Genomic DNA, 115101 nt, shown 5'->3' with positions numbered 1-115101 from the left:
GCGGAGCGGGAGGCCCGGCGCCAGGGTGGCCGAGGCGGGGCAGGCGGCCAGGCCGGCCTCCGAGGTGTCGGGGCAGGCCACCGCCGGCGCGCCGCCCAGGGTGACGGCCGGGTCGGCGAAGGCCGGGGCGGTGTTGAGCGCCGCGGTGGGGGTGGTGGTCCAGACCGGGATGCGCTGCACCGCCTCGCGCAGCACCACCTCCGGCAGGGCCGGCCCGGTGGCGGGCGCGTGGCGGTCCACCAGCCGGTAGCGCACCAGCACCTCCACCGTGGCCGGCAGCGCCCCGGCGCCGCCGCCCAGGTCCGGGGGCAGCCCCACGCCGCCGGCCAGGCAGGCGGCCGCCAGGGCCACCGGCGCCAGGGTCACGGCGCCGTCGGGGCCCGGCGCGAGCGCCACCTCGCAGGCCGGCACGGCGCAGGCGTACCCGGTGGCGGCGCCGGTCGAGAAGGGGCAGAAGGTCCAGCGCCGCTCGAGGACGTGCTCCGCGGCCAGCGCCGGCGGCGGGCTGGGGGCGGCCTCCACCGCCGCCACGGTGGTGGTGGCGCCCGGGTCGGTGCCGTCCAGCTCGGGCGGGCTGGCCACCAGGGCCAGGACGCGCCGGTCCACGATCACCGAGCCGGGCACGAAGTCGGCGGCGCAGCCGGCCAGGGTGGCGGCCAGCGCCAGGGTCAGGAGGGCTCTCGAGGGCATGGTCACCACTCCGCGTTGAGGCCGAGGATGGGGAGGATGGGCAGCCCGGTGGCCGGCTCCGGGGGGGCCGAGTAGTCGTAGTTGTAGCTGTAGCCCTCGACGTTGCCGCGGTTGGTGGCGTTCTGCACGTCGAGGAAGGCCGACAGCTTCCAGGTCCGGTAGGTCCAGGTGCGGTCCACCCGCAGGTCGAGCTGCCAGAAGGCCGGCAGCCGGGCCGAGTTGGTGGCGCCGTAGGTCGGCACGTAGGTGCCGCTGCCGGCGTCGAGCACCGAGCCGGTCACCGGCGTGGTGGGGTTGCCGGAGACCACCCGGAGCCGCGCCCCGGCCGACCAGGCCGGGTTGAAGGTCCAGGTGCCCAGGGCGGTCAGGATGTGCGGCTGGTCGAAGTCGAAGCGCCGCTCCGCCTCGCCCGGGTGATCGGTGCGGAAGGCGCGCTGGTAGGTGTAGGCCAGCCAGCCGAAGAACTTCTCGCCGAAGCGGGCGCGCAGGGTGGCCTCCAGGCCGTAGACCCGGCCCACCCCCTCGGAGACGTACGGGGGGGCGGCGGGGTCGAAGGCGGCGGCCTGGTTCCGCACCACCAGGTCGCCGAGCTGCTTGTAGAACCCGGTCACGTCGGCCGACAGGCCGTCGCGCACCTGGTGCTCCACCCCCACCGTCCAGTGGACCGCCCTGGGCGAGGCGATGTTCGGGTCGCCCGTGTCCTCGTCGCTCTCCTCGGGCTGCGGCGGCTGGTGGAAGACGCCGACCCCGCCCTTCAGCGTGGTGCCTGGCCGGAGCTCCCAGCGGGCGCCGAGGCGGGGGTCGACGGTCCAGCGGCCGGTGGGGCTGTCGTGGTCGATCCGCAGGCCCGGGAAGACCGCCAGCCCGCCCCCCGGCTCCCAGCGCAGCTCGGTGAAGGCGCCCGGCTGCTGCTGCGAGAAGGCCTTGCTGAGCGAGGTGGTCGGGGAGGTGGAGACCGGGGTGGAGGGCTCGCCCTCCAGCGGGCGCTGCGGCACGTTGAGGTCGATGCGGCCCGAGTCGGCCGTGGCGTCGAGGCCGGCGCGGAGCACCAGGCCCTCGGCCAGGTCCAGCGTCCAGGTGGAGCGGAGCCCGGCCGAGCTGGTGGAGAGATCGAAGAAGTACTCGGGGCCGAACTGGGTCCGGAACTGCTGCAGGGTGAGCTGCACCGAGGTCTCGTGGCGCAGCCCGGGCCGCACCTCGCCGGAGAGGCTGGCCTGGAGGGCGTGGAACATGATGCGGGCCGCCACCGTGCCGGTGATCTTGGGGTCGTCGGAGGGGCGCTCCAGCAGCACCTCCACCTTGTCGAGCGAGCCGTAGTAGATCAGCCGCAGCTTCTGGCCGCCGAGCGGGCGGGTCGCCAGGAACTGGTAGTCGTAGTAGCGGGGGGCGGTGTTGAAGCTGAGGTTGGCGTCGTCCGGGATCACCAGCGGCAGCAGGGTGTCGATCCAGGAGCGGTGGAAGGCGGCCCCGCCGGCCCAGCCGCCGCCCAGGGGCCCCTCCACCGAGGCGCCGAAGTCGTAGAGCGAGAAGGTGGCGTCGCCCCGCACCATGTCGCCGCGGGGGTCGCGCAGCTTCACCTCGATGATGCCGCCGGTGGCCCGGCCGAAGTCCGGGGCGAAGTTGCCGGGCACGAACTCCACCGCCTCGAGGAAGCGGGGGTTGATGGTGCTGCGCAGCCCGCCGAAGTGGTACAGCTGCGGAATCTCCTGCCCCTCGACGAAGAAGCGGCTGTCGCCGGGGGCCGAGCCGCGCAGGATCACCGCGCCGCCGAACGCCACCCGCGCCGCGCCGGGCAGGTTGAGCACCGCCTTGATGGTGTCGCCCGCCGACCCGGGCACCTTGGCCACCTCGGCCGCCGGGATGACCTGGCGGGTCACCTCGCGGCGCACCGGGGCGGCGCTGATGACCGTCTCGTACCCGGTGCCGGTCCGCTCCAGGTAGTAGGTCTCCTCGCGCTCCTCGCCCGGGCTGGCCTCGACGCGCGCCTCCAGCCGCTCGTGCCCGGCCGGGGCGGCCACCACGGTGAACGAGGCCTCCGGCACCTCCACCGCGAAGCGCCCGTCCGGTCCGGTGATGGCGCGCAGGGGCTCACCGCCGGTGCGGACGGAGACCGCCGCGTCGCGCAGCGGCAGGCGGGTGCCGCGCTGCAGCAGGCGGCCGCCGAAGCGGACCGGCGCGGGCGCCGCGGCCGGCTCGGCCGGCGCCGGCGGGGCGGTGATGGTGAAGCGGAAGGCGACGGTCACCGGCACGGCCTCGCCGGTGGTGAGCCGGCCCGGCTCGAACAGGAAGGACCTGGCCGCGGCGGCGGCCGCGGCGTCGAAGGGCTCGCCGGCCCCCTGCTCCACCCGCACCGCCTCCACCACGCCGCTGGCCGCCACGTCGATGCCCAGCAGCACCTCCACGCTGGGCGTGGGGAAGGTGGTGCCGGCGGGGAGGTCGGCGGGTACCAGGACCTTGAGGACCGGCGGGGTGGCCAGGGTGGGCTCGCCGTCGGTCGCGGTCGGCTCGCCCCTCACCCCGGCCCTCTCCCCGGCGGGGAGAGGGGGCGCAGAGGCCGGGGTCGTGGGTTGTTCACCCTCTCCCCCAGCTTGCTGGGGGAGAGGGCCGGGGTGAGGGGGCGCCGCGGCCGGTGCGGTGGTCGGGCTCGTGGCCGCCAGGTCCGCCCGGGCCGGCGAGATCGGGCCGGCCCCGAGGAGGAGCACGACGGCGGCGAGGCGGGCGAAGGAGGCGTGGTCCATGGGGGTCACCCGTCGAGGCGGAACTTGAGGGTCCAGGGGATGCGCACGGCCACGGCGCGGCCGGCGCGCTCGGCGGGGCGGAAGACGATGAGCCGGGCGGCGCGGGGCGCCACCTCGTCGAAGCCGTTGCCGGCGCGCTCCAGCAGGCGCACCTCGGCCACCGCGCCCCGCTCGTCCACCAGCAGCTCCAGCCGCACGTCGCCCTCCAGCCCGTCGCGGCGCGCCGCCTCCGGGTAGAGGGCGCGCAGCTCGAGCGAGGAGGGCTGGCGCACCAGGCGCGGCGCCCGCTCCACCTCGGTCACGTCGGCCGTCCCGGCGGCGGCGCGCGCGAAGGCGGTGTTGTCGCCCACCGGGGTGGAGGCCGGCAGGCCCGGGTCGCCGCGGGCCGCGGTGGGACCACCCGTCACCGGCACGGCCACCCCGCCGCCCGGAGCGGTGGCGCTCATGGCCACCGCGAAGCGGCGCGGGGGCGGCGGTGGGCCTGGCGGTGGCGCGGCCGGCGGCTGGGTGGGCAGCGGTCGGGCCAGCCTGGCCGGCGCCGGGGCCGGCGCGGGGCGCGCCCGGGGCTTCACGTCGGGCGGCGGGGCCGGGGCCGGCGGGGCTGGGGGCGCCTGCTGCCGGGTCACCAGCTTCACGGTGGTCGGGGAGCGGCGCGCCTGCACCCGCGGCGGCGCGGGCGGTCGGGTCAGCAGCCAGCCGAGCGCCGCCCCGTGCAGGGCCAGCGCGGCCAGCAGCGACGGCCAGAAGGTGGCGCGGGCCGAGGTCACGGCGTGGCGGGCTGGGTGTCGAGGGCGATCTCGGTGACGCCGGCCAGGCGCAGCCGGTCCACCGCCTCGGCGAACTTCCCGTAGGGCGCCGCCACGTCGGCCGAGACGAACCCCGCCAGCTTGACGTCGGGCGCGCCGCCGGCGCGGGCCCGGGCCGCGTCCACCGCCAGCTGGATGTCCTCCAGCCGGCCCGGCGCGCCGTTCAAGTAGACCTCCCCCGAGGCCGCGATGGCGATGGTCAGCAGCGAGGGGGGGGTGGCCTCGGCGCTGGCCGCGGTGGGCAGCTGCACCGGCATGGTCCGGTCCACCACGAAGGAGGCCGTCACGATGAAGACGATGAGCAGGGTGAGCGTGACGTCGACCAGCGGCGTGGTGTTGACCCCGCCGATGAGCTCCTCGCCCTCGCCCGCGTCGTAGCCGCCGCCGGCCACCGTCAGCCCCCCGCCCCGGCGCCGCCCAGCCCGGGCAGGGCGGCGATGACCTGCCGCTGCAGGGCCTCCGCCTGCTTGACCCGCTCGGTCAGGTGGGCGCGGACCGCGTTGTAGATGACCACCGCCGGGACGGAGACCGCGATCCCCAGGCCGGTGGTCACCAGCGCCTCGCCGATGGCCGACATGACCGCCGCGTTGTTGGCCGCCTGCACCGTGCCCATCCGGCCGAGCTGGTTGAAGGCCTGCACGATGCCGATGACCGTGCCGAGCAGCCCGATGAGCGGTCCGGTGTTGCCGATGGTGAGCAGGGTGCTCAGGCGCGCGTCGTAGCGGGCCCGCTCCCCGGCCAGCGCCCCCAGCATGGCCTGCTCCACCGGCTCGGTGCGCCGCTCGCCGCGGACGGCCAGCGCCAGGCCGGCCCGCAGCACGTTGCGGATCAGCGAGTCGCCGGCCACGGCCGCCAGCGCCGCGGCGGCGTCGCCCCGCGCCAGCGCGGCGGACAGGGCGGCGCGCAGGTCGTCGAAGCGCTCGCGGGTGCGGAGCAGGAGGCGGAGCCGGTCGATCACCACGGCGGTCCCGAAGAGCGAGACCGCCACCAGCACCCAGCTGACCCACTCGGCGCCGACCTCGAAGAGCTGCAGGAACTTCTGCGTCAGCATGGCGTGGCCCCCCTCCTGGAGGGGCAGCGGATGGTGCCCCGGGCGGTGCCAGGGTGGGGCGAACGGTTTGGCAACGCGGGGGCCGGTGGAGACCGATCGCCTCGTCCTAGCATACGGGCCAGACAAAGGCCGTTCAAAACCTGGACGGGGTGACTCTTTAGTGTCCTATTCTGCTCACGGCTCGGTCGAGGCCGTCAGCGTCCCAGCTTGCGAACCCGCGGACGCTCGGTTGGCTTCCCGGCCGGCGGGGCGCAGCCGGTCGATGAGCACGTAGAAGACCGGCGTGACGTAGAGCGTCAGGAACTGCGAGAAGACCAGGCCGCCCACCACCGCCAGGCCGAGCGGCCGGCGCCCCTCCGCCCCCGCGCCCACCCCGATGGCCAGCGGCAAGGTGCCGAAGAGCGCCGCCATGGTGGTCATCATGATGGGGCGGAAGCGGGTCAGCGAGGCCAGGTGGATGGCCTGGCGGGCGGTCTTGCCCTCCCGCTGCGCCTCCAGGGCGAAGTCCACCATCATGATGCCGTTCTTCTTCACCAGCCCGACCAGCATGATGACGCCCACGAAGGCGTAGACCGACAGCTCGGCGCCGAAGGCCCACAGCGTCACCAGCGCGCCGAAGCCGGCGAAGGGCAGGGCGGTGAGGATGGTGATCGGGTGGACGAAGCTCTCGTAGAGGATCCCCAGCACCACGTAGATCACCAGCACCGAGACCAGCAGCAGGATCCCCAGGCCGCGCAGCGAGTCGCGGAAGGCCTGCGCCGCCCCCTGGAAGCGGGTGATGACGGTGGCCGGCAGGATCTCGGCGGCGGTGCGCTCGATGGCCGCCACCGCCGGGCCGATGGCGCTGCCGGGCTTCAGGTTGAAGGAGACGTTCACCGCCGGCAGCTGGCCGGCGTGGCTCACCGTGAGCGGGCCGACCGAGCGCTCCACCGTGGCCAGCGCGTCGAGCGGCACCAGCTTCCCGCCGGCGGCGCGGACGTGCAGCCAGCCCAGGGCCTGGGGGTCGGCGCGCAGCTCGGGCAGCAGCTCCAGGATCACCTGGTACTGGTCCTCCGGGGCGAAGATGGGGGAGACCTGGCGCGAGCCGTAGGCCGAGTAGAGCGCCTCCTCCACCGCCTGCGCCGACACCCCCAGCTGGGCGGCCCGGTCGCGGTCGATCTCCAGCTTGAGCCGCGGGCTGGCCAGCCTGAGGTCGCTGGTCACGTCGGTCAGGTCCGGCAGGTCGCGCAGCCGCTGCTCGAAGATGGGCGCGGTCCGGTAGAGGCTGGCCAGGTCGGCGTCCTGCAGGGTCACCGTGTACTGGGCCCGCCCGCCGCCGCCCAGTGAGATGGGCGGCGGGACGGTGGGGATGAAGCGCAGCCCGGCCACCTGGGCGGTGCGGGCGCGCAGCTCGGGCACCACCGCGTTGATGTGGCGCCGCTCCTCGCGGGGGCGGAGCTTGAGGAACATGTTCCCCTGGGTCACCCCGCCCACGCCGCGCGAGCCCACCGAGGACATGAACTGCTCCACGTCGGGGTGGGCCGCCACCTGGGCCGCGGCGGCCCGCTGCAGCCGGACCATGGCGTCGAAGCTGGTCCCCTCGGCCCCCTCGGTGGAGACCCGCAGCCGGCCGGCGTCGTCGGTGGGCAGGAAGCCCTTGGGCACCAGCCCCCAGAGCGGCACCATGGCCAGCAGCACCGCCGCCGAGAAGGTCACCACGCTGCGCGGGTGGTCGAGCGCCCAGTCCAGGCCGCGGCCGTAGGAGCGCAGGGTGGCCTCGAAGCCGCGCTCGGTCCACCGGTAGAGGGCGCCGTGCTGCACGGCGTGCGGGGGGCGCGAGAGGAAGCGGGCGCACAGCATGGGGGTGAGCGTCAGCGAGACCAGCCCGGACACCAGGATGGCCGCGCCGATGGTGACGGCGAACTCGTGGAAGAGCCGGCCCACCAGCCCGCCCATGAAGAGGATGGGCAGGAAGACCGCCGCCAGCGAGATGGTCATGGAGACGATGGTGAAGGCCACCTCGCGCGAGCCGTCCAGGGCGGCGCGCAGCGGCGGCTTGCCCATCTCCAGGTGCCGCACCACGTTCTCCAGCATGACGATGGCGTCGTCCACCACGAAGCCCACCGCCAGCGTGAGGGCCATGAGCGAGAGGTTGTCCAGGCTGTAGCCGGCCCACCACATGACGGCGAAGGTGCCCACCAGCGAGACCGGCAGCGCCAGCGAGGGGATGACGGTGGCGGGCACGTTGCGCAGGAAGAGGAAGATCACCAGCACCACCAACCCGAGGGTGAGCCAGAGGGTGAACTTCACGTCGGCCACCGACTCCTGGATGGAGATGGAGCGGTCGTAGAGCACGAAGAGGCGGGCCGCCGCCGGCATCTGCGCCTCCACCAGCGGCAGCGCCTCGGCCACCGCCTTGGCCACCGCCACGGTGTTGGTGCCGGGCTGGCGCAGCACCGCCATGACGATGGCGCGCTGCTCCTTGCCGTCCCGGTAGAACCAGGCGGCGGTGTTCTCGTTCTCCACCCCGGCCCGCACCCGGCCCAGGTCGGAGAGCCGCACCGGCGCGCCGTTGCGCCAGGCCACCACCGAGCTGCCGAACTCGTTGGCCTTCTCCAGGCCGCCGCTGGCCTCCACCGTGTAGGCCCGCGAGGTGCCCTGCACGATGCCGGTGGGCAGGTTGGAGTTCTGGCCGCGGATGGCCGCCGCCACCTCGTCGATGCCCAGGCCGCGGCTGGCCAGGGCGCGCGGGTCCACCTGCACGCGCACCGCGAAGCGCTGCGAGCCATAGACCTGCACCTGGGCCACGCCCGGGATGGTGGCCAGCCGCTGGGCGATGAGGTCCTGGCCGAAGCGGTTCAGGGTGGAGAGCGGCAGCGAGGCCGAGGTGAGGGCCAGGAAGATGATGGGGTCGTCGGCCGGGTTGACCTTGCGGTAGGTGGGGGCCGCCGGCAGGTTGGGCGGCAGCTGGCCGCCGGCCGCCGAGATGGCCGACTGCACGTCCAGGGCCGCGCCGTCGAGGTCGCGGTCCAGGTCGAACTCCAGGGTGATGGAGGTGCCGCCCTGGCCCGAGGTGGAGTTCATGGCCGTCAGCCCGGCGATGGCCGAGAACTGCCGCTCCAGCGGGGTGGCCACCGTGGAGGCCATGGTCTCCGGGCTGGCGCCCGGCAGCGAGGCCGACACCTGGATGGTCGGGTAGTCCACCGCCGGCAGGTCGGAGACCGGCAGCTGCTGGTAGGCCACCGCGCCGAAGGCGATGGCCGAGAGGGTCAGGAGGACGGTGGCGACCGGGCGCCGGATGAAGGGTTCGGACAGGTTCACGGCGTGCCCGCGGCGTCCGCCAGCGGCTCCACCGTGGCGCCCGGCACCAGCTTGAGCTGGCCCTCGATGACCACCACCTCGCCGGCGGCCAGCCCGCTCGAGACCACCACCTCCCGCTCGCCGGCCTCCTCGACGGCCAGCGGGCGGAGCTCGGCCGCACCGTCCTTCACCACCCAGGCGTAGTCGCCGCGCTGGCCCTGCGCCACCGCCGCGGAGGGGACCACCACCGCCAGGGGCCGCTCGGCCAGGCGGACCGTCACCTCGACGGCCTGGCCGGGCCAGAGGGCCTCGTCCAGGTTGGGCAGGCGGGCCTTCACCAGCACGGTGCCGGAGGTGGGGTCGACGGCGTTGTCCACGAACTCCACCGTGCCGGCCGCCTCGAGACCGCCGGCGGCCGGGCGCACCGCCACCGCGGCCCCCGCGCCCGCCGCCCGCAGCGCCCCGAGGTGGCGCTCGGGCAGGGCGAAGCTGGCGTAGACCGGCTTGACCTGCTCGATGGTGAGCAGGTCCTGGGTGCCCGCGGCCACCAGGTTGCCGGGCTGCACCAGCAGGCGGCCGGTGCGGCCGGTCAGCGGGGCGCGGATGGTGCACCAGGCGAGGTTCAGCTCGGCCCGCTGCACCGCGGCCCGGGCCGCGGCCACCCCGGCGTCGAGCGCCGCCGCGGTGGCCTGGGCGGCCTCGACCTGCTGCCTGGTCACGAACTCGCGCGCCGCCAGCTCCTCGGCGCGGGCCAGCTCGGCGCGGGCGTTGCCGGCGCGCGCCTCGTCGCGGGCCAGGTTGGCGCGGGCCTCGGCCAGGGTGGTCTCGAAGGGGCGCCGGTCGAGCTCGAGCAGCAGCGCGCCCTCCCGCACCGTCTGGCCCTCGGTGAAGTGGGCCCGCAGCAGCTGCCCGCTCACCTGGGCCCGCAGCGCCACGGTGCGGGCGGAGGTGATGCGCCCCACCGCCCGCGCGTTCACCGGGGCCGACTTCGCCTGCGCCACCGCGGTGCGGACCGGCACCGGGCGGGCGGTGCGCGCCGCGGCCGGGCCGGCCTGGCCGCAGCCCGCCCCGGCGCCGGCCAGCAGCAGGGCCGCGCCCAGGCCCGCGAGGGCGCCCGGGTGGCGGGGCCGCCGGGCCGCGGCGCGGCTGGCGCCGGCGCCGGGCAGGGAGGGCGCGGAGGTGCGCCGGGCTGCGGCGGGCGGAGCGGGCGGCGGACGGCGGGTCATCGGAGGGCTCCGTGGGCTGCGGGCGGGGTGCGGCCGGTGGCGCGGGCCAGGCGGGCCACCGCCACCAGCCAGTCGGCGCGGGCCAGGATCTCCTCGGCGCGCGCGCCGGCCAGCGCGCTCTGGGCGGCCAGCAGGTCGAGGATGGAGCCGACCCCCTCCTGGTAGCGGGCGGCGGCCACCTCGGCGCCGGCGCTGGCCGAGGCCAGCAGGTCGCGGGAGGTCTCGATGCGCCGGGCCGAGGTGCGCAGCGCCTGCAGCGAGGTCCAGGTCTCCAGGCCGGTGCGGCGGGCGGCCTGCTCGGCCCGCTCCCGCGCCGCCCGGGCGACCTCGCGCGAGGCCTCGGCGTCGAAGCGCGACCGGCCGCCGTCGAGGAGCGGCACCGACAGGACCAGCCCGGCCGTCCAGGCCTGCAGGGCGGCGCCGGAGGGCTCGAGCGGCCAGGCCCGCCCGGCCGTCGCGGCCAGCGACAGGGTGGGCAGGTTGGCGCGGGCGGCCGCGGTGGCGCGGGCCTCGGCGGCGCCGGCCTGGGCCCGGGCGCGCGCCAGCTCCGGGTTGGTGGAAGCGGCGTCCTCCAGCAGCCGCTCCACCGCCGGCAGGGCCAGGTCGGGCGGGAGCTCGGCGGGCAGCGGCACCACCTCGAGGGGCGTGGAGGGCGGCAGCCCGGCCAGCGTGGCCAGGGTGCCCCGCAGCGCCAGCACCTGGCCGTCGAGGCGCAGGGCGTCCAGGGTGGCCTGGGAGCGGGCGGTGCGGGCCTGCAGCACGTCGGCCACCGTGGCCGCGCCGGCGCGGCGGCGGGCCTCGGCGGCGTCCAGGCTGGCGGTGGCCTGCTGCACGCCGACCGCCGAGGCCTCGGCCAGCGCCCGGGCCGCCTGGTAGGAGAACCAGGCCAGCTCCACCGTCAGCGTCAGGTCGAGCGCCGCCGCCTGGTGGGCCAGCGCGGCCGCCTGCAGCTCCAGCTCCGCCTCCTGGCGCCGCGCGCCGCGCCCGCCGAGGTCGAGCAGGAGCCAGCTCAGCTCCGCCGAGGCGCTGGCGAAGACGGGGCGCTCGCCCCCGGCGTCGGAGAGCCTGGCGGACTGCTGCTGCAGCAGGCCGGTGGCGTCGAGCACCGGCAGGTAGTCGGCGCGGCGGGCGCCGGCCGTCGCCGCGGCCGCGCGCGCCTCGTGCCAGGCGGCGCGGGTGGCCGGGTCGCGCGAGAGCGCCAGGTCGAGGAGGTCGGAGAGGTGGGCCGGGGCGGGGAGCTGGGGGGTCGCGGTCGAGGTCGAGGTCGAGGTCGCGGTCGGGGTCGAGGTCGGGGTCGGGGTCGCGGTCGGGGTCGGGGTCGGGGTCGGGGGTCGGGGTCGGGGTCGGGGTCGGGGTCGGGGTCGGGGTCGGGGTCGCCGCCCCCGCCTCGGCCAGCCGCCGGTCCACGTAGCGCGCCGGGAGCACGTGGCTGCAGGCGGCCAGCGCGGCCAGGGCGGCCAGCGCGGCCGCTCGCAGGGCGGGTGGCGCGCGGCCGTGCCGGCGGGTCGACGAGGGATGGCTCATGTGGCGCCCGTCATAGGGCGGGGCCCGGGCCCCGTCAATCGCGTCGGCGCGGTCGCCCGGCGCGGCGCGCCAGGCGCGCCGGCCGGCCCGCCACCGGCCCTGGACGCTCACTGAGAGTGCAGCCCCGGGCGGCCGGACCGGGCCGCCCCGGCCTCAGCCCTCGCCCCGCAGCAGCGGATCGAGCGCGCCCTGCAGGTCGAGCGCCGCGAGGTCGGAGTACCCGCCCAGCGAGCGTTCGCCCACGAAGACCTGCGGCACCGTCCGCTGGCCGGTGGCCTCCACCAGCCAGGTGCGCAGGTCGTCCCGCCCCTCCACCGCGATCTCCTCGAAGGCCACGCCCTTGCGCTTGAGCAGGGCCTTGGCCCGGACGCAGTACGGGCAGTTGTCCTTGGTGTAGACCGTGATGGTCGGGGCGCTCATGGTCGGGGTTGTAGCTGGGCCGGGGCCGGGGCGCACCTTCCCCCGCTGCGGCCGGTGCGCCGTCAGGCGCCGGGGGGGGCGCGCCGCGCAGGCGCTCCGGCCGCCCCCGGGCCGAAGAGCTCGCCGCGGGCCACCTCCGCCAGCGCCGCCACCGCCGGGTGGCGCAGGCGGCGCTCCACGGTGATGGCCCAGAAGTGGGCCTGGATGGCCTCGACCCGCCCCAGCACCGCCACCCCGTGGGTCTCGCGCACCTCCGCCTCGATGACCCGCGGCACCGCGAACACCCCCAGGCCGCGCTCGCCGAAGGCCTTCATGAGGGCGCCGTCGTCGAACTCGCCGGCGATGACCGGGTGGACCCCCTCCGCCTCCAGCCAGGCCTCCAGGGCCCGCCTGAGCGCCGTGCCCTCGGCCGGCAGCAGGATGGGCTGGCCCTCCAGCGAGCGCGGGAAGCCCCGCTTCAGGTGGGCCAGCGCCGGCGCGGCGAAGAAGCTGAGCCCGCAGCTCCCCAGCTCGTGGCTGAAGGCCTTCACCTTGACGTCCTCGCCGGCCGGCACGTCGGCCAGCACCACGTCCAGCTCGTGCAGCGCCAGCGCCGCCAGCAGCTGCGGCAGCGGCCCCTCGCGGCAGACCAGCTGCAGGTCGCGCTGGGCCGCCACCGCCGGCTGGAGCAGCAGGGCCGCCAGCCGCTTGGGGATGACGTCGGCCACCCCCACCACCAGCCGCACCCGCTGGCCGGTGGGCAGCCCCTTCACCGCCAGCTGCAGCTCGCGGCCGGTGCGGAAGATGTCGTCGGCGTAGCGCAGCACGGTGCGCCCCACGTCGGTGAGCACCAGCCGGCGCCCCTGCCGCTCCAGCAGCTTGACGCCCAGCGAGCCCTCCAGCGTCTTGAGCTGGTTGGAGATGGTGGGCTGCGCCAGCCGGAGCTCCTGGCTGGCCTTGGCGATCGACCCGGCCCGGGCCACGGTCCAGAAATAGTAGAGGTGGTGGTAGTTGAGCCATTCCATGGTGAGGGAAAATCTAACCTATCCAGCGAAAGATCCTCACCCTCCGGCCGGACCGGGGCCCCTATAGAGGGCCTCCACTCCGGAGGCTCCCCTGCTCGAGACCGTCGGCTCCCCTGGCCTCTGGGCCGGCTTCGTCGCGCTGGTGCTGGTCTTCCTGGCGCTCGACCTGGGCGTCTTCCACCGCCGCGACGAGCCCATCACCATCCGCAACGCCCTGACCTGGACCGGCATCTGGGTGGCGGTGTCGCTGTGCTTCAACGCCCTGCTCTGGTGGCGCTTCGGCGGCCCCAAGGCGGCCGAGTTCCTGACCGGCTACCTCATCGAGAAGTCGCTCTCGGTGGACAACCTCTTCGTCTTCGTCGTGATCTTCACCTCGCTGTCCATCCCGGCGAGGCTGCAGCACCGGGTGCTCTTCTGGGGCATCCTCACCGCGCTCGGGCTGCGGGCCGCCATGATCCTGGCCGGCACCGCCCTGCTGCAGCGGTTCCACTGGCTCATCTACGTCTTCGGCGCCTTCCTGCTCCTCACCGGCCTGAAGCTGCTGCTCCACCGGGGCGACGAGGCGCCGCACCCCGAGCAGAGCCGGGCCTTCCGCATGATCCGCGCCGTCATCCCGGCCACCACCCGGCTCGAGGGGCACGCCTTCTTCCTGCGCGAGGGGGGCCGCTGGGTGGCCACGCCGCTCTTCGTGGCGCTGGTCTTCATCGAGCTCTCCGACGTGGTCTTCGCCCTCGACTCCATCCCGGCCATCTTCGGGGTGACCCTCGACCCGTTCATCGTCTTCACCTCCAACATCTTCGCCATCCTGGGGCTTCGCTCGCTGTACTTCGCCCTGGCCGGCCTGATGGACCGCTTCATCCACCTCCGGGCCGGGCTGGCGCTGGTGCTGCTCTTCATCGGAGGCAAGATGGTGGCGGCGCCCTGGGTGAAGGTCGGCCAGGGGGTGGCGCTGCTGGTGGTGGCGGGGCTGCTGGGCGGGGCGGTGGTCCTGTCGCTGCTCAGCCCGCCGAAGCCGGCGGCGGCCCCGGCCCCCGAGCCGCCGAGCGCCGCGGGGGACTGAGCGGCCGGACGGGGCGATGGCGCATCGTGCGCCGCCCGCTCAGGAGAAGACGACGGTCTTGTTGCCGTGCACCAGCACCCGGTCCTCGCAGTGCCAGCGGACCGCCCGCGCCAGCACCCGGCGCTCCAGCTCCCGGCCCAGGCTCTTCAGGTCCTCGACCTCGTCGCGGTGCGAGACCCGCCCCACGTCCTGCTCGATGATGGGGCCGGCGTCGAGCACCTCGGTGACGTAGTGGGCGGTGGCGCCCACGATCTTGACGCCGCGCTCGTAGGCCTGCCGGTACGGGTCCGCGCCGGCGAAGGCCGGCAGGAAGCTGTGGTGGATGTTGATGACCCGGTCCGGGAAGCGCCCCACGAAGTCGGCCGAGACGATCTGCATGTAGCGGGCCAGCACCACCACGTCGGCCTTGCCCTCCAGGAGGGCCAGCATCTCGCGCTCGGCCTCGGGCCGCCGGTGCTTGTCGTTGGGCACGTGGGCGAAGGGGACGCCGAACCCCTCCACCGCCGCCCGCAGGTCCGGGTGGTTGGAGATCACCTGGGTGACGTCGGCGCGCAGGTCGCCGCGCTTCCAGGTCCAGAGCAGCTCGAGCAGGGCGTGGTCGTGCCGGGACACCAGCACCGCCACCCGCTTCCGCTCGCTGGCCACCGAGAGGCGCCAGTCCATGCCGAAGGGGCGGGCCACGTCGAGGGCGAAGGCGCGCTGCAGGTCGTCGAGGGGCAGGTCGATCTTTCCGGTCTGGAACTCCAGGCGGGTGAAGTAGACGCCGCCGTCGTCGTCGGTGCTGTGCTGCTCGAAGTCGATGACGTTGGCGCCGTGGCGGAAGAGGAAGGCCGAGATGGCGGCGATGATGCCGGGCCGGTCGGGGCAGCGGACGAGGAGGATGGCGCGCGGGTCGTTCACGGGTCGCCGAAACTAGCAGGACCGCGCCCCGGATCAACTCGGCGCCCGGCGGGGTGGCGGGCCGTGCCCCCGCCCGGGGGCCGGCGGGGTGCCCCCGGCCCGGCGGACCCGAGGGGGGGCGCCGGACCTCGCCTCGGACGTCGGGTCCCTGCGGCATCCTGTCTCCCGCGATCACGGGTCGCGGCATCCTGTCCGACCCCAAGGCGGCCCACCCAGGGCTCAATTGATCTGGATCGGAAAGAATTGCGCGTCCGGACCGGCCGGATGGCACGGCATGAAAAATGTGCGCCAAAACTAGGGAAAAAGTCTCAGGTAAATCAGCATCATATGAATGGACGCCCCTTCGTGGTCTTGGTACGAAGTGTCGCCCGACTCGGGCCTCTCCATTGACGCGGGTTGTCTCGCTCGACCCGGCTGGGGTTCACGATGCGCAAACTGCCGCTGCTGTTCCTCCTCCTCGGGGCCGCTCCCGCCCTGGCCGGCATCCCGGCCGAGCAGGAGGACTGCCTGGGGTGCCACACCGACCCGGACCAGAGCTTCGACCTGCCGAGCGGCGAGAAGCTCTCGCTCTTCGTGGACCAGGAGACCTTCGCCAAGTCGGTCCACGGCGAGTCGCTGCGCTGCACCGACTGCCACTCCAACAAGACCAGCGACCACGCCACCGGCTCGCTCGAGTTCAAGAACCGCCGCGAGGTGACGCGCGCCTACTACGAGCAGTGCAAGGGCTGCCACTTCGCCAACTACACCAAGACCCTCGACGGCGTGCACTACGCGGTCATGGCGAAGGGCAACGAGAAGGCGGCGCTGTGCGTCGACTGCCACGGCGCCCACGACATCTCCCGCCCGGGCCAGCCGCGCACCCGCATCTCCGGCATGTGCTCCAAGTGCCACGTCGAGGAGGCCGAGGTCTACGCCAGGAGCGTGCACGGGCGGGCCTCCGAGGCCAACCCGGACGTGCCGGTGTGCACCGACTGCCACCGGGCCCACGACACCACCGACCCGCGCGACGGGGCGCTGGCCATGCGGACCCCGGAGCTGTGCGGCCGCTGCCACGGCGACGAGAAGCTGATGGCCCGCTACGGCCTCTCCACCGCGGTCATCTCCACCTACCTCACCGACTTCCACGGCATGTCGGCCACCTTCCAGAAGGGCGAGCGCAAGGCCGACGGCAAGCGGCTGGCGGCGGTCTGCACCGACTGCCACGGCGTGCACGACATCCAGAAGGCCGACGATCCGCAGTCGACGGTCATGTCGGCCAACCTGCAGAAGACCTGCGCCAAGTGCCACCAGGGGGCCAGCGCCACCTTCCCCAAGGCCTGGCTCTCGCACTACGAGCCCAGCCTGGAGAAGGCGCCGCTGGTCTGGCTGGTGCAGCTCTTCTACCGCCTCATGATCCCCTTCATGGTGGGCGGCCTCCTCCTCCAGATCGCGCTGCACCTGTGGCGCGTCGTCGTGAACCGCTAGGCGCCGGGAGACGACCATGGACCACGCCACCACCACCGCCCGCTCCGCCCGCCCCAGCTACTTCATCCGCTTCACGCTGCAGCAGCGCGTCGAGCACTTCATCACCATGGCGGTCTTCGCGCTGCTGTGCCTGACCGGCCTGCCGCAGAAGTTCTACCAGTCCGGCTGGGCCCACGGCCTGGTGGACCTGTTCGGCGGCATCGACCGCTCCCGCTGGATCCACCGCTTCTGCGGCGTGGTGCTGGCCATCTCCACGGTGGTCCACTTCGCCAACGCCAGCCTGGCCATGCTGTCCAAGAAGATCGGCTTCACCATGGTGCCGGATCGCAAGGACTTCGAGGACGCCATCCTCCAGCTCAAGTTCTACCTGGGCACCACCGACAAGCACCCCCACTACGACCGCTACGACTACAAGCAGAAGTTCGAGTACTGGGGGCTGGTCTTCGGCAACGTCATCATGGTGGTGACCGGGTTCGTGCTCTTCTTCCCGGTGCAGTTCGCCAGCCTGGTGCCGGGGCAGCTCATCCCGGCGGCCAAGGTGGCCCACTCCAACGAGGGGCTGATGGCCTTCTTCGTCATCACCATCTGGCACATCTTCAACGCCCACCTGAATCCCGACGTCTTCCCCTTCGACGCTTCCATGTTCACGGGTAAGATCAGCCGGGAGCGCATGGTGCACGAGCATCCGCTGGAGCTCGCCCGCATGGAGGGGCGGCTCGCAGGGGAGCCCGGCACCCACCCGCCGACCGATGAGACACCTCCCGGAGCCATGGGCTGAGATCCTGGCGCAGTTCCTGGTCCACGCGCTGGTGGCCTCCCTCTTCGTGGAGGCCCTGGCGCGGACCTGGAGCGTGCGCCACCCGGCCCAGCGCATGGGGCTGCGCCTGCTGGCGCTCTGCTACCCGCTGGTCCTCTTCCCGGCCCTGGTGCTGCTCTTCCCGGAGCGGCTGGAGGCCGGCTTCCGCGAGCAGGCGCTGCTGGCGGGTCACCGCTGGCGCGACGTCCCGCTCCTGGGCCTCGACCTCTACCGGCTCTTCGTCCTGGGCCTGGCCGGGGCGGGCCTGCTGCTCTTCCTGCTCGACCTCGGCTCCCTGGTGGCCGCGCTGCGCCGGGCCCGCCCGGTGCCGGTGAGCCCCGACCCCGCCTCGGCGGCCGCGCTGGAGGTGGCGCTGCGGCCCCTGGCCCGGCGGCCCGGGGGGGCGCCGCCGGTGGCCTTCCTCGACCGCGAGGCCGCCGTCTTCTACTGCGCCGGGGTGCGCCACCCGCGCATCTACGTGTCGCGCGGCGCGGTGGCGCTGCTCGACCCGGCCGAGCTCGGGGCCGCGCTGGCCCACGAGGCGGCCCACCTGGAGCGGCGCGACCCGGAGCGCAGCTGGGTGGTCATGGGGCTGCGCGCCCTGATGTGCTTCAACCCGACCTTCCAGGTGCAGGCGCGGGTGCTGGCCCGCGACGCCGAGCGGCGCGCCGACGAGCGCGGGGTCGAGCTAGGGGCCGACCGCCTGGCGCTGGCCAGCGGCCTCATCAAGCTGCACCGCGCCACCGGGGCCGGCGCCTCGCGGCGCACCCTGGTCTTCGGCGGCGCCCTGGCCGGGCCGCTGCGCAAGGCCCGCTCGCTGGACGTGGAGCAGCGGGCCCGGGCCCTCCTCGAGCCAGCCCCGGCCTGGCTCCCCTTCGGACGCCTCCGGCTGGCGCTGGCCGGCGCCGGCGTGACGGCCGTGCTCTACTTCGTCGTATGAGCGCCACGGTCCAGGACTCCCGGCCCACCGGGCTCGAGGCGGTGCGGATGCTGGCCGCGCTGGGCTGGGTCATGCTGGCCACCACCCTCACGCTGGCCGCCTTCGGGCAGCTGCCGGGCTGGCTGGCGGGCGCGGAGCGCGACCTGGTGACGGTGCCCACGGTGGAGGCGGCCGAGAAGCTGCTGGGCGCCCGGCTGGCGCTGCCGTCCTACTTCCCGTCGCACCTGGGCTGGCCGCCCGCCGAGGTCCGCGTGGCCGGCGGGCCGGGCGGGGCCGCCAGGCTGACCTTCCGGGAGCGGCAGGGCGGAGCGCCGGCGCTGGTGCTGCTGCAGGCCACCGCGCCGGGCGCCCCCATCCCGCCGGAGCTGGCGGCGGTGGGCAGCGAGCTGACCACAGCCCGCGCCACGGTGGGCGCGCGGCCGGCCACCCGGGCGCGCGTGCTGGTGGACGGCGTGCCCTGGGACGAGCTGCGCTGGGAGCGCGACGGCCGGGCCATGGTGCTGCGCACCCGCGGCGACGTGGGCGAGCTCCACCGCATGGCGCAGAGCGCCCACCGCCGGGGGGCGCCGTGAGCGGCGGCAGGTCCCCCCACGCCGCGGCGGGCGGGCGGCTGGGCATCCGGGTCCGGGTCTACCTGCTCATGGCCATCGGCATCTTCTTCCCGCTGGCGCTCATGGGCGGGGTGGGGTGGTTCTGGCTGCGCACCCTCGACGACCGGCTGCTCTCCAGCCGGGTGGCGGCGGTGACCGCGGTGGCGGCCCACTTCGACCAGGAGCTGAACGGCGACCTCGAGCTCCTGCAGCGGCTGGCGTCCAACGTGGGGCCGCACCTGGGGCAGGGGCAGCGCGGGGTGGAGGAGAAGGCGGTGCTGGAGGCCTTCGCCCACTTCCGTCACCGCGAGGCCATCTTCCTGCTCGACACCGCGCGCACCGTGCTGGCGGAGGCCCCGGCCGGCCGGATCTCGGCGGCGCCCAAGGCCACCCTGCCGCTGGTGGAGGAGGTGCTGCGCACCGGCCTGCCGCGCCTCTCCGGGCTGCTGGTGGACGCCCGCGGCGCCCTGGTCCACGAGCTGGTGCCGGTGCGCGACTACAGCGGCGCGGTGGTGGGGGTGGCCGGCGGCACCTTCGACCCCGGCCGCCGCGGCTTCGACCGCATGATGGCCTTGCTGCGGCGCGGCCAGACCGGCGTGGCCGAGCTGGTGGACGCCGAGGGGGTGGTCATCGCCTCCTCGGAGCCCCGCCGCACCGGCCGCCCGGCCGAGTGCGCCCCGCTGCTGGCCGAGATGATCCGCGAGAAGCGCAGCGGGACCACCCGCTCCACCGAGTGCGCCCAGGCCCCCGGCGCCCCCCGTCGCGGCCCGGAGCTCCTCACCTTCACGGCCTTGACCGGCGCGTCCTGGGGCGTGGTGGTGCGCCAGTCGCTCGACGAGGCCCTGCCCACCGAGGGCGCCATCCCCTGGCTGGCGGTGGCCGGCATCCTGGCGGGCCAGCTCGGGCTGGTCGGCCTCTTCGCCTGGGGCGCGGCCCGCAGCGTCACCCAGCCGGTGGCGGTGCTGACCGCCGAGGCCGAGCGCATCGCCTCCGGCGAGCTGGCCTGGCCCATCCCGGCGCTGGGCGAGGACGAGGTGGGGCGGCTCGGCCAGGCGCTCGACCGGATGCGCCAGGGGCTCAAGGGGCTGGTCGAGAGCGTGGAGCAGTCCAACGAGCGGCTGGAGCAGCGGGTCCGCGACCGGACCAGCGAGCTCAAGGGGGCCAACCAGCAGCTGCGCGAGCGCGAGCTGATGCGGGCCGACCTGCTGCGCAAGGTGATCACCGCCCAGGAGGACGAGCGCAAGCGGGTGGCCCGCGAGCTGCACGACGAGACCACCCAGTCGCTGGCGGTGCTGCTGATGCGCATCGAGCGCTCGCAGGAGGCCATCCGGGCCGGGCAGGACCCCGGGCTGGAGGAGGTCAAGGTGCTGGCCACCTGGGTGCTCGACGACGTGCACCGGCTCATCCTCGACCTGCGCCCCTCGGTGCTCGACGACCTGGGCCTGCTCTCGGCCATCCGCTGGTACGCCCAGCGCACCCTGCAGGAGCGCGGGGTGGCGGTGCGCTTCGAGTTCTCCGAGCTGGGCCGCCTGCCGCCCGAGCTGGAGACGGCCCTGTTCCGCATGTGCCAGGAGACCATGAGCAACATCGCCCGGCACGCCCAGGCCACCCAGGTGCTCATCGAGGCCAGCCTGGAGGCCGGCCGGATCCACGTGACCATCGAGGACGACGGCAAGGGCTTCGATCAGGCCGAGGTGGCCAGCCGCCCCGGGCGACCGCACTGGGGGCTGCTCGGCATCGCCGAGCGCGCCGAGCTGCTGGGCGGCAAGGCCCACATCGACTCCAGCCCGGGCGCCGGCACCCGGGTCGACGTCCAGATCCCCATCCCGCAGGTCCCGCAGCCCCAGGAGGCCACGTGAAGACGCCCCGCGGCCCCGTCACCGCCGCCGCCGCCGGCCGGAGGACCACCCCGTGAGCAAGATCCGCATCCTCATCGTGGACGACCACGCCATCCTGCGCGAGGGCGTGCGCGCCCTGCTGGGCGCCCAGCCCGACCTGGAGGTGGTGGGCGAGGCCTCGGACGGCCAGGCCGCCATCGTGGAGGTGGAGCGGCTCGACCCCGACGTGGTCCTGATGGACATCGCCATGCCCGGGCTGGGCGGCATCGAGACCACCATCGAGCTGAAGAAGCAGGGGCGCCGGGCCAAGGTGCTCATCCTCTCGCAGTACGAGGACCGGGAGTACGTGCGGCGCCTCCTCAAGGCGGGCGTCTCCGGCTACGTGCTCAAGAAGAGCGCCGGCGCGGAGCTGGCCGGCGCCATCCGGGCGGTCCACCGCGGCGGGCTGGTGCTCGACCCCGAGGTGGCGCGGGTGGCCATGTCCGAGGCCGGGCCGGCCTCGGCCGGCGGGGCCGATCCCTACGAGTCGCTCACCGACCGCGAGAAGCAGGTGCTCAAGCTGGTGGCCGAGGCCAAGAGCAACAAGGAGGTGGCCGAGGTGCTGGGCATCAGCGTCAAGACCGCCATGAGCCACCGCGAGCACGTCATGGAGAAGCTGGGCGTGCACAACCGCACCGAGCTGGTGCGCTTCGCCATCAAGCGCGGCGTGATCCGGGTGGACGAGTAGGGGAGGGGCGCCTAGGACCGCTTCTCCTCGATCTCCTGGCGCAGCCGCTCCAGCTCCGGGGTCGCCGCGCCGGGCTCGGCCTGGCCGGCCGCGGCGTCCTTCTCGTCGCCCTCGGCGCCGGTCAGGTAGGCGGCGCCCGTGGCGACGTCCGGTGAGACCGCGGCGGCCAGGTCCGACGCGCCCTCGGCCGCCCGGCCGGTGAGGCGGCGCAGCAGCCCGAGCCCGAGGGAGGCCACGCCGGCGACGGGCAGGACCACCACGTAGGCCAGCCCCAGCAGCGGCGTGGCCAGCAGCGCCAGCGCGGTGGGCACCCGGTGGTAGGGGCCCGGGCCGGCCGGCAGCCGGTCACCGTCCGCGGCCACGGGAACCATCGTCCAGCGGGCGGCGTCGAAGTAGGTGCCGCTCGGCACTGCCTGGTTGGCTGCGAAGGTGGTCGTCATGGTGTCTCCCCTTTCTGACGACAATCTCCCGCAATCCGCGGGCGGGCGATATTGGGCCGAGTACCCAGTCCGGCGGCTTTGACTCCGCGGGCAGGAGGGGGCGGCCGTCCGAGGCCGGGAGGGGGGAGTTGAGCGGGGGGCCGCGGGGCGGTGCCGGAGGCGGCGGGGGGAGAACGCCGGAGCATGTATGGGTTAGCCCGAAGGAATGTATTCCGAGGCGCCGCCAGGAGGTGACACCGGCGGGGCCAGGTCGTCGGCTGGGGGAAGGGAATGGGCGAAAACACTCCCGGATGGGTGATAGGACCCAGGTCCCTTGTGTGCGGGTGTGGGACCTTTCCCCACGGAGGTGAAAAAACTCGTCAAAACCGGCCTGAGTCGGAGGTGCGCCAGGGTACCAGGGTGTCCGCCCCAGAGGGGACAGGAGGCCCAGCCCTTGCACATGGCCCCCGCCATGACGCTCAGGCCATTCGTGTACGCCACGTTCGTGCTGCTCGCAGGGCTCGTTCCCGTCGCCGGAAGGGCGGGGGCCCCTCCCATCATCCAGGCGCCCGGCGTGACGGTCTCGCCAGGGGCCTGCTCCGGGTCGCTGGCGTCCCGGATGTGCCTCGAGGTCCCGGCCTCCAGCAAGGTCTTCCTGACCTGCACCGCCGCAAAGGGGCGCGACGGCCTGATTGCGCCGGCCTCGCTGGTCAGCGCCTTCCGCTTCGCCGTCACCGGCGGCGTCCTGGCGGCCCCCGAGGTGGCGGTGTCGCCGGCGGCCCTGCAGTCGGGCAGCGTCGAGTGGACCACCCCGGCCGAGGGCGGCGCCACCGCCTCCTGCTGGGCGGTGGCCGGGGTCGACGTCTCGGCCCCCTCCCACGTCGCCGTGGCCGTCGTCCCGGCCCCCCCGGCCCCGGCCCTGAGCGGCCTGGCCGCGCCGGAGGGCCAGGTCCTGGTCAACGCCAAGCTGGCCTTCGCCGTCACCGCGGTGGACCCGGCCGGCGGTGAGCTGACCTACCTCTGGGAGACCTCGGCCGGCGCCTTCACCGGCCAGGGCACCCCGGCCATCGCCTGGGTGGCCCCCGCCACCGCCGGCAACGCCGTCATCAAGGTCACGGTCACCTCCAGCAGCGGCGGCGTGGCCGTCGATCAGGTCAACGTGGCCGTGGCCAACTCCCTGTTCCAGGGCGGCCTCTCCACCCAGCTCCGCAAGCCCCGCCGCGTCGCCGCCGCCCCCACGGGCGAGCTGGCCGTGGCCGACGGCGTCGGCCGGCTGCACCTCCTCACCCGGCTGGGCGGCCTGCGCGCCGTCCGCGACCTCGACGAGGGGGTGGTGACGGTGACCGGCGCCCCGGGCGCCTTCTACGCCTCCACCACCAAGGGCAACATCCTCAAGCTCGACGTCCACTCCGGCAAGGTGCTGTCCCGCTACAAGCTCGGGCTGGCCGAGGGCCCCACCGGCCTGGCCTGGGACGCCGCCCACGAGCTGCTCTGGATGACCCACCGCGCCGCGGGCGTGGTGCAGGCCATCCGGACCGACGGCTCGACCGCCGCGCTCTTCACGACGGCCGGCGCCGCCCGCCTGAACGACGTGTACGACGTGGCCGTGGACGCCTCCACCGGCCTGGTCTGGGTCACCCAGGACGCCAGCTCCACCGGCGCCCTGGCGCACGCCTTCCAGGCCGACGGCACCTACGTCCGCTCCATCGGCGGCGGCCAGGTGCTGCTGGCCGGCGGCATCGCGGCGGCCGGCGGCAAGGTCTACCTGGCCGACGCCTTCGCCGGGCAGGTGCAGGTCCTCACCTCCGAGGGGGCCAACGTCGGCGCGGTCGGCAGCTTCGGCACGGGCCCCGGTCAGCTCCGCCAGCCGGCCGGCATGGCGCTCCTCTCCAACGGCGACCTGCTGGTGGCCAACTACGACGTCGGCCGGCTCGACCGGTTCGGCGACGGCACGGCCCTGGCGGGCTGCGCCGGCGACACCGACTGCGACGGCCTGACCGACGCCGCCGAGGCGGCCGCCGGCCTCGACGCCGCCGACTCCACCGACGCCCTGGCCGACGCCGACCAGGACGGCCTCTCCAACCAGGACGAGGTGGCCCTGGGCACCAAGGTCTTCCTGGCCGACAGCGACGGCGACGGCCTGCGCGACGGCGACGAGCTGCTGGCCGGCTACGACCCGCTCGACGCCGGCGACCACGCCGCCTCGCTGGTGGCCTCCGCCCCGGCCCGCACCGAGCCCGGCCAGGTCAAGGTGACCGGCGTCTTCGTGGGCTCCGGCACCTGCACCGCCACCTGGAAGCAGGTGGACGGCCCGGCCGTGACCCTGAGCGGCGCCGCCACCACCTCCCCCACCTTCGTGGCCCGCGCCGCCGGCACCTACGCCCTGGAGGGCGTGGCCGCCTGCACCAAGCTCGGCCCGGTGGTCACCAGCCCGCCCTCGCGCGTCGAGGTGGTGGTCCAGAACGCCGTGCCCTTCGCCGACGCCGGCCGCGTGGCGGTGGTGTCGCCGGGCGACCGGGTCAACCTCTCGGCCGCCCGCTCCACCGACGCCAACGGCGACCGGCTGAGCTTCTCCTGGGAGCAGACGGCCGGCCCGGCCGCCGCCGCGCTCGCCAAGGGGGCCACCTACTCGGTCCAGCCGCTCGGCGCCGGCTACCACGCCTTCAAGCTGGCGGCCCGCGACGCCGGCGGCGCCGTCGGCGAGGCCGAGGTGCCGGTCATCGTGGTCGAGCCCTTCGTCAACGTGCCGACCGCCCTGGCCGTCTCCACGGTGCTGACCGGCCAGGTCGGCGCCCCCGTGGCGCTCGAGGTGGTCTCCACCTTCGGCACCACCTTCTCCTGGGAGCAGGTCTCCGGCCCGCAGGCCTCCGGCCTCGACGCCGCGGCCGCCGCCACCACCTTCACCCCCACCGCCCCCGGCCGCCACGTCTTCCGGGTGACCGCCTGGAACGGCGGCCTCCGCTCCGCCCCCGAGACCGTGCAGGTCTACGTGGCCGAGGCGGGCGCGGCCCTGCCCGAGGCCATGGCCTCGGCCCCGGCCAAGGCCAGCGTGGGCGCCGCGGTGGCGCTCGACGGCGGGGCCAGCGCGGCCGGCGCCGGCGGCGCGCTCTCCTACCGCTGGCGCCAGGTCTCCGGCCCCGCGGCCGGCCTGACCAACGGCGACCGGTCCGCCGCCACCGTGGTGGCCTTCGCCCCCGGCTTCGTCGAGTTCGAGCTCCAGGTCACCGAGGCCGGCGTGGCCGGCGTGCCGGTGCGGGTCGGCTTCGAGGCCCTCACCGCCGGCCGCCCGCTGCCGCTGGCCCGCCCGTCCGTCCAGCCCTCGGCCATCGTCGGCGAGCTGGTCCGCCTGGACGGCCTGCGCAGCAGCGGGGCCAGGAGCTTCCGCTGGACGCAGGTGGCCGGCCCCTGGGTGCAGCTCAGGACCAACCTGGCCACCCCCACCTTCGTGCCGCCGGCCGCCGGCCAGTACGTGTTCGAGCTCGAGGTCGACGACGGCGTCGCCCGGAGCAGGCCGCAGCAGGTCTCCGTCCTCGTGACTGGTGAGGAGTACTAGACATGCGCATCACCCGGGTCCTCTTCATCGCCCTGCTCGCCCTCGCCGCGCCGCGGCTCGCCGCCGCCACCGACGCGCCGCACGACCAGTCCATCCGGCCGAACGGCTGCGCCGAGTGCCACCAGCTGCACAACGCGGTCGGCACCTCGCTCACCAGCCAGGTGACCATCACCGAGGCCTGCGTGGCCTGCCACGCCTCCTACGGCGGCGCCAACCACCGGCTCGGCTTCGGCTGGACCTCCGCCGACCAGGCCGTGGCCGGCGTCAGCGGCGCGCACCACCGCTGGGACGCCACCGCCGTCAACGCCACCGTGGGCACGGTGCTGCCGGGCGACCCGCAGATGCGGCTGCGCGTCATCGCCGGCCGGCTCGAGTGCTCGGTCTGCCACAACCAGCACATGGCCAACAAGTCCTTCGCCCCCAACAAGCTGCACACCTCCATCGCCCTCAACGACCCCCGGCCGCAGCAGAACCCCGCCACCACCGGCACGGGCTTCCTGACGCTGGTCACGGCCACCAGCGCCGCCGAGGCCAAGGGCTACCGGGTCCGCATCGTCTCCCCCACCACCCTGGCCATCTCGCACGACGGCGGCCTCAGCTGGTTCCGCGGCTCCCTGGCCACCGGCGGCACCTGGACGCCCGACGCGGCCACCCCGGTGGGCGGCCCCTTCACGGCCGGCACGACCATGACCCTCGACGACCCGGCCATCTCCATCCGCATCTCGGCCGGCTGGCAGGTCGGAGACTTCTGGAACTTCTACGTGTCCTACCCGATGCTGCGCGCCCCCAACGGCGCCGGCGAGCAGTGCCTCACCTGCCACCAGGACCGCGCCCAGAGCCACCTGGACCAGGAGTCCGGCTGGACGCCCACCAGGGTCTTCAGCCACCCCGTCGGCCAGATGCTCGGCGACAACGGCGGCGGCTACGACCGGACCGCCGCCACCGTGCTCGACGCCGACGGAGGCGTGCAGGGCGCCAGCGGCGACACCAACCCCTCGAACGACCTGGGCATCGGCGTGGGCGGGGTGGTGGGCTGCACCGCCTGCCACGCGCCGCACAACGCCGACTCCAACTCGCTCACCGCGGATCCCCGGTAGCACCCCCGCCCCCCTCGCCCTCGAATGTCCTCGACCAAGCCGGAGCCCGGACTCGTGACCACCAAGATGTCCGCCCCTTGCCTCGCTGGACGCCCGAACCGCACCCAGGTCTCAGGAGCCTCCCCCATGAACGTCTCCTCGCTGTCTGCCCGCGACACCGCCCGCACCGGGGCCTCCGCCACGGTCCGGCTCGCCAGGCTCGGCCTGGCCGCGGCGCTGCTGCTCGCCCTGCCGGTGCTGGCCCAGGCGCAGACCTTCACGGTCTCGCAGCCCGGCGCGGTGGTCGGTGAGGTGGCCAGCACGCTGACCCCGGGCGGCCCCAAGGTGGCGCTCAACCACTTCCAGGTGGTCTCCACCGGCACCAGCACGGTGAGCAGCTTCTCGGTGACCATGCCGGCCGGCTCGGCGGCGCTGCTCAGCAGCATCAGCATCGAGAACTCCTCGGCCTGCAACCAGCCCACCCCGTACGGCACCCTGCTGACCCCGGCCACCGACGTGGCCGTGGTGGCCGTGACCGGCCTCTCGGTGACCACCACCGTCACGCCGCTGTGGGTCTGTATCCGGCCCCGGGCCCACACCGCCATGGCGGTGCCGCCCGGCGGCACCGTCGCCGTGACCGGCCGCATCTCCGCCTCCACCGTGGCCGTCGGCACCGTGGCCGCCTCCACCGACGTGGCCGGCCTGGCCCGCACCATCGACAACACCTCGCCCCTGGCCCCGGTCCTCGGCGCCGTCACCGTCGGCGACCAGCGCGTCAACCTCACCTGGACCAACCCGGTCGCCGACTTCTACGAGGTGCTGGTCCTGCAGCGGTCCGGCACGGCCGTCACCGACGTGCCCGTGGAGGGCGTGGAGTACGCGCCCTTCACCTGGACCGGCTCGGCGTACATCCCCACCCTCATCGGCAGCTCCACCGTCATCTACGCCGGCAGCGCCACCGCCTTCGCGGCCACTGGCCTCACCAACACCACCGGCGTCTACCACTTCCGCATCTTCGCCCGGGACTTGGCTGGCAACTGGTCGGCCACCGGCCCCGTCACCGGCCCCCACACCCCGCTGGCCTCCACCGTCACCACGGTCGGCCCCGGCACCGAGTCGGCCGCCTCCTCCCGCTTCCCGGGCGGCCTCATCGCCGATCTCGACGCCTTCACCCTGGTCTCCGGCGGCACGTCCGACACCCTCACCGCCGCCACCGTGACCCTGAGCCCTGCCAACGCCTACAGCGTGGTCGGCACCGTCGCCATCACCAGCAACGACGGCTCCGTCACCTACGGCACGGTCACCAACCCGACCTCCAACTCGGTGCCCTTCACCTTCACCACGCCGGCCCTGGTGGCCACCACCACCGCCACCCAGTACCGCGTCCGCATCACCCCGCGGCTCCACTCCGCCATGCCGGGCGTGCCCGGCGCCCAGTACGCCGTCCAGGGCGTGGTCTCCTCGATCACCTGCACCAAGCCGACCGTGCTGAGCGACACCAACCTCTCCTCGGTGGTCACCATCGACAACGCCTCGCCCGGCAACGGCGCCTGGGGCACCACCAGCCCCGGCAGCACCACCGCCACGCTCAACTGGACCAACCCGGCCCTCGACTACGCCAACACCGTCATCCTGCGGAGCGCCGCCCCCATCACCGACGCGCCGGCCGAGGGCAGCACCCCGGCCCTGAACGCCCCCGTCGGCGCCAGCTTCGTGGCCTACACCGGCACCGCGCTCACCACCACCGTCACCGGCCTGAGCAACGGCACGCCTTACTACTTCAAGCACTTCGCCCGCGACGCCGCCGGCAACTACGCCCCCGGCGTGCAGGTCGGCCCGCTCATCCCGGGCGCCGGCACCACCACCATCGGCAGCACCGCGGCCGGCACGCTGGTGCCGGTGATCTCCGTCGTCAACCCGGCGCCCGGGGCGCGCGTCGCGCCCGGCCCCACCGCGCTCTTCCCCGACTACCGCGGCTTCAAGGTGCAGGTGCGGGTCACCAGCCCGTCCAACGCCACCACCCCGGCCACCCCCATCACCGCGGTGGTGGTGCGGCTGAACGGCGCCAACCAGGCGCCGCCCGCGGTCCTGAGCACCAAGTACGGCTCGACCACCCTGGGCGGCATCTGGGAGCACACCCTCACGCTGGCCGCCGGCACCTACACCATCGACGCCCTGGCCACCAACGGCTCCGGCACGGTCACCTCCAGCCCCGTCTCGGTGACGGTCCAGGCCCTGGGCGTCAAGGGCGACGGCAACCTGCTGGTGCGCGACAACTCGGCCAGCCTCTGCACCGACTGCCACGCCATCGCCACCCACTCGTCCGAGTCGGTGGGCAGCAGCTACGGCTCCTGGTCCACCTCCTGCCGCGACTGCCACACGCCGCACGGCACCAACAACCTCTACCTGGTGGCCCCGCAGATCACCGCCGCGCCCCGCGGCGCCAGCGCCGCCACGGCCCCGCGGTCGGTGGCCTTCTCCGACACCCGCGCCCTGGGCACCGGCGACCTCACCACGGCGCGCGCCACCGCCAGCTACGTCAACACCGACGCCTCCGGCCCTTGCCAGGTCTGCCACACCCTCACCAAGTACTACCGGGCCGACGGCTCGTCGCCCAGCGGCCCCGGGCACCAGACCGGCACCCGCTGCACCAGCTGCCACGGCCACACCGCCGGCATGGCCATCAACTGCACCCAGTGCCACGGCGACGCGCTGCGCGTGGCCACGCCGGGCCTGGTCACCGACCCGCGCCTCACCGCCGCCCCCCCGCGCGGCTCCGGCGGCGAGCTCGCCACCACCACCCGCGCCGTCGGCGCCCATCAGGCCCACCTGAACGCGGCCCGCTGGCGCACCAACCCGCTCGGCTGCGTCGACTGCCACCCGGCCAACAACAGCCACGAGGGCCTCCCGGTCGAGATGGCCTGGAGCCCGCTCGCCAGCGGCCTCACCGCCGCCGTGCCGCTCACCCCGAGCTTCGACGGCACCAGCTGCTCCTCCACCTGGTGCCACGGCGCCGGCCTGAGGGCGGGCGCCAGCATCACCCCGCCGGTCTGGACCGGCGGCCCGACCCAGGCCAACTGCGGCACCTGCCACGGCTCCCCGCCGCCGTCCCCGCACCCCGGCGCGCCCGCCGGCTGCGCCGTCTGCCACGCCGGCTACGAGACCACCGGCCTGACGGTGGCCGCCCGCAACACCCACATCGACGGCCGCCTCCAGGTGCCGTCGCTCACCTCCTGCACCGCCTGCCACGGCACCGCCGGCCGCCCCATCGCCGTAGGCCTGGTCGGCACCGACCCGCAGATCGAGGTGGCCCCGCCCATCAGCGCCTCCGGCTCCACCGCGCCCGAGGCCCACATGGCGCACATCAACCTGCGCAGCGTGCCGGTCGGCTGCATCGACTGCCACCCGACGATGCCGTTCCCCGGTGATCCGAGCCACCCGGACGGCACCCGCGTCATCTCGCTCTCCTCCAGCGCCCTCGGCAACCAGGGCGGCGCCATCGCCACCTACTCGGGCTACCCGGGCGGCACCTGCGCCAGCACCTACTGCCACGGCGGCACCTTCTCGGCCGCCACCAAGGGCAGCAACACCGCCCCGGTCTGGACCGACGTGCTGACCTGCGGCTCCTGCCACGGCGCCCCGCCGGCCGACCCGCGCCACCGCTCGGTGGCGGCCCTGACCGAGTGCATCGTGTGCCACGACCAGACGGTCACCGCGGCCGGCGGCATCAACGTGGCCGCCAGCATGCACGTGGACGGCTCGGTCCAGACCAACATCCAGGACTACGGCTGCGAGGGCTGCCACGGCACGCCCAACCTCGTGAACGGCGGGAACGGCGTCCCGTGGTTCGAGTCCGCTCCGCCTGCCGACGCCAGCGGCGCCTCGGCCACCAGCGCGGTGAGCGTCGGCACCCACCGGGTCCACGTCAACGGCACCCGCTCCCGCACCGTGGAGTGCCTGGAGTGCCACACCGGCTCCGAGGCCTTCGAGCCCTACAGCGAGAACCCGGTCTCCATGTGGACCCACGCCGACGGCCTGGTCGACCTGCGCTTCGGCCCCGAGGCCCTGGGCTTCCGCGCGCAGCAGGGCGGCCGGACCGCCGACTACGTGCGCAACAGCGCCACCAGCGCCACCTGCTCCTCCACCTACTGCCACGGCACCGGCGCGCCCTCCTGGACCGCGGTCGGCACGCTGGGCTGCACCGCCTGCCACGCCTCCCCGCCGGCCCTGCCGCACCCGGCCAGCACCGCCTGCGGCACCTGCCACACCGGCTACACCGCCACCACCATCCCGGCCACCGCCAGCCTGACCCACGTGGACGGTCACCCGGACACCTCGTCCATCGGCTGCACCTCCTGCCACGGCGCGATCGCCTCCAACCCGGGCGCCACCTCCAGCACGCCGCTCCTGGCCGCCCCGGGCGTCTCGCCCACCGCCTTCGACCTCTCCGGCACCACCCCCATCGTGCCGACCACCGTCACCTACGGCGCCCACGCCGCGCACCTCAACCAGGCCACCTTCACCACCGCCCCCATCGCCTGCGCCAGCTGCCACGCGGTGCCGCTGGACGGCAACATCCTGCACGGCACCGACACCGGCACCGGCGGCGCGCGCGCCACCGTCACCTGGAGCCAGCTGGCCACCGGCACCGTGCCGGTGCAGGCCCCGCCCGTGGCGGAGCTGAGCGCCAAGGGGAAGGGCCCCGTCACCGCGGCCGCCGTGGGCGGCTCGGGCGGCCCCGCCACCACCGACGCCCTCTGGTCCTTCGCCGCCGTGCCGAGCTACAGCCGCACCGGCGCCGTCGGCTGCACCGCCACCTACTGCCACGGTGAGTTCCGCAACGGCCAGATCGGCAAGACCGTGGTCTGGGCCACCGACATCACCCTGAACTGCAACTCCTGCCACGGCACCGTGGGCGCCGCCATGCCGGCCACGCTGCCCGGCGGCACCCACCCCACCGGCAACGTCAACTGCGGCGTCTGCCACACCGGCTACACCGGCACGACCGCGAACCTGGCGGTGCACATCAACGGCTCCATGGATGTGACCGTCGTCGCCGGCTGCGCGTCCTGCCACGGCACGGCTGGGCGGGTCTCGGTGACGGGGACCTTCGGCCCGGTGAACACGGCCAACAACCTGCTGGCGGTGCCGCCCAACGACACGCTGTCCGCCGCCACCGGCGTCCGCGTCGGCCCGCACATCTCGCACGCGGTGCCGCAGACGCCGGCCCAGCAGATCTACAAGCCGGTCCTCTGCTCGGAGTGCCACGGCGTCGCGGTGAACAGCTACACCAGCGGCCACGGCAACTCGGTGACCGACCTCACCTTCGCCAACGCCACCGCGGCCAACCTGGGCGGGATCATCCCGGGCTTCGTGCAGAACACGGCGCCCACGGCGGACACCTGCACCACCTACTGCCACGGCGCCTCGTTCACGGTGGCGCAGCGCGGCGTGACCACCACCTGGTCGTGGAACACCGGCGTGGCGGTGGCGTGCAACTCCTGCCACGCCTCGCCCCCGACCGACCCGGTCCACACCTCGGTGCCGAAGCCCTCGGCGGCCACGGTGTGCGTGGCCTGCCACGCCTCGGTGGTGAACGCGGGCGGCACCATCGTCTTCACCGGCACCGGCGCCGCGGCCACCACGCTGCACATCGACGGGACGCGGCAGACCAGCACCGCCACCTGCTACAGCTGCCACGGCACGCTGGCGGCCGGCAACGCGGCGCCGCCGGTGGCCACCAACGGCAACACGCTGACCACGCAGCCGAAGGTGGGCGCTCACCAGCGCCACCTGGTCGGCGTCCGACTGCGCGGCACGGCCATCGCCTGCGGCGAGTGCCACACGGTGCCGACGCTGATGAACCACGCCACCGGGTCGCCGAACGTGGCCTGGGGCGCGCTCAGCACCAACGGCGGCCTGGTGCCGACCCCTGCGGCCGGCGCAGTCGCCGCGGCCTGGGAGACGACGCCGACGTGCACCAACTACTGCCACGGGCAGGAGTGGGCGGCCAACGCGACCTACCGCGGTGCGGTGACGGCGCCGAGCTGGACGGGGACGGCTGCGCAGGCGGCCTGCAACTCCTGCCACCTGGCCCCGCCGACCTCGGCCATCCACCCGGTGCCGTACCCGACCACCACCAACTGCTCGAGCTGCCACGCCGGGTACAACTGCGTCACGTCGAACCTGGCGGCCTGCACGGTGAACCTGACCACCCACCTGAACGGGGTGCCTGACTCCAGCGGCGGGACGTGCTCGTCCTGCCACGGCACGGCTGGCCGGGTCTCGGTGACGGGCACCTTCGGCCCGGTGAACACGGCCAACAACCTGCTGGCGGTGCCGCCCAACGACACGGCGGCGGCGGCCACCGGGGTGAGGGTGGGTCCGCACCTCTCGCACGCGGTGCCGCAGACGCCGGCCCAGCAGATCTACAAGCCGGTGCTCTGCTCGGAGTGCCACGGCCTCGCGGTGAACAGCTACACCAGCGGCCACACCAACTCGGCCACCGATCTCACCTTCGCCAACGCCACCGCGGCCAACCTGGGCGGGATCATCCCGGGCATCGTGCAGAACACGGCGCCCACGGCGGACACCTGCACCACCTACTGCCACGGCGCCTCCTTCACGGTGGCGCAGCAGGGCGTGACGACCACCTGGTCGTGGAACACCGGCGTGGCGGTGGCGTGCAACTCCTGCCACGCCTCGCCCCCGACCGACCCGGTCCACACCTCGGTGCCGAAGCCCTCGGCGGCGACGGTCTGCGTGGCCTGCCACGCCTCGGTGGTGAACGCGGGCGGCACCATCGTCTTCACGGGCACGGGCGTCGCGGCCACCACGCTGCACATCGACGGGACGCGGCAGACCAGCACCGCCACCTGCTACAGCTGCCACGGCACGCTGGCGGCGGGGAACGCGGCGCCGCCGGTGGCGACCAACGGCAACACGCTGACGACGCAGCCCAAGGTGGGCGCGCACCAGAAGCACCTGACCGGGACGGCCCTGCGCAGCACGCGGGTCGTCTGCGGCGACTGCCACACGGTGCCGGCGCTGATGAACCACGCCACCGGGTCGCCGAACGTGGCCTGGAGCGCGCTGGCCACCACCGGCGGCGTCATCCCGACGCCGGCTGCTGGCGCGGTGGCGGCGGCCTGGGAGACCACGCCGACCTGCACCAACTACTGCCACGGCGCCAAGTGGGCGGCCAACGCCAACTACCTGGGCGCCACGCCGGCGCCGACCTGGACCGGGACGGCTGCGATGGTGGCCTGTGACGACTGCCACCGGGCGCCGCCCACCAGCTCGGCGCACGTGGGGGTGACGTCCACCAAGAACTGCCAGGACTGCCACCCGGGCTACAACTGCACCACCGGGAGCATGGCGACCTGCACGGTGAACGCGGCCAACCACATCAACGGCGCCTACGAGCCGGCGGTGATGACCTGCTCGAGCTGCCACGGGTCGGTCACCAACTTCGCCCCGCCGCTGGCGACCAACGGCTCGACCACCGGCGTGAAGGTGGGCGGGCACCAGGCGCACCTGGTGGGCACCACGCAGCGCGCCACGGCCATGGCCTGCGGCGACTGCCACACCGTGCCGACCCTGCAGACCCACTCCAACGCGGTGGTGGGCTTCACCTGGAACGCGCTGGCCACCACCGGCTCGCTGGTCCCGACGCCGTCGGCGGCCACAGGCCTGGGCGCGGCGACCACGCCGACCCTGACCACCTGGGAGGCCACGCCGACCTGCACCAACTACTGCCACGGGCAGAAGTGGGCGGCCGACGCGGTCTACCGCGGCACCATCACGGCGCCGAACTGGAACAGCGGCGTGACGCAGCAGGCCTGCGGCACCTGCCACCGGGTGCCCCGAACAACACCAACCACACGGCGGCCAACGCCGGGACCCAGAACTGCAGCGCCTGCCACACCGGCTACGCCTGCCTGGTGACCAACCTGGCGGCCTGCACGGTGAACAAGACCATCCACATCAACGGGGTGGGGGAGGCGACCGGCGGGTCCTGCATCGTCTGCCACGCCACGACGGCGGGGGCGCGGCGGCCCATCGTGCCGGAGTTCGCCCTGGCCTGGTCGCACAAGCGGTCGGCCGCCGGCGCGGTGACCAACTTCGACTGCGCCGTCTGCCACATGGAGGGTGACCCGACCACCGGCAACGCTGTGTCGGGCGTCCACCAGAACGGTGTCATCAACCTGCGCGACCCGGATCTCGGGACCGAGATCGTCAACGTGACCTACACGGCCGCGACGGCCACCACCCCGGGCAGCTACGGCGTGGGGACCGGCGTGCTGAACATGGTCGACTTCAGCCGCAACCTCGCGAGCAACGTGCTCGAGCCGGCGGTGCAGGCCATCATGGTGAACCAGTGCCTCAAGTGCCACGACGCCAACGGCGCCAACAGCGCGCTGGCGCGGGTGCCGGGCGGGACGGCGCAGAAGCCGTTCAACACCACCATCTCGGGCGCGGCCTACACCGGCGCGGGCATGACGGCGGGCGGCATCCTGGGCGGCGTGGTGGACGTGGCGGCCTCCTTCGCCACCACCAACTCGTCGTACCACCCGGTCCTGGGCCAGCAGAACAACTCCTTCGTCGGCAACCTGCGCATGCAGCCGCCGTGGAACACGCGCAGCCCGGCCAAGACCCCCGGCACCATCGGCACGGTCGCCTCCTACGGCTTCCTGATCTCGTGCTGGGACTGCCACGCGCCGCTCGGCACCACCAGCGCCACCACCCTGACCGCCACGGTCACGGCCCACGGCGGCGCCACCACGCTGCGCCAGGCCGGCTGGACGGTGAACGCCACCAACATCTGCACCGTCTGCCACCTGGTGGTCCCGCTGGTGGGCGCCACCACCAACTCGCACGGCGTGGGCTCGGCCTTCTCCGGCGGCGGCAACAGCGGCCCCGGCGGCATCGCCCGCACCTCCTGCTGGCGCTGCCACGGCAGCCTCAACACCGGCAAGCCGGCCCGGCCCATCTCGGCCCAGGACGTCCACGGCTTCAACGCCATGTCGCCCAGCCTGGGCACCGACACGCTGTGGCCGGTGGGCGGCACCAACACCTACCGCCCCTTCGGCTTCATGCGCAGCGCCGGGGCCAGCGGCATGTGGGTGACCACCAGCTGGAAGCCGCTGTCCGGGCCCAGCGTCCCGGCGGGCACCGCCACCTGCGGCGGCACCGCCGCCCTGGGCGCCGGCTGCTCGAACAACGACCACCTCGGCTACACCCCGGGCGGCGTCTACTAGCCGCGGCGGGACCAGGCGGTCGAGGCACCTGCGCGCCGCACCCTGGCTCCGGCCAGGGGCGGCGCGCTGCTTCGTGGCGAGCGGGCGAACCGCTCCACCCGAGCCGGCCGAGCGCCTGTCCAGCGGAGGCGGGGCCCTGGAGGGCCCAGACGGGGCGACGCGCTGGTATGATGAACGGACCACTCATGACGCCCGAAGACCCCACCGCCCCGGCCTCGCCGGCGGCGGCCGAGCCGACCGCAGCGCAGGCCGACCCGACGCAGCCCGCCGCACCAGCCGCCGCACCAGCCATTGGTCCAGCCACTGGTCCAGCCACTGGTCCAGCCGCGGGACCTGCCGCCCCGCCCCCCGCCGCCGCGCCGCCCGGGCGACGGCCGCCGAGCCTGGCCCAGCGGGCCTACGGCCTGCTGACGTCGCCGAAGCTGGCCATCGGCATCCTGGTGGTGGTGCTGGGGTGCTGCGTGGTCGGGGTGACGGTCTACCGGGAGGCGGCGGCCGGGGAGGTGATCTTCTCGACGCTCTGGTTCAACGGGCTCCTGGTGCTCCTGGCGGTGAGCTCGGCGGCGGCGTTCTTCAGCCGGATCTGGAAGCGCAAGGCCTCGCTGGTGCAGGCCGGGATGATCATCTTCCACCTGAGCTTCCTGGCGGTGCTGGGGGGCGTGGTGGTCAACAGCCTCTTCCACTTCAAGGGCGTCCTCAGGCTGACCGAGGGCGAGACCCTGCCCAACGGGCAGGCCGAGAGCTACGACCAGGTGGAGTACGGGCGGTTCTTCGACCCCGCCTGGCTCACCGGCGAGACCACGCTGGTGAAGATGCACACCGGCTACAAGGTGGACGGCGACGACAAGCGGGCCGCCTACGAGATCGCGGTGGGCGAGCCGGGCGACACCACCACCGGGGTCATCTACGTGACCCGCGACCTCGAGCACGACGGGGTGCGCTACCTCTGCTCCAAGGAGGGCTACTCGGTGCTGGTGGTCATGACCGACCCGGACGGCAAGGACCTCTACGGCGTGCACGTGCCGCTGCAGAGCTACCGGCAGGCCGACGGCAGTTACCTGTACGCGGCGGGGACGCAGGTGGAGGCGGCGGCGTTCGAGTACCCACAGCCGCCCGAGCACCCCCGCGGCACCCTGCGGGTGGGCTACTGGCCCGGGGTGGAGCCGCGCAGCGGCCAGGTCAGCCTGGAGCTGCGCCCCCACGGGCCGGCCGGGGTGCTGGCGGCCGAGAAGAAGGCGCTCTTGCCGGTGGGCGGGCTGCTCGACCTCGGCGACTTCAAGCTCTCGCCCAGGGAGATTCGCTACTGGGTCGGCATGGACGTGCGCTATGACCCAGGCCTCAACACCAGCCTGGCCGGCCTCTGCTTCGGGCTGCTGGGCATGGTGCTCACCTTCGCCGGCCGGCTGCGGCAGGGTGGGGCGAAGCGGCGGGCGGCACAGGGCTGACACACCGGCGCGCCGTTCACGGCGCGCCCGAGGGGGGACGACGATGAGGACCGAGCAGGTGCTGTTCTGGGCGGCCGTGGCGCTCTACGGCGTGAGCGCCTTCAGCTACATCATCGGGTTCATGGCCCGGGCCGAGAAGCTCTTCCTGGCCGGGGTGATCACCGCCGCCCTGGGCTTCCTGCCCCACGTCGCCAGCATCGCCTGGCGCTGGGGTGTGGGCGGCGTCAACCCCTTCATCACCACCTCCGGAGTCCATCGCCCTGGGCATGGCGGTGACGGTGCTGCTCTACCTGGTGGTCCAGCTCTCCACCAGCGCGGTGCGCCCCCTGGGCGTCCTGGTCATGCCGGTGGCCTTCACCATGATGGGCTGGGCCGGCACCCTGCAGACCGAGGTGACCGGGCAGCGCGTCCCGGCCCTGCAGAGCGCCTGGCTCTGGGTCCACATCGTCGGCGCCACCACCGGCTTCAGCGCCGTGCTCATCGCCGCCGCCCTCGGCCTGCTCTACCTGCTCAAGCAGCGCGGCCAGGGTGGCCTCTACGACCGCCTCCCGGCGCTCGAGGCCCTCGACGCCCTCAGCTACCGCTTCGTGGTCGGCGGCTTCACGCTCTACGGCGTGATGATCGTCTCCGGCGCCTTCTGGGCCGACCAGGTCAAGGGCACCTTCTGGAACTGGGACCCGGTGGAGGTCTGGTCCCTCATCTCCTGGCTCATCTACGGCATCTACCTGCACCTGCGCATCACCTTCGGGTGGCGCGGGCAGAAGCTGGCCGTTTATTCCATCCTGGCCATGGTCGCCATGATCGTCAGCTACTGGGGCATCCCCTTCACCATGGAGACCTTCCACTCCGGCTTCCGCATCGAGCACTAGCCGGCGCCGGACACGTCCCAGCTTTCGCCAGGGCGCTGGCGCTGGCGCCCACACCGGCGCCGGAGCCGGCGCCGCCCCGGGGGGGGACCGAGGAGACACAGTGAAGCTCTGCATCATCAAGCCCCCGCTCCCCTTCGGCTGGACCCCGGTGGCCCCGCCCATCCTGGAGTACCTGGCCGCCCTGACCCGCCAGGCCGATCCCGACATCGAGATCGAGCTCTACAGCGCCAGCGCCACCCCGGACGTCTTCGACGACCTCCAGTGCGACCTGGCCGCCATCAGCCTGCTCACCCCCACCGCCGTGCCCGGGTACCGCATCGCCGACGGCCTGCGCGCCCGCGGCATCAAGGTGGTCCTGGGCGGCATGCACGTCTCGGCCTGCCCCGAGGAGGCCGCGCAACACGCCGACGCGGTGGTCACCGGCGAGGCCGAGGGGGTCTGGCCCCAGGTCCTGGCCGACTTCAAGGCCGGCGCCATGAAGCCCCGCTACCAGGGCCAGCAGCTCGAGCTCGAAGGCCTGCCCACCCCGCTCTACGGCATGCTCAAGCACGGCCACGACTTCCGCATCGTCAGCACCGCCCGCGGCTGCCCCTACCCCTGCTCCTTCTGCACCGTCAGCAAGGTCTTCGGCGCCAGGATCCGGATGCGCCCCATCGACGACGTCGTCCAGGACGTCGACGCCATGCCCGGCAGCCTCTACATCAACGGCGACGAGAACATCTGGTGGCTCGGCAAGACCCAGCGCGCCATCGACCTCTTCACCGCCCTCAAGGGCAGCAAGAAGCGCTGGATGGGCTTCGGCTCCCTCGCCCCCGTCCTCTCCCCCCGACGGCGCAGGCATGCTCAAGGCCGCCCGCCAGTCCGGCATGCTCACCGTCTGGGTCGGCTGGGAGTCCATCACCGACCACGGCCTCGAGGAGTACCGCGCCGACCGCAAGGTCGGCATCGACCGCGAGCGCGCCGTCAAGACGCTCAAGGACGCCGGCATCGACGTCTCCCTCTTCTTCATGCTCGGCTCGCGCGCCGACTCCATCGACGACTACCGCCGCGCCGTCGACCTCGCCGACCGCCTCGGCGTCTCCATGCACCCCTCCCTCGCCGTCCCCTATCCCGGCTCCACCCTGCGCGACCAGTACCAGCCCTACCTCTTCAAGGACCTCGGCTGGGAGTACTACACCGGCGCCTACGCCCTCTACGAGCACCCCGACCCCCGCATGACCCCGGAGGTCCGCGAGGAGCTCTTCTACCAGACCTCCCTCGAGCTCCTCTCCCTCCCCCCAGGGTCCTCAAGCACATGTTCAAGGTCCCCGCCTCCGGCTTCCCACACGCCCACATCCTCTCCCTCATGAACCAGCTCCCCGTCCGCAAGGGCATGCGGATCGCCTACGAGAAGTGGAAGGTCGCCAAGGACGGCCTCCGCCACCGCCAGGTCACCTCGCCCCCCGCCTAGCCCCTCGGCGCACGCCGGGCAGGCCAGGTGCTGGCGCCCACCGCCCACCGCCCATCGCCCATCGCCCATCGCCCACCGCCCACCGCCCACCGACCTTGCGCTCCCTCTCCCCCACCGGGGGAGAGGGCCGGGGTGAGGGGGCCGCCCGGCTCCCGCCTACGCCGGCTGTCCGGCCGCGTCGCCCGCGGCCCGCGCCGCGCTATACTGGCCGCGTGAACGGCCACTCCCTGCTCGAGTTCCTCCGGGAGTTCCTGGGCTTCCTGCGCGAGCGCAAGCGCTTCTGGCTCCTGCCCCTCCTGCTGGTGCTGCTGCTGATGGGGCTGCTGGTCTTCCTCACCCAGGGCTCGGCCGTCGCGCCGCGCATCTACGGCACCCTCTGAGCGAGCCCGTGGTCCCTGCCACCGAGAGGAGCCGGAGCCGGCCTGCCTTCTGGGCGCTCACCCTGCTGCTCCTGGCGGCCGGCGTCGAGCTCGGCTGCCGGCTCATCGAGCGGGTCGAGAACGCCGCCGCGCGCCGCCGGAACCCCCACGTGGAGGCCATCAACCCGGTCCCGGCCTTCGAGGTGGTCGAGCTGGACGGCCGGAGGATGGTGCGGCGGACCGGGTTCCACCCGCTGATGGTCAACCCGCGGCCGTTCCCGCTGGAGCGGCCGGAGGGGGGCCTCCGGGTCTTCGTCCTGGGCGCCTCGGCGGCGGCCGGCTGGCCCTACCAGCTGGGCGACACCAACCTGAGCGCGCTGCTGGAGCGGAAGCTCCGGCTGCTCTACCCGGGGAGGGCGGTCGAGGTCGTCAACATGGCGGCGGGCACCTACGGGAGCCACCGGGTCAAGCTGATCCTCGAGGAGGCGCTCCGGTACCACCCCGACCTGCTGGTCCTCTACAACGGGAACAACGAGCTCCTCGAGAACCTGGTCTACCGGCCCCGCACCCCGCCGGCCCCCTGGGACCGCTCGGCGGCGGCCCGCCTGGCCTACCGGGTCGGCGTGACGCTGACCACGCCGCTGCCGCGGTTCGACGTCAAGGACTACGACTTCGACGACCAGCTCTCCAACCACCTCTCCTTCGCCTTCGGCCAGGCCTCGCGCTACCGGGAGGACCCGCGGCAGTTCCAGGCGCTCCTGGAGCACTACCGCTTCAACGTCGAGGCCATGGTGGCCAGCGCGGGCCAGGCCAGGGTCCCGCTGCTCCTCCTCACCTGCCCGGTCAACCTGAAGGACTGGAGCCCCAACGTCTCACGTCACCGCCCGGGCCTCGACGCCTGGCAGCGGTCCCGCTGGACCGCCGCCTTCCGCGAGGGCGTCCTGGCCGTCGAGCGGGGCGACTTCGCCGGCGCCGAGGCGCCGCTGCGCGCCGCCGTCGAGCTGGACGGCGAGTACGCCGAGGCCCACTTCTACCTGGCGGAGTCGCTCCGGAGGACGGGGCGCCCGGCCGAGGCCAAGGCCGAGTACGTCCTGGCGCTGCAGCGCGACGCCTTCCCGTTCCGCGAGCTCCCGGAGTTCCAGGTCATCCTGCGGGAGGTGGCGGCGGCGCGGGGCGCGCCCCTGGTGGACATCGTGGCTCCGCTGGAGGCGGTGGCGGGCGACGGCATCCCCGGCTTCGACGTCCTCATCGACTACGTCCACCTGACCGAGCGGAGCCAGGAGATCGCGGCCCACGAGGTGCTCCGGGCGCTCCTGGCGCGCGGGCTGCTGCCGGGGGTCGCCGCCGCCGACCTGGAGCGGACCCGCATCGCCATCACCGAGCGGTTCTGGCCGGAGCGCGACGTCTACGTGGTGGACGTCAACTACAACCTGGCCATGATCATGCACCAGTACGACCGGCTCGACGCCCTCTACCGGCAGCTGGTGGAGGTCCTCACCCGGGCGGCCCGCGAGGACCCGTCCCTGGCCGCCCACTGCCAGGAGCGGCTCCAGACCTACCAGCAGGTCCACGCCATCGTCGGGGACTACCGGAAGCTCCTGCGCGCCGAGAAGCTGGGCCTGGCGCAGCAGGCCTACACCCCGGCGCAGGCGCAGCAGATCTCCCAGGCGTACGCCGAGATGATCCACTGGTCGAACGCCGACCGCCTGTCGCGGGAGGAGTTCCTCCAGCGGGTCCCGGCCACCCCCCGACGGTGAGATGGGCGGGCCGGCGGACGCCCGTCCAAGGGGCGCGAGGGCCCTGGCGGCGCCGCGGCGCCGGTCGCGGCGGTCCGGCCGGCTCTGGTAAACTGCCGCGCCCCGGCGCTCCTGCCGGGAGACGGAGGAGGCGCATGCGCAAGTGGATGGTCATGGCCGGGCTCGCCGCCGCGGTCCTCGCGGTGGTCCTGCTGCTGCCCGGCGCCCCGAAGGAGACCGCGCCGGGCCACACCGCCGCCTCGCCGGCCGCGGGGCACCCGGCCCAGGGGGCCGACCTCGCGGCGGCTGGGCACGCCGCGGCAGGCACGCCGGATGCGCCGGCCGGGCACGGCGCGCCGGCCCCCGGGTCGGCCGGCGAAGCGGCCGCGGGGGACATGCACGAGGGCGTGCTGGACGAGGGCACCCGCGCCATGCTGGCCTACCCGGTCACGCTGCCGAAGCTGAAGAGCTACGTGGCGGCGGTGAAGGAGATCCGCGCCGCCGGGGCGCGCGACCCCAAGCTGCTGGCCAGGTTCCGCGAGCCGGGACCCGCCGGGGAGATGCCGGCCGCGGCGGCGACGCGGCTCGAGGCCATCGCCCCGCTGAAGGCCATCCTCGACCGGCACCACCTCGGCGGCCTCGACCTGGTGCTGCTGCCGCGGGCGGTGGTGGCGGGGCGGAACGCCTACGCCCTCGAGCAGGAGGGGCGCCCCCTGCCGGTCGACCAGGTGAACGTGACCGCCACGTCGCTCTTCCGGGCCGACCTCCCCGGGATGGACCAGCTCAACAAGGCCTACGCGGACGACCTGAAGTTCCTCAGCGGCAGGTAGCGGGGCCCGGGGAGGCGGAGCGGGTGCGGCGGGCCCGCGCTCACCCCGACAGCAGCGCCTCGAGGTACAGCGCCGGGCCGGGCAGGGACCAGTCGATCTCGCCCACCACCAGCGCCACGATGCGGCCCTGCTGGTCCACCACGTAGGTCTCGGGGAGCCGGCTGTCCTCCGGGCGGCAGGCGCCGCGCCCCAGGCACGGGAAGCCGCGGGCCACCGCGCCGGCGCCCGGCTCGAGCGCCACCACCAGCTCGGGCGGCAGGCCGCCCCAGGGCGGCTCGGCGAAGAACTTCGCCACGGCGTCCGGCTGCTCGTCGACCGACACCGCCACGATGCGGAACTTCCCGGGGTGGCGCTTCGCCAGGTCCCGGCCGAGCTGCACCAGGCTGGGCAGCTCCCGGACGCACGGCGAGCACCAGGTGGCCCAGAAGTTCACCACCACCACCTGGCCCCGGGCGGCGGCCAGGGAGAAGCGCGCGCCGCCGGCGGTGGGGAGGTCCAGGGCGGGTGCGGCCACCGGCGCCGGCGCCGTGACCAGCCGGTTGGCGGGGACCTCGGGCCGGGGCGGGACGGTGAGCGTCGGGCCGGCGGCCGGGCTCGGGGCGGCGGCGCGCAGGCGGGCGCGGGTGGCGGCCAGCCAGGTGGACCAGGAGAGCCCGACCACCAGCGCGGCGCCGGCCAGGAGGACGAGCGCCCGCCCCAGCCGTGGGCGCCGATCGGGTGGGGACGTTGCCATGGTGGCGGTATACCGCAGGGGCGCCGGCCGGCGAAGCCGCTCCCCCCGGCCACCAGGCCGGGGCCAGCGGGGAGGGGACCGCCGCCGCGGCCTGGCCTACAGCTTGTTCGGCCCGGGCTCCTCCGACTGCAGGCCGGCCGGGTGGTCGGCCAGCTTCTGCTTGCGGGCCTGCTCCTGGAACCACTCCATGGGGCGCTCGGTCTGGTCCTTGAAGGCCTGCAGCGAGGCGTCGCGCTGGCGGGCGGCGTCCTCGTTGCCCTGCGAGAGCAGGATCTCGTCCACCACCTGCGGGCAGGAGGCCACCGAGCCCGGCCGCGCCTCGATCTCCTCGCGGATGGTCGGGCCGGCCGGCGGGGCCTTGGCGGTGAGCATCTTCAGGTCGATGGAGAAGTTCACGTAGGACTCGAGCATCCGGAAGACCATCCCGTCGCCCATGCCGCCCACCGGCTTCTCCTCGTCCGGCAGCGGCGAGACCTTGCCGTTCTCCAGCTTGGCGCGCCCCACCATCTCGCAGCCGCGCCCGTCGTCGGTGGTGTAGCCGAGGTTGTCGGTGATGAGGCAGAGCACGGTCGGGACGTTGGCGAGGTCCCAGTGGGCCAGCAGGCCGACCTTGCCGTCGGGCAGGGGCTTGAGCGTGTCGATGTCCATGGCCAGCACCCGGCTCCAGGGCGGCACCGGGCGGGTGCGCTTCCGCACCGGCTGGCCCGTGACGAGGCGGCGCAGCGAGTCGTCGAAGAGGTTGGTGGCGGTCTCGGCCTCCCCGAGGACGTTGACGCAGTGGGAGTCGGGGATGCCCAGGATCTCCTGCACCATCCCGAGGTAGTCCTCGCGGGACACCGGGCCGAAGCGACCGCGGTAGCCGCCGCCGTCGCAGATGCGGCTGCCCCTGGGCAGCTTGAAGGTGTACTTCTTCCGCCGGCAGGCCTGGAAGAAGTAGACGTAGGCCGAGGTGGCGCCGATGAGCGCCACCGGCACGCCGCTCGACTCCGACTCCCGCAGCGCCTTGAGCAGGCCGTTGATGTCGATGCCGGTGCGGCCGAGCAGGAACTGGCTGTCGGGCGTGCCGAAGTGGGTGCGGGTCTGCTCCATGCCGATGGCCATGCCCATGGAGGGGGCGAACTCCGGGCTGGGGGCGAGGATGAGGATGCGGCAGCGGCGCCCCTCCTCGAAGTCGGGGAAGAGGTACGCGCCGGTCATCCGCTTGTTGGCGCCGAAGACCAGCTTCTTGCCGTCCTCGTCGCGGAAGATGCGACCGCGCTGCGTCAGGCTGGTGGTCCCTCCGGTGAGGCAGCCGATGACCGCGTTCTCGAGCGGGAAGGAGGTCACCAGGTGGGTCTTGAACATGTCGTTGTAGACCAGCGGGATCTCCCGCCAGTCGGACACGTCCCCGGGGCGCACCTTCTTGACGTCGCAGAACTCCCGGAAGATGGGGGCGAGCTCGTACTGCATGGCGAACATCCGCAGGCAGGAGGCGTTGAAGTCCGGCACCTCGGCGTCCACGCCGGCCGCGATGTAGCCGAGGACCTCCTCGGTGAGGCGGTGGCGCTCCAGCGCGGCGCCGGTCAGCCGGCTGGGATCCTGGGTGGTCGGGGTGGTCGACATGTGGAGTTCCTCCTCGCGGCCGGCGCGACGGCGCGGCCAGTGACCTCGACCAGGGGTGTGGCCGCGGGCTGCGGCGGCCGGCTGGTCGGCTTCAGCGTCGGCGGATGCGAGGGCACAAGGTAGCACCGCCGATCGCCTGGAAACAAACGCTGGCAGGCCCGTTCCGCATTCCCCGGCCCGCGCTGCACGGAACCCGGGCGACTGCCCGTCGAGCGGGCAGGGCCACCGGGGCGGGGCGGTGCGCCGCTGGAGGGTGCGGCGCCGGGCCGAGCGGTCCGGGCGCGCCGAGGCGGGCGCCCGCCGGCCTCACCACAGGACCAGCGCCACCTGGTAGGCCGTGCCCGCCGCGAAGACGATGCCGAGCAGGGCGTGCTTCACCTTGAGCAGCTGGATGCGCGACTGCTCCATGTCGCCGGTCCAGCCGAACACCTTCCAGGTGAACACCCGGACCACGCCGGTGGCGATGATGACGCCCAGGCTCACCCAGGTGAGGACCAGGAACTGCCGCTCCAGCCCGGGCACCAGGGCCGCCGCCGGGGCCCAGGCGGCGCCGCGGGTCTCGCGGTGGAGCAGGGTGAGCAGCACCAGCGTGCCGATCCAGGTGCCGGTGGCCACGTCGTGCACGAAGGCGTTGAGGATGGTGAGCTTCTCACGCATGGCGGCGAACCCTAGCACGGGTGAATGGGCTGGTGGACCGGAGGCCGCGCCGCGCGCGCCCCGGGGCCGGGGCGCCCGCCCCGGGCCGGCGCAAGCGTTCGTTCCGGACGGCCTCCGGGCCGTCCGGGGCGCCAGCGCCGCGCGGATCCGGCTGCAAACAGGGAGGATCACGCCGAGGCCCCGGCGTCCGACCAGCGCCGTTCATGCTAGCCTGGGGCCTTCCCCAGGCTTGCCGTTCGAAGGAGCACCGCCATGTCCCAGCGCCGCGCCCTGGCCGTCACCCCGCCTCCTCCTGCGGACCCGGGCGGTGCGCGGTGGCGGCGGCGCCTCGCCGTGGCGGCGGTGCTGCTGGGCTCGGCGGGCTGCGCCACCCTGTTCGGCCCGCGGCGTCCCGCCGTGGAGTTCACGCCGTACCCGGCCGAGCAGGTGGCCGGGGTGGCCAACCCCCACGCCTACCAGGGCAAGCCGCTCTGCCAGCGCTGCCACGTGCCCGGCGACGGGCGGCTCAACTCGCCGGCGGTGGCGCTGTGCCGCTCCTGCCACGTGCAGCGCCACTCCAACCACCCGGTCGAGGTGGTCCACAAGACCCCGGCGCCCGGGCTGCCCTACCTGCCGGGGGGGCTCATCGCCTGCCACACCTGCCACGATCCGCACGATCTCGGCCGCCAGCCCAAGGGGCTCAGGCTGCCGTTCGACCAGCTCTGCCTGGCCTGCCACACGCAGCACACCTGACCCGGCCGGCCGCGAACGAAAAACGGGGACCGGTTGCCCGGTCCCCGTCGGAATCCCCCCCACCTGACTTGAAAGGCGGGCTGCTGCGCTCAGCGAGCTACTGGGTGTGGCAGGCGCCGCACAGGCCGACCGCGTTCGGGACGCGGAGGAAGTTGCCGTTCACGTTGTTGTGCGGGTCGTGGCAGGTGCCGCACTCGACGTTGGCCACGGCGGTGCCGCCGTAGTTGTAGAGGCGGAAGCCGGCGCCCGTCGCCGTGAGGATGGGCTGCAGCGTGGTGTCGGCCGCCGGGTCGTAGTTCACGCCGATGGGGTGGTCGTTGGCCACGGTGGTGCCGAGGTTGAAGAGCGTGCCGGTCAGGGTGCCGACGTTGCCGGCGCCGAGGTTGCCCGAGCCGAAGGTGACCGCGATGGCGTTCTGGCCGTCGTGGCACTGGAGGCAGGTCAGCGAGTTCACGCCGGGGGCGGCAGCCTGGGCGCCGTCGATGGTGGCCGAGGCGTACATCGTGTAGGCCTGGGCGTTGGTGGCGCGGTTCCACAGCGGGGCGCCGGCCTGGCCAGCGTTCGCGTTGTGCGGCGCGTGGCAGAAGGTGCAGGAGTCGGCGGTGGCGGTGAAGACGTTGCCGGTGAAGCCGTCGGTGAAGTCGTGCGGGCTGCCGGCGACCTGGGCGAAGGCCGACGACGCGTAGAGCGCGGCGGCGAAGGCGAGTGCAAGCTTCTTCATGGTGGTGCTCCCCTTTCAAGGGCCCGTGTGGAGTACGGGTGGTGTGGAACCTGGGATTGCATGACCCGTGCCCAGGTCTTGACGGTTAAGTGACTGAAAACAGGGCTGCTGGTGATGGTTGGGGCTGCGTGTAATCCCCCAGGGTGCGGCTATTGACCCGCGAAACTGGGGCACGCGGCTGGACCAGACCAGGACCACGCCGCGCCCTGCTGCTGCCTCACTGCTGCGGCTTCCCCTCCGAGGCCCCCGGAGGCGCCTCGCCCTGGCTCTCCTCCTTCGTCACGTTGAAGAGCTGGTACTGGTTCACGCGGTTGGCGCCGTAGTCGGCCACGTAGATGGTGTTGCTGGCGTCGATGACGATGGGGCTCGGCACCAGCATGAGCTCGGGCCGGTAGCCGCGGCCCCCGTAGGCCATGAGCGGCTGGTGGCGGGCGTTCAGGATCTGGACCAGCGACTGCTCGCTGTCCACCGCGTGCAGGTTGCCGAAGGTGTCGAAGGCCAGCCCCTTCACCTTGAGGAACTGGCCGGGGGCGGAGCCCTGGCTGCCGAAGGTGCCGACCAGCGCGCCGGCCGCGTCGAAGACCTGGACGCGGAAGTTGAGGGTGTCGGCCACGTAGAGCGAGCCCTCGGCGTCGACCGCCAGCCGGGCCGGGAAGTTGAACTGGCCCGGCGCGCCGCCGCGGCTGCCGATGGTGCGCAGGTGCTCGCCCTGGAGGGAGAAGACCTCCACCTGGTGGTTCTGCCCCTTGGCCTCGCCGCCCTCCACCACGTAGAGCACCTGGCGGGTGCGGTCGATGGCCAGGCCGGTGGGCCGCTCCAGGACCCCCTTGCCGACGTGGCGCAGGAAGGTGCCCGTCCGGTCGTAGACCCAGACCAGCCCCTTGGCGCTGTCGGCCACGTAGAGGCGGTCGGCGCCGTCCACCGCCACGTCGAACGGCATGGTCGGCGCGAACCCCTCGGCGTCGGCCACCCGCCGCAGCCGGGACCTGGCCAGGTCGAGCTCCAGCACCCGGCCGCGCGGGCCGCAGGCCACGTAGAGCCGCGTGCCGTCCGGCGAGAGGGCCAGGCCGGTGGGGCTGTCGATGCGGTCCTCGGGGCGCTCCGGCACCAGCAGCCGCCGGAAGGAGCGGCCGGCGCCGCCGCCCAGGTCCTGCTCGGAGACCAGCGAGCGCACCCACTTCACCCGCGGCGGGTCCGGCGGCAGGGGCCAGACGATCTCCTGGGCCGGGGCCTTGGGCGTGGTGGCGCAGCCGGCCGCCAGCAGGGCGGCCAGCGGGAGCAGGGCGGAGAGGGCGAGGCGGGAGCGGGTCATGGCTCAGTACTCCTTGGGCGCGTGGACCGAGCCGTGGCAGGTGAGGGCGCAGCTGCCGCTGCGCGGGCCGCGCGACAGGTAGGCCCGCTCGCCGGACGGCGTGGTCCCCACCACCGCGGTGTCGAAGTCCACCAGGTGGGCGTTGGCGCCCGGGCTGCCGGCCAGGGCCGACACGCCGTGGGCCGCGTGGCAGGCCGAGCAGCTGGTGCGCTGATCCACCACGTGGAGCTGGTGGAGCGGCACCCCGGCGTCGGTCTGGAAGGGGGAGTCCGGCGACCGGAGCAGCCGGTCGCGGTCGTGGCACTTGTAGCAGAGGGCGTAGGCGGCGGCGCTCTCGCTGCTCGGGTCGTCGGTGACGTAGCGCCGCTCCAGCAGCCCAGGCCAGCTCGAGCCGTGGGGGCCGCGCGGGCCGGTGCCGCCGGCGGCGGCGCCGCCCTCGGAGGCGTGGCAGTCGGAGCAGGCGATCTGGCTGGTCGGGCCGAGCGGCGGGATCAGGCTGGGCACGTCGGCGCCGCGGCCTGGCCCACCCACCGGGTGGGAGGAGGCGGCGGTGCTGGCGAAGACCCGGCGCAGGTTGGCGTCGGCGCCGGCGCGCTGCACCGCGCGGGTGGCACCCACGGCCCGGCCCCGCGGCAGGTTGGCGCTGTCGCCGTGGCACTTCAGGCAGACCTGGTACTCGAACCGCACCTGCGCCACCCGCTGGCCGTCCAGGTCGATGCCCCACACCCCGTCGAGCGCGCCGCCGGCGAAGGGCGGGGTGGCCGGGCGCGGGCTGGAGGCGTGCGGGGCGTGGCAGTCCACGCACAGCACGTGGCGCGGCGCGGCCGGCGAGACCTCCGGGAGGCGGCGCCCACCGCCGCTCGGGCCCTCGTCGGCGGCGTGCACCCCGCTGGCCAGGCTGGCGTGGGCGAAGGGCTTGGACCGATCGCGCGCCACGTCCAGCCGGCCGGTCCCAGCGCCGTGGCAGCCCAGGCAGGTGGCGTCCTCCGGCTCGCCGGCGCCGCGCCGCTGCAGGTGGCTGTCCGGGGCCGCGCCGTGGGAGGCGTGGCACACCGAGCAGCCGGCCTCGGCCGCGCCGGCCCCCAGGGCGGCGGCCAGGCTGGCCGGGCGCAGGGCGGTCAGGTGGGTGGCCTCGCCGGTCATCTCGGCGTGGCAGGCCAGGCAGAGCTCGGAGCGGCGGTTGGCGCCCAGCAGGAACTTGCCGTCGGCCGAGTCGCGGTGCGGGTCGTGGCAGCTGGTGCACTGCACCGTGCCGCCCTCCACCAGCCGCGCGCCGTCCGACAGGGCGGGGGCGCGCACCGACAGGCCGTCCGGACGGACCGAGAGCGGGTGGGAGGTGCGCAGGTCGGTGCCCAGGTTGCTGCGCTGACCGGCCTCGATGCGCCCGCCGGCGCCGCCGGCCACCGGCACCAGGCCGGCGGTGGTCTGGCCCACCGCCACCGTGCCGTCGTGGCAGGAGAGGCAGCTGCGGCTGGCCTGGCCGGGCGCGCCGGCCGAGGCGCCGGCCCGGGCCGCGGTGCGGCTGGGGGCGGGGTCCGGCCGGGCCGAGAGGGCGCCGCCGGAGGCGCCGTGCGAGGCGTGGCAGTAGGCGCAGGCCGAGGCCGGGCCGGTCCCCTTGAAGCGGCCGCCGCCGCTGGCGCTGAAGTCGTGGCGCGAGCCGGTCACGGAGCCGCCCTCGGCGGCCCGGCCCGTCGGGGCCACCAGCAGGGCGAGGACGAGGAGCCTCTTCATGATCTGCCTCCGACCAGCTCGAAGATCTGGATGCGCCGGTTGCGGGCGTCGGCCACGGCCAGGCGCCCCCCGGCCACGGCCAGGCCGGCCGGCGAGAGGAGCTGGCCGGGCTCGCCGCCGCTGCTCCCGAGGGCCTGCCCGAAGGCGCCGTCGGGGCCGAAGACCAGCACCTGGTCGCGCCCGCCATCGGACACGTAGATGACGCCGGCGGCGTCCACCGCCACCCCCTTGGGTCGCACCAGCCCGCCACCCGCCTCGTCGCGCCCGCCCACGGCGCCGGCCACCGCGCCGTCCGGCCCGAACCGGACCAGCCGGCCGTCCAGGGCGTCGGCCACCAGCAGCGAGCCATCGGGCGCCAGCGCCGCGGCGGTGGGCAGGTGCAGCACCCCGGCCCCCAGCCGGTCGAGCACGGCGCCGTCGCGCCCCAGCACCACCACCTGCTGGCGCGGGGCGTCCACCACGTAGAGCCGCCCGCCGCCGGCCGCCAGCCCGGTGGGGCGCTCGAAGCCGGTCGCCAGGATCCGGCAGGTCCCGCCCGGACCGAGCTCCACCAGCCGCGCCGCGCCGGCGTCCGCCACCACCAGCGCCCCGTCGAGGAGGGCCACCGCCATGGGCGCGGCCCACGGCTGGCCCGGGCAGGTCCGGAGCTCGGGCGCGGCCCCCGGGCGGAGGATGGCCAGCGCCGGCGCCTCGGGGTCGGCCACCGCCCAGGCGCCGTCCGGCAGCCCCACCACGCCGAACGGGAGGGCCGGGAAGGCGGCCGGCGCGGCCTGGCGATCGCGACCGGTCACCACGTCGACGAACCGGTCCCAGCCGCCGGCGGCCACGGTGGGCCGGTCGGGCAGGATGGCCACCAGCCTGGCCTGCGGCGCGTCCGGCGCGGCGGGCCAGGAGACCCTCGGGACCTGGCGCGCCACCGGCGCGGCGGCGCAGCCGGCCGCCAGGCCGAGGGCCACCCACCAGCCGAGGTCGAGGCGCCGCGCCGCCATGCCTAGAAGCGGGTCCCGAAGGTGCGGGTCAGCCGCAGGAAGAGCCGGTTCTGGCTGGCCGGGCCGCCCTCGCCGCCACCCCGGACGTACTCGTCCTCCACCGACACCGTCAGGCCGCCGGCCGTCCAGCCGAGGCGGCCGAGCAGGCCCGTCTCCCACTGGCGCTCGCGGTCGGGGCTGCGGATCTCGAGGTAGCGGGCGCGCAGGCTCAGGTCGAAGCCGCCGGGGACGGGGGCCAGGAAGGTGGCCGAGGCGTAGCCGGTGTGGGCGTCGTAGGGCGCCGGGATGAAGAGGCCGTCGCCGGCCACGTCGGGGTGGTCGCCCACCAGGCCGCTGGTGAGGCCGGCCTGGACCGTCAGGTCGTAGCGCCGCCAGCCGGCCGTCAGGTTGGCCTGCAGGACGCGGTTGGCGCCGGCGCCGAAGAGGTCCGACTGCACCCGATCCGCCGAGGCCTGCAGGCTGCCCCGCAGCAGGAGGGAGTCACCGGCGGTCCGCTCGGCGTCGGCGGTGACGCTCTGCCGCGCCGCCCAGCCGCCCACCGCCCCCAGGTTCTGCTGGAAGCCGGCGCTGTAGCGCAGCCCGGCGCGCAGGCCCGGCCAGGTGCGGGTGGCGCCGGCCTCGAACTGGCCGCCGAAGCCGGTGTCGGCGGCGGCGCCGTCCGGCTGGATCAGGCCCACCGAGGGCCCGCCCTGCAGGAAGAAGTCCCACGGCTCGGCGTGCCGGATCCAGCGCGCCAGCCCGGTCAGCGACTCGCCGAAGGAGCGGTGGACCTCCTCGCCGAGCCGCTCGTCGGCCACCGAGGCGTCCACCAGCCCGATCAGCCGGAGCTCGCCGGTCAGCTGGTGCTCCACCTGCTGGAAGGCCGAGTTGCGGATGCGCTCGCGGGTGGCCACGCCGGGGGCCGAGATGGTGGTGTGGCCGTAGCGATACTGGGTGCGGCTCAGGGACTGCGGGCCGCTCCAGACCACCGAGGCGAAGGCGGCGTGGTCCTCGTAGCGCGGGTTGGTGGGGGCCTGCCGGGTGGGCGTCCGCAGGTAGTAGCGGTCGGAGGCGATGGCCGTGAAGCCGGGGCCCAGGTTGGCCGAGGTCGTCAGGTAGACGGTGTGGGTGTCGTGGTTGTCGTTGTCGTAGGTGCCGGTGGAGAGCCGGGCGTCGTAGTCCACCACGTAGGAGTAGGCGGCCGTGCCGTGGGTGGCGCCGGCCCGCACCTGGCGCACGCTGCGGCTGGTCACGCCGCGGCCGAAGCCGGTGTCCTCCGACTCCACCGAGGCGATCCCCAGGCGCAGGCTGGGCCGCCCGGCCCCGCGGTAGGTGGCGTCGGCGCCCAGGGTGGTGACCAGGCGCGTGCCGGTCGACTCGGCCACGCCGGTGGTGGTGAAGTCGTCGCTGGCCCGCGAGGCGTGCAGCTGGAGCGAGAGCGGGGCGGTGGGGCGGTTGAGCAGGCCGACGCGGCCGCGGAAGGAGACGCCGGTGCCGTTCATGGTGGCCCCGCCGATGGCCTCGCGGCGCAGCCGGTCGTAGCGGCCGCCCAGGCTCCAGTCCACCGTGCCCGGGGCGAACAGGTACCCGGCCGCCAGCGCCGACACGTCGAAGTCGAGCCGCATCGCCGAGGCCTCGGCGCCGGGGGTGAAGACGTCGAGCCGCTCGTACCCCAGGTCGAGGCGGAGGACGAGGTCGGTGGCCGCGGCGGGCGCCGGGGCCAGGGCGGCCACCGCCAGCGCGGCGGCCAGCCTGGCCAGGGTCGGGAGCGTGGGGCGGATGGCGGACCGGCTCATTTCTTCGCTCCAGCGCCGACGACGGTGACCGGGACCGACACCTCGTAGTCGGTGTCGGCCGGCGGGAAGATCCAGGCCGCCGAGGCCTGACGGAGGCACTCGTCGAGCTCGGGGCCGCTGAGCGGGCCGGACCCGGCCGTCACCTCGGTGACCCGGCCCTGCGCGCTCACGGTGAGCCGCAGGGTGCCGTCGGCGCTCTTCAGGCTGCGCCGGATCATCTGATCGGAGACGCAGGCCTCGATGGAGGGCTGCACCGCCACCACGGCGTCGCGGATGCGGCGGCGGGTGGTCTCGCTGCTGCCCAGCTTGTCGGCCAGGGGCGCCGGGGCGCCGCCGGTCGGGGCGGGTGCGGCGGGCTGGGCCGGCGGGGCGGTGCGGCTGCCCTCGCGCAGGGCCGACACCACCACGTCGACGCCCTGGGCGCCGGGGCGGGTGGTGATGCGGGTCACCACCTGGCGCGGCGACAGCTTGCCCGTGGTGATGACGTAGCTCTTCAGCTCCTCGGAGCGCCGGATGGCCTCGGACATCAGGCTGGCGTCCTTGGCGCGGGCCCAGATGAGCACCTCGGTCCCCTCGCGCGCCGCCAGGCGGGCGATGGCGTCGATGGCCTCCCGGTCCAGCTCGGAGAGCTGGCTGGTGGGCGAGGTGAAGGTGACCACGGTGGCGGCCGCCACGGCCTTCTCGACGGCCACGCCGGGGTGCACCGCCTCGCGGCGCTCGGGGGCGCCGGGCGCCCGGGCGACGGGCTCCTTCATGATGGCGGTCGGCGACTTCACCACCATCACGAAGACGGCGCGATCCTTGGGCGCCCCGGGCAGGGCCGGGACGGCGGGCGGGAGGGCGGGAGCGGCCGCCACGCCGCGCCGCTGCTCCTCGGCGCGCTGCTCCATCAGGTCCAGCCTGGCGGTGCGCGCGTCGACCCGGCGGCGCCAGGTGTCGAGGCGCTCGGTCCGGGTGGCCACCTGCTTCTCGAGGGCGTCGACGCGCTCGCCCTTGGCGAGCAGGCGGGCCTCGGCGGCCGCGGCGATGCGCCGGGCCGCGGCCAGGGCCTGGCGGCGCAGCTCGAGCTGCCGGGGCTTGGCCTTCTCGAGGCCGGCCAGGGCCGACAGCCGCTCGCGCTCGGAGCGCTCGGCCTGCTCGCGGCCGGCGGCGTCGCGCTCGCTGCCCAGGGCGGCGTCGAGCGTCGGCGCGAAGCCGCGCTCGGTGGCGGCCAGCTGCCGCTCGGCGGCGGAGAGCTGCGCCTCCTGCGACTCGAGGGCGCGCTGCGCCTGGGTGGGCACGCCGCGCAGCTGGATGCGCTTCTCGCGGGCGTCGAGCTGCTGCTCGCGGGCGGTGAGGGCCTCGGCGCGCTCGGCCAGCAGCCGCGTCGCGGCCTGGGCGGCCTGCTCGCGGCCGGCCAGGCCGTCGTCGCCGGTGCGCAGCGAGCGCAGGCGGGTGTCGGCCAGGGCCTCCTGCTCGCGCAGTTGCGACTCGGCCAGGTCGCCGGCGGTGACGACCCCGGCGCGCGGCGGGGCGGCCAGGCGCGGCGGGGCGCCGGCGGCGGCCAGGGGCGGGGCGTACGGGGCGTGCTGCTGGTGGCGGGGCTGGCCCAGCAGGTCCGGGCCGAAGGTCGGGATGCGCAGGCGGAAGCGGGGGCGGTCCTCGGCGTAGGCCACCATGGGGGCCTCCTCCGCCTGGACGGGCGCCGCCGCCGGCTCGAGGCGGGCGGCGGGCGCGGGGGCGCGCACCGGCGAGAGGGCCACGCCCAGGCTGACGCGGAAGGCCTGGTCCTCGGGGAAGTAGTTCAGGCCGAGCTGCAGGCCGACCGTGGGCCTGGCGCTCCAGCGCAGGCCGAGCCCCAGGTTGGCGCCGCGCGGGCCACCCAGGGCCTCGCCCACCACCTCGAAGGTGGGGGCGGTCTTCACGGCCAGGGCGGCGCCGTAGGTGGCGCCCACCCCGCCGAGGCGGCCGGGCTCGGTCTCGGCGCCGGCGAAGGCGGCCAGGCGGAGGCGGGCGTCGGCCCGGGTGGAGAGCAGCAGGCGCGCGCCGCCCACGGCGTCGGCGTTGAACCGGTCGAGCGAGGCGTCCACCGCCACCCCGGGGAGGCCGCCGCGCGGGGCCAGCAGCTGCAGCTTGGTGGCGAAGCCGAAGGTGAGGCGGGCCGGGCGGGGGTCGCCGGGCTGGCCCCACTCGCGCATGGAGAGGCCGGCCTCGAGCGACCGGCCCAGGCCGGCCACGACGTAGAGGGGCAGGGGGCCGAAGTCGGAGGGCTGGCCGGGGTACCGGTCGAAGCGCAGCTCGGCGCCGAGCAGGCCGCTGCCGGGCTCCGCCACCTCGGCGTCCGGGACGTCGAGCAGGCCGGACTCGGCGCTGCGGGCGGGGAACTGCGCCGCCGCGGCGGGCAGCGCCAGGAGCAGGCCGAGCGCCAGCGTGACCGGGCTCCGGCTCACTCGGTCACCCCGCCGCCGGTGGAGCGCTCGCCGGGCACGGCCACCCTGGCCGGCGCGCGCGTCAGGCCGAACTGCGACAGGGTGCGCTCCACGCTGCGGACCGACACCGAGTGGCCCAGGCGGCCCAGGTCCTCGGCGATGGCGGCCGCGGTGCGGTCCGGGTGGCGCAGGCGGGTGGTCACGATGAAGCGGACCACCTCGATGGGCCGGCGCCACGGGCTTCGCGGACCCGGCGGCCGGGCCAGGAGCCCCTCCAGGCCTCCCTGCCGGAAGCGGCGCAGCTTCTCGTAGTAGGTGCTGCGCGAGCGCCCGAACTTCTCCAGCACGTCCCCGAGGTCGCGGCCGCTGGTCTCACCCTCCACCAGCATGATGAGGTCCACCGCCGCCTCGTCCTCGCGCCGCAGCGTCAGCGAGCCGCCCGGGCCCTTGATCTCGTGGAGGCTGGCGCGGCGCGGCGCCGCGTCCGGAGCGGCGGCCTTGCGGCCGGGCGCGTCCTCGGCGGTGGGCAGCGCCAGCGGCTCCGGCGGAGCGCCCGGCGGGAAGGTCGGGTCCACGAGCGACGGCTGGGCCGGGGCGGCCGCGGGGGCGCCGGCCCACAGGGGCGGCGTGGCTGGCGGGGCGTGGTGGAGTCGGCGGCCCATGGCGATCAGGTCCCCGGGACGGCGCGGGCCAGGGCGGCCTCGTCGATGGTGATGGTGGCTCCGCGGCGCAGCGCCTGGGTGGCGGCCTGCACGGTGGCCTGGCGCTCCGCGGCCGAGCGGGCCGCCGACGCCAGCTGGTCGCGGGTGGCGGCCGCCAGGATCTCGCGCTCGGCGCGCTCCAGCAGGGCGCGGGTGGCGGGGTCGCGGTCGCGCCCCTTGGCCACGGCCAGGTCGGCCAGCAGCCGGGCGTCGATCTCGCGCCAGGCCAGCTGGGTCTTCAGGGTCGGGCCGGTCAGGTGGCCGCCCCCCGACCCCCCGGCGAAGGAGGCGACTGCCAGCGCCAGCTCGCCGTAGCGGAAGGGCTTGCCGTTGACGGTGGCCACCACGTGGTCCATCTCGGCCGGGGTCCCCTCGATGCGCCGCTCGGTGCGCTTGAGGAAGGCCTCGTCGACCACCGCGCCCGCCTTGGCGCGCTGCTTGGAGACGAAGTGGGCCTTGGCCTCCTCGGTGTAGCGCTGCCGGGCGTAGCGGGCGATGGACTCGCGGCGGGCCAGGAAGGTGGCCTCCTCGCCGAGGCTGCGGGCCGAGGTCCGGGCCACCGCGTGGCCGAGCGCCAGCTTGATCGGGCCCACCCAGGTGTCGAGCGGTCCGGAGAAGACCACCGCGGCCAGCGCCGGATCGAGCTGGCCGCGCAGGAGCAGGCCACCCGTGGGGCCGGTGGAGGCGGTGGCGGCGCGGGGGTCGAGCGAGCGGGCCGCCTCGGCCGTGAGGTCGGCGCCGGCGCGCAGGCGGTCCAGGGCCGCCTGGGCCTCGGCGGGGGTGGTGTAGGTGAGGACCACCGTCTTGACGGCGTCCTCGCGCTGGTGGAACAGCTCGCGCAGCTGGGCCTCGGTGGGCTTGAAGGCGGCGGCGATCTCCTGCTCCACGAAGGCGTCGCCCAGGATCTGGCGGCGGGCCGTCTCCAGCGAGACCCGCACCACGAAGCGCTCCGCCACGCCGGTGCGCCGCCCCTCGGCGGCCAGGATCACGTCGTCGACCAGCGCGGCCAGCAGCTCGGCGGGCCGCGGCTGCGGGACCTTGGGCGGCCGCGGCCGGGCCGCGCGCTCCCGCACCTCGGCGGCCGTGATGGCCACCTCGCCGACCCGCGCGACCACCTCGTCGCCGCCGGCCTGGGCCAGCAGCGCCACCACCAGGGCTGCCGGGATCACCGCCGGACCTCGTCCGTGTCACCGCCGCCAGCGCCCGAACCGGAGCCGCTGCCGGCGCCGCCGCCCGACCCCGCACCGCCGGAGCCCGCGCCGCCGGAGCCCGCACCGCCCGACCCGGCGCCACCCGCCCCGGCGCCGCCGGACCCCGCGCCGCCCGCGCCCGCCGCGCCGCTCTCGCCGCCGGCCGGCGCCGACCGCTTGGCCCGCGCCACGATGTTCTTCAGCTCGGGGTGCTTGCCGCTCTTGTCGCCGTGGCAGCCGTCGCACGACTCCATCGGGGTGGCGCCGAAGTAGAACAGCTTGGCGTTGTCCGAGCCGTGTGGGTTGTGGCAGCTGGCGCAGCTGAAGGGCCGGTCGGGCTTGCGGGGGTCGTTGAGGTTGCCACCCACCACGTGGCCGCGAGGCATGATGGCGGTGACGTGCTTTCCGTCGCGCTGGCCCTCGTGGCAGGCGCCGCACAGGTCGTTGGTCTTCTTGCCCACCAGGAAGCGGTTGGCGGTGCCGTGCGGATCGTGGCACCCGGTGCAGCCGTAGCGCTCCAGGGCGGCGTGCTTCACCTTGCCCGAGTCCACCGGGGTCTGGTGGCAGACGTAGCAGTGCTGCTTGCCCTCGCCGCCCTTGAGCAGGCTGCGCGCCGGGCCGCCGTGCGACAGGTGGCACTGGTCGCAGCCCTTCTCGATGGGCTTGTGGATGACCCGCCGGCCCGTCAGGTCGTCCTGGTGGCACTGGAAGCAGGTGGCGGCGCTGGTCGGCTTGGAGAGCAGCTTGGGCTGGTCGGAGGCGTGCGGATCGTGGCAGGTCGCGCAGTCGCCGGCCACCACGGCCGTGTGCGGGAACCTGGCCTTGTCCTGGCGCTCGTGGCAGCCGTTGCAGAGGTCCACCGGGCTCTTCTTGAGGAGCTTCAGGTGGTCGCTGGAGTGGCCGAGGTCGTGGCAGGCGGCGCAGTCGTCCTTCTTGGTGATGGCCTTGTGGACCACCGCCTTGGCCAGGTCCACCCGGAAGTTCGGCCCCACCGCGCCCCGGCCGGTGGGGGCCTTGGGGTCGTGGCACTTCTGGCAGAAGGCCGTGCCGCTGCCGGTCAGGGCGTTGGGCTGGTCGCTGCCGTGGGCGTCGTGGCAGTCGAGGCAGCGCCCCTCGGCCACCGGGGCGTGCCGCACCGCCTTGGAGAGGAGCGGGTCGAGGTCGTGGCAGTCGAAGCAGAGCTTCTCGCGCGGGGCGGTGAGCAGCTTGGGCTGGTCGGAGCCGTGGGGGGCGTGGCAGGAGAGGCAGCTGCCCTGACGCACCGCGGTGTGCACCGACTTGGACTGGTCCATCCGCTTGTGGCAGCCGTAGCAGAGGTCGGGCTCGGTCCGGACCAGCGCCCACTTGGAGGCGGACTGCGACCGGCACTTCCCTTGCTGGCCCGCCTGGGCCCGATGGCAGGCGGTGCACTCGTTCTTGAGCAGCGACGGGTGGATGAACCGCTTGGCCGTGACGGCGGCGTGGCAGGTGGTGCACCGCTCGACGGGCGCGCCTCCGGTCGCCTGGGCTGGCCTGGCCGGCGTCTCGGTGGCTCCCTGGGCCTGGGCGACGAGGGCGCCGGACAGGAGCGCGAGGGCGCACGCGGCGAGCGCGAAGCGCGAGGAGCGGCATCGGCTGGGGCTCTCGACAGATCTCGCGTACACGGATTCTTCTCTCCGTCCGGCAATGACCAGGGGCTGGTGGCGTTGTGCCGCGGCCATGGTGCAAACCCGGTGCCGACAAGTCCCGGCAGGGCCGCGGGGGCGACCGGAGGAAGTTGGCGGCTCCCGATCCGCGGGTTCGGCGGAATTTCTGGGGTATTTTTCGGTGGCGTGTCCCACGCTCCGCCGCGTGCAGGCCTTTCGCGCCCGGGCGCGCCGTTGGGCAAATCGCGCATCAGTTGCGTGATTTGACCCGGGTGTCCTGAGGAATCTGGCGACCTCGGGCGAGGCACGCGGCTTGCTCCTCCAGCGGGAAAGCCCTCACCAAGGAGCACCCGTGCTCGTCGCCGTCGGCCTCAACCGAAGGGTGGCGACCGTCGAGGATCGTGAGGTCCTCGCGCTCGCCGATGCTGACCTGGCCGCCGCGCTCGAGGGGTGGGCGGCGCTCGACGGCGTGGAGGAGGTGATGGTGCTCTCCACCTGCTGCCGGGTGGAGGTCTACGCCACCACCCGCTTCCCGGCGGTGGCGGGGGCCGCGCTGCGCACGGCCCTGTCCGCCGGGGACGGCCGGGACCTCCCGCTCTTCGAGCGGCACGGCGCGGCCGCCTTCACGCACCTGGTGCGGGTGGCCGCCAGCCTCGAGTCGGCCATCCTGGGGGAGCCGCAGATCCTGGGCCAGGTGAAGCAGGCCCTGGCCCGGGCCGTGGCCGCGGGTGCGGCCGGCAAGGAGCTGACCGGGCTGGTGTCGCGGGCCCTGGCGGCGGCCAGGCGGGTGCGGAGCGAGACCGCCCTGGGGCGGGCCGGCGTCTCCTGGGGCCACGCCGTGGCCGCGCTGGCCGAGAAGGTCGTCGGCGCCCTGGCCACGCGGCGGGTGCTGGTGCTGGGCGCCGGCGAGATGGCGCGCCTCTCGGCGCAGCACCTGGCCGCCCAGGGTGCCCAGGTGACGGTGCTCAACCGGACGCCCGGCAAGGCCGAGGCCCTGGCCCGCCTGGTGGGCGGGCGCCACGGCGGGCTGGACCAGCTCCTCGGCGAGCTGGTGCTGGCCGACGTGGTGGTCTCGGCCACGCCGGTGGCGCCGCCCGAGCTGGCGAAGGTGGGGGCGGCGGCCCTCATGGCCAGGCGCCGCAGGCCGCTGGTGCTGGTGGACCTGGCGGTGCCCCGCGCCATCCCGGCGGCCACCGGCGCCCTGGAGGGGGTCTACCTGTGCGACGTGGACGATCTCGACCGGGTGATGCGCGCCGCCCAGTCGGACCGCTCCGCCGCGGTGGCCGACGCCGAGCGGATCGTCGCCGAGGAGGCGGCCCGCTCCGCCCGGCACGGCGTCGGCGGGGAGGGCGAGGCGCTGCTCGGCGCCGCCGCCCGGATCTTCGAGCTGGGCCAGCCGGACCCGGCCCGGCCGGGCGGCGCGGCCCGTTGAGCCCGGCTGGTCTTTCTGCCCTTCCCCCCAGGGGGAGTCTCTGGAATGATGGCGGTCTCCTCCCCCACAACGCCTCCCCCACGACGTGACCACGCTCCGCCGACTCTACCAGCGGCTCGACGCCAGCCTGCGGGCCCGGATCCTGCTGCCCACCACGGTGCTGTTCGGCCTGACGCTGGCCGCCATGGTGGCGGCCGCGGTGCAGCTCTACGGCTCCGGCATCGAGCGGGGCCGGCACGATCGGGCCGAGGTCTTCGCCGGGATGGTGGCCACCGGCGTGTCCAACGTGATGCTCTCGGGGCAGCCGCAGGCGGTGCCCGCGCTGCTCTCCTCGCTGGTCTCGCACCGGACCGACCTGCGCACCGCCAGCCTGGTGGCCCCCGACGGGCGCATCTCCATCTCGTCCGATCCGGCCTACGTGGGCGCCGTGCCCTGGGGCCGCCCCGACCGCTTCCGCGCCACCACCGTGGTCACCGAGCCGGGCGGGGACGCCACCCAGTACGCGGTGCTGGAGCCGGTGGTGAACGGGCCCTCCTGCGCCCGCTGCCACGGGGGCGGCGCCAAGGTGAACGGCTGGCTGGAGCTGCGCTTCGATCGCGCCCCGGTGACCGAGGCCAAGCGGGAGCTGGCCGAGACCCTGGCCCTGTCGGCCGGCGCGGCCCTGCTGGTGCTGCTGGCCATCAACCTCTGGCTGCTGGGGCGGGAGGCGGTCAGCCCGGTGCAGCGGCTGGTGGAGGCCATGCGCCGCGCCGAGGCCGGCGAGCTCACCGTGGTGGCCGACGAGGGGCGCACCGACGAGCTGGGCGTGGCGGCGCGGGGCTTCGACGCCACCCTGGCGGCCCTGCGGCGCAGCCAGGCCGAGCTGGAGGCCTTCTACCGGGAGCGGCTGGTGCGGGCCGATCGCTTCGCCGCCGTGGGCGAGGTGGCCACCGGGCTGGCCCACGAGATCAAGAACCCGCTGGCCGGCCTGTCCGGCGCCCTCGAGCTGCTGGCCGAGGACCTGGCCTCCAACCCGCGCCACAGCGAGGTGGTGGGCGAGATGCGCCACCAGGTGCAGCGGCTCACCCACACCATGGAGAGCCTGCTCTCCTTCGCCCGCCCCCCCAAGGCGCGCCTCCGCTCCACCGAGGTGAACGGCACGCTGGAGAAGGTGCTGTTCCTCATCCGCCAGCAGTGCCGCGGCACCCAGGTGGAGATCCGGCCGGAGCTGGGCGCCGAGCTGCCCCCGGTCATGGCGGACCCGTCGCAGCTGGAGCAGGTCTTCCTGAACCTGTGCCTCAACGCGGTGCAGGCCATGAACGGCCGGGGCGGCAGCCTGACCATCCGCTCCCGCGAGGGCGACGGCCACGTCTTCGTGGAGGTGGCCGACTCCGGCCCCGGCATCCCGGCCGACCTGCGCGGGTCGATCTTCAAGCCCTTCTTCACCACCAAGCGGGAGGGCAACGGGCTGGGCCTGGCCATCTCGGCGCGCATCGTGGCTGAACACGGCGGCCACATCGGCTATAGGTGCCCCCCCGAGGGCGGCACAGTCTTCACCATCACCCTGCAGCAGGCACGGTCCCCCGCGCCGCGCTCCACGGAGCACGCAGCATGACCAACACGCCGGCCCGCATCCTGGTGGTCGACGACGAGAAGCTGATCCGCTGGTCGGTGGCGGAGCGGCTGCAGCGCGACGGCTACGAGGTGCACTCCGCCGAGTCGGGGGAGCAGGCGCTGGAGCTGGTCGGCGCCACGCCGCCCGACGTCATGCTGCTGGACGTCAAGCTGCCCGGCATCGACGGGGTGGTGACGCTGCAGCGGGCCCTGGCGCTCCACCCCGAGGTGGCGGTGCTGATGATGTCGGCCCACAGCACCGTGGACGTGGCGGTGGAGGCCATGAAGCACGGGGCCATCGACTTCCTGGTCAAGCCGTTCCAGCTCAACGCCCTGGTGGCGGCGGTGGAGCGGGCCCTGGCCACCTCCCGCACCCGCCGCCAGATCGCGGCCCTGACCACCGATCGCCGCACCGCCAGCGCCATGGAGGCCATCGTGGGCCACTCGGCGGTCATGGAGCAGGTGCGCACCATGATCGGGCGGCTGGCCGCCTCCGACACCACCACCGTGCTCATCGAGGGCGAGAGCGGCGCCGGCAAGGAGGTGGTGGCCCGCGCCATCCACTTCGAGAGCGCCCGCCGCGACCACCCCATCATGCAGGTCAACTGCGCCGCGCTGCCGGAGCACCTGCTGGAGAGCGAGCTCTTCGGCCACGAGCGCGGGGCCTTCACCGACGCCCACACCCAGAAGCGCGGCCTCTTCGAGACCGCCGAGGGCGGCTCGGTCATGCTCGACGAGATCGGCGACCTGCCGCCGGGCGGCCAGGCCAAGCTGCTGCGCCTGCTGGAGAACAAGACCTTCCGGCGGGTGGGCGGCGTCACCGAGCTGAAGGCCGACGTGCGGGTCATCGCCGCCACCAACGTGGACCTGGAGGAGCGGGTCAGCGAGGGGCGCTTCCGGGCCGACCTCTTCTTCCGCCTCAACGTGGTGCGGGTGGTGGTGCCGGCGCTGCGCGATCACCAGGAGGACGTGCCCACCCTGGCGGCCCACTTCATCGCCCGCTTCAACCAGGAGCTGAAGCGCCAGGTGCGGGGCGTCTCGCCGCCGGCCATGGAGCTGCTCAAGGCCCACCTCTGGCCGGGCAACGTGCGCGAGCTGCGCAACGTCATCGAGCGGGCCTTCATCCTGCACGCCGGGCCGGACGAGATCCGGCCCGAGCACCTGACGCCGGAGCTGCGGCGCGCCACCCCGCAGCGCCCCAAGGACAAGCTGGTGCCCAGCGTCGAGGAGCAGGGGCTGGTGCTCGACGACGTGGAGCGCAAGCTCATCGCCGAGGCCATGGAGCGGAGCAGCGGCAACCAGTCGAAGGCGGCGCGCCTGCTGGGCGTGTCGCGCGACACGCTGCGGTATCGCCTCAAGAAGCACGGCATGGCCTAGGTCGGCGAGCGATGCCGGCATTCGCGGGGCGGCCTCCTCGCTGCGCTGCTCGCCGTACGACTGCAGTACGGCTGCGCTGCTCGCTCGTCGGGTGCCCCGCTCGGTGCTCGGCCTCGCTCGCCTCGAGGTGCTGCCCTCGGCGAGGGCAGGTGGGCCGAGGCCACGGCGCTGACGTCGAAGGCCGGTGCGTCTAGGCGACGGCGCGGTCGTCGTAGTCGACCGGCTCGCCCCGGGGCCACTCGAGCTCGTCGGCCAGCGCCTCCAGCTCGGCCTTGAGCTTCTCCTTGGCCCGGATCTCCAGCTGGCGGGCCCGCTCGCGGGAGAAGCCGAAGTGGTCGCCCAGCTCCTTGAGCGTCATGGGCGAGTCGTTCATGACGCGCTGCTCGATGATGTACCGCTCGCGCTCGTCCAGGCGGGCCAGGGCGGTCCCGACGCGGCCGCTCACCACCCGCTGCTCCTGCGCGGCGCCCAGCTCGTCGTCCTGCCCGGGCGCGTCCCCGATGACGAAGTCCACGTGGCTGGAGGTACCGTCGTCGCCCAGCGGGGCGTCGAGGGAGAGATCGCGGCCGTCCATGCGCTGGGCCATCTCCTGCACCTCGGACGCCTTGACGCGCAGCTTGCGGGCGATCTTGCCGGCGTCCTCGCCGTCGGAGTCGGCGCCGTGGGAGGTGCTGAGGCGGTCGAGCTCGCGGCGGGTCCGGGCCAGCGAGAAGAAGAGCTTGCGCTGCGCCTGGGTGGTGCCCAGCTTCACCAGCGACCAGGACCGCAGGATGTAGTTCTGGATGTAGGCCCTGATCCACCAGACGGCGTAGGAGATGAGCCGGATCTCCTTCTCCGGGTCGAACTTCTGCACCGCCCGCATCAGGCCGATGTTGCCCTCCTGGATGAGGTCGGCCATGCGGAACCCGTAGGAGCGGTACTCGTAGGCCACCTTGACCACGAAGCGGAGGTTGGCGGTGACCAGCCCGTGGCCGGACCGGGTGTCTCCCACGGCGCGGAAGCGCCTGGCCAGCCCCCGCTCGTCCTCGATCGAGAGGAGCGGGTAGCGGTTGATCTCCGCGAGGTACAGCTCCAGGCTGCTGCTCGTGGATGTCATGGGGGCTCGCATCATTCCTGCTCCGGGCTTCGGGACGCCGGTGCGGCGTCACAGGTGGGCATAGCAACGCATGTGCCCAGGCGCGCACCCAAGGGAACTACCCGGGAATTCGGACGGTTGAGCGTGTGCCTGGGTCCCGGGCACCTGCGAGATCGGTAAGAATTACCGTCCCGACCCCTTGCCAAGTCTCCAAGAGGGGGCTTGCGGCTGTAAGAACTTCCGAAAATGAGGCTGAAACAACTGCAGCCTCTTGCCAAAGGAAGGCGGCCTGTCCAGGTTGTCGCGGATGGGGTCGGATGTCCCTCGTTCCCTGGACCAGCCACCGATGAGCGACACCACCGACCAGGTGCTGAACGGCGAGGAGGAGCCCTCCGGCCCGGCCAGCGACCGCGAGCGCCACCTCGGGTTCGTGGCCCACGAGGTGCGGAACCCGCTCTCGACCGCGCTCTGGACGGCGGAGCTCCTGACCCGTATCCCGTCCGCCGAGCGGGGCGGGGCGAGGGGGGAGAAGCTGGCCGCCATCTGCCTCCGATCGGTGGGCAAGGTGCGGACCTTGCTGGAGGACCACCTGCTCGCCGAGCGGCTCGACACCGGGGAGTACCCGCTCAGGCCAGAGCGGCTGCTGCTGGTCGAGGTCCTGGCGGCTGCCCTCGAGCGGCTTCCGGCAGGCCACCCGCCGGTGCAGCAGGAGGTCCCTCCCGGCCTGGCGATCCAGGCCGACCGACTGCTGCTGCAGCGGGCGCTGGAGGGGCTGGTGGCGGTGGCCGGCGCCGAGGTGCCGGAGGTGCGCCTGGTGGCACGCCTGGCGGGAGGCCGGGCGGAGGTGCTGGTGAGCGGTGCTCCGGTCAGGGCGCTGCATGACCCCCGGAAGGGGGATCCGTCGGACCAGCAGGGCAGGGCCCTCTCACTGCCGGCCATCCGGCGCATCGCCGCCGCGCTCGGCGGAGGGTTGCAGGCCGGACCGCAGGGCTACCTGCTCTCCATCCCCGCGGCTTGACAGCAGTTCCTGGGACCTGTACATACCGCCCCCTTCACAACGGCACGTCCTCCGCGCCCGCTTCCGGCGCGCGGCGGACCACTGCGAGGTCCACACATGGCGACTGGTCTTTTGGCGAAGAAGGTGGGGATGACCCAGATCTTCACCCCCGAGGGCGACTGCATCGCGGTCACCATCCTCGAGGCGGGTCCCTGCACGGTCATCCGGCGCAAGACCAAGGAGCAGGACGGCTACGACGCCGTCGTGCTCGGGTTCGGCCCGGTCGACGAGAAGCACGCCCACCGCATCTCCAAGGCGGAGGTCGGGGTCTTCAAGAAGGCCGGCACCAGCCTGTTTCGCCACCTCAAGGAGGTCCGGGTCAAGGACGCCAAGGTGCTCGGCGATCTGAAGGCCGGCGACGTCCTCACGGTGGACAAGGTCTTCAAGGACAACCAGCGCATCGACGTCACCGGCATCAGCAAGGGGCGCGGCTTCGCCGGCGTCTTCAAGCGCTGGGGCATGAAGGGCGCGGCCCGCGACTCCTCCACGGCGCACGAGCACCACCGCCACCCGGGCGCCATCGGCCAGCGCAAGACGCCGGGCAAGGTGTGGAAGAACAAGCACATGCCGGGTCACTACGGCGTCGAGAACATCACCGTCCAGAACCTCTACGTGGTCGGCCTGGTGCCCGAGAAGAACGTCCTGCTGGTGACCGGCGCCGTGCCGGGCCACGCCGACGGCCTGGTGTTCATCGACACCGCGGCCAAGGGCCAGCCCCGCGCCAAGCAGAAGCAGGTGACCCGCGAGCGGTCCAAGCCGAAGGTCTAACCGGTCGGCGCTCCGCGCCGACCAGAAGTCCGCACGAGAACGAGGGGCCCCACCGCGGGGCCCTTCGTCGTTGGGGGGGGGGCGGGGAGGGCCGGATCGGCGGTGGCCGCCCGAGAAGTCGGCTACACTCGGTCTGCTCGCGGTGCGGGCACTCCGCGTGACACGCCGGCGCGGCGTGGCCCTGCTCCACCCGAGGGAGGATCTCCGACCGTGCCCTTCCCAGCCGCCAGCGCGGCCCCCCTCCCGCCCGGCCAGCCCCCGCGCACGTTCCGGCGGGCGCTCGGCCCCCGTGTCCAGCTCGTGCTGCTCCACACGCCGGTCGCCGCGGGGCTTGCGGTCGTGGGCCCGGCCCTGCCCCCCGAGTCCTGGGGTGCCGGCACCTCCCTGGGCTTCGTGATGGCCCTGTCGGTCACCCTGGCGGCGGCCGCCGCCTGGTGGCTCATCTGGATCGTCCGCCGCTTCCGCGCCGAGCTGGCACGGGTGGTGGTGATCGACCAGGCCGGGGTGGAGCTCCGGACCCGGCGCGGCGCCTCCCGCATCGACTGGGGCGAGGTGCAGGAGGTCTGGTTCTCGGCGAAGAAGACCTCGCTCCACCTCCACGGCGGCGGCCTGGCGGGGCTGGCGATCGGCCTGGCGGTCGGAGGGCTGACCGAGGCGGCGCCGCCCGAGCTGAAGCTGCGGGTGGTGGGTCGTGGAGGTCAGCTCGAGCTCGACGACGACGACCTGGGGACCGTCGCGGCCCTGGAGGCGCTGGTCGAAAGGACCTCGGCGCGGCTGACCGCCGAGTTCGTCCGGCGCGTCCGCGCCGGCGAGTCGCTCCGCTTCGGATCGTCCGTGGTCCTGAGCAGCGCCGGGCTGGTCTTCCCTTCCGTGGGTGTCCGTGCGGCGCTCACCGAGGCGGACGGCGCAGTCCCCTGGCCGCGAGTCCAGCGCCTCCGGCTCCAGGCCGGGGAGCTGGTGGCGACCATCGCAGGGGAGCGGCGCGAGCGCAGCAGGGCGGCCAAGGACGTGCCGAACGTCTTCGTGCTGCCCGAGGTGGTCCGAGTGCTCTCGGGCAGGCCCAACGAGGAGGAGGGACCAGGCGGCGCCGAGCCGGCCGCAACCCATCCCTGACCGCGCCCCCTCATCCCAACCCGCTCCCCCAGCCAGCTTGGGGAGAGGGAGTTCCGAGCGTCTGCTCCCTCTCCCCTCCGGGGAGAGGGCCGGGGTGAGGGGCGGCCCTGACGACCTCGGGCCCGGAACGACGAAGGGGCCCCGGTGCGGGGCCCCTGGTGCTGGAACGCCTGGCCGGTTGGGCGCCGGGACGGCGCCGACCTGCTACGGCGAGGCCAGCCCCTTCTTCCGGTCGCGCTCCGCCTTGTAGCGCAGCGTCTGCTCCAGGTACTTCTTGCGCAGGCGGATCGACTTGGGCGTCGCCTCCACCAGCTCGTCCTCGGCGATCCACTCCAGCGCGATCTCCAGCCCCATCTCGCGGGGCGGGGTCAGCATGACGTTCTCGTCGCGGCCGGCGGCGCGGATGTTGGTGAGCTTCTTCTCCTTGCAGATGTTGTAGTCGAGATCGCCCTCGTGGCTGTGCTCGCCCACGATCATGCCCGGGTAGACGGCGTCGCCCGGTTTGACGAAGAGCGAGCCGCGCTCCTGGCAGTAGTTGGCCGCGTAGGCCACCACCTCGCCGACGCGGTCGGCCACGATGGCGCCGTTCTTGCGCTTCTGGATGGCGCCCTGCCACGGCTCGTAGCCGTCGAACTGCGACGACATGATGCCCTCGCCGCGGGTCAGGGTGAGGAACTCGCCGCGGAAGCCGATCAGGCCGCGCGCCGGCACCCGGAACTGCAGGCGGGTGCGGTGGCTGCCCATGGGCTGCATGTCCACCATGCGCCCCTTGCGCGTGCCCATCGACTGGGTCACGCCGCCCACGCCGTCGGTGGGCAGGTCGCACACCAGCAGCTCCATGGGCTCGTGCGTCTCGCCGTTGATCTTCTTGAGGATGGGCTCCGGGTTGGAGACCGTCAGCTCGTAGCCCTCGCGGCGCATGTTCTCCACGATGACCGCCAGCTGCAGCTCGCCGCGCCCCACCACCTTGAAGGCGTCGGGGGTCTCGGTGTCCTCCACCCGGATGGAGACGTTCTTGTAGGCCTCGCGGTAGAGCCGCTCGCGGATGTTGCGGCTGGTGACGTACTTGCCCTCCTTGCCGGCGAAGGGGCCGTCGTTCACCTTGAAGACCATCGACATGGTGGGCTCCTCCACGCTGATGCGCGGGAGCGCCACCGGGTTGGCCAGGTCGGCGATGGTGTCGCCGATGCCGATCTCCTCGGCGCCGGCGATGCACACGATCTCGCCCGGCCCGGCGTCCTTCACCTCGACCCGCTTCAGGCCGTCGTAGACGTAGAGCCGCACCACCTTGGCCGGGACGATCTTGCCCTCCTCGCGGATGACGGCGATCTGGTCGCCCTCGTGCAGCACGCCGGAGTTGATGCGGCCGATGGCGAGGCGCCCCACGTACTCGTCGTAGTCCAGGTTGTCGATGAGCATCTGGACGTGGGTGGCGTCGCCGGCCGGCGGGTGCGGGATGTGGGAGAGGATGGCGTCGAAGAGCGGCTTGAGCGAGTCGGCCTCGAAGGCGCCCTCCACGGTGTGGCCCGCCTTGCCCTCGCGGGCGATGGCGTAGATGACCGGGAAGTCGATCTGGTGCTCGTTGGCGCCCAGGTCGATGTAGAGCGAGTAGACCAGGTCCAGCACCTCCTTGGCGCGGGCGTCCTGGCGGTCCACCTTGTTGACCACCAGCACCGACGGCAGGCCCATGGCCAGGGCCTTGGAGAGCACGAAGCGGGTCTGGGGCAGCGGCCCCTCGGCGGCGTCCACCAGCAGGAGCACGCCGTCCACCAGCCGCAGGGCGCGCTCCACCTCGCCGCCGAAGTCGGCGTGGCCGGGCGTGTCCACGATGTTGATCTTGATGCCCTTCCAGTTCACCGCGGTGTTCTTGGCGAGGATGGTGATGCCCTTCTCGCGCTCCAGGTCGTTGGAGTCCATGACCCGGTCGACCATGGTCTCGTTGGTGCGGAAGGTGCCGGCCTGGCGCAGCATGTAGTCGACGAGCGTGGTCTTGCCGTGGTCGACGTGGGCGACGATGGCGACGTTGCGGATCTTCTCGCGGGCGATCATGGGGTCCTGACGTGAGGTCCGGCCTCGGGCCGAAAAGGGCCGGGCGGGGGCGAAGGGGCGCGATGTATAGCCGCCCCGCCACGCTCACCGCAAGCGGCGTGCCGAACACGGGGCCCGGCCCGCCGGCGCGCTCACATGAAGCCGATGCGCCGGGTGCCCGCCAGCACGCTCTCCACGCTCTCCAGCACCCGCATCACCCGCAGGGCCTGCAGGAAGGCCAGGGCCTCGCGCTCCGGCACCCGCGCCAGCGCCGCCAGGTCCTGCACGCTCTTGGTGCCGTCGCACAGCGAGAGCAGGTGGGCCTCGGCCGGGCGGAGCCCCAGGGCGTAGAGCTCGAAGGCCGGCGCGGGCGAGGGGGCCAGGTGCAGGTCGCGCGGCAGCTCGGCCAGCAGGGTGGGCAGGGTCGAGGCCCGCACCAGCCCCTCCAGCAGCAGGTCGGCCATCGACAGCCCCAGCTGCAGCAGGCCGGCCGGCGGCCGGGCCAGCTGGAAGTCGTACTCGCCGTCGCGCCACTCGAAGGTGGACCAGGCGATGGCCCGGACCTGGGCGCTGGTGAGCTCGGCCCGGCGGGCCGGCGTCAGGGCGCGGGCCGCCAGCAGCAGGTCGGCGGTGCGGGCCGCCGGGTCGGCGCGACGCAGCGCCAGCAGGGCGTCGGCCGCGATGACCCCGCGCCGCACGCAGATGGCGCCGAGGCGCTCCCCCGCCACGTTGGACGCCGCGTAGATCGGCGCCCCCTTCTCCAGCAGCAGGATCTTCTTGACCGGGCCGCGGCGCACCGTCAGCGCCCCGGTGGCCTGGGCCACGTGCAGGGCCACCAGCAGGCGCGGCACGCTGGCCTGGCCGAGATCGCCGCGGCGAGGTGGCGGCCCGGGCGGCGCCAGGGCGGAGCCGGCGGGCGCCGGCTGGCGCGGCGGGGCCGGCAGGGGGCTGGCCAGCGCGTCCGCGCCGGTGGCCGGGGGCGGCTCGTGGACCTGGTCGTCGTCGGTCAGCGCCAGGAACGGGGCGTCGTCGAGCCCGCCGCCGGGGCCCGGCCCCAGCGGGATGGCGCCCGTCACCTCGTCCTCCGGCTCGCCGAGCCCCGGCAGGGCCTCGCCCATGAGCCGCGCCACCCGCGCCATCAGCGCCAGCACCGGGAAGGGCTTCTCGAAGAAGTCGGCCGCGCCGGCGCGCAGCACCTCGCCGGCGGCCTGCGGTCCGCGGAAGGCACCCGAGATGGCCACCACCGGCACGCCGGCGCGCCTGAGCGCCGCCAGGACCTCGCTGCCGCGCACGTCGGGCAGGGGCAGGTCGAGCACGGCGGCGCCGGGCAGGGGCGGGCGGGCCAGGGCCTCCAGGGCGGCGCGGCCGGTGGGCGCGACGGTGGCCTCCGCGCCCAGGCGGCTGGCGGCCTCGGCCAGCAGCGCGGCCAGGACCGCATCCTCGACGATCAGCAGGAGCCGCTTTCCGGCGAGCGGGGTCGACACGGGCCGGATGCTAGCACGCGCGCCGGGGCCGGCGGCGCGGACCCAGCGCCCGGGTGGCCAGGCGGCCTGCCCGCCGGCCGGGCGCCCCGCCGCGGTGGCGCCGGGTGCGCGCCGCCGCGTAGACTCCCCGCCCCGTGACCCCGGCGCTCCACCACGTCGCCCTCCAGTGCCACGACCTCGCCGCCTGCGAGCGCTTCTACCGCGAGGTGCTGGGGCTCGAGGTGGCGCGCCGCTGGCCCCTGCCGGAGGGCGGCGACCGGAGCGTCTGGCTGTCGCTCGAGGGCGGCGCCTTCCTGGCGCTGGAGCGGGCCGACCAGGCGCCCGAGGTGTCGGCGTGGCGCGACGGGCGGCCCGGCCTGCACCTGGTGGCGCTGCGCATTCCACCCACCTCGCGGCCGGCCTGGGAGGCACGGCTGGCGGACCTGGGGGTCCCGGTGGTCCACCGGACCCGCTGGACGCTCTACCTGCGCGACCCCGAGGGGAACCGCGTCGGCCTCTCCCACCACCCGGACGACGCCCCGTGACGCCGCGCCTCTCTCGCCGCCGCTTCGGCGCCACCAACTACGTCTACCTGCTGGAGGCCGGCGGCGACGCCGCGCTGGTGGACCCGGGCGACGCGGCGGTGGCGCTGGCGCTGGCGGCCGACCTGGGCGCCGCGCCCCGATGGGTCCTGCACACCCACGGGCACGCCGACCACAGCGGCGGCACCGTCGCGGTGGCCGCCAGGCTCGGCGCCCGGGTGCTGGGCCACGGCGGCGACGCCCGCTGGTTCGCGCCGCAGGAGGACCTGGCCGGCCGCGCCGCGCTCTCGCTCGGGGCCCTGGCGCTGCGCGTCCACCACGTGCCGGGGCACACCCCGGGCTCGGTGCTGCTGGAGTGGGCCGGCCACCTGCTCACCGGCGACACCCTCTTCACCGGGGGCTGCGGCAACTGCCGCCACGGGGGCGACGTCGGCGCCCTGGCGGAGAGCCTCCTCGGTCCGCTGGCCCGGCTGGACGGCGGGCTCCTGGTGCAGCCGGGCCACGACTACGCCGAGGCCAACCTGGCGTTCGTCCTGGCGCTCGAGCCGGACAACGCCCCGGCCCGGGCCCGCCTGGCGGCGGTGCAGGCGGCGCGGGCGGCCGGGCTCGAGCCCGACCCGGCCACGCTGGCGGAGGAGCGGGTGGTCAACCCCTTCCTGCGGGCGCCCGATCCGCAGGCCGTCGTGGCGCTGCGGGCCCGGCGCGACGCCTGGTAGCGGCCGGCCGCGGGTGACCGGGCTCGACGCAGCGCGTCCGGGGGCCTGGCCGTGCCCCTGGGACATGTGGGTAGGCGGAGGTAGGCCAGACCGGAGGTCCGACCGCCCCACCGCGGAGGCACCGGCGGTGCTAGAATTTTCCGCCCGGTCCGCCGGTCCGTCCCGAGGGAGGAAGCCCCCCAATGCGAATCGTCCTCGTCGTCGCGCTCGCGACGCTGTCGCTCACGGCCCGGGCCGACCCCGGCGCGGTCGACTGGCAGCGGCGGGTGGTGAAGTGCACCGGCGCCGGCGCCGCCAACCTGAAGGACGCCGCCGGCAACGCCGCGGTGGCGCGCCTCGGCGCCGAGAAGGCCGCTCGGCTCGACGCGCTGAGGCGCTGCCTGGAGGTCACCAAGGGCGTGGCCATCAGCGCCGGCCAGACCGTGGGCGCGGCCATGGGCGCCGACGCCGCGGTGAGGGGGGCGGTGGAGGGCACCATCCGCGGCTTCCGCGAGACCGGCAGGCGCTACTACTCCGACGGCGGCGTGGAGCTCGACGTGGAGGTGGCGCTCGACGGGGTGGCCGAGGCGGTGCTGCCCCGGGCCGCCGCCGCCCCGGCCCCGGCCGGCCCCACCTCGCTGGTGGTGGACGCGGCCGGCCTGAAGGTGGCGCCGGCCCTGGCGCCCCGCCTGCTCGACGAGGCCGGCCAGGAGCTCTACGGCGCCGCCTCGCTGGGCGAGGCCGCCCGCCGGGCCACCGGGGTGGCCGCCTACGCGCCCGGCCTGGCCGCCGCCAGGCGGGACCTGGCCGCCCGGGTCGGCGACCGGCCGCTGGTGCTCAAGGCGCTGCGCGCCCAGGGCGCCGACCTGGTGCTCGGCGCCGCCGACGCCGCCACGCTGGCCGCCCGCCCGGCGTTCCTGGCCGAGGGGCGCGTCGTCATCCTCACCGACTAGCCGGGGAGTCCCCACCATGAAGCGAATCCTCACGTCGATGCTGCTCGCCATGGCCCCAGCGCTCCCGCTCGCCGAGGAGGCGACCAGGACCGCCGAAGCCACCGGCCAGGGCGCCGTGGCCGACGACCTGCTGGCGGCCCGCGCCGCCGCCAAGGACGACGCCCTGCGCTCCTGCGTGCAGCAGGTGGCCACCACGGTGGTGAGCGCCTCCACCGAGACCGACCAGTCGCAGCTGCTCTCCGACAAGGTCTTCGCCCACTCCGAGGGCTACGTCCGCAAGTTCACCGTGCTGGAGGACAAGCAGGACGGGAACGTCTGGGTGACGCGGCTGCGCTGCGAGGTCTCGGAGGCCAAGCTGGACGAGGACCTGATGGCCTTCGGCATCGCCTACCGGCGCGCCGGCATGCCGCGGGTCATGGCCCTCATCGCCGAGCAGTCCATCACCGCCAGCCAGGCCACCGGCTGGTGGCAGGGCGGCGGCAACGGCGCCGACCTGCGGGTGATGGAGAACGCCTTCATGGACCGGATGGAGAAGTCCGGGTTCACCTTCATCGACCCCGAGGTCCTCACCGGCAAGGTGACGCTGGAGGCCATCGGCGCCGATCCCAACGTGCAGAAGGCCCGCGAGATCGGCCTCAAGGTGGGGGCCGAGGTGGTGGTGGTGGGCCGGGCCGTGGCCAAGCCGCTCGGCGAGATCGCCATCGACAACGGCACCTTCTACTCGGCGGTGGCCAACGTCTCGGCGCGCGCCGTCCGCACCGACACCGGCGAGGTGATCGCCGCGGCCGAGTTCACCGGCGCCGCCGGCAAGGGGTTCGAGCAGACCACCGCCGGGCGCAACGCCCTCTCCGAGGGCGGCCGCCAGCTGGCGCGCGACCTGTTCGCCAAGATCGGCCGGGTCTGGGCGCGCGAGCAGTCGGGCGTCCGGCGCGTCGCGCTGGTGGTCAGGGGGGTCGACGACTACGCCCGCCTGGCCGGCTTCAAGGCCGTGCTGCTGGCCTCGATCAAGGGGGTCAAGGACGTGCAGCAGCGGTCGGTGGAGGACGGCCGGGCCGAGCTCGACGTCTCGCTGGCCGGGACCGCCGAGGGCTTCGCCACCGACCTGGCCACCCGCAAGTTCCCCGGCTACGCCTGCAAGGTCCGCAAGGTGACGCCCAACGCCGTCGAGGTGGAGCTGAAGTGACCGCCCGCGCCCGCGCCACCGCCGTCGCCGCGCTCGCCGCCCTGGCCCTGGGCGCCGCGGCCGTCCACGCCGAGGAGCCCGCGCCGGCCGGCGCCATCACCTTCCTGGCCGGCCAGGCCACCCGCCTGCAGGGCGGCGCCCGCCAGCCGCTGGCGCTGGGGAGCGCCGTCTTCCAGGGCGACGTCATCGAGACCGCCCGGCGCACCCGCCTGGAGCTCCGCCTGAGCGACCAGAGCGTGCTGCGCCTCGGCCCGCTCTCCAAGGTGGAGCTGGACGCCGCCGCCTTCGGGGCCTCGCCCGACGACCGCAAGGTCTCGGCCAAGCTCCGGGTGGGCAACGTCTGGGCCAACGTCACCAAGGCCCTGGGCGGCGAGGCCCGCTTCGAGGTCAAGACGGAGAACGCCGTGGCCGGCGTGCGCGGCACCACCTTCCGGGTGGACGCCAGCAAGGACCGCAGCGTGGTGGTGCGGGTCTACAGCGGCACGGTGGCGGTGGCGGCCGGGCCCATCCCGCGCCCGGCCCACGCCGGGGCCCCCGACCCGGCGGCGCGCCGCGAGGTGGCTGGCCCGCAGGAGGTGACCCGCGAGCAGTGGGAGCGGCTGGTCACCGAGCTGATGCAGGTGCGGGTGGCGGCCGACGGCACCCCCGCCGAGCCGGAGCGGTTCGCGCTGGCCGCGCAGGACGAGTGGGAGACGTGGAACCGGCAGCGGGACGCGGCGGCCCGCTAGGCGCCGGCGCCGGGGAGGGTGAGCCACCCGGCCCACCCGACGCCGGCCCGTGGACGCTGCCCAACGCGCTCACCGGGCTGCGGCTGCTGCTGGCGCCGGTCTTCCTCTGGCTGTACGTGGTCGGCCGGGTCCAGGAGGCGCTGGTGGTCTTCGCGGCGGCGGCCGTCACCGACCTGCTCGACGGGCTGGCGGCGCGCCTGCTCTCGCAGCACTCCCGCCTCGGCGAGATCCTCGACCCCATCGCCGACAAGCTGCTCACCTTCTGCGCGCTGGTGGCGCTGGCCGCGGCCGGGCGGCTGCCGGCCTGGCTGCCGCTGCTGGTGGTGGGGCGGGACGTGGCGCTGGTGCTCGGCGCGGCGCTGCTGCAGGCCCTCGGGATCGGGCCGCGCATCCGCATCCTGCCCACCCGCGCCGGCAAGTACGCCACCTTCGCCATCACCCTGCTGGTGGTGGGGGCGCTGGCCGGGGACGTCGAGCCGTCGCTGCGCCCGTCCCTGGCGCCCTGGCTGGCGGCCGCCGGCCTGCTCACCGCCGCCTGCGTGGTGGTGTCGCTGCTGCAGTACGCCGGGGTGTTCGCCCGGGCCGTCCGCGCCCGGGCCCGGGCGCCAGAGAGCCGTTGACTCCCCGGGTGATCGCGCTATAAACGCGCCCCTCGACGTCGAGGAGGCCCGTAGCTCAGCGGTAGAGCACTGCCTTGACACGGCAGGGGTCGCCGGTTCGAACCCGGCCGGGCCTAATAGCGGAAAACAAAGGGGAATCGCTCACCAGCGGTTCCCCTTTTTCACGCCACGAACCCGAAATTTTCATCCAGTAGATGAAAACGCCCGGAGCGACGGGCGGCTGTAAGTTTGAAATTCAGCCAAGATCGGGGGGTTCCCAAGATCTGCGGGGGACACCCTAGCGCCCGGAGCCGGATCGCGAATTCGGGTTGTGGGGGCCGATGGGACCCGCGGGGGACCCAAGGGCCTTCCCCGTTGTGGCCCGAAAAGCCCGGCCGGGATTCCTCCACCGGCGGGCGGCGGGCGAGCGGGCAAGGTGCCCACCGGCGGGCGGTCATCCCCACCGGCCGCGTCGGGCGGTGGTGCTACCGTTGCCGGCGAGAGGGGGCCGCATGGCGACGACGCAGGACAAGGAGGCGCTGGAGGCGCTGGAGGGCGCGATCCGGGTCTGCTACCGCTTCATCGAGGAGCAGGAGCGCGCCGGCCACGGAGACCGCGCGTCGGCCTACCGGAACACCCTAGACAATTGGGCCAAGTTTGCAGCCGGCCGGAGGCACTTCTTCGATCAGGACCGACTCGAAAAACCGCATCTAGAGTACTGCCTCCACGCCCTGGAAAAGCTGCTCTGCCACGCCCTGCCCCTCGCCACTCACTACAGGCTGGGCGACGACCTGTGGCCCTTCTTCCGGGCGGCGGAGCGGCTCGGCGGCCAGCGGCCTACCTGCCTTTTCCACATCTACCCCTTTCATCCACCACCGGGGCAGTAGTGCATTTGTGCGGCACCTTGCTAGAGAAGCCAAGCCAGCAAGACGGCCGTAAGCATCCCGATGGCCGGCAGCAACAGATACACGAACACGGGAGCGCCTCCCGGCGTGCGCTGAACTACGTGGGCGATCCCTGTCCAGACGACTTCATCAGATCGTTCCCAAGCCTTCATGACCTTCGTTTCCACCGGGCCCATTCCCTCAATGGACTCCAACTCGCTATTCCAGGTTCTCCCCGTGGACTTACAGAAAGGGCACGGCTGCCTGGAGGTCTGTCCCTCTTCGGCAAACGCGCCAGAACCATGGCATTCGTTGCACCTGACGTATCGGCCCATGGATGCCCCCCTCCTGGTGGCTGGTAGCCGCCTACCCAGAGCAAACCCTACCGGCATTCAGGGTGGACTTGGAGATCCTTGGTTAGACCTCGGCCGCGGCAGGGTAGCGCCCCCGCCGCGGCCGGTGGAGATCTACTCGTCCACCTCGGCCACCACCTGCTCCGCCATCCGGCGGATGTCGGTGTGGACCGCCGCCACCATGATCTCGACCAGATCCCCGAGGGGCATGGCGCTGAGCGTCACCCAGAAGTCCCCGATCTTGACGCCCACCGGGCCGCCGGCCTCGTAGTACTTGGCCGCCTCGGTGGCGCAGTAACCCTTGAGCCGCCGGTGGAGGTCATCCGCCTGCGCCTGGGTCAGGACGAGCCGCTGGGCCGCCATGGTCAGCCCACCCGAGGGAGGGCGGCGAGTTCGAGCTCGACCAGCGCCCGCTGAGCCGGGGAGGTAGCCGGGTCGCTGAGAAGAGCCCGGAACTTGTCGCGGCGCTCCACCAGGGCTTCCTGCCGGCCGCGCCAGGCCGCCGCCTCCTCCAGCATCTGGGCCTCGGCAGCCTGCTCGGCCAGCCGGACCGGGTCCTGGGCCTCCAGGTCCAGCAGCTGGGCCACGCGCTGAACCATGAGTTCCTGCGCGAGGCCCCGCTCCGCGCCCGGCCGGTTGGGATCGCACGCCGCCGCGCGGGCCGCGTCCACCGCCTCACGGGCCGCCATGAGGGCGGCCAGCCGCTCCGCTTCACCCGCCACGGGCCACCTCGTCCACCAGCGCCGCGGCCTCGCCGCCGGCCAGGCGGATCCGGTCGTAGGTGGCATTCACCTGGACCCGGAGCGTCTGCCAGGTGATCCCGGTCGCGCGGAAGAGGGCGGCGCCGACGCGCTCCTCGTCCAGCGGCCCGCTCTGGCGCAGCATCCACAGGCACGCCGCCTCGATCAACGCCGCCTCGATGACCGGCGCGGAGGCGGCCAGCTTCGACCGCAGCCGCTCGACCTCGGCGGCCTGCACCGCCGCCTTCTCAGCGCCGCTGGCCTTCGCCAGGTCGGCGCTGAGCAGGGCGATGCCGGAGGCCAGCGCCGCGCTGCGGCTCTCCAGGGCGTCCCGGGCCTCCAGCGCCTTCTCCAGCGCGGCGGCGGAGTCGGTGGCCGCCTTGGCCGCGGCGGGGGTGCCCTCCACCACCTCGTTGATCTTGGCCCCCTCGACGGTGGTGCGGGCCACCTCGGCCGCCGCGCGGGCCGCGGCCAGCCTCTCCACCTGCCCGGCCTGCTCCAGCTTCAGCGTCTTCAGTCGCTCCAGCCGCTTTGTGAACGTCGCATCCATTCGTTGCTCCTTGGTTGTGGGCCACTCGGCCCGGTTGCGTTCAGTTGTCACCCACCGGGAGTGCAGAAACTCGCCGGGTCCTACAGTCCCCATTCACGGAGCGCGGCCTCGCTCACGCCCACCGCGGGCGCCGCCTTCTCTCGAGCCGCCTGCCGGCGGTAGCCCTCCGCCATGTAGAGCTCGATCAGCCTCGCGCCCTCGCGCCGCCGCTCCTCGCGCAGGACATCGGGCCGGGCCATCCTCACCACCGCCAGCACCGCGTCCCTCGCCGGCCCGGCGGGAAGAGCCGCCAAAAGCGCCATGCCGTCCGCCACCACCGCCGCGGGCAGGTCCCGCGCCTCGCCCTGGCGGACCAGGGCCGGGCCGCGGCCGGGCAGAGGGTATGGGGCGGCGGCGGGCATGGAGGGGCTACCGGAGGCGCTCCGGTGGGCCAGCAGCGGCCTCGGCGGCCGGGGAGGGGGCACCGGCCCCACCGGCGGTGGGGGGAGGCGCTACGGGGCGGCGGGGGGCCGTGGCGCGGGCCTCTTGGACGGCCGCCAGCACATCGGCCAGATCGTCCAGCCCGAAGACCCGAACCCCGCCGCCGGCCAGGAGGACCCGCCGCCGGCTGGTCACCGGAGCACCGGGTCGAGGTCGGCGGGCACCACCACCGCGGGCGGGTCGGTGGAGGCGCCCGGGCCGAAGTTGATCTGGACGTTCACCACCGGCGCGTTGTCGAGCGCCGGGTCTCGGTGGAGGTGGCCGTCGATCTCCGCGAGTAGACGGACGGCAGATAGAGCTACCCTTTGATCCCCATCCCGGTGGGCCGCGTGTGCCACCGCCAGCGTCACCCGACGCAGGTAGGCGGCGTCGGTTCGGGCGGTCCCCAGGTCTCGGTCCCGCAGGGCGCCCACCGCGGCCAGGATGTCCGGGCGCTGGGCGAGGATCAGCGCGGAGCCCTCGGTATACCCAGCCCGGGCGAAGGACTCGTCTACCGGGTGGCCGCCGGCCACCAACCCACGAACCGGGCGCCCTGGTCGGTGAGGGCGGAAAGCCGCTCCTCCGCCTCGATCCGGGCCGCGCTTTCATCGACGGCAGTATCTGGATGAATCATCTTCATGGCGTGTTCCTCTTTGTGGCGCTGGGATGCAGCGAAAAACGATCAGGGTGGGATCTTCCTAGACGAGGCAGGGGTTGCCGGTTAGCCCAGCGGATCAACCTCGGCGGTGGGGGGCGTGACGCAGTCCCAGGACCGGTGCTTCCACGCCTTGACGCGCTGGGAACCGCGGCGGACCTGAGTCCGCCGGTAGCCGAGGCGGCGCAGGGCGTCCCCGAGGCGGTTGGGGACGTTGCGCGGCGCCCTGGCGAGGTCGATCCCCACCACCAGCGCCACCTCCCCGACGAGGACGGCACCATCCGCACGCCACCGCTCGGTGAGGTCGGGGGTGAGCCGCTCCGCAAGGAGCAACTCCAGCGCGTCCGCGTCGTAAGCCCCCTCATGCCGCTCCGAGAGCTCCTCAGCGTGCTCTCCCCGCTCAAACCACCACGCGATCTTCGCCGTGAAGGCGGCGTCCGCCTGCGCCCAAAGCTGATCCCGGTTTGCCATGATCCAAGGGATGTCGATCTCGCCCACCTCCACCGGCCACCACCGCCGGGCGCCGGTGGGATCGTTCAGAAACTGGGTCTCGTTGGTGGAGCCCACCCGGATCCCGCGGCGAGGGCGGCTTTGCACCTCGCGCCCGTAGGGTGGGCGGAAGACTTCCGTTTGCTGGGAAAGGGCGGCCTTGACCTGATCCCTGTCCGCGCTCTTCTTGGTGGCGAGCTCGGCCAGTTCGTGGATCCAGGGGGACACGCTCTTGAGTGACGAGTCCTTGTCGTTGCCGTTGAGCTCCACGGGCGCGTCGCTGAAGATGTCGCTCGGTGCGCTGGGGTCCTTGTTCCGTTCCGGCGCTGACGCCAGGACACGCCAGGCCATGGACTTGCCGGCGCCCTGCGGCCCCACGAAGATCGTGACCACCTCCGCCTTGCAACCCGGCCGGCGCGCGCGGGCGACGGCCGCGATCAAGGTCTTCAGCAGGATCGCCAGGGTGAGGGTGGAGAGGGCGGCCCCGAGGGCGGCGAGGAACTCGCGGATCCGGTCCCGGCCATCCCACTTCAGGCTGTCGAGGTACTCCACCACCGGATCGAAGGTGTCCGCCTCGGCCGCCTCGATCAGCCCCTGCGTCAGGATCTCCAGGCTCGGCTCGGTATCCCAGCCGAACCGCCGGCACATCGAGCGGATCAGGTCATTCCGCACGCGGCCCTGAAGCTGGAACGGCTGGCCGTCCACCTCGATCCGGCCGTGCCGCTCGTTGTGGCGGACCCGGTGGCCCCACTCCTTGCGGATGAATGCTGCGACGTTGGACGCGATCTTCTTCACCGCCCGCGCCCTGCCGTGCCCCCCGTACTCGTACCCGTCGTCTCCCCCCGCGGTGGTGGTGGTGTCGTCGGTGGTGGTGTCCACCGAGGGGAGGGGCGGAGCCGCCTCGGCGGCCGGGTCCTCGTTGCGCGCGGCCCGGTGGGCCACAGGAACTGCCGGGCCTTGTGTGGCGAATGGTTCCGCTTCGAGAGAGCCGCCCGCCAGATCCCGGAAGAGGACACGGCGAAGCTGAAGATCTCGACGGGCGACAGGCCAGCCTCAGAGAGAGCGCGCTGGATGCCCCACAGGGATTCGGACCTGTCGCCGGGTGGCCCCCCGCCCCGGGCGAATTCGCGCTGGTCGTTGGTCAGGCCGGCACGGTTCTCGACCGCGATGCGGGCGCCCTCGGTCATCACCGGCGCCGCGGCGGGGGCGGTCCCGGGCCTGTCCTCGGCGCCCTTGGTGGTGTGCCGGCCGAGGAGCTCCGCGAGAGCCGGCGGCATCGGCGCCAGGGCGCCGGCCCCTTGGAGCATCGCGCCCGTGATCGTGACGTAGCGGCTGGAGGTGCCCTTGTAGAACTCCACCCCGGCGGCTCGGTTCAGGAACTCACCGAGGGTGTCCGGTACGCCGCCGGCCCCGAGGATTCGGAGCCCACGCCCCGAGGGGCTGGTCTCGGTGTAGCAGCCGGCCGCGGCGTCGTAGATGGCCCGGCCCACCGGCGACAGGACACCCGTCGCAGCGTCCCGGCACTTGTCTACGTCCACCGCCCACACGCCGCCGGCCTCCACGCCGGGCGCGTGGTGAGGATGAAGCCGATCCCGCCCGCGCCGGGCGGCGGCGCCTCGGCCAGCGCCTGATCGAGGGTGAGCCAGGTGGTGGGGTCGTTGGTGCGGGCTGTGGGGACCTTGTCGATCTTGGTGGTGCCGTCCGCCACGGTCTTGGAACGCGCCCTCCAGACGGTCCACCGGCGGAGCGCCTGGAGCAGTTGCGCGAGCACCGCGCGCAGTTGCTCGGCGGGGGCCAGCTGGACGCCTACCAGCGCGGGGGCCGTCACCGGGCCACCTCGGCCGGCGGGCCGGCCAGCCGGTCCTCGGCGGCGCGGATGATGTCGAGCCGCCACCGGACGCAGCGCCCGAACCGCACGCCGCGCGGGAGGGTGCCGGCGTTGATCAGATTGTAGAGGTGGGCGCGGCTGATCCGGAGCCGCTGGGTCAGATCCTGAACCGTGAGCCATTCCATGATGGTGTGCCTCGGTGGCGAGGCGCATCCGGGCGGGGTAGAATGCCGCTGTCGATCAGCCCCCAGCTGGACGCGCATCCGGCCCGCTTCCGAGATTCGAGCTCGGTGGCGGGCCGTAGCCGTTCAGGGGGTGGTGGTCAGCGCCTCGACGGCGGCGGTGGTGGTGGCGAGCGTGGCCTTGACTGCGCGGCGAACCATGACGGCGACGGGCACGCCGGAACGGTCACGCAACGCGCGGAGCGCCTCCAGATCGGCGGGCGGGAGGTAGACGGTGATCGGCTCGTTGGTGGTGCGGCGGGGCTTCTTGGCAGGCATGGCGGTCCCTTGAGGAAGAGGAGCGCCACGCCGGCTCGGGTTCCGCGTGGAGATATGTCCCTGCACCAGGACGGTCCGCGTCACCCGGGATTGGCTCCCGGCGCGCCCGCCATATGGCCTGGTCCAGCCTTGGGAAGCCTTGGGAGTCCCGCCTTCCGTTGCCGCGGATACTCAGCTTTCCCGTGCTGGGGTGCAGTTCGGTGGCCTGCATCGACAGGTCACCTTGAGTGCAACCACCCTACGGGACATAGCGCAAACGTCAAGTGGGCCGAAAATCAATAAATTGCCCCGAACTGATAGCTTGAATTTCAGGCTTTCAATTGGGCCGGCGCCAGCCCACCGCGAGGGGCCGGAGCGCCTGGGGTGACGCCGACCCCCGGAGGAAAGCGTCACCCCCCACCACCGAGGGGGGGGGGACGCTGGAGGGACGCCTTTCCCTTGTGGATCCCCCCCCGTCACCCCGTCACTCTCTTTCTTAATTGGGAGTATTGGTGGGAGGGTAGCCGGGCATGGCAGGGGGGTGCCAGATCCGGGGGTGACAGGGGTGACGGGGTGACACCCCCTAAAGGCCCTTCATGGGCCAGAAGGCGTCACCCCGGTCACCCCGCCCCCCCGACACCCCAAGGAAATGATTTCCCGGGATTCCTCCCCTCCGCGGCCTCGACAGCGTCAGGCCCACCGGGCCATCCATTCTTGCGCTGATCGAAGTAGCCCCCGCGTAGACGCCCGGACCCCCTTGATCCGTGGGCCGGCACCGCCCGCCACCTCAGCGGGCACCCTCCCAGCCCGAAGTGCGGCAAGTCGGCGTTCACCTGCCCACCGGAGCACCATCCTCGGCACCCGTGCCCGGGCGGCCGGGCCTTCCGCCTTCCTGGCCTCGGCGCCTCGCGCGCGTGGCGTGTCGAGACCCGGAGCCGGCGCAGGGCGGAGAGCACCTTCGCGACGCCCCCTGGAGTCGCCGAGGCAGCACCCACTTGGACTTCGGCGCCGGCTTCTTGAGGCTTTTCAGCAGGGCCACCACCGAGGGGGCGAGAGGTACGCGCCAGGGCTTGGCCTTCTCGATCTTGTCCCTTGTCAGCTTCTGTCGCTCCGGTGGGATCGTCCAGACCGCGGCCTCGAGATCGAACTCAGACCGGGATGCGCCGAGGAGCTCCCCCGTCCGCACGCCGGTGGCGAGGAGCAAGCGCAGGAGCGTGCGGGTAGGGTCGCCCAGCTGGTGCAGGCCAGAGAGCAGGAGCGGCAACTCATCCGCCTCCACCACCCGGTCCCGTTCGCTATTGGTGATGGCGCGGAGCATCTGAGGGCGGAGAGGGGCGGCGACATCTACCGCGAGGTGCTCCCCTGCCACCGCAAACCGGCTAAGCGCCTTGGTGATCTGGAGCACCGCCGCGGCGTGAACCCTCGCGCCATCGCAAGCGAGTTCGGGGCAAGCATCCCTTGTGGTCGAGTCTTCACCCCATGGTGGGCAAGAGGTAGTTGTCGAGGATGGATCGGCCCAGGCGTGCGGCGCGCGGCTTATCCGGAGCGGAAGAACTCTCGGCCAGGCCGACCAGCATCCCCCTTCGGCCGCCGGTGGGGTCCACCAGGCCCGCCCCCCGCCTCCTGGCCCCCAGCAAGCGCCGCGCGCGGTCCACGCTGACGGCGGGCCACCGGCCGAACACGATGCATCGGCGCTTCCCGCCGTCCACCGCGTACCAGACCCAGGACTTGGACTTGCCCGGCTCCGCTGCAACGCGGATGCACAGGCCCGGCGCGCGGGTCCCCGACTTCGTAGCGGCTCGGCCCGTGTGGAAGCCCTGCGATCCATGCCTCGGTGAAGCCCCTCGGCGGCGCCTCCGGTTTCTCCCACCGGCGGGCAGTAGATGAATCGCTGGATGAATTCTTGGATGAACGAGCCTGATTTGCGGTGGGCACCCCCCCTGCCCCCGGCAGCAATAAAAAAGGGCTGGAGACTAGCATGGACTCCCGTGGACAGACGCACACAAAATTGACACGGCAGGGGTCGCCGGTTCGAACCCGGCCGGGCCTATGAAGCAGGGAGACGAGGGGTTGGCCGAGGTGGCCAGCCCCTCCTTCGTTGGCGGGTCCGGCGCAGCCCCCGGCCGATCATTTTGATGGGCCCGGCCGCCCTGGACACCGGCACCGGCCCGTCACGGTCCGTTGACCCCCAACGGACCGCCGGCCTCCCGGGGGTCGTGCCTTCAGGTGACAAGCGCACCTGGCCTCCGGTGGACACCCATGAGGTGCCATGCCGAGCTCCCACCTGGCCCTCACCCTCCGGCCCGACCCGGCCGCGCCGTCCCACCCGGCTCGGCCCCCTCCGGTGCTCGGGCTGGCCCCGCCGCCGCGCGCCTGGGTGGGGGAGGGCGAGCGCCGCCTGGCCGCCGCCCGCGCCGACCGGCTCTATCGGACCTACGGCCCGGCGGTCTATCGGCGCTGCCTGCGGCTGCTGCGCAACCGCGACGCGGCGCTCGACGCCACCCAGGACGTCTTCGTGAAGCTGGTGCGGGACCTGGCGAAGGTGGCGGGGCGCGGCCCGATCCTGCCGTGGCTCTAGCGGGTCACCACCAACCACTGCCTCAACACGCTGCGCACCGCCCACTTCCGCGGCGAGGACCGGCTGGAGCTGGACCTCGCCCCGCCCGCCGAGCCGCCCGGTGACCCCAGCTCCGACCGGCTGCTGGCGCGGGCGGTGCTGCGCCGCTTCGACGAGGTGACGCAGGCCATCGCCGTGGCCGTGCTGGTGGACGGCATGGCGCACGAGGAGGTGGCCGGGCTCCTGGGCCTGTCGCGCCGCAGCGTGGCGCGCAAGCTGGAGCGCTTCCTCGACGGGGCGCGCGCCTTCCTGGCGGCGAGCGCCGGCCGCGGGCTGGTGGGCTGAGGGCCGAGGGGCCCGCGGGCGACGGCGCGGCTTCCTTGCGCCTCCGCGCCGCCCCGCGCTACAAGCCACGGGCCCGGCCGGCCCCGGCCAGCCCGACTGGCTGGCCTCTTCTTGCGCTCCCCGGTCCGCGGCAGGAGCACATGTCCGACCTCGTCAAGGTGACCCTCCCCGACGGCAGCCAGAAGGAGGCCGCCGCGCGGCACCACCGTCCTCGACTTCGTCAGGCTGCACATCGGCGCCGGCCTCGCCAAGGCGGCCTACGTGGCCAAGCTGGACGGGGTGGCGGTGGACCTGTCGCGGGCGCTGGAGCGGGACGTCTCGCTCGAGGTGGTGACCACCAGGAACCCCGAGGCCCTGGAGGTGGCGCGCCACGACGCCGCCCACGTCATGGCGGCGGTGGTGCAGCAGCTCTACCCCGGCACCCAGGTCACCATCGGCCCGTCCATCGAGGAGGGCTTCTACTACGACTTCGCGCGGCCCACGCCGTTCGGCCCGGAGGACCTGGAGCGGATCGAGAAGGCCACCAACGAGGCCATCAAGGCCGACCTGCCCTTCGTGCGCGAGGAGGTCACCCCGGCGGCGGCCATCGCGCTCTTCGAGGGGCTGGGCGAGGCCTACAAGGTCGAGATCGTGAAGGACATCGTGGCCAAGGGGGCCACCACCCTCACGCTCTACCGCCACGGCGACTGGGTGGACTTCTGCCTGGGGCCGCACGGCCCGTCCACCGGCCGCGTCGGGGTGGTGAAGCTGACCAGCGTGGCCGGCGCCTACTGGCGGGGCGACTCCAAGAACGCCATGCTGCAGCGCATCTACGGCACCGCCTTCTTCGACAAGAAGGCCCTCGACGCCCACCTCCTCAAGCTCGAGGAGGTGAAGAAGCGCGACCACCGCAAGCTGGGGCCGGCCCTCGGCCTCTTCGCCTTCCACGAGTACGCCCCGGGCTCGCCCTTCTGGCTGCCGGCCGGCACCACCCTCTACAACGTGCTCGAGGAGGCCATGCGCCACCTCGTCAACGCCAACGGCTACCAGGAGGTGAAGACCCCGCTGCTCTTCAACAAGCGGCTCTGGGAGCAGAGCGGCCACTGGGGGCCCTACAAGAAGAACATGTTCCTGGTGGTGGACAGCGAGTCCGACCCGGCGCTGCCGCTCGACGAGCGCTGCTCCTTCTCGCTCAAGCCCATGAACTGCCCGTCGCACCACCTCATCTACCGGATGGCGCGCCGCTCCTACCGCGAGCTGCCGCTGCGCTACTACACCACCGACGCGCTGCACCGCAACGAGGCCTCCGGCTCGCTGGGCGGGCTCACCCGGGTGCGGCAGTTCGAGCAGGACGACTCGCACATCTACCTGATGGAGTCGCAGATCGCCGACGAGGTGCAGCGCATCGTCGACCTGATGAAGGTGGTCTACGGGGCCTTCGGGCTGCAGTTCGGCCTGCAGTTCTCCACCCGCCCGCCCGCCCAGGAGGACCGCATCGGCGACGACGCGCTCTGGGACAAGGCCGAGGGGGCCCTGCGGGCCGCCCTCGACCGCATCGGGCTGCCCTGGACGCTCAACCCGGGCGACGGCGCCTTCTACGGCCCCAAGATCGACTTCACGGTGACCGACTCGCTGGGCCGGCAGTGGCAGACCTGCACCATCCAGCTGGACTACGCCGCCCCGGAGCGCTTCGACCTCACCTTCGTGGGGGCCGACAACGCCGAGCACCGGCCGGTGGTGATCCACCGGGCCATCTACGGCTCCTTCGAGCGCTTCATCGCCATCCTCACCGAGCACTACGCCGGCGCCTTCCCGGCCTGGCTCTCCCCGGTGCAGGCGCGTGTGCTGATGGTGTCGGAGCGCTTCGACGCCTGGGGCCGCGAGGTCCACCGGCGGCTGGTGGCGCAGGGGTGGCGCGTCGAGCTGGACGACTCCTCGGACAAGCTGGGCGCCAAGATCCGCAACGCCGAGCTGGCCAAGATCCCCTACGCGCTGATCGTCGGAGAGAAGGAGGTCGAGGCCCAGGGCGTGGCGCCGCGCCGGCGCGGCGGCGAGGACCTGAAGACCATGGGGCTGGAGGCCTTCCTGGCCCTCCTCGGCGCCGAGGCGCGGCCGCCGTATTAGGTCTCGCCGGCCCCCGCCCCCTTGACCGGGGCCGCGGCGATCGCTAGCTTTCTCCTCCTGATGTCCTTCGCGCGCAGCCAGCACCGACTTCTTCGCCCGGCGGGAGAGGTATCCCGGCCAGGGTGACGCTGCGCCGCGACCTCTTCCCGCCTTCCCGGCCGGAGAGGTTGCCCTCGACAGGCGAGCCACCCTCCTTCGGCCCCACCCAGGAGCCCGAGGTTTCGCCATGTCGAGTCCCTCTGCTACAGTATCCGACCCCCACATCGTCCCCACCGCGCAAGTGCCCGAAACGAAAAGGCAACCACCAGTGAACCCAGCCGGCCAGGACCGCATCGTCATCTTCGACACCACCCTGCGCGACGGGGAGCAGTCCCCCGGGGCCTCCATGAACCTGGAGCAGAAGCTCCAGGTGGCCAAGGCGCTGCGCGACCTGGGCGTCGACGTCATCGAGGCCGGCTTCGCGGCCGCCTCGCCGGGCGACCTGGAGTCGATCCGGGCGGTCGGGCGCGAGGTGGCCGGGCCCATCGTCTGCAGCCTCTCCCGCTGCAGCAAGGGCGACATCGCCGCCTCCTGGGAGGCGCTCAAGGACGCGCCCCGGCGCCGCTGCCACGTCTTCCTGGCCACCAGCCCCATCCACCGCGACTTCAAGCTCAAGATGGCCAAGGAGGAGATCATCCGCCGGGCCGTCGAGGGCGTGAAGATGGCGCGCGAGAAGTTCGACGACGTGGAGTTCTCGGCCGAGGACTCGGCCCGCACCGAGCTCGACTTCCTGGTGGAGGTGGTCGAGCGGGCCATCGAGGCCGGCGCCACCACGGTGAACATCCCGGACACGGTGGGCTACGCGCTGCCCTCCACCTACGCCGAGACCATCCGCCACCTCAAGCGGCACGTGCGCGGCATCGAGAAGGCCGTCATCTCGGTCCACTGCCACAACGACCTGGGCCTGGCCGTGGCCAACTCGCTGGCCGGGGTCATGGAGGGCGCCCGCCAGGTGGAGTGCACCATCAACGGCATCGGCGAGCGGGCCGGCAACGCCTCGCTCGAGGAGATCGTCATGGCGTGCAAGACGCGCCAGGACGTCCTCAAGCTGTCGCACGGGGTCCGCACCGAGCGGCTCTTCCCCACCAGCCGCCTGGTCTCGCAGGTCACCGGCCTGCACGTGCAGCGCAACAAGGCCATCGTGGGCCAGAACGCCTTCGCCCACGAGGCCGGCATCCACCAGCACGGCATGCTGACGCACCGCGAGACCTACGAGATCATGAAGCCCGAGGAGGTCGGCTTCGCCAGGAGCCAGCTGGTGCTGGGCAAGCACTCCGGCCGCCACGCCCTCAAGGAGCGGCTGGTGGCGCTCGGCTACCAGCTGCCCGACGCGGCCGTCGACAAGGTCTTCACCGACTTCAAGGTGCTGGCCGACAAGAAGAAGGACATCTACGACGCCGACATCGAGGCCCTGGTGGTGCACGGCCAGATCCTGGGGAAGGGGACGGTGGCCTGGACGCTGGAGGCCCTCTCCACCACCTCCGGCACCGGCACGCTGCCGGTGGCCTCGGTCTCGCTCAAGAACGCCGCCGGCGAGAAGCTGCAGGCGGTGGCCTCCGGCGACGGCCCGGTGGACGCGGTCTTCAAGGCCATCGAGCAGGTGACCGGCTTCACGGTCAAGCTGCGCGACTACCAGATCGCCAGCGTCTCCACCGGCGAGGACGCCCAGGGCGAGGTCTCCATCGAGGTGGAGCACCCCACCGGCGTCTACCGCGGCCGGGCCCTCTCCACCGACATCATCGAGGGGAGCGCCATCGCCTTCCTCGACGTGGTCAACCGCATCGCGCTCAAGGTGGCCCCGGCCGACCAGGCCGCCCGCGCCGAGCTGGGGTCGCCCTGACATGAGCGCCACCCTGGACGGCGCGCCGCGCCGCCGGCCGGCCGCCACGCCGCGCCGGCGCGGCGGGGGGGCGTCGCGGTCGAAGGTATAGGGGCGGGCGGCCAGCCCGGGGCGCGCGGCCAGCGCCGCACCCCCCGAGGCCGGCCGGCCCGCCGCCGCCGAGCAGGACGAGACCGGATCGAAGCACGGCATCACCGACCAGGTTCAGCGAGGAGCGACATGGCCACTGAGAGGATCACCGGAGCGATGGCGGTGCGGCGGGCGCTGGAGGCCGAGGGCGTGGAGGTGGTCTACGGCATGCCCGGCGGCACCATCCTGCCCATCTACGACGCCATGTACGGCTGCGAGACGATCAAGATGGTGCTCATCCGCCACGAGCAGGTGGGCGGGCACGCCGCCGAGGGCTACGCCCACGCCACCGGCAAGGTGGGCGTGTGCATGGGCACCTCCGGCCCGGGCGCCACCAACCTGGTGACCCCCATCGCCGACGCCTACATGGACTCGGTGCCGCTGGTGGCCATCACCGCCAACGTCTCCTCGCCGCTCATCGGCACCGACGCCTTCCAGGAGGCGGACATCACGGGCATCACCATGCCCATCACCAAGCACAACTGGCTGGTGACCGACGTCCGCGACCTGCCGCGCGTCCTCAAGGAGGCCTTCTACATCGCCCGCACCGGCCGGCCCGGTCCGGTGCTGATCGACGTGCCCAAGGACGTGCTCAACACCGAGCTCGACTTCGAGTACCCCGAGACGGTCTCCATCCCCGGCTACCACCCGCCCATGCGGGAGGAGCCGCGCCTCAAGGACGCCGCCGCGCTGATCCGCTCCGCCTCCCGCCCGGTGGTCTACCTGGGCGGCGGGGTGCGCACCGCCGACGCCCACCAGGAGGTCTTCGCCTTCGCCGAGCTGCTGGACGCGCCGGTGGTGACCACGGTGCACGGCAAGGGCTCCTTCCCGGAGACCCACCCGCTCTGCCTGGCCATGTTCGGCATGCACGGCTCGAAGTTCGCCAACTACACGGTGCAGGGCGCCGACCTGCTCATCTGCCTGGGCGCCCGCTTCGACGACCGCGTCACCGGCAAGCTCTCGACCTTCGCCCCCGAGGCCAAGATCATCCACCTCGACGTGGACCCGGCCGAGATCTCCAAGCTGGTGACCGCCACGGTGCCGCTGGTGGGCGACCTGAAGCGGCTGCTGCCGCAGCTCACCGAGGAGGTGCGCCGCGCCTTCAAGGCCCACGGGCGCGCCGACATCTCGGCCTGGAAGGCCAAGGTGGCCGACTGGCGCCAGAAGCACCCGCTCAAGTACACCCAGGATCCCAAGGGCGAGCTGCTCCCGCAGTACGTCATCGACCGCATCTGGCAGAAGACCGGCGGCAAGGCCATCGTCACCACCGGCGTGGGCGAGCACCAGATGTTCGCGGCCCAGTGGTGGAAGACCTCCTCGCCGCGCCAGTTCATCACCTCCGGCGGCCTGGGCACCATGGGCTTCTGCCTGCCGGCGGCCATCGGCATCCAGATGGGCCGGCCCGGCGAGACCGTCATCGGCATCGACGGCGACGGCTCGTTCCAGATGACGCTGCAGGACCTGGCCACGGCGCGGGACCACAACCTGCCCATCAAGATCTTCATCCTCAACAACCTGTTCCTGGGCATGGTGCGCCAGTGGCAGGAGCTGTTCTACGACAACCGCTTCGCCTCGACGCCGCTCTCCGACTGCCCGGACTTCGTCAAGCTGGCGGAGGCCTACGGGTGCCTGGGGCTGCGGGCCCGCACCGTGGAGGAGCTGGATCCGGTCATCGACCAGGCCCTGGCCAACGCCTCGGGCCCGACCATCATCGACGTGCGCATCCGGCAGGAGGAGAAGGTCTTCCCCATGGTCCCTGCCGGCGCCCCCCTCAACGACATGATCGACGGTGAGTGACATGGAACGGACCGAGACCCTGCCCAGCGGCACCAGCCACACCATCAGCCTCCTGGTCGAGAACAAGCCCGGCGTGCTGCACCGCATCGCCGGCCTCTTCTCGCGGCGCGGCTACAACATCGCCAGCCTGACGGTGGGCCCCACCGAGCGGCCCGAGTACTCGCGCATGACCATCGTGGTGCGCCTCTCCTCCAAGACCGTGGAGCAGGTGGTGCGCCAGGTGCAGAAGCTGGTGCCGGTGGTGGAGGTGCGCGAGCTCCTGCCGGCCGACCTCATCGAGCGCGAGCTCATGCTGGTGAAGATCCGGACCCCGGAGCGCAACCACGCCGAGCTGCGCGCCCTGGCCGACACCTACGAGGCGACCATGGTGGACGTCTCGCCGGACGCGCTGGTCATCGAGGCGGCCGGCTCCGCCGGCAAGCTCGACGCGCTGGAGGACCGCCTGCGGCCCTTCGGCATCCACGAGATCTGCCGCTCCGGCCGCATCGCGCTGGAGCGCGGCTTCAAGACGCTGGCCCCCCCCTCCCTCTAGACGGAAAGCGAGAGCACCTCCCATGGCGACGATCTATTACGAGAAGGACGCGGACCTCGGCCTGCTGAAGAGGAAGAAGGTGGCCGTCATCGGCTACGGCTCGCAGGGTCACGCCCACGCGCTCAACCTGCGCGACTCCGGCGTGGACGTCCGGGTGGGGCTGGCCGCCGGCTCGAAGTCCAGGGCCAAGGCCGAGGGCGCGGGCCTGCGGGTGGTCACGGTGGCGCAGGCGGCCAGCGAGGCCGACGTCATCATGGTCCTCATCCCCGACCAGACGCAGAAGCGGGTCTACGACGCCGAGATCGCCCCGCACCTCACCAAGGGCAAGGCGCTGCTCTTCGCCCACGGCTTCAACATCCACTACGGGCAGGTCCTCCCGCCCGAGGACGTCGACGTGCTGCTGGTGGCCCCCAAGGGCCCTGGCCACATGGTGCGCCGGCAGTACCAGGACGGCCGCGGCATCCCCGGCCTGATCGCCATCCACCAGGACGCCACCGGCAAGGCCAAGGCGGTGGGCCTGGCCTACGCCCACGGCATCGGCTGCGCCCGCGCCGGCGTGCTCGAGACCACCTTCAAGGAGGAGACCGAGACCGATCTCTTCGGCGAGCAGGCGGTGCTGTGCGGCGGCGCCTCGGCGCTGGTGAAGGCCGGCTTCGAGGTGCTGGTGGAGGCCGGGTACCAGCCCGAGTCCGCCTACTTCGAGTGCCTGCACGAGCTCAAGCTGATCGTGGACCTGATGTACGAGGGCGGGCTGGCCTGGATGCGTCACAGCATCTCGGACACCGCCGAGTACGGCGACTACACCCGCGGCCCGCGGGTGGTGCCCCCGTCCACCAAGGACGAGATGCGCAAGATCCTCAAGGAGATCCAGTCCGGCGCGTTCGCCAAGGAGTTCATCCTGGAGAACATGGTCGGCGGCGCCACCATGGGGAAGTTCCGCTCCACCGAGGCGGCCCACCCCATCGAGGAGGTCGGCGGTCGGCTGCGCGGCATGATGAGCTGGATCCGGGAGGCCAAGAAGGACTCGTCGGATCCGGGCAGCAAGCCGGCCAAGACCGCCAAGACCGCCAAGGTCGCCAAGGTCGCCAAGGTCGCCAAGGCCCCGAAGAAGGCCAGAAAGGCCTGAGGCGGGGCGCGGCGCCGAGGCGCCGGCGGCGCGGGAACGGGGGCGCCCGGGGGGCGTGGGCCCCCCGCTCGTTGACAAACCCCGCGAGATCCATATCCTACGCACCTTTTCAGGACCGGTCGGGGCGCTCCGCCCCGCCGGGCCGGGGGCACCCCCCGAGGAGCACGGTCTGAATCAGCGGGATCAGCGGACGAACCGGGACGCTCGCACCAACCGGCGCATCAAGGCGCGCGAGGTGCGCGTGATCGGCTCGGGTGGCGAGCAGCTCGGCGTGCTCACGATCGAGCAGGCGCTGACGAAGGCGCAGGAGGAGGGGATGGACCTCGTCGAGGTCAGCCCGCTCGCCAAGCCTCCCGTCTGCAAGATCATGGACTACGGGAAGTTCAAGTACCTCGAGAAGAAGAAGCAGAACGAGGCCAAGAAGAACCAGGTGGTGGTCCTCCTCAAGGAGGTGAAGTTCCGCCCCCGCACCGAGGAGCACGACTACAACGTCAAGATCAAGGCGGTGCGCGGGTTCCTCGAGGACGCCAACAAGGCGCGCATCACCGTCATGTTCCGCGGCCGCGAGATGACCCACCGCGAGCTCGGCCAGAAGGTGCTCCAGGAGATCATCGAGGACCTCAAGGACGTGGCGGTCATCGAGTCGGCGCCCCGCATGGAGGGGCGCCAGATGTTCATGATCCTCGCGCCCAACCCCAGGATGCTGCAGGCCCAGCGCTCCCGCGCCGAGTCGGCCGCCAAGGCCGCCGAGGCCGCCGCCAAGGCCGCCGCGGCCGCCGCCCTGGCGCCGGCCACCGCCCCGGCCCCCGCCGCTGCCCCGGCCCCCGCGGCCCCCCCCCCGGAGGCGGCCCCGGCCGCGTCCGAGGCGCCCGCCGAGGGCGGCCCCCCGGCCGGCCCGGCCGCGACGTAACCGACTGGCCCGCCCGTCCGGCGAGGCCGAACCAGCAGTCCAAGAAGAGAGAAAGAAGATGCCCAAGCTCAAGACTAGCAGCGCCGCCAAGAAGCGCTTCGTGGTGAAGAAGAGCGGCGCGGTGAAGTTCCGCCGCGCCGGCGTTCGCCACCTCGCCACCTTCGGCAAGACGCACAAGCAGAAGGTCGGCCTCCGCGGCACCAGCCACCTGGACGCCTCGGATGCCAAGAAGATCAAGGAGTGCTTCCCTTACGCCCGCTAGGTCGTAGCGGTCGCACCACAGCTGCCAGGCGGGGACCCGTGAAGCGCGGTCCTTCGGCCGCCTCCCGCCGGCGAACAGGAGTCGTAGATGCGCGTCAAGAAGGGTTTCAAGGCCCGCCGCCGCCGTAACCGCGTCCTCAAGCTCGCCAAGGGCTTCCGCGGGCGCCGCAAGAACTGCTACCGCCGCGCCAACCAGGCCGTCGAGCGCGCGCTCGACTACGCCACGCGCGACCGCCGCCAGAAGCGGCGCGACTTCCGCGCCCTCTGGATCGTGCGCATCAACGCCGCCGCCCGGCTCAACGGCACCACCTACTCCCGGCTGGTGGCCGGCCTGAAGAAGGCCGGCGTGGTGCTCGACCGCAAGGTGCTGGCCGAGCTGGCGCTGTCGGCTCCCGCCGACTTCGCCGCCGTCGTCAAGTCCGCCCGCGCCTAGGAGGCCGGCGTGGCCGACCTGCTCGGACAGCTCGAGGCGCTCGCCGCCGGGGCCCGCGCCGCGTGCGCGGCCGCCGGCGACGAGAAGGCGCTCGAGGAGCTGCGCGTCCGCTTCCTCGGCAAGAAGGGCGAGCTCTCCGCGGTCCTGCGCGGCATGGGCGCCCTCCCGGCCGAGGAGCGCCCGCGCGTCGGCGAGGTCGCCAACCGCGTCCGCGACGAGGTCGAGGCGCTCCTCTCGGCGCGCCAGGCCACCCTGGCGGACGCGGCGCTGGAGGCCGAGCTGGCCGGCCCCTCCATCGACGTCACGCTCTCCGGGCGCCGCCCGCTGCCGCGCGGCCACCGTCACCCGCTGACGCGGGCCGCCGAGGAGATCACCGCCATCTTCGCGCGCCTCGGCTACGAGGTGGCCAGCGGGCCGGAGGTCGAGCTCGACTGGTACAACTTCGAGGCGCTCAACATCCCGGCGGACCACCCCGCCCGCGACATGCAGGACACCTTCTACGTGGATCCGTCCACGCTGCGGGCCGGCCGGGCCACGGGGAGCGTGCTGCTGCGCACCCACACCTCGCCGGTGCAGATCCGCGCCATGCAGCGCATCGGCGAGCCGCCCATCCGCATCATCTGCCCGGGGCGCGTCTACCGCTCCGACTACGACCAGACCCACTCGCCCATGTTCCACCAGGTCGAGGGGCTGTGCGTCGACCGGCACGTCACCTTCGCGGATCTCAAGGGCACCCTGGCGGCCTTCGCCCGCGCCTACTTCGGTCCGGGCACCAGGACGCGCTTCCGTCCCAGCTACTTCCCCTTCGTCGAACCGGGCGCCGAGGTGGACGTCTCCTGCTCCATCTGCGGGGGCTCCGGCCGCAAGGACGGCCGGCGCTGCGGCACCTGCAAGGAGACCGGCTGGCTGGAGGTGCTGGGCGCCGGCATGGTCCACCCCAAGGTGCTCGAGAACGGCGGCATCGACCCGGCCCGCCACACCGGCTTCGCCTTCGGCATGGGCGTGGAGCGCATGGCCATGCTGAAGTACGGCATCGACGACCTCCGGCTCTTCTTCGACAACGACCTGCGCTTCCTCGGGCAGTTCTGACCATGCGGATCTCCCTGGCCTGGCTGTCGCAGTACGTGGACCTGCCCTCGCCCGAGGCGCTGGCGCGCGGCCTCACGGCGGTGGGGCTCGAGGTCGAGGCCGTGGAGCGGACCGGCCAGGGGCTGGCCGGCGTGGTGGTGGCGCGGGTCCTCGCCTCCGAGAAGCACCCCGACGCCGAGAAGCTCTCGGTCACCTCCATCGACGGCGGCGGCGGCGCGCCGCTCCAGGTGGTCTGCGGCGCCAAGAACTACGCGGTGGGCGACCTGGTCCCGCTCGCCACCGTCGGGACCACGCTGCCGGGCGGCCTGAAGATCGAGAAGGCCAGGCTCCGCGGGGTGGAGTCCTTCGGCATGCTCTGCTCGGCCAGGGAGCTCGGCCTCGAGGCCGACGCCAGCGGCCTGCTCATCCTGCCGGCGGGCCTCTCGCCAGGCACCCCCATCGCCGCGGCGCTGGGCCTGGAGGACGTGCTCCTCGAGGTCAACGTCACGCCCAACCGGCCCGACTGCCTCTCGCACATCGGCCTGGCCCGCGAGGTGGCGGCGCTGCTCGGCCAGCCGGTCCGGCCGCCCCCGGCCGCCGTGCGGGAGGGCGGCGCCCCGGCCGCCGAGGCCGTCCAGGTCCGCATCGAGGCGCCGGACCGCTGCGCCCGCTACGCGGCGCGGGTCATCGAGGGCGTCACCATCGGCCCCTCGCCGGCCTGGCTGGCCCGGCGGCTCGAGGCCTGCGGGGTGCGCTCCATCTCCAACGTGGTGGACGCCACCAACTTCGTGCTGCTGGAGCTGGGCCACCCGCTGCACGCCTTCGACCTCGACCGGGTGGCGGGCGCCCAGATCGTGGTCCGCACCGCCCGGCCCGGCGAGACCATCACCACGCTCGACGGCAAGGAGCGGGCCCTCGAGCCCACCGACCTGCTCATCGCCGACCGCGACCGGGGCAGCGCCCTGGCCGGCGTCATGGGCGGCAGCGTCTCCGAGATCTCCGCCGCCACCACCCGGGTGCTGCTGGAGTCGGCCTGGTTCGCCCCCGGCACCATCCGCCGCACCTCGCGCCGGCAGGGGCTGAAGAGCGAGGCCTCCTACCGCTTCGAGCGCGGCGCCGACCCGGGCATGGTGCTGCCCGCCCTGGATCGCTGCGCCGCCCTCATCGCCGAGCTGGCCGGCGGCACCGTCCGCCCCGGCGTGGTGGACTGCCTGGCCCGGCCGGCCGCGGCCGGCCAGGTGCGCCTGCGCTGGGGCCGCCCGGCCGAGCTGCTGGGCATGCCGTTCTCCCGTGAGGAGGCCAGCCGCATCCTGGGCGGCCTGGGCTTCCGCGAGCTGGCCGCCGACGCCGAGGGGGCCACCTTCTCGGTGCCCAGCTGGCGCGTCGACGTCTCCATCGAGGAGGACCTGGTCGAGGAGCTGGTGCGCACCCGCGGCTACGACGCCATCCCCGAGACGCTGCCGCCCAGCGCGGTGGGCACCCCCGTCGAGGCCCCCGAGGCCCGCGTGGTGGCCCGCCTCCGCGAGGCGCTCGAGGCGGCCGGCTTCAGCGAGGCGGTCAACTTCAGCTTCGTGGCCGAGCCCGACCTGGCGCCGCTGCGCTACCACCTGGCCACCGGCGACGGCTCCGGCCGGGCCCTCGGCATCGCCCTGCAGAACCCCATCAGCGCCGACCTGGCGCTCATGCGCACCAGCCTGGTGCCCTCGCTCCTCAAGAACGCGGCGCGCAACCGGGCGCAGCGCGTCGACGACCTGCGGCTCTACGAGCTGGCCCGGGTCTACCACCCGGCGCCGGTCGAGGCCGAGGGCGACGCCCCCACGCTGGAGGACCTGCGGGTCGCCGGCGTGCTGGTGGGGCGCCGCGCCCCGGCCGGCTGGACCGGCGGCGCCGACGCGGTCGACTTCTACGACGCCAAGGCGGCCGCCGAGGCCGTGCTGCAGGGGCTCGGCGTGGCCGGCGCCCGGTGGGAGGCCGGCGGCGAGGGGTGGCTCCACCCGCGGGTGGCCGCCACCGTCCGCGCCGCCGACGGCGAGGCCTTCGGCTGGGTGGGTGAGCTCCACCCGCGGGTCGCCGAGGCCTTCGACCTGCCGCGCGGCGTGCTGGCCTTCGAGCTGCGCGTCGAGGCCCTGGTGCGCCACGGCGCGCCGGTGCCGCGCCACCACCCCATCCCCTCGCTCCCGGCCGTGCTGCGCGACCTGGCGGTGGTGGTGGACGAGGCGGTCACCGCCGAGCAGGTCCTGGCGGCGGTGCGCGCCGAGCCGCTGGTGGACGACGCCACGCTCTTCGACGTCTACCGCGGCGCGCCCATCCCGGCCGGCAAGAAGAACCTGGCGCTGGCCATCCGCTACCGCGCCCCGGACCGGACGCTCACCGACCCCGAGGCCGAGGCGGCCCACCAGCGCATCCTGGGGCGGCTGGCGGGCGAGCTCGGCGCCGAGCTGCGGGGGTAGGGTGGCCCCGCGCCCACGGCTCGTCTGGGCGGCGCTGGGCTTCGGCCTGGCCGGGCTGGCCGCCTCCTGGAACCCGCTGGCCGCGCCCTTCGGCCTGGCCGTGGGGGTGGGCGCGCTGGTGCTCTCGCTGCGCGCGCTCCGGGCCGGCGGGCGCCGCGCCCTGGCGGTCTCGGCCCTCCTGCTCTCGCTGGCGGCGGTGGCCGCGTCGATCACGGTGCTGGCGCTCACCGCCGGGGTCGGGCGCGAGGTGGCCGGTCCGGGGCTGGTGGTGCGACCGGACGGTGCGGCGGCCGACGCGGCCCTCGACGCCGCGCAGGAGGCCTCGCGGGAGGCCCGGGCGCGGGCCGGGCAGGAACTGGAGACCGTCCAGCCGGCCGCTCCCCCCAGGCCGGCGAATTGACACCACGGCGGCAATCGGTTACCGATTTCAAGACCTTAGCTCGACAAGGGGACGGGGAGCGATCGTGACCAAGGCCGACATCATCGAGAGCGTCTACGAGAAGGTGGGCTTCTCCAAGAAGGAGGCCGCCGAGATCGTCGAGATGGTCTTCGACACCATCAAGGAGACCCTTGAGCAGGGCGAGAAGATCAAGATCAGCGGCTTCGGCAACTTCATCGTCCGGGACAAGAAGTCCCGCGTCGGCCGGAACCCCCAGACCGGCGAGGAGATCGAGATCTCGGCACGCCGGGTCCTCACCTTCCGCCCGAGCCAGGTGCTCAAGAACGCCCTCAACGCCTCGGCCGTGGCCCACGAGGCGGCCAAGGCCGCCGCGGCCGCCGCCGCCGCCGCCCAGGGCACCTCCGGGACCGGCTCGGCCTCCTGAGCCGGAGCGCGCACCTGGGCGCCGCCCCGCGGACGCCGGGTCACCCCGCGGCCCGGAGCGCACCACCAGCCCGGCCGGGGCGCCGCGTCCAGCCCCTCGGACCGCCGGACCTGCCGCCGTGAGGCACCGGGTGGCGCGGCTCGACCAGCTGCCGGAGCGGGTCGGATGGCTCGTCACGGTGGGTGACCGCGAGCTGGCCCTGTTCCGCCTGGGGCGCCGGGTCTACGCGCTCGACAACCAGTGCCCGCACCGCGGCGCCGCCCTGGCCTTCGGCGAGGTGCACGGCGAGGAGCTGCGCTGCCCGCTGCACGCCTGGCCCTTCCACATCCCCACCGGCGCCTGCCCCGAGTTCCCCGGCGTGGCGGTGGCCACCTACCCGGTGCAGGTGGAGAGCGGCGAGGTCTACGTCGAGCTATAACCCGGGCGATGCCGCCCACCGACTACACCGACCGCCGCAGCATGCGCCTGGACGTGGAGTTCACCTTCGCCGCGGCCCACCGGCTGCCGCGCTACGAGGGGCCGTGCTTCCGCATGCACGGCCACAACTACAAGTTCTTCGTGGCCGTGGAGGGCGAGGTCGATCCGCACACCGGGATGATCGCCGACTTCGGCGACGTCAAGCGCATCGTGGGCGAGCTGGTGCTGGCGCAGGTGGACCACCGCACCCTCAACGACACGCTGGACAACCCCACCGCCGAGAACATCGCCCGCTGGATCTGGGAGACGCTGGACGGCCGGCTGCCGGGGCTGGCCGAGGTGCGCCTCTTCGAGATCCCCGACTCCTGCGTCACCTACCGGGGGCCGGGTGTCCGCCGGTAAGCGGCGCCCTGCCCCGGCCAGCCCGGCCGCCGCCCGGCTGGCGCGCGCCACCGAGGCCTTCCTCGACGCCCTGGAGCTGCCGGCCGAGGTGCGCCGCGGCGCCGACCTGGCCGGCACGCCCGGGCGGGTGGCCGAGGCCTGGCGCGAGGACCTGCTGGACGGCTACCGCCAGGACCCGGCCCGGATCCTGGGGGGCGGCATGCCGGCGCCGGGCCACGGCCTGGTGGCGGTGACCGGCATCGACTTCCACTCGGTCTGCCCGCACCACCTGCTGCCGTCGCGCGGCCTGGCGCACCTGGCCTACGTCCCGGGTGACCGGGTGGTGGGGTTCGGCCAGCTGGCCCGCCTGGTGGACGCCCTGGCGCACCGGCTGGTGCTGCAGGAGGACCTGGCCCGGCAGGTGGCCGAGGCGCTGGTGGCCCACGCCGGCGCGCGCGGCGCCGCCTGCCTGCTGGAGGCCGAGCAGATGTGCCTGTCGGTGCGCGGCGAGGAGCGGCCGCGGGCGCGGGCCCACACCCAGAGCTTCGCCGGGGTGATGGCGCGCGACGAGGCGCTGCAGCGCCGCTTCCTGGCGGCGGTGGCGCGTGGCCCGGGGCGCCCGGCCGGCGGCGCGAGGCGCCGGTGAGCCTGGCCAGCGCCATCGTCACCGGGGGCGGACGCGGCATCGGCGAGGCCGTGGCCCGGGCGCTCACGGCGCGCGGCCTGACCGTGACGGTCTTCGCCCGCACCGCGGCCGAGGTGGAGCGGGTGGTGGACGGCGGCGGCGCGGCCCTGGCCGTGGCCGGCGACGTGTCCAGCGAGGCCGACGTGGCCCGGCTGCTGGCGGCGCACCAGGCGGCCCTCGGCCCCTGCGACCTGCTGGTGAACGACGCCGGCATCCTGGTGCGCGGCCTGGTGGAGGAGCTCACCCTGGAGCGCTGGCGCGCCTCGCTCGACGTCAACCTGACCGGCGCCTTCCTCTGCGCCCGGGCGGTGGTCCCCGGCATGAAGGCCCGCCGCCGCGGCCGCATCGTCAACGTGGCCTCCATCTCCGCCACCCTGGGCACCGCCGGGGCCAGCGCCTACAACGCCTCCAAGTGGGGGCTGCTGGGCCTGACCAGGTGCCTGGCCGAGGAGCTCCGGCCCCACGGGGTGCAGGCGCTGGCGGTCTCGCCGGGCAGCACCGACACCGCCATGCTGCGCCAGACCCCCTTCGCCCCGGCCATGACGCCGGCCGACGTGGCCCGGGTGGTGATCTTCGCGGCCCTCGACGCGCCGGACGCCGCCACCGGCGCCAACCTGGAGGTCTTCGGGTGAGCGCCGCCCGCGCCGCCGCGCTGGCCGAGCTGTGCGCCCGCTTCCCGGCCGGTCGGCTGGTGGTGGGCGACCCGGAGCGGCTGGAGGCCTATGGCCGCGACGAGTCCGACCTGGGCGCCTGGCCGCCCGAGGTGGTGGTGCAGGTGGAGTCCGCCGAGGAGGTGCGCGCCGTCTTCGAGGTGGCCACCCGCCACCGGGTCCCGGTGGTGCCGGTGGCGGCCCGCAGCGGCAAGTCGGGCGGGGTGCTGGCGCTGGAGGGCGGCATCGCGGTCTCCACCGAGCGGATGGGGCGCATCCTGGAGATCCGGCCGGAGGACCTGACGGCGCGGGTCGAGCCGGGCGTCATCACCGGGGTGCTGCAGGCGGAGGTCGAGAAGCACGGCCTGTTCTACCCGCCAGACCCCAACTCGCTGGAGCTGTGCACCATCGGCGGCAACGTGGCCGAGAACGCCGGCGGCCCGCGGGCGCTCAGGTACGGGGTGACCCGCGAGTACGTGCTGGGGCTCACCGTGGTGATCCCCACCGGCGAGATCCTGCGGGTGGGCAAGCGCACCATCAAGGGGGTGGCCGGCTACGACCTGGCGGCCCTGCTGGTGGGCAGCGAGGGCACCCTGGGCATCGTCACCGAGGTGACCCTGAAGCTGCTGCCCCGCCCGCGCCACGTGGCCACCGCGCTGGTGGTCTTCGGCTCGGTGGCGGACGCGGCCCGCGCCGTGTCGCGGGTGCTGGCCCAGGGGGTCATCCCGCGCTGCCTGGAGTTGATGGACGACGTCTCGCTGGAGGCCATCGCCCGCACCGCCCCGGGCCGCTTCCCCCCCGGCGCCGGCGCCATGCTGCTGGTGGAGACGGACGGCAACGACGAGGAGCAGGTCTTCGCCGAGATCGTGCGGGTGGCCGAGCTGTGCGGCGAGGAGGCCCAGGGCGAGGTGGTGGTGGCCCAGAACGAGGCGCAGCGGCGGGAGATCTGGGAGCTGCGACGCTGGCTCTCGGTCAACCTGAAGAAGGTGCACCCGCTCAAGCTCTCGGAGGACATCGCCGTGCCGCGCTCGGCCATCCCGGCCATGGTGGAGGAGGCCAAGGCCATCGGGCGGCGCCTCGGGCTCACGGTGGCCACCTACGGCCACGCCGGCGACGGCAACCTGCACTGTAACGTCCTCTACGATCGGCCGGAGGAGCGGCCGCGGGTCGACCAGGCGGTGGCGGCCATCCTGAGGGCGGCGGTGGACCTGGGGGGCACCATCACCGGCGAGCACGGGGTGGGGCTCGCCAAGCGCGACTTCCTCGAATACGAGCAGGGCCCCGAGGTCATCGCGCTGCAGCGGCGCATCAAGGCGGCCTTCGACCCGCTCGGGCTCCTCAACCCCGGAAAGATCTTTCCACCGGCCTGATCGCGGCCCGCGACGAGCGCGCCGCACCGCGTAACCCCCTTGGAACCGCCAGCTTTGGGTGGACCAGGCCCGTCCGGGCCGGGGAAACCGGACGGATCAGGTCCAGAATAAGCCTGTCGTTTCGCTGGTTTGCGCGCCAGTGTCGTTGACTTCAAGGTGGGGATCCGGCATACAGGGCTCCCTTTTTGTAGCTGGGCCCCCCCTCTCAAGGAGACGCAGGGAGACATGTCCAAGCAAATCCAGCAGGTCGAGACGGTCACCATCCGGTTTGTCGGCGACTCCGGCGACGGCATGCAGCTCACCGGCACCGAGTTCACCCGCGCCAACGCGCTCGCCGGGACCGACCTCGCCACCTTCCCGGACTACCCGGCCGAGATCCGCGCCCCGGCCGGCTCCCTGGCCGGCGTGTCCGGCTACCAGGTCAACTTCGGGTCGCGCGAGATCCACACCCCCGGCGACGCCCCCGACGTGCTGGTGGCGATGAACCCGGCCGCGCTCAAGACCAACCTGGCCGACCTGCGCCAGGGCGGCATCCTCATCGTCAACAAGGGCGCCTTCACCGAGGGCAACCTCGAGAAGGCGGCCTACAAGACCAACCCGCTCGACGACGAGACCCTGAAGCACACCTACAAGGTGGTCTCGGTCGACATGTCGATGCTGACCGACCACGCGCTGCAGGGCTCGGGCCTCTCCTCCAAGGAGACCGCCCGCTGCCGCAACTACTTCGCGCTCGGCCTCATGTACTGGCTCTACAGCCGGCCCATGGAGCAGCAGCTCGAGCAGATCGCCAAGAAGTTCGGGAAGAAGCCGCAGTTCGTGGAGGCCAACCAGAAGGTCTTCAAGGCCGGCTACGCCTTCGGCGAGACCGCCGAGATCGGGCTGGCCCGCTACGAGGTCCCGGCCTCCAAGCTGGCCCCGGGCGCCTACCGCACCGTCACCGGCAACTACGCCGTCGCGCTGGGCTTCGCCACCATGGCCAAGATCACCGGCAAGCAGGTCTTCCTCGGCTCGTACCCCATCACGCCGGCCACCGAGATCCTGCAGGAGATGGCGTACTTCAAGGAGCACGGCGTGGTGACGTTCCAGGCCGAGGACGAGATCGCCGGCATCGGCTCGGCCATCGGCGCCTCCTTCGGCGGCGCGCTGGCCTGCACCACCACCTCCGGCCCGGGCCTGGCGCTCAAGGCGGAGATGATGGGCCTGGCGGTCATCGCCGAGCTGCCGCTGGTCATCGTCAACGTGCAGCGCGGTGGCCCGTCCACCGGCATGCCCACCAAGACCGAGCAGTCCGACCTGCTGGTGGCGCTCTTCGGCCGCCACGGCGAGGCGCCCCTGCCGGTCATCGCGGCGCAGAGCCCGGCCGACTGCTTCTGGGCGGCCATGGAGGCCATGCGCTGCGCGGTCAAGTGGATGACCCCGGTGGTGCTGCTCACCGACGGCTACCTGGGCAACGGCTCCGAGCCGTTCAAGATCCCCACCGCCGCCGAGCTGCCCAAGTTCGAGGTGAAGTACCAGACCACCGTCAACCACGACGGCCAGTACATGCCGTACAAGCGCGACGCCAAGCTCATCCGGCCCTGGGCCGTGCCGGGCACCCCCGGCCTCGAGCACCGCATCGGCGGCCTCGAGAAGGACTCCATGTCCGGCATGGTGTCCTACGACGGCATGAACCACGAGCGCATGGTCCTGACCCGCGCGCAGAAGATCGCCAACGTGGTCGAGGACGTGCCGGACGTCGAGGTCTACGGCGCCGCCAGCGGCGACGTGCTGCTGGTCTCCTGGGGCGGCACCTTCGGCTCGGTGCGCGGCGCCGCCGAGCAGCTGGTGCAGCAGGGCAAGTCGGTGGGCCACGTCCACCTGCGCTGGCTCAACCCGCTGCCGAAGAACCTGCTGGAGGTCATGAAGCGGTTCAAGAAGGTGTTCGTGCCCGAGGTGAACAACGGGCAGCTGGCCTTCTACCTGCGCGGCATGTTCCCGGGCATCGACCCCCTCCAGTACAACCGGATCAACGGCAAGCCCATCAAGATGGCCGAGCTGGCCGCCAAGGTGCTCGAGGTCCTCTAGGACCCCGAGAAAGGACGACACACACATGGCCGAGAACACTTCCCTGCCCGTCTACACCAAGAAGGACTTCGAGTCCGGCGTCGACCCGCGCTGGTGCCCGGGCTGCGGCGACTTCTCCATCATCAACCAGGTGCAGAAGGCGCTCCCCGCGGCGGGCAAGAAGCGCGAGGACATCGTCTTCATCTCCGGCATCGGCTGCTCGTCGCGCTTCCCGTACTACATGAACAACTACGGGATGCACACGCTGCACGGCCGCGCGCCCTCCTTCGCCTCCGGGCTGAAGGTGTCGCGCCCGGAGCTGATGGTCTGGATCGTCACCGGCGACGGCGACGCGCTGGCCATCGGCGGCAACCACTTCATCCACGCTATGCGGCGCAACATCGACCTCAAGATGCTGATGTTCAACAACCGCATCTACGGCCTGACCAAGGGCCAGACGTCGCCGACCTCCGAGATCGGCAAGAAGACCAAGTCGATGCCGCACGGCTCGCCGGACGCGCCGTTCAACCCGCCGGCCCTGGCGCTGGGCGCGGGCGCCACCTTCGTGGCCCGCACCATCGACGTGGAGGGCGCCCACATGGGCGCCGTGCTCAAGGCGGCGGCCGAGCACAAGGGCAGCGGCTTCACCGAGATCTACCAGAACTGCCCGGTGTTCAACGACGGCGCCTACACCGCCATCACCGAGAAGTCGGTGAAGGTCGACGCGCTGCTCCGCATGGAGCACGGCAAGCCGCTGCTCTTCGGCAAGGACAACAAGAAGGGCATCCGCTTCAACCCGCAGACCGCCGAGCTCGAGGTGGTGACCCTGGGTGAGGGCGGCGTGACCGAGAAGGACGTCCTGGTCCACGACGTCAAGCGCGACGACCCGACCATCGCCTTCATGATGGCCAACCTGGCCCTCAAGCCGGGCTTCCCCACGCCCATCGGCGTCTTCCGCGCCGTCTCGCGGCCGACCGCCGAGGACCTGACCTGGCAGATGATCGAGGCCGCCAAGACCAAGAAGGGCGACGTCGACGTGACCAAGCTGCTGGCCGGCGGCGACACCTGGCAGATCAAGTAGGCCCCGCCACCCGCCTGCGCGGGTGACACCGGCCGGCTCCGCGCGCGCGGGGCCGGCCGTCGTCGTTCCGGGGGAGGCCCGGGCGGCGCGGCGGGTCCGCTGCGTCGCCAGCAGGCCTCGCCGTCGCCGCCCGCTCACCCGCCGCAGGCCTCGGCGCCCCGCCGGCTCACCCGGCAGGCCTCGGCCGCGGGGGCCAGGCCCAGGCAGGCCTCGCAGGCGGCGCGCCCCTCCCGGCAGCGCCCCAGCCCCACCAGCGCCAGGCAGAGCCCGTGCAGCGCCTCCGGCGACGGCGCCAGCGCCGCGGCCCGACGGTAGCCGGCCTCGGCCGCGTCGAGCCGGCCGGCCAGGTAGTCGAGGAAGGCCAGGTCCTGGTGGGCCAGGGCCTGCTCCGGGGCGGCCTCCAGCAGGTGCAGGTACTCGCGCCGCGCCTCGGCCCAGCGCGCCGGGCGCGCGCCTGCGTCGAGCAGGCCGGCCTGCAGGTGGGCCCGCGCCAGGTTGAGCCGCGCGCCGGCCAGGTCCGGGTCGAGGCGCAGGGCGGTGCGCAGGGCGTCCTCCGCCTCGCCGGTGCGCCCGGCCGCCAGCAGCGCCTCGCCCAGGTTGGCGTGTCCCTCGGCGAAGGCCGGGGCCAGGCGGACGGCCCGCCGGAAGCCGCGGCGGGCGCCCTCGGCGTCGCCGCGGGCCCGCGCCACCACGCCCAGGCCGTTCCACCCCTCGGGCAGGTCGGGGGCGAAGGCCAGCGCGTGCTCGAAGGCCACCTCGGCCCGCTCGGCGTCGCCGGCCGCCAGGTGGGCGTAGCCGCGGCGGAGCTGCTCGGCGGCGCGCGGGTGCACCAGGGGTGACGGGGCGCAGGCCGAGAGGGCGAGCAGGAGGAGGAGGAGCGGGGCAGGGGACATGGCGAGCACGGTCCTTGCTCCAGGCGTGCCACATGCCCTCGTCCACCTGGCGCCTCGCCCCCCTGCTCCTCGTGCTCCTGGCCGCCGCGCCGTCCGCGGCCCGGGCCTCCCCCTCCGCGCGCTGGCTGGCCCTCGAGCCGGGGCTGGCCCTCCCGGACGGCGGGGCACGGCCGGGCCTGGCGCTGGCCGCGGGCTGGTGGCTCGAGGGGGAGGTGGACGTGGTGACGCGCCTGGCCTTCGAGGCCGCGCCGCGGACCACCGGCCGTCCGGCGGCCGCCGAGGTGACGCCGGCCTGCGGCCTCCGCTGGGCGCCCGACCTCGGCGCCTGGCGCCCGGCGCTGGGGCTGGTGGGCGGGGTGCGGCTGGGGGCGGCGGCGGGCGCCCGGGCCACCGGCCTGCTGGAGCTGGGGCTGGAGCGCGCCCTGGCGGCCGACCTCACGGCCGGGCTGGCGCTGGGGCTCGGCTGGACGGAGGGAGCCGGGGTGGCGCCGCGGGCCGCGCTGGCGCTGCGCCTGGGCTTCTGACCGGCCGGTCGCGGTCCGGCCCGGCGGCTACCGGGCGGCCGGCTCGGCCTGCCCGAGGCGGCGGGCCTCCCAGCGGTCCACCTGGCCGTCGGCGTCCACGTCCACGCCGATGCGATCGATCTCGCCCTCCTCCCAGTACTCCCAGTAGTCGACGCGCCCGTCGGCGTTGCTGTCGCGCTCCTTCCGCACCAGCTTGGCCTTCTCGTAGAAGCTGGTGCTGTGGGGCACGCCGTCGAAGCCGAAGGCGTACTCCTTGCGGACCAGCTGGTCCTTCTCGAAGTAGAGGGTCACGTCGGGCTTCCCGTCGAAGTCCATGTCGTAGACCATCTTGGAGAGCGTGCCGTCGGGGTTGAAGAACTCCCACCCGTCGATCTTGGCGTCGCTGTTGAGGTCCTTCTCCTTGCGGACCACCAGCTCCTTCCCGGTGGCGTCGTGCGTCGAGTACTTCCAGACGTCTGGCTTGCCGTCGTGGTTCAGGTCGTACTCGGCCAGCCCGCCGCCCGCGGCCCCGCCGGCCTGGCCGGTCACGGCGGCGTCGGCGCCCGTGGCCGCGGCCGGGTGCCGCTGCCGGGAGGCGCAGCCGGCGGCGAGGAGCGCGGCGGCGAGGAGGAGGGTTCGGCGCATGGGGAGACCTCGTGGGTGAGGGGCGATTGTAGCCCCTGGGCGCAGGGGGGCTCAAGGAAGACTCTCCCGCCGCCGGCGCGGGCCGCGGCCACGGGCCCCGCGACGGCGCGCTCGCCGCGCGGGCGCCGGTTTGACACACCCCCGCCGCTCACCTACCTTCCGTGGCGGCAGGCCATGGCCCGGAAGAAGATCTCCACCACCGTCTACATCACGCCCGAGCAGGGGGAGCGGCTCAAGCTCCTGCACGACCGGACGCGCGTGCCGGTGGCCGAGTACATCCGGCAGGGCATCGACCTGGTGCTGGAGAAGTACCGCGGCGCCCTGCCGGGACAGCTGACGCTCGAGGACCTCGGGCGCGGCAAGCGCGAGGGGTAGGGCAGCCCATGGCAGAGCAGCGGGTGGTCATCCTGGGGGCCGCCGGCTTCATCGGCAGCCACCTCACCGACCGGTTCCTGGCCGACGGCCACGCCGTCCTGGGCGTCGACAACCTCATCACCGGTACCCTGCGGAACCTGGAGCACCTGGCGCGCGAGCCGCGCTTCGAGCTCCTGCAGCAGGACATCTGCCTGCCGCTCCGGGTGACCGGGCCGGTGGCGGCGGTGCTCGACTTCGCCTCGCCGGCCTCGCCCATCGACTACCTGGAGCACCCCTTCGAGACCCTGCACGTCGGCTCCCTGGGCGTGGAGAGCGCGCTGCGCCTGGCCGAGGAGAAGGGGGCCCGCTTCCTGCTCTCCTCCACCAGCGAGGTCTACGGCGATCCCCTGGAGCACCCGCAGCGCGAGAGCTACTGGGGCAACGTCAACCCCATCGGCCCGCGCTCGGTCTACGACGAGGCCAAGCGCTTCGCCGAGGCCATCACCATGGCCTACCGGCGCTACAAGAAGGTGGAGACCCGCATCGCCCGCATCTTCAACACCTACGGGCCGCGCATGCGCCTCGACGACGGGCGGGTGGTGCCCACCCTGGTGGGCCAGGCGCTGCGCGGCGAGCCGCTGACGGTCTTCGGCGACGGCTCCCAGACCCGCAGCTTCTGCTACGTGGACGACAACGTGGAGGGGATGGTGCGCCTCCTCCGGTCCGACACCGACCAGCCGGTCAACATCGGCAACCCGGCCGAGATGACCATCCTGGCCTTCGCCGAGGCGGTGCGCCGCCACGTCGGCGCGGACTGCACCATCGTGCACCGGCCCCTGCCGCAGGACGACCCCAAGGTGCGCCAGCCGGACATCACGCGGGCCCGCCAGGTGCTGGGGTGGGAGCCGAAGGTCGACTTCGAGGAGGGGATGCGTCGCACCGTCCCCTGGTTCCGCGAGCGGGTGGCCGGGCGGGCCTGATCCGCCTCGGCAGGGAGCACACATGGCCAGGAAGATCCTCATCACCGGCGGCGCCGGCTTCATCGGCTCCACCATCGCCGACACCTTCCTGGCCGCGGGCTGGGACGTGGCGGTGCTCGACGACCTCTCCACCGGCAAGCGGGAGAACGTCCCGGCGGCGGCCCGCTTCTACCCGGTGGACCTGCGCAGCGCGGCCGCCGTGGAGGTGGTGACCACCGAGCGCCCCGAGGTCATCTGCCACCACGCCGCGCAGATGGACGTGCGCCGCTCCATGGCCGAGCCCCGCTTCGACGCCGACGTCAACGTGGGCGGCCTGCTCAACCTGCTGCAGGGGGCGGTGGCGGCCGGCTCGGTGAAGCGGGTGCTCTTCGCCTCGTCGGGCGGCGCCACCTACGGTGACACCCCGGTCATCCCCACCCCGGAGAGCCACCCGCAGCAGCCGCTCTCGGTCTACGGCGCCTCCAAGGCCGCCAGCGAGCTCTACCTGGGGGTCTACCAGGCCAACTACGGCATCCCCTTCGCGGCGCTGCGCTACGCCAACGTCTACGGGCCGCGCCAGGATCCGCACGGCGAGGCCGGCGTGGTGGCCATCTTCTGCGGGCGGCTGCTCGACGGCGCGCCGTGCACCATCTACGGCGACGGCGGGCAGACCCGCGACTACGTCTTCGTGGGCGACGTGGCCCGCGCCAACCTGCTGGCGGCGGAGCGGGGCTTCGCCGGCGCGCTCAACGTGGGCACCGGCCGGGAGACCGACGTGAACGACCTGTACGCGCGGCTGGCCCGCGCCGCCGGGTCGACCACCCCGGCCGTGCACGCCGAGGCGCGGCTGGGGGAGCAGCGCCGCTCCTGCATCTCGCCCGCCGCGGCCGCCGCCGCACTCGGCTGGCGCCCGGAGGTCTCGCTCGACGACGGGCTGGCCCGCACCCTGGCCTTCTTCCGCGCCCGCCGCGCCCGGTGACCGGGCCGCGGGGTGGGTGCGGCGCCCACCCCGGCCGGCGGCGTCGTCCGGAGGCCTTTCCATCCCCGGGGGGGGAGGGTGTCCATCTTTCGTGAGGGCCGGAATGGGCCGGCCGAGACCACGAGGATCACGATGAAGACGCTCCTGCCCCTGCTCGCCGTGCTGCTGGCCTCCGCCTGCGCCGAGAAGCTCGACCCCGCCGCCGTCAGCGCCGCCCTGCCGACCAGCGCGGTGGTCCGCATCGACGCGCCCAACCCGCTCGGCGCCGCCGCCGCGCCCGCCCGGCCGCTCGGCCGGCTGGCCGCCGTCGACCCCGGCCCCGGCCCGGCCCCCTTCGCCGTCACCTCGTACCTCTTCGCCACCGCGGTCAACGGCGGCGTCTTCTGGACGCTGGCCCCCCTCGCCTGGCTCACCCAGGTGGTGCCGCCCACCAGCTGCACCGACACGGCCTGCACCTGGGGCCCGGGCGCCGACGACGGGGACCTCAACACCTGGATGCTGGTGGTCACCAAGAGCGGCGACGCCTACGACTACACGCTCTCCGGCGCGCCCCGGGCCCCGGCCGGCGCGCCCTTCGTGGCGGTCCTCTCCGGCCGCGCCTACCCGGGCCCGCTGGAGCACCGCGGCCACGGCACCTTCACGGTGGACTTCGACGAGGTGTGGGCCGGCCTGGCGCACCCGGCCGGCGCGGTGCAGGAGGACTTCGGCGAGCTCACCGTGGCCTACGACGCCCGCACCTCGCTGCACCTCGACGTGGCCTTCCTGGGCGGCCGCAACAACGACGACCCGGGCGCCGACCCGGCCAGCCCCAACCGCTCCAACGCCGTCTACGCCTTCGACGCCACCGCCACCGGCGGCGACCTGCAGCTGGGCTGGCGCACCCTGCCGCCCTTCTCGGCCGGCTACCTGGAGGAGTCCGCCAGCCTGCACACCCGCTGGCAGCCGGGCGGCGCCGGGCGCGGCGACTTCCGCTACGGGCGGCCGGGCGGCACCGAGCTGGCCTTCAGCCAGTGCTGGACCGGCGCGCCCAGCTACGCCATGAACTTCGACGGCAGCTCGGAGACCCTGACCGACCCGTCCCAGTGCGTCTTCCCCACCGCCGCGCCCATCACCATCACCGTCCCCTGAGGCGTGGCGCGGCTCGAGCTCATCCCCGGCGGGCGGGCCGGCCACCCCGGCCCGCCGCGGCCCGGGCCGGCGCCCGCCGGGCTGCTCGAGCTGCTCTACCGGCGCCACGCCGCCGCCGTGCTGGCCCGCTGCCGCTACCTGCTGCGCGACGCCGAGGCGGCCCGCGACGCCACCCAGGACGTCTTCGTGGCGGCGCTGCGCTCGCTGCCGGAGTTCCGCGCCGCCGCCTCGCCGGCCACCTGGCTGACCCGCATCGCCACCAACCACTGCCTCAACCTCCGCCGCGCCGGGCAGGCGGCCTGGCCCGCGGAGCTCGCCCGGCTCTCCCGCGACCGGAGCGAGCGGGGCATCCAGCCCGACGCGCGGGAGCTGGTGCGGGCCCTGCTGGGCGCCGCGCCGGCCGAGGCGCAGGAGGTGGCCGTGCTCTACTTCGTGGACGAGCTCACCCAGGCCGAGGTGGCCGAGGTGGCCGGGCTGTCGCTCCCCACGGTGCGCAAGCGGCTGCGCGCCTTCCTCTCGGCGGCGCGCGGGGCGCTGGCCGAGGCCTTCCCGGACCTGGCCCTGCCGGATCCCGAGGAGCTGCCATGAGCCTCACCCTGGGTGGTCCGGGCGTGGCCTGCTCGGTGACGACGCTGCGGCGGCTGGAGGCCGGGGAGCTGGCCGGCCAGGCCCGGACCCGCGCCGAGGCGCACCTGGCGGGCTGCCAGCGCTGCCAGGCGGCGGCGGCCGAGCTCGAGGCCGAGCGGCGCGCCCTGGCCGCCGAGCTCCCCTTCGAGGTCTTCGCCGCCGGGGTGGCCGAGCGGCTGGCCGGGGCCGAGGCCGCGCCGGCGCCGGCCCGGCCGGCCTGGCCGCGGGTGCTGCCGCTGGCCCTGGCCGCCTCGCTGGCGCTGGTGGTGGCGCCGCTGGCGGTCCGCCTGGCGGCGGGGCGCGGTGGGCTCGCGCCAGGCGACGAGGGGATCCGCGAGAAGGGCGCCGCCGCGGCCGTCCTGCACCTGCGGGAGGGCGCCGGCTCCAGGGCGCTGGCGCCCGGCGCGCCGGTGCCCCCGGGCGCCGCGCTCCGCCTGGCCCTGGCGCCCGCCGGGCGCCGCCACGCGGCCGCCGCCCTGCTCGACGAGGACGGCGCCGCCCTGCTCGGCGCCGGCGCCGCCGCCGAGGTGGCGGCCGGGGCCTTCGAGTGGACCGGCCGGCGCGGCCAGCTGGTGGTGGTCTTCGACGACCGGCCGGTGGACGGGGCGGCGCTGCTCGAGCGGCTGGGCCGCCTCGGGCCGGCCGGCGCCTCGCCGGGCGGCGGCGCCGAGGTGGTGGTGCTGCCCCTGTGGCGGGGCGGGCCGTGAGCTGGCGGCTGGCCGCCGCGGCGCTGGCGCTGGCGGCCCTGGCCGCGGCGCCCCCGCGCGCCAGCGCCCTGGAGGGGCGGCGCTTCGCCCTGGTGGCCGGCGAGCCGGACGGCGGCCCCGGCACGCAGCGCCTGCGCCACGCCGAGCGGGACGCGCGGCGGATCCACGGCATCCTCACCCGGGTGGGCGGCGTGGCCCCCGACGACGCCACCCTGCTCCTGTCGGCCGGCGCCCGGTCCTTCCGCGGCGCCCTGGCCGACCTCTCGGGGCGGGCCGCCGCGGCCCGGGCGGCCGGCCAGCGCACCGTGCTGGTGCTCTACTTCTCCGGGCACGCCAAGGACGGCGCGCTGCGCTTCGGCCCGGGCGGCGTGCCGCTGGCCGAGCTGCGCGAGGCGCTGCAGCTGGCCCCGGCCGACGTCCGCATCGGGCTGCTCGACGCCTGCCGCTCCGGCGCCATCACCCGCAGCAAGGGGGTGCGTCCGGCGCCCGAGTTCCAGGTCACCGTACCAGCCGCCGACGGCCCGCGCGGCCTGGTGCTGGTCACCTCCTCGGCCGCCGACGAGGCCTCGCAGGAGTCCGACGCCCTGGGCGCCAGCTACTTCACCCACCACCTGGCCTCCGGGCTGCTGGGCGACGCCGACGCCTCCGGCGACCGGCGGGTCACCCTGGCCGAGGCCTACGCCTACGCCTACGGCCGCACCGTGGGCGCCACCGCCGGCACGGCCGGCGGCACGCAGCACCCGGCCTTCCTCTACGACCTGGGCGGGGCGGGCGACGTGGTGCTCACCGACCTGCTGCCGGCGGCCGGCGGCCTGGTCTTCCCGCCCGCGCTGGAGGGGCTGTACGTGGTGCTCGACGGCGGCGGGCGCGCCGTGGCCGAGGTGGCCAAGCCGGCCGGCGTGGAGCGCCGGCTCTCGCTGCCGGCCGGGCGCTACGCGGTGAAGCGGCGGCTGCCGGGCGAGGAGGGGCTGCTGGTGGCCACCCTGGTGGTGGCGGGCGGGCCGGTGGTGGTGGAGGAGGCCGCCATGGACCGGGTGGCGCTGGCCCGCGATCCGCAGAAGGGCTACGGCGGCGCCCGCTGGTCGCTGGTGGCCGGGCTGGGCGCGCAGCGCTTCCTGGACGCGGCCACCCGCGACGGGCTCTTCCCGCCGGCCACGCTGCTGGGCGCCGAGCTCTCGGTGCGCGACGACCTGGGCCACGGCCTGGCCTGGGGGCTGGACCTGGCGGCCGGGGGCGGGGAGGGGACGGTGCGCTTCGACGGGGTGGCCGACATCCCGTTCCGGTTCGCCGAGGTGGCCGGCGGCGGGGCGCTGTGGCGCGACTTCGGCTTCGGGCCGCTCACCCTCTCGGCCGGCGGGCGGGTCGGGTTCGTCTGGCTGTCGCGCCGCTTCGAGCGGCAGCAGGACCTGCCGTCCCAGCACTTCTTCACCGTCACGCCCGGGCTGCTGGGGGCCGCCACCTGGCGGCTCACGCCGCGGCTCTCGGCGCTGGCCCGCGCCCGGGTGAGCTGGCTCTTCTACGACGTGGACCAGAACCGGAGCCTCGGCTACGCCGAGGGCTTCCTGGGGGTCGAATATGCGCTCTCCGACTGAACGCCGCCGCGCCGGGCTGCTGGCCCTGCTGCCCCTCCTGCTGCTGGGCTGCGGCACCTGGTCCAACGAGGACCTGCGCTTCTACGCGGCGCTGCCCACCCGCGACGACCTGGCGGTGGTGGTGCCGGCCGGGGCGACGCCGGCGCTGGCCCGCCTGGACGGGCGGGGGTCGCTGGTGGCGGCCTGCCAGCCGCTCGGCACGGCCGAGACCTGGCTCTGGGCGCGGCCCACCGCCGACGGGCTCAACGGCATGGTGGACTGGCTGCTCGGCCTGGTGGACGTGGTGCGCCGCTACCCGCCCACCACCCGGCTGGCCGACGGCCGCATCTGGGGCCCGTTCCCCGACGACCAGCACCCCGGCAACGAGATGCGCATCGTCATCCTGCGCACCTACCCCACCGGCCCCGAGGGGCCGCCGCAGCACGCCTATGCCTTCGAGGCGCGCCCCGCCGGCGGCGAGGCGCCGTTCCGGGCGGTGCTCTCCGGCCACTTCGTCGGCCCGTCGGCGCTGCGCGGGCACGGCTGGCTGGAGCTGGACTTCGAGGCCCTGCGCGCGCTCGGCATGCAGGACCCCGACTCGCCGGACGGGGTCATGCGGGTGGACTACGACCGCGGCGCGGAGCCCCGCACGGTGGCGCTCACGCTCGGGAAGGTCGGCGCGGGCCTGCCCCAGTTCGACTACACGTTCGCGGGCTACGCCGATGGCCGGGGCCGGCTGCGCTACGTCATCGTGGGCGACGCGGGCGACCGGGCGGTGGTGGCGGCCGGCTTCGACGCCGCCGGCGCCGGGCGGTCGGAGGTGACCTACTTCCCGGTGGCGCTGCCCGGCTTCTCGGTCAGCTACCGCCAGTGCTGGGACCCGGCCGCCTGCCTGGTCTGGGTCGACGATCCGGGGGACTACTCCTGCGGCCGGGCGGGCTGCTCGGGCGGCGCCGAGGGGGCCTGCCCGGCGGTCCCGGCGCCGTCGCCCTGAGCGGCTGGGGGCGCGTCGCCGGTCGGGGTCGGGGTCGGGGTCGGGGTCGGGGTCGGGGTCGGGGTCGGGGTCGCGACCTCCTCCTCTCCCTCCTCCACGGGCGGCTCCTCGCGGTCGTCGGCCGGGGCCGGCCCGGCCAGCAGCCTGGCCAGCTCGACCCGCGCCGCGCGGTGCTCCTCTGGCGGGATGACCTTCTCGTCCCGGAGCCTGTCGAGCAGGCGGGTGGCCCGCCCGCGCAGCCAGGCCGAGGGGCGGGACAGGTCCACCCGCCGCGGCGCCGGCAGCATGCTGGCCAGCAGCACCGCCTGGGCGGTGGAGAGCGCCCCGGCGCCGGCGCCCAGGTGGCGCCGCGCGCCGGCCTCCACGCCGAAGGTGCCGTCGCCCCACTCGGCCACGTTGAGGTAGAGGGTCAGGATGCGCCGCTTGTCGAGCGCCCGCTCCAGCTTGGCCGCCAGCACCGCCTCCTTGGCCTTGCGCAGCAGGCTCTTCTCGGTGCCCAGGTAGAGGTTCTTGGCCAGCTGCTGGGTGATGGTGGAGGCGCCCCGGGCGAACCGGCCGCGCGCCAGGTCGTGGCGGGCCGCGGCCTGCAGGGCGTCCCAGTCGAACCCCCGGTGGCCGAAGAACGTGGCGTCCTCGGAGGCCACCACCGCGGTCACCAGCCGCCGCGAGATCCGCTCCAGCGGCACCCAGGCCTGCTGCGGCCGGTAGCGCCGCCGGGCCTGGGCGGCCTCGGCCTTGCGCTGGTCGATGAGGGCGGTGGTGGGCGGGTTGCGGGCGCGCCACTCGGCGGGATCCGGCAGGAGGAGCCAGAGCGCCGCCAGCGCCGCCAGGCCGAGGGCCACCAGCGCCCCGGCCGCGGCGGCCAGTCGCACCAGCAGGCGGCGGGGAGGGCGGTCGGCGGCCACGGCGCGCCAGGGTAGCACCCATTTCCGCCCAGTGAACGCCGGCCCGCCGCCCCGATCGGCGCCTTGACTCCGGCACGCGCCATGCCTAATTCGGGACCACCTCAACCACCCACGCGGGCCGAAGCGGTCACAGGCCCTCCGGAGCGACCATGGCAGACGTCAAGAAGTACGCCCCGCACGACTACTCGAAGATCCGGGGGCTCGCCGGCATCTCCAACGACCAGATCGAGGAGCACCTCAAGCTCTACGAGGGCTACGTGAAGCGCACCAACGCGCTCACCGAGAAGCTCTCGGCGCTGGCCAACGAGGGCAAGGCCTCCGGGGCCGACCCGGTCTACGCCGAGCTGACCCGCCGCCTCGGCTTCGAGTACGGCGGCATGGTCAACCACGAGTACTACTTCGGCAACCTCACCCCGGGCGCCCAGGCCGAGCCGCCGGCCGGGTCGAAGTTCCGCACGGCCGTCGAGGCCTCCTACGGCAAGTACGACCTGTGGCTGGCCGACTTCAAGGCCGTGGCCACCATGCC

At 74.1% G+C, this 115101-nt stretch carries 96 protein-coding genes, 1 tRNA gene and 4 pseudogenes (2 of these 101 only partly in view); 62 read left to right on the top strand and 39 right to left on the bottom strand.

The features are described from left to right. The 10 genes from IPO09_09365 to nhaR all read right to left on the bottom strand — a co-directional run. Positions 1 to 690 carry the 5' portion of a hypothetical protein gene (locus tag IPO09_09365; protein MBK9517544.1) on the bottom strand. The gene continues 291 nt to the left of window position 1, outside the view, so the window shows 690 of its 981 coding nt (coding positions 1-690); the start codon lies at positions 688 to 690; its stop codon lies off the left edge, out of view. Between the two features lie 2 nt (positions 691 to 692). Next, the gene (locus IPO09_09360) at positions 693 to 3206 is read right to left on the bottom strand and encodes a TonB family protein (protein MBK9517543.1); all 2514 of its coding nucleotides are present in this window, start codon (positions 3204 to 3206) and stop codon (positions 693 to 695) included. A gap of 227 nt (positions 3207 to 3433) precedes the next feature. Continuing rightward, positions 3434 to 4195, bottom strand: coding sequence for an energy transducer TonB (locus tag IPO09_09355; GenBank protein ID MBK9517542.1), 762 nt, complete (start codon positions 4193 to 4195; stop codon positions 3434 to 3436). Next, positions 4192 to 4626 (bottom strand): biopolymer transporter ExbD, encoded by a 435-nt coding sequence (locus tag IPO09_09350; GenBank protein MBK9517541.1) that lies wholly within the window; start codon positions 4624 to 4626, stop codon positions 4192 to 4194. Before IPO09_09350 ends, IPO09_09355 begins: the two co-directional genes overlap by 4 nt. Before the next feature lie 2 nt (positions 4627 to 4628). Further along, positions 4629 to 5285 carry a MotA/TolQ/ExbB proton channel family protein gene (locus IPO09_09345; protein ID MBK9517540.1) on the bottom strand — a complete coding sequence of 219 codons (657 nt, stop codon included), beginning with the start codon at positions 5283 to 5285 and terminating at the stop codon, positions 4629 to 4631. A 174-nt stretch (positions 5286 to 5459) separates the two neighbouring features. Next, positions 5460 to 8585 (bottom strand): efflux RND transporter permease subunit, encoded by a 3126-nt coding sequence (locus IPO09_09340; GenBank protein ID MBK9517539.1) that lies wholly within the window; start codon positions 8583 to 8585, stop codon positions 5460 to 5462. Then, positions 8582 to 9790 (bottom strand): efflux RND transporter periplasmic adaptor subunit, encoded by a 1209-nt coding sequence (locus IPO09_09335; protein ID MBK9517538.1) that lies wholly within the window; start codon positions 9788 to 9790, stop codon positions 8582 to 8584. The genes IPO09_09340 and IPO09_09335 overlap by 4 nt, the downstream gene beginning before the upstream one ends. Next, entirely contained in the window at positions 9787 to 10896 is a 1110-nt protein-coding gene (locus IPO09_09330; GenBank protein MBK9517537.1) for a TolC family protein, read from the bottom strand. The genes IPO09_09335 and IPO09_09330 overlap by 4 nt, the downstream gene beginning before the upstream one ends. A 571-nt stretch (positions 10897 to 11467) precedes the next feature. Further along, positions 11468 to 11734 carry a glutaredoxin 3 gene (grxC, locus tag IPO09_09325; GenBank protein ID MBK9517536.1) on the bottom strand — a complete coding sequence of 89 codons (267 nt, stop codon included), beginning with the start codon at positions 11732 to 11734 and terminating at the stop codon, positions 11468 to 11470. Positions 11735 to 11796: 62 nt separating this feature from the next. Beyond that, on the bottom strand, positions 11797 to 12738 hold the full coding sequence (gene nhaR / locus IPO09_09320) for a transcriptional activator NhaR (protein MBK9517535.1): 942 nt from the start codon (positions 12736 to 12738) through the stop codon (positions 11797 to 11799). 91 nt (positions 12739 to 12829) lie between these two features. Here nhaR and IPO09_09315 point away from each other — a divergent pair, with 91 nt between their 5' ends. Further along, positions 12830 to 13798 carry a TerC family protein gene (locus tag IPO09_09315; protein ID MBK9517534.1) on the top strand — a complete coding sequence of 323 codons (969 nt, stop codon included), beginning with the start codon at positions 12830 to 12832 and terminating at the stop codon, positions 13796 to 13798. Between the two features lie 39 nt (positions 13799 to 13837). Here IPO09_09315 and purU read toward each other — a convergent pair whose 3' ends face one another. Beyond that, positions 13838 to 14698: a formyltetrahydrofolate deformylase gene (purU, locus tag IPO09_09310; protein MBK9517533.1), complete on the bottom strand. Its 861-nt coding sequence runs from the start codon at positions 14696 to 14698 to the stop codon at positions 13838 to 13840. A 426-nt stretch (positions 14699 to 15124) separates the two neighbouring features. Between purU and IPO09_09305 the strand changes: the two genes are divergently transcribed. The 6 genes from IPO09_09305 to IPO09_09280 all read left to right on the top strand — a co-directional run bounded on the left by IPO09_09305 (position 15125) and on the right by IPO09_09280 (position 21053). Further along, positions 15125 to 16162, top strand: coding sequence for a cytochrome C (locus IPO09_09305; protein MBK9517532.1), 1038 nt, complete (start codon positions 15125 to 15127; stop codon positions 16160 to 16162). Between the two features lie 16 nt (positions 16163 to 16178). Next, entirely contained in the window at positions 16179 to 16940 is a 762-nt protein-coding gene (locus IPO09_09300) for a cytochrome b/b6 domain-containing protein (protein MBK9517531.1), read from the top strand. Continuing rightward, on the top strand, positions 16912 to 17898 hold the full coding sequence (locus tag IPO09_09295) for a M48 family metalloprotease (protein ID MBK9517530.1): 987 nt from the start codon (positions 16912 to 16914) through the stop codon (positions 17896 to 17898). The genes IPO09_09300 and IPO09_09295 overlap by 29 nt, the downstream gene beginning before the upstream one ends. Next, positions 17895 to 18470, top strand: a complete 576-nt coding sequence (locus IPO09_09290; protein MBK9517529.1) for a hypothetical protein — start codon at positions 17895 to 17897, stop codon at positions 18468 to 18470. Before IPO09_09295 ends, IPO09_09290 begins: the two co-directional genes overlap by 4 nt. A 68-nt stretch (positions 18471 to 18538) precedes the next feature. Beyond that, entirely contained in the window at positions 18539 to 20347 is a 1809-nt protein-coding gene (locus IPO09_09285; GenBank protein ID MBK9517528.1) for a HAMP domain-containing protein, read from the top strand. 52 nt (positions 20348 to 20399) lie between these two features. Continuing rightward, positions 20400 to 21053 carry a response regulator transcription factor gene (locus IPO09_09280; GenBank protein ID MBK9517527.1) on the top strand — a complete coding sequence of 218 codons (654 nt, stop codon included), beginning with the start codon at positions 20400 to 20402 and terminating at the stop codon, positions 21051 to 21053. 11 nt (positions 21054 to 21064) lie between these two features. Here IPO09_09280 and IPO09_09275 read toward each other — a convergent pair whose 3' ends face one another. Further along, positions 21065 to 21493, bottom strand: coding sequence for a hypothetical protein (locus IPO09_09275; GenBank protein MBK9517526.1), 429 nt, complete (start codon positions 21491 to 21493; stop codon positions 21065 to 21067). A 598-nt stretch (positions 21494 to 22091) separates the two neighbouring features. Between IPO09_09275 and IPO09_09270 the strand changes: the two genes are divergently transcribed. The 10 genes and pseudogenes from IPO09_09270 to IPO09_09225 all read left to right on the top strand — a co-directional run bounded on the left by IPO09_09270 (position 22092) and on the right by IPO09_09225 (position 42050). Then, positions 22092 to 25025, top strand: coding sequence for a hypothetical protein (locus IPO09_09270; protein MBK9517525.1), 2934 nt, complete (start codon positions 22092 to 22094; stop codon positions 25023 to 25025). Between the two features lie 2 nt (positions 25026 to 25027). After that, positions 25028 to 26122 (top strand): hypothetical protein, encoded by a 1095-nt coding sequence (locus IPO09_09265; protein MBK9517524.1) that lies wholly within the window; start codon positions 25028 to 25030, stop codon positions 26120 to 26122. Between the two features lie 126 nt (positions 26123 to 26248). Then, positions 26249 to 34048: a CxxxxCH/CxxCH domain-containing protein gene (locus IPO09_09260; protein ID MBK9517523.1), complete on the top strand. Its 7800-nt coding sequence runs from the start codon at positions 26249 to 26251 to the stop codon at positions 34046 to 34048. Then, positions 34045 to 35361, top strand: coding sequence for a hypothetical protein (locus IPO09_09255; protein MBK9517522.1), 1317 nt, complete (start codon positions 34045 to 34047; stop codon positions 35359 to 35361). Before IPO09_09260 ends, IPO09_09255 begins: the two co-directional genes overlap by 4 nt. A 185-nt stretch (positions 35362 to 35546) precedes the next feature. Then, a complete protein-coding gene (locus IPO09_09250; GenBank protein ID MBK9517521.1) occupies positions 35547 to 36806 on the top strand; it encodes a cytochrome c biogenesis protein ResB in 1260 nt (419 codons plus the stop codon). A gap of 43 nt (positions 36807 to 36849) precedes the next feature. Further along, positions 36850 to 37675: pseudogene (gene ccsA / locus IPO09_09245) on the top strand (cytochrome c biogenesis protein CcsA). Between the two features lie 100 nt (positions 37676 to 37775). Continuing rightward, positions 37776 to 39125, top strand: a pseudogene (locus tag IPO09_09240) (radical SAM protein). Positions 39126 to 39337: 212 nt separating this feature from the next. Further along, positions 39338 to 39505, top strand: a complete 168-nt coding sequence (locus IPO09_09235; GenBank protein MBK9517520.1) for a hypothetical protein — start codon at positions 39338 to 39340, stop codon at positions 39503 to 39505. Positions 39506 to 39513: 8 nt separating this feature from the next. Next, positions 39514 to 41241 (top strand): hypothetical protein, encoded by a 1728-nt coding sequence (locus IPO09_09230; GenBank protein ID MBK9517519.1) that lies wholly within the window; start codon positions 39514 to 39516, stop codon positions 41239 to 41241. Between the two features lie 134 nt (positions 41242 to 41375). Further along, complete coding sequence (locus IPO09_09225) at positions 41376 to 42050, top strand: hypothetical protein (GenBank protein MBK9517518.1); 675 nt, start codon at positions 41376 to 41378, stop codon at positions 42048 to 42050. A gap of 40 nt (positions 42051 to 42090) precedes the next feature. Here the strand turns inward: IPO09_09225 and IPO09_09220 are convergent, their stop codons facing one another. From IPO09_09220 to IPO09_09210, 3 genes are all read right to left on the bottom strand, one after another. Then, positions 42091 to 42783, bottom strand: coding sequence for a TlpA family protein disulfide reductase (locus IPO09_09220; GenBank protein MBK9517517.1), 693 nt, complete (start codon positions 42781 to 42783; stop codon positions 42091 to 42093). A gap of 96 nt (positions 42784 to 42879) precedes the next feature. Next, positions 42880 to 44385, bottom strand: a complete 1506-nt coding sequence (locus IPO09_09215) for an acyl-protein synthetase (protein ID MBK9517516.1) — start codon at positions 44383 to 44385, stop codon at positions 42880 to 42882. Between the two features lie 306 nt (positions 44386 to 44691). Then, positions 44692 to 45042, bottom strand: a complete 351-nt coding sequence (locus tag IPO09_09210) for a hypothetical protein (GenBank protein MBK9517515.1) — start codon at positions 45040 to 45042, stop codon at positions 44692 to 44694. A gap of 252 nt (positions 45043 to 45294) precedes the next feature. Between IPO09_09210 and IPO09_09205 the strand changes: the two genes are divergently transcribed. After that, on the top strand, positions 45295 to 45774 hold the full coding sequence (locus IPO09_09205; GenBank protein MBK9517514.1) for a cytochrome c3 family protein: 480 nt from the start codon (positions 45295 to 45297) through the stop codon (positions 45772 to 45774). A gap of 97 nt (positions 45775 to 45871) precedes the next feature. Here IPO09_09205 and IPO09_09200 read toward each other — a convergent pair whose 3' ends face one another. From IPO09_09200 to IPO09_09160, 9 genes are all read right to left on the bottom strand, one after another. Continuing rightward, positions 45872 to 46495, bottom strand: a complete 624-nt coding sequence (locus IPO09_09200) for a cytochrome C (protein ID MBK9517513.1) — start codon at positions 46493 to 46495, stop codon at positions 45872 to 45874. Positions 46496 to 46712: 217 nt separating this feature from the next. Continuing rightward, positions 46713 to 47807 (bottom strand): SMP-30/gluconolactonase/LRE family protein, encoded by a 1095-nt coding sequence (locus IPO09_09195; protein MBK9517512.1) that lies wholly within the window; start codon positions 47805 to 47807, stop codon positions 46713 to 46715. Between the two features lie 3 nt (positions 47808 to 47810). After that, positions 47811 to 49538, bottom strand: coding sequence for a hypothetical protein (locus IPO09_09190; protein ID MBK9517511.1), 1728 nt, complete (start codon positions 49536 to 49538; stop codon positions 47811 to 47813). Next, complete coding sequence (locus tag IPO09_09185; protein ID MBK9517510.1) at positions 49535 to 50527, bottom strand: hypothetical protein; 993 nt, start codon at positions 50525 to 50527, stop codon at positions 49535 to 49537. Before IPO09_09185 ends, IPO09_09190 begins: the two co-directional genes overlap by 4 nt. A 2-nt stretch (positions 50528 to 50529) precedes the next feature. Beyond that, a complete protein-coding gene (locus IPO09_09180) occupies positions 50530 to 52302 on the bottom strand; it encodes a hypothetical protein (protein MBK9517509.1) in 1773 nt (590 codons plus the stop codon). Next, entirely contained in the window at positions 52299 to 54731 is a 2433-nt protein-coding gene (locus IPO09_09175; GenBank protein MBK9517508.1) for a hypothetical protein, read from the bottom strand. Before IPO09_09175 ends, IPO09_09180 begins: the two co-directional genes overlap by 4 nt. Next, positions 54728 to 55372: a helix-turn-helix domain containing protein gene (locus IPO09_09170; protein ID MBK9517507.1), complete on the bottom strand. Its 645-nt coding sequence runs from the start codon at positions 55370 to 55372 to the stop codon at positions 54728 to 54730. Before IPO09_09170 ends, IPO09_09175 begins: the two co-directional genes overlap by 4 nt. A gap of 5 nt (positions 55373 to 55377) precedes the next feature. Beyond that, entirely contained in the window at positions 55378 to 56580 is a 1203-nt protein-coding gene (locus IPO09_09165) for a hypothetical protein (protein ID MBK9517506.1), read from the bottom strand. Next, positions 56577 to 58244: a cytochrome c3 family protein gene (locus IPO09_09160; GenBank protein MBK9517505.1), complete on the bottom strand. Its 1668-nt coding sequence runs from the start codon at positions 58242 to 58244 to the stop codon at positions 56577 to 56579. The genes IPO09_09165 and IPO09_09160 overlap by 4 nt, the downstream gene beginning before the upstream one ends. Before the next feature lie 334 nt (positions 58245 to 58578). On the opposite strand from IPO09_09160, the gene hemA reads away from it, so the two are divergent. The 3 genes from hemA to IPO09_09145 all read left to right on the top strand — a co-directional run bounded on the left by hemA (position 58579) and on the right by IPO09_09145 (position 62628). Beyond that, entirely contained in the window at positions 58579 to 59658 is a 1080-nt protein-coding gene (gene hemA / locus IPO09_09155) for a glutamyl-tRNA reductase (protein ID MBK9517504.1), read from the top strand. Positions 59659 to 59743: 85 nt separating this feature from the next. Beyond that, positions 59744 to 61252, top strand: a complete 1509-nt coding sequence (locus tag IPO09_09150; protein ID MBK9517503.1) for a HAMP domain-containing protein — start codon at positions 59744 to 59746, stop codon at positions 61250 to 61252. Continuing rightward, entirely contained in the window at positions 61249 to 62628 is a 1380-nt protein-coding gene (locus IPO09_09145; GenBank protein MBK9517502.1) for a sigma-54-dependent Fis family transcriptional regulator, read from the top strand. Before IPO09_09150 ends, IPO09_09145 begins: the two co-directional genes overlap by 4 nt. Positions 62629 to 62818: 190 nt before the next feature. Here the strand turns inward: IPO09_09145 and IPO09_09140 are convergent, their stop codons facing one another. Then, complete coding sequence (locus IPO09_09140) at positions 62819 to 63736, bottom strand: RNA polymerase factor sigma-32 (protein ID MBK9517501.1); 918 nt, start codon at positions 63734 to 63736, stop codon at positions 62819 to 62821. Positions 63737 to 64049: 313 nt separating this feature from the next. Between IPO09_09140 and IPO09_09135 the strand changes: the two genes are divergently transcribed. The 3 genes from IPO09_09135 (at position 64050) to IPO09_09125 (ending at position 66641) form a co-directional block, all read left to right on the top strand. Then, on the top strand, positions 64050 to 64721 hold the full coding sequence (locus IPO09_09135; GenBank protein ID MBK9517500.1) for a sensor histidine kinase: 672 nt from the start codon (positions 64050 to 64052) through the stop codon (positions 64719 to 64721). A gap of 96 nt (positions 64722 to 64817) precedes the next feature. Next, entirely contained in the window at positions 64818 to 65528 is a 711-nt protein-coding gene (rplC, locus tag IPO09_09130) for a 50S ribosomal protein L3 (protein MBK9517499.1), read from the top strand. A 210-nt stretch (positions 65529 to 65738) separates the two neighbouring features. Next, on the top strand, positions 65739 to 66641 hold the full coding sequence (locus IPO09_09125) for a hypothetical protein (protein ID MBK9517498.1): 903 nt from the start codon (positions 65739 to 65741) through the stop codon (positions 66639 to 66641). A 204-nt stretch (positions 66642 to 66845) separates the two neighbouring features. On the opposite strand, the gene typA is transcribed toward IPO09_09125, so the two are convergent. Next, positions 66846 to 68690 carry a translational GTPase TypA gene (gene typA / locus IPO09_09120; GenBank protein ID MBK9517497.1) on the bottom strand — a complete coding sequence of 615 codons (1845 nt, stop codon included), beginning with the start codon at positions 68688 to 68690 and terminating at the stop codon, positions 66846 to 66848. A gap of 131 nt (positions 68691 to 68821) precedes the next feature. Beyond that, complete coding sequence (locus IPO09_09115) at positions 68822 to 70162, bottom strand: response regulator (protein ID MBK9517496.1); 1341 nt, start codon at positions 70160 to 70162, stop codon at positions 68822 to 68824. A 125-nt stretch (positions 70163 to 70287) separates the two neighbouring features. On the opposite strand from IPO09_09115, the gene IPO09_09110 reads away from it, so the two are divergent. The 8 genes from IPO09_09110 (at position 70288) to IPO09_09075 (ending at position 75719) form a co-directional block, all read left to right on the top strand. Further along, complete coding sequence (locus IPO09_09110; GenBank protein ID MBK9517495.1) at positions 70288 to 70677, top strand: VOC family protein; 390 nt, start codon at positions 70288 to 70290, stop codon at positions 70675 to 70677. After that, a complete protein-coding gene (locus IPO09_09105) occupies positions 70674 to 71390 on the top strand; it encodes an MBL fold metallo-hydrolase (protein MBK9517494.1) in 717 nt (238 codons plus the stop codon). Before IPO09_09110 ends, IPO09_09105 begins: the two co-directional genes overlap by 4 nt. Positions 71391 to 71572: 182 nt before the next feature. Next, positions 71573 to 72322: a hypothetical protein gene (locus tag IPO09_09100; protein ID MBK9517493.1), complete on the top strand. Its 750-nt coding sequence runs from the start codon at positions 71573 to 71575 to the stop codon at positions 72320 to 72322. Between the two features lie 16 nt (positions 72323 to 72338). After that, a complete protein-coding gene (locus IPO09_09095; protein ID MBK9517492.1) occupies positions 72339 to 73505 on the top strand; it encodes a hypothetical protein in 1167 nt (388 codons plus the stop codon). Next, positions 73502 to 74233, top strand: coding sequence for a FecR domain-containing protein (locus tag IPO09_09090; GenBank protein MBK9517491.1), 732 nt, complete (start codon positions 73502 to 73504; stop codon positions 74231 to 74233). The genes IPO09_09095 and IPO09_09090 overlap by 4 nt, the downstream gene beginning before the upstream one ends. Next, positions 74200 to 74853 (top strand): CDP-alcohol phosphatidyltransferase family protein, encoded by a 654-nt coding sequence (locus IPO09_09085; protein ID MBK9517490.1) that lies wholly within the window; start codon positions 74200 to 74202, stop codon positions 74851 to 74853. Before IPO09_09090 ends, IPO09_09085 begins: the two co-directional genes overlap by 34 nt. A gap of 44 nt (positions 74854 to 74897) precedes the next feature. After that, positions 74898 to 74969, top strand: a tRNA-Val gene (locus IPO09_09080). 375 nt (positions 74970 to 75344) lie between these two features. After that, entirely contained in the window at positions 75345 to 75719 is a 375-nt protein-coding gene (locus IPO09_09075) for a hypothetical protein (GenBank protein ID MBK9517489.1), read from the top strand. 464 nt (positions 75720 to 76183) lie between these two features. Here the strand turns inward: IPO09_09075 and IPO09_09070 are convergent, their stop codons facing one another. The 9 genes from IPO09_09070 to IPO09_09030 form a co-directional block, all read right to left on the bottom strand. Next, positions 76184 to 76432, bottom strand: coding sequence for a hypothetical protein (locus IPO09_09070; GenBank protein MBK9517488.1), 249 nt, complete (start codon positions 76430 to 76432; stop codon positions 76184 to 76186). 2 nt (positions 76433 to 76434) lie between these two features. After that, positions 76435 to 76758: a hypothetical protein gene (locus IPO09_09065; protein ID MBK9517487.1), complete on the bottom strand. Its 324-nt coding sequence runs from the start codon at positions 76756 to 76758 to the stop codon at positions 76435 to 76437. Between the two features lie 22 nt (positions 76759 to 76780). Then, positions 76781 to 77359 carry a hypothetical protein gene (locus tag IPO09_09060; protein ID MBK9517486.1) on the bottom strand — a complete coding sequence of 193 codons (579 nt, stop codon included), beginning with the start codon at positions 77357 to 77359 and terminating at the stop codon, positions 76781 to 76783. Positions 77360 to 77439: 80 nt separating this feature from the next. Further along, positions 77440 to 77760: a hypothetical protein gene (locus tag IPO09_09055; GenBank protein ID MBK9517485.1), complete on the bottom strand. Its 321-nt coding sequence runs from the start codon at positions 77758 to 77760 to the stop codon at positions 77440 to 77442. Between the two features lie 779 nt (positions 77761 to 78539). Then, positions 78540 to 79841, bottom strand: coding sequence for a hypothetical protein (locus IPO09_09050; protein ID MBK9517484.1), 1302 nt, complete (start codon positions 79839 to 79841; stop codon positions 78540 to 78542). A gap of 649 nt (positions 79842 to 80490) precedes the next feature. Beyond that, positions 80491 to 80790, bottom strand: coding sequence for a hypothetical protein (locus IPO09_09045; GenBank protein ID MBK9517483.1), 300 nt, complete (start codon positions 80788 to 80790; stop codon positions 80491 to 80493). Continuing rightward, entirely contained in the window at positions 80787 to 80975 is a 189-nt protein-coding gene (locus IPO09_09040; GenBank protein MBK9517482.1) for a helix-turn-helix domain-containing protein, read from the bottom strand. The genes IPO09_09045 and IPO09_09040 overlap by 4 nt, the downstream gene beginning before the upstream one ends. 123 nt (positions 80976 to 81098) lie before the next feature. Beyond that, a complete protein-coding gene (locus IPO09_09035) occupies positions 81099 to 81290 on the bottom strand; it encodes a ribbon-helix-helix protein, CopG family (protein ID MBK9517481.1) in 192 nt (63 codons plus the stop codon). A gap of 808 nt (positions 81291 to 82098) precedes the next feature. Beyond that, the gene (locus IPO09_09030) at positions 82099 to 83097 is read right to left on the bottom strand and encodes a tyrosine-type recombinase/integrase (GenBank protein ID MBK9517480.1); all 999 of its coding nucleotides are present in this window, start codon (positions 83095 to 83097) and stop codon (positions 82099 to 82101) included. 441 nt (positions 83098 to 83538) lie between these two features. Between IPO09_09030 and IPO09_09025 the strand changes: the two are divergent. The 20 genes and pseudogenes from IPO09_09025 to IPO09_08930 all read left to right on the top strand — a co-directional run bounded on the left by IPO09_09025 (position 83539) and on the right by IPO09_08930 (position 104310). Then, positions 83539 to 84171 (top strand): annotated as a pseudogene (locus tag IPO09_09025) (sigma-70 family RNA polymerase sigma factor). 225 nt (positions 84172 to 84396) lie between these two features. After that, positions 84397 to 86274 carry a threonine--tRNA ligase gene (thrS, locus tag IPO09_09020; protein MBK9517479.1) on the top strand — a complete coding sequence of 626 codons (1878 nt, stop codon included), beginning with the start codon at positions 84397 to 84399 and terminating at the stop codon, positions 86272 to 86274. Between the two features lie 307 nt (positions 86275 to 86581). After that, positions 86582 to 88153, top strand: a complete 1572-nt coding sequence (locus IPO09_09015) for a 2-isopropylmalate synthase (GenBank protein MBK9517478.1) — start codon at positions 86582 to 86584, stop codon at positions 88151 to 88153. 219 nt (positions 88154 to 88372) lie between these two features. After that, complete coding sequence (gene ilvB, locus IPO09_09010; protein MBK9517477.1) at positions 88373 to 90079, top strand: biosynthetic-type acetolactate synthase large subunit; 1707 nt, start codon at positions 88373 to 88375, stop codon at positions 90077 to 90079. 1 nt (position 90080) lies between these two features. Further along, entirely contained in the window at positions 90081 to 90611 is a 531-nt protein-coding gene (gene ilvN, locus IPO09_09005) for an acetolactate synthase small subunit (protein MBK9517476.1), read from the top strand. A gap of 22 nt (positions 90612 to 90633) precedes the next feature. Next, the gene (gene ilvC, locus IPO09_09000; GenBank protein ID MBK9517475.1) at positions 90634 to 91737 is read left to right on the top strand and encodes a ketol-acid reductoisomerase; all 1104 of its coding nucleotides are present in this window, start codon (positions 90634 to 90636) and stop codon (positions 91735 to 91737) included. A gap of 169 nt (positions 91738 to 91906) precedes the next feature. After that, positions 91907 to 92647 carry a translation initiation factor IF-3 gene (infC, locus tag IPO09_08995; protein MBK9517474.1) on the top strand — a complete coding sequence of 247 codons (741 nt, stop codon included), beginning with the start codon at positions 91907 to 91909 and terminating at the stop codon, positions 92645 to 92647. Positions 92648 to 92705: 58 nt separating this feature from the next. Then, the gene (gene rpmI / locus IPO09_08990; GenBank protein MBK9517473.1) at positions 92706 to 92909 is read left to right on the top strand and encodes a 50S ribosomal protein L35; all 204 of its coding nucleotides are present in this window, start codon (positions 92706 to 92708) and stop codon (positions 92907 to 92909) included. Between the two features lie 87 nt (positions 92910 to 92996). Then, the gene (gene rplT / locus IPO09_08985; protein MBK9517472.1) at positions 92997 to 93341 is read left to right on the top strand and encodes a 50S ribosomal protein L20; all 345 of its coding nucleotides are present in this window, start codon (positions 92997 to 92999) and stop codon (positions 93339 to 93341) included. A 9-nt stretch (positions 93342 to 93350) separates the two neighbouring features. After that, complete coding sequence (pheS, locus tag IPO09_08980) at positions 93351 to 94430, top strand: phenylalanine--tRNA ligase subunit alpha (protein ID MBK9517471.1); 1080 nt, start codon at positions 93351 to 93353, stop codon at positions 94428 to 94430. 2 nt (positions 94431 to 94432) lie between these two features. Beyond that, complete coding sequence (locus tag IPO09_08975; protein MBK9517470.1) at positions 94433 to 96859, top strand: phenylalanine--tRNA ligase subunit beta; 2427 nt, start codon at positions 94433 to 94435, stop codon at positions 96857 to 96859. A 1-nt stretch (position 96860) separates the two neighbouring features. Beyond that, positions 96861 to 97259, top strand: coding sequence for a hypothetical protein (locus IPO09_08970; GenBank protein MBK9517469.1), 399 nt, complete (start codon positions 96861 to 96863; stop codon positions 97257 to 97259). Positions 97260 to 97323: 64 nt separating this feature from the next. After that, positions 97324 to 97683, top strand: a complete 360-nt coding sequence (locus tag IPO09_08965; GenBank protein MBK9517468.1) for an integration host factor subunit alpha — start codon at positions 97324 to 97326, stop codon at positions 97681 to 97683. A gap of 118 nt (positions 97684 to 97801) precedes the next feature. Continuing rightward, positions 97802 to 98101, top strand: a complete 300-nt coding sequence (gene nirD / locus IPO09_08960; GenBank protein ID MBK9517467.1) for a nitrite reductase small subunit NirD — start codon at positions 97802 to 97804, stop codon at positions 98099 to 98101. 8 nt (positions 98102 to 98109) lie between these two features. Continuing rightward, the gene (gene queD / locus IPO09_08955) at positions 98110 to 98502 is read left to right on the top strand and encodes a 6-carboxytetrahydropterin synthase QueD (protein ID MBK9517466.1); all 393 of its coding nucleotides are present in this window, start codon (positions 98110 to 98112) and stop codon (positions 98500 to 98502) included. Further along, positions 98489 to 99127, top strand: coding sequence for a GTP cyclohydrolase I (locus IPO09_08950; protein ID MBK9517465.1), 639 nt, complete (start codon positions 98489 to 98491; stop codon positions 99125 to 99127). Before queD ends, IPO09_08950 begins: the two co-directional genes overlap by 14 nt. Beyond that, positions 99124 to 99798, top strand: coding sequence for an SDR family oxidoreductase (locus IPO09_08945; GenBank protein MBK9517464.1), 675 nt, complete (start codon positions 99124 to 99126; stop codon positions 99796 to 99798). Before IPO09_08950 ends, IPO09_08945 begins: the two co-directional genes overlap by 4 nt. Beyond that, positions 99795 to 101186: an FAD-binding protein gene (locus IPO09_08940; GenBank protein ID MBK9517463.1), complete on the top strand. Its 1392-nt coding sequence runs from the start codon at positions 99795 to 99797 to the stop codon at positions 101184 to 101186. Before IPO09_08945 ends, IPO09_08940 begins: the two co-directional genes overlap by 4 nt. 225 nt (positions 101187 to 101411) lie before the next feature. Continuing rightward, complete coding sequence (locus IPO09_08935) at positions 101412 to 103250, top strand: 2-oxoacid:acceptor oxidoreductase subunit alpha (GenBank protein MBK9517462.1); 1839 nt, start codon at positions 101412 to 101414, stop codon at positions 103248 to 103250. A gap of 25 nt (positions 103251 to 103275) precedes the next feature. Further along, positions 103276 to 104310 carry a 2-oxoacid:ferredoxin oxidoreductase subunit beta gene (locus IPO09_08930; GenBank protein MBK9517461.1) on the top strand — a complete coding sequence of 345 codons (1035 nt, stop codon included), beginning with the start codon at positions 103276 to 103278 and terminating at the stop codon, positions 104308 to 104310. Positions 104311 to 104444: 134 nt separating this feature from the next. Here the strand turns inward: IPO09_08930 and IPO09_08925 are convergent, their stop codons facing one another. Beyond that, positions 104445 to 105203, bottom strand: coding sequence for a tetratricopeptide repeat protein (locus IPO09_08925; GenBank protein MBK9517460.1), 759 nt, complete (start codon positions 105201 to 105203; stop codon positions 104445 to 104447). A gap of 32 nt (positions 105204 to 105235) precedes the next feature. Between IPO09_08925 and IPO09_08920 the strand changes: the two genes are divergently transcribed. After that, complete coding sequence (locus IPO09_08920; protein ID MBK9517459.1) at positions 105236 to 105727, top strand: hypothetical protein; 492 nt, start codon at positions 105236 to 105238, stop codon at positions 105725 to 105727. A gap of 27 nt (positions 105728 to 105754) precedes the next feature. Here IPO09_08920 and IPO09_08915 read toward each other — a convergent pair whose 3' ends face one another. Further along, a complete protein-coding gene (locus IPO09_08915) occupies positions 105755 to 106351 on the bottom strand; it encodes a hypothetical protein (GenBank protein MBK9517458.1) in 597 nt (198 codons plus the stop codon). A 174-nt stretch (positions 106352 to 106525) separates the two neighbouring features. Between IPO09_08915 and IPO09_08910 the strand changes: the two genes are divergently transcribed. The 8 genes from IPO09_08910 to IPO09_08875 all read left to right on the top strand — a co-directional run bounded on the left by IPO09_08910 (position 106526) and on the right by IPO09_08875 (position 113670). After that, complete coding sequence (locus IPO09_08910) at positions 106526 to 106726, top strand: ribbon-helix-helix domain-containing protein (protein MBK9517457.1); 201 nt, start codon at positions 106526 to 106528, stop codon at positions 106724 to 106726. Positions 106727 to 106734: 8 nt separating this feature from the next. Then, positions 106735 to 107685 carry an SDR family oxidoreductase gene (locus IPO09_08905; protein ID MBK9517456.1) on the top strand — a complete coding sequence of 317 codons (951 nt, stop codon included), beginning with the start codon at positions 106735 to 106737 and terminating at the stop codon, positions 107683 to 107685. Between the two features lie 22 nt (positions 107686 to 107707). After that, on the top strand, positions 107708 to 108643 hold the full coding sequence (locus tag IPO09_08900) for an NAD-dependent epimerase/dehydratase family protein (protein MBK9517455.1): 936 nt from the start codon (positions 107708 to 107710) through the stop codon (positions 108641 to 108643). 132 nt (positions 108644 to 108775) lie between these two features. Beyond that, the gene (locus tag IPO09_08895; protein ID MBK9517454.1) at positions 108776 to 109771 is read left to right on the top strand and encodes a hypothetical protein; all 996 of its coding nucleotides are present in this window, start codon (positions 108776 to 108778) and stop codon (positions 109769 to 109771) included. Positions 109772 to 109861: 90 nt separating this feature from the next. Then, a complete protein-coding gene (locus IPO09_08890; protein ID MBK9517453.1) occupies positions 109862 to 110359 on the top strand; it encodes a sigma-70 family RNA polymerase sigma factor in 498 nt (165 codons plus the stop codon). Beyond that, entirely contained in the window at positions 110356 to 111105 is a 750-nt protein-coding gene (locus IPO09_08885) for a hypothetical protein (GenBank protein MBK9517452.1), read from the top strand. Before IPO09_08890 ends, IPO09_08885 begins: the two co-directional genes overlap by 4 nt. Further along, positions 111102 to 112697: a caspase family protein gene (locus IPO09_08880; protein MBK9517451.1), complete on the top strand. Its 1596-nt coding sequence runs from the start codon at positions 111102 to 111104 to the stop codon at positions 112695 to 112697. Before IPO09_08885 ends, IPO09_08880 begins: the two co-directional genes overlap by 4 nt. Further along, entirely contained in the window at positions 112681 to 113670 is a 990-nt protein-coding gene (locus IPO09_08875) for a hypothetical protein (protein MBK9517450.1), read from the top strand. Before IPO09_08880 ends, IPO09_08875 begins: the two co-directional genes overlap by 17 nt. A gap of 98 nt (positions 113671 to 113768) precedes the next feature. Here the strand turns inward: IPO09_08875 and mtgA are convergent. Then, positions 113769 to 114575 (bottom strand): annotated as a pseudogene (gene mtgA / locus IPO09_08870) (monofunctional biosynthetic peptidoglycan transglycosylase). A gap of 149 nt (positions 114576 to 114724) precedes the next feature. Here mtgA and IPO09_08865 point away from each other — a divergent pair. Next, positions 114725 to 115101 carry the 5' portion of a superoxide dismutase gene (locus IPO09_08865; protein ID MBK9517449.1) on the top strand. It continues 229 nt past the right edge of the window, so the window shows 377 of its 606 coding nt (coding positions 1-377); its start codon is at positions 114725 to 114727; its stop codon lies off the right edge, out of view.

Origin of the sequence: Anaeromyxobacter sp., assembly GCA_016718565.1 — a bacterium.
Lineage (GTDB): Bacteria > Myxococcota > Myxococcia > Myxococcales > Anaeromyxobacteraceae > JADKCZ01.
Note: the sequence above shows the minus strand (reverse complement) of the source record. Positions and strands in the feature narration are given on the sequence as shown.

Excerpts from the sequence above, each read along its gene's own strand:
- IPO09_09250 (MBK9517521.1), top strand. The coding sequence starts at position 35,547 with ATGACGCCCGAAGACCCCACCGCCCCGGCCTCGCCGGCGGCGGCCGAG.
- IPO09_09055 (MBK9517485.1), bottom strand. The coding sequence starts at position 77,760 with ATGCCCGCCGCCGCCCCATACCCTCTGCCCGGCCGCGGCCCGGCCCTG.
- IPO09_08900 (MBK9517455.1), top strand. The coding sequence starts at position 107,708 with ATGGCCAGGAAGATCCTCATCACCGGCGGCGCCGGCTTCATCGGCTCC.
- IPO09_09170 (MBK9517507.1), bottom strand. The coding sequence starts at position 55,372 with ATGGGCCGCCGACTCCACCACGCCCCGCCAGCCACGCCGCCCCTGTGG.
- IPO09_09100 (MBK9517493.1), top strand. The coding sequence starts at position 71,573 with ATGCGAATCGTCCTCGTCGTCGCGCTCGCGACGCTGTCGCTCACGGCC.
- rplT (MBK9517472.1), top strand. The coding sequence starts at position 92,997 with ATGCGCGTCAAGAAGGGTTTCAAGGCCCGCCGCCGCCGTAACCGCGTC.
- IPO09_09305 (MBK9517532.1), top strand. The coding sequence starts at position 15,125 with ATGCGCAAACTGCCGCTGCTGTTCCTCCTCCTCGGGGCCGCTCCCGCC.
- queD (MBK9517466.1), top strand. The coding sequence starts at position 98,110 with ATGCCGCCCACCGACTACACCGACCGCCGCAGCATGCGCCTGGACGTG.
- rpmI (MBK9517473.1), top strand. The coding sequence starts at position 92,706 with ATGCCCAAGCTCAAGACTAGCAGCGCCGCCAAGAAGCGCTTCGTGGTG.
- IPO09_08920 (MBK9517459.1), top strand. The coding sequence starts at position 105,236 with ATGCCCTCGTCCACCTGGCGCCTCGCCCCCCTGCTCCTCGTGCTCCTG.
- grxC (MBK9517536.1), bottom strand. The coding sequence starts at position 11,734 with ATGAGCGCCCCGACCATCACGGTCTACACCAAGGACAACTGCCCGTAC.
- IPO09_09075 (MBK9517489.1), top strand. The coding sequence starts at position 75,345 with ATGGCGACGACGCAGGACAAGGAGGCGCTGGAGGCGCTGGAGGGCGCG.
- IPO09_08925 (MBK9517460.1), bottom strand. The coding sequence starts at position 105,203 with ATGTCCCCTGCCCCGCTCCTCCTCCTCCTGCTCGCCCTCTCGGCCTGC.
- IPO09_09260 (MBK9517523.1), top strand. The coding sequence starts at position 26,249 with ATGAACGTCTCCTCGCTGTCTGCCCGCGACACCGCCCGCACCGGGGCC.
- IPO09_09190 (MBK9517511.1), bottom strand. The coding sequence starts at position 49,538 with ATGAAGAGGCTCCTCGTCCTCGCCCTGCTGGTGGCCCCGACGGGCCGG.
- IPO09_09095 (MBK9517492.1), top strand. The coding sequence starts at position 72,339 with ATGAAGCGAATCCTCACGTCGATGCTGCTCGCCATGGCCCCAGCGCTC.
- IPO09_09195 (MBK9517512.1), bottom strand. The coding sequence starts at position 47,807 with ATGACCCGCTCCCGCCTCGCCCTCTCCGCCCTGCTCCCGCTGGCCGCC.
- IPO09_09345 (MBK9517540.1), bottom strand. The coding sequence starts at position 5,285 with ATGCTGACGCAGAAGTTCCTGCAGCTCTTCGAGGTCGGCGCCGAGTGG.
- IPO09_09060 (MBK9517486.1), bottom strand. The coding sequence starts at position 77,359 with ATGGATGCGACGTTCACAAAGCGGCTGGAGCGACTGAAGACGCTGAAG.
- IPO09_09265 (MBK9517524.1), top strand. The coding sequence starts at position 25,028 with ATGCGCATCACCCGGGTCCTCTTCATCGCCCTGCTCGCCCTCGCCGCG.
- IPO09_09220 (MBK9517517.1), bottom strand. The coding sequence starts at position 42,783 with ATGGCAACGTCCCCACCCGATCGGCGCCCACGGCTGGGGCGGGCGCTC.
- IPO09_09070 (MBK9517488.1), bottom strand. The coding sequence starts at position 76,432 with ATGGCGGCCCAGCGGCTCGTCCTGACCCAGGCGCAGGCGGATGACCTC.
- IPO09_08910 (MBK9517457.1), top strand. The coding sequence starts at position 106,526 with ATGGCCCGGAAGAAGATCTCCACCACCGTCTACATCACGCCCGAGCAG.
- IPO09_09215 (MBK9517516.1), bottom strand. The coding sequence starts at position 44,385 with ATGTCGACCACCCCGACCACCCAGGATCCCAGCCGGCTGACCGGCGCC.
- IPO09_08895 (MBK9517454.1), top strand. The coding sequence starts at position 108,776 with ATGAAGACGCTCCTGCCCCTGCTCGCCGTGCTGCTGGCCTCCGCCTGC.
- IPO09_09295 (MBK9517530.1), top strand. The coding sequence starts at position 16,912 with ATGAGACACCTCCCGGAGCCATGGGCTGAGATCCTGGCGCAGTTCCTG.
- ilvN (MBK9517476.1), top strand. The coding sequence starts at position 90,081 with ATGGAACGGACCGAGACCCTGCCCAGCGGCACCAGCCACACCATCAGC.
- IPO09_09135 (MBK9517500.1), top strand. The coding sequence starts at position 64,050 with ATGAGCGACACCACCGACCAGGTGCTGAACGGCGAGGAGGAGCCCTCC.
- IPO09_08915 (MBK9517458.1), bottom strand. The coding sequence starts at position 106,351 with ATGCGCCGAACCCTCCTCCTCGCCGCCGCGCTCCTCGCCGCCGGCTGC.
- IPO09_08930 (MBK9517461.1), top strand. The coding sequence starts at position 103,276 with ATGGCCGAGAACACTTCCCTGCCCGTCTACACCAAGAAGGACTTCGAG.
- IPO09_09040 (MBK9517482.1), bottom strand. The coding sequence starts at position 80,975 with ATGGAATGGCTCACGGTTCAGGATCTGACCCAGCGGCTCCGGATCAGC.
- IPO09_08905 (MBK9517456.1), top strand. The coding sequence starts at position 106,735 with ATGGCAGAGCAGCGGGTGGTCATCCTGGGGGCCGCCGGCTTCATCGGC.
- IPO09_08875 (MBK9517450.1), top strand. The coding sequence starts at position 112,681 with ATGCGCTCTCCGACTGAACGCCGCCGCGCCGGGCTGCTGGCCCTGCTG.
- IPO09_09200 (MBK9517513.1), bottom strand. The coding sequence starts at position 46,495 with ATGAAGAAGCTTGCACTCGCCTTCGCCGCCGCGCTCTACGCGTCGTCG.
- rplC (MBK9517499.1), top strand. The coding sequence starts at position 64,818 with ATGGCGACTGGTCTTTTGGCGAAGAAGGTGGGGATGACCCAGATCTTC.
- IPO09_09275 (MBK9517526.1), bottom strand. The coding sequence starts at position 21,493 with ATGACGACCACCTTCGCAGCCAACCAGGCAGTGCCGAGCGGCACCTAC.
- IPO09_09300 (MBK9517531.1), top strand. The coding sequence starts at position 16,179 with ATGGACCACGCCACCACCACCGCCCGCTCCGCCCGCCCCAGCTACTTC.
- IPO09_08975 (MBK9517470.1), top strand. The coding sequence starts at position 94,433 with ATGCGGATCTCCCTGGCCTGGCTGTCGCAGTACGTGGACCTGCCCTCG.
- IPO09_09210 (MBK9517515.1), bottom strand. The coding sequence starts at position 45,042 with ATGCGTGAGAAGCTCACCATCCTCAACGCCTTCGTGCACGACGTGGCC.
- IPO09_09270 (MBK9517525.1), top strand. The coding sequence starts at position 22,092 with ATGTGCCTCGAGGTCCCGGCCTCCAGCAAGGTCTTCCTGACCTGCACC.
- IPO09_09290 (MBK9517529.1), top strand. The coding sequence starts at position 17,895 with ATGAGCGCCACGGTCCAGGACTCCCGGCCCACCGGGCTCGAGGCGGTG.
- nhaR (MBK9517535.1), bottom strand. The coding sequence starts at position 12,738 with ATGGAATGGCTCAACTACCACCACCTCTACTATTTCTGGACCGTGGCC.
- IPO09_09030 (MBK9517480.1), bottom strand. The coding sequence starts at position 83,097 with ATGGATCGCAGGGCTTCCACACGGGCCGAGCCGCTACGAAGTCGGGGA.
- typA (MBK9517497.1), bottom strand. The coding sequence starts at position 68,690 with ATGATCGCCCGCGAGAAGATCCGCAACGTCGCCATCGTCGCCCACGTC.
- IPO09_09180 (MBK9517509.1), bottom strand. The coding sequence starts at position 52,302 with ATGAGCCGGTCCGCCATCCGCCCCACGCTCCCGACCCTGGCCAGGCTG.
- ilvC (MBK9517475.1), top strand. The coding sequence starts at position 90,634 with ATGGCGACGATCTATTACGAGAAGGACGCGGACCTCGGCCTGCTGAAG.
- IPO09_09140 (MBK9517501.1), bottom strand. The coding sequence starts at position 63,736 with ATGCGAGCCCCCATGACATCCACGAGCAGCAGCCTGGAGCTGTACCTC.
- IPO09_09035 (MBK9517481.1), bottom strand. The coding sequence starts at position 81,290 with ATGCCTGCCAAGAAGCCCCGCCGCACCACCAACGAGCCGATCACCGTC.
- ilvB (MBK9517477.1), top strand. The coding sequence starts at position 88,373 with ATGGCCACTGAGAGGATCACCGGAGCGATGGCGGTGCGGCGGGCGCTG.
- IPO09_09225 (MBK9517518.1), top strand. The coding sequence starts at position 41,376 with ATGCGCAAGTGGATGGTCATGGCCGGGCTCGCCGCCGCGGTCCTCGCG.
- IPO09_08935 (MBK9517462.1), top strand. The coding sequence starts at position 101,412 with ATGTCCAAGCAAATCCAGCAGGTCGAGACGGTCACCATCCGGTTTGTC.
- IPO09_09065 (MBK9517487.1), bottom strand. The coding sequence starts at position 76,758 with ATGGCGGCCCGTGAGGCGGTGGACGCGGCCCGCGCGGCGGCGTGCGAT.
- IPO09_09335 (MBK9517538.1), bottom strand. The coding sequence starts at position 9,790 with ATGACCCGCCGTCCGCCGCCCGCTCCGCCCGCCGCAGCCCGGCGCACC.
- IPO09_09285 (MBK9517528.1), top strand. The coding sequence starts at position 18,539 with ATGGCCATCGGCATCTTCTTCCCGCTGGCGCTCATGGGCGGGGTGGGG.
- IPO09_09145 (MBK9517502.1), top strand. The coding sequence starts at position 61,249 with ATGACCAACACGCCGGCCCGCATCCTGGTGGTCGACGACGAGAAGCTG.
- IPO09_09205 (MBK9517514.1), top strand. The coding sequence starts at position 45,295 with ATGTCCCAGCGCCGCGCCCTGGCCGTCACCCCGCCTCCTCCTGCGGAC.
- IPO09_09185 (MBK9517510.1), bottom strand. The coding sequence starts at position 50,527 with ATGGCGGCGCGGCGCCTCGACCTCGGCTGGTGGGTGGCCCTCGGCCTG.
- IPO09_08885 (MBK9517452.1), top strand. The coding sequence starts at position 110,356 with ATGAGCCTCACCCTGGGTGGTCCGGGCGTGGCCTGCTCGGTGACGACG.